This is a genomic window from Flavobacterium granuli, assembly GCF_031456055.1.
In the GTDB taxonomy this organism is placed as follows: domain Bacteria; phylum Bacteroidota; class Bacteroidia; order Flavobacteriales; family Flavobacteriaceae; genus Flavobacterium; species Flavobacterium granuli_A.
The window spans coordinates 230,686-346,028 of record NZ_JAVDTX010000005.1 but is presented as its reverse complement, the minus strand read 5'-3'; the positions used below and the strand labels follow the sequence as shown (position 1 = coordinate 346,028).

Annotated in this window: 106 protein-coding genes, 1 tRNA gene and 1 pseudogene (1 of these 108 running past the window's edge); 66 read left to right on the top strand and 42 right to left on the bottom strand. The window is 34.4% G+C overall.

The genetic code is table 11. The features are described from left to right. Positions 1-1,158, bottom strand: partial view of an ABC transporter ATP-binding protein gene (locus J2W95_RS12440; RefSeq protein ID WP_310007433.1) — the 5' portion only. Its footprint begins 603 nt before the window's first position; the window shows 1,158 of its 1,761 coding nt (coding positions 1-1,158); its start codon is at positions 1,156-1,158; the stop codon falls past the left edge of the window. A 228-nt stretch (positions 1,159-1,386) separates the two neighbouring features. On the opposite strand from J2W95_RS12440, the gene J2W95_RS12435 reads away from it, so the two are divergent. From J2W95_RS12435 to J2W95_RS12425, 3 genes are all read left to right on the top strand, one after another. Further along, a complete protein-coding gene (locus tag J2W95_RS12435; RefSeq protein ID WP_310007432.1) occupies positions 1,387-1,911 on the top strand; it encodes a DUF2975 domain-containing protein in 525 nt (174 codons plus the stop codon). 3 nt (positions 1,912-1,914) lie between these two features. Next, entirely contained in the window at positions 1,915-2,118 is a 204-nt protein-coding gene (locus J2W95_RS12430) for a helix-turn-helix domain-containing protein (RefSeq protein WP_310007430.1), read from the top strand. Positions 2,119-2,291: 173 nt separating this feature from the next. Beyond that, on the top strand, positions 2,292-3,131 hold the full coding sequence (locus tag J2W95_RS12425; protein WP_409025128.1) for a L,D-transpeptidase: 840 nt from the start codon (positions 2,292-2,294) through the stop codon (positions 3,129-3,131). 186 nt (positions 3,132-3,317) lie between these two features. Here the strand turns inward: J2W95_RS12425 and J2W95_RS12420 are convergent, their stop codons facing one another. Continuing rightward, positions 3,318-4,328, bottom strand: coding sequence for an LLM class flavin-dependent oxidoreductase (locus J2W95_RS12420; protein ID WP_409025127.1), 1,011 nt, complete (start codon positions 4,326-4,328; stop codon positions 3,318-3,320). Positions 4,329-4,715: 387 nt separating this feature from the next. Here J2W95_RS12420 and J2W95_RS12415 point away from each other — a divergent pair, with 387 nt between their 5' ends. From J2W95_RS12415 to J2W95_RS12400, 4 genes are all read left to right on the top strand, one after another. Next, complete coding sequence (locus J2W95_RS12415) at positions 4,716-6,038, top strand: serine hydrolase domain-containing protein (RefSeq protein WP_310007427.1); 1,323 nt, start codon at positions 4,716-4,718, stop codon at positions 6,036-6,038. A 300-nt stretch (positions 6,039-6,338) separates the two neighbouring features. Then, complete coding sequence (locus J2W95_RS12410; RefSeq protein WP_310007425.1) at positions 6,339-6,998, top strand: hypothetical protein; 660 nt, start codon at positions 6,339-6,341, stop codon at positions 6,996-6,998. A gap of 119 nt (positions 6,999-7,117) precedes the next feature. Further along, positions 7,118-7,507 carry a VOC family protein gene (locus tag J2W95_RS12405; RefSeq protein WP_310007423.1) on the top strand — a complete coding sequence of 130 codons (390 nt, stop codon included), beginning with the start codon at positions 7,118-7,120 and terminating at the stop codon, positions 7,505-7,507. Positions 7,508-7,541: 34 nt separating this feature from the next. Beyond that, positions 7,542-7,907: a DUF2200 domain-containing protein gene (locus J2W95_RS12400; protein ID WP_310007421.1), complete on the top strand. Its 366-nt coding sequence runs from the start codon at positions 7,542-7,544 to the stop codon at positions 7,905-7,907. Between the two features lie 140 nt (positions 7,908-8,047). Here the strand turns inward: J2W95_RS12400 and J2W95_RS12395 are convergent, their stop codons facing one another. Continuing rightward, positions 8,048-8,269, bottom strand: a complete 222-nt coding sequence (locus J2W95_RS12395; RefSeq protein ID WP_310007420.1) for a hypothetical protein — start codon at positions 8,267-8,269, stop codon at positions 8,048-8,050. Positions 8,270-8,726: 457 nt separating this feature from the next. Between J2W95_RS12395 and J2W95_RS12390 the strand changes: the two genes are divergently transcribed. Next, positions 8,727-9,221, top strand: a complete 495-nt coding sequence (locus J2W95_RS12390) for a hypothetical protein (RefSeq protein ID WP_310007419.1) — start codon at positions 8,727-8,729, stop codon at positions 9,219-9,221. 812 nt (positions 9,222-10,033) lie between these two features. Here J2W95_RS12390 and J2W95_RS12385 read toward each other — a convergent pair. From J2W95_RS12385 to clpB, 3 genes are all read right to left on the bottom strand, one after another. Next, complete coding sequence (locus tag J2W95_RS12385; protein WP_310007418.1) at positions 10,034-10,912, bottom strand: hypothetical protein; 879 nt, start codon at positions 10,910-10,912, stop codon at positions 10,034-10,036. A gap of 13 nt (positions 10,913-10,925) precedes the next feature. Beyond that, the gene (locus J2W95_RS12380; protein WP_310007417.1) at positions 10,926-12,818 is read right to left on the bottom strand and encodes a phospholipase D-like domain-containing protein; all 1,893 of its coding nucleotides are present in this window, start codon (positions 12,816-12,818) and stop codon (positions 10,926-10,928) included. Between the two features lie 423 nt (positions 12,819-13,241). Further along, positions 13,242-15,848, bottom strand: a complete 2,607-nt coding sequence (gene clpB, locus J2W95_RS12375; protein ID WP_310007416.1) for an ATP-dependent chaperone ClpB — start codon at positions 15,846-15,848, stop codon at positions 13,242-13,244. A gap of 285 nt (positions 15,849-16,133) precedes the next feature. On the opposite strand from clpB, the gene ytxJ reads away from it, so the two are divergent. Next, entirely contained in the window at positions 16,134-16,523 is a 390-nt protein-coding gene (gene ytxJ / locus J2W95_RS12370; RefSeq protein ID WP_310007415.1) for a bacillithiol system redox-active protein YtxJ, read from the top strand. Positions 16,524-16,637: 114 nt separating this feature from the next. Here the strand turns inward: ytxJ and J2W95_RS12365 are convergent, their stop codons facing one another. The 13 genes from J2W95_RS12365 to J2W95_RS12305 all read right to left on the bottom strand — a co-directional run bounded on the left by J2W95_RS12365 (position 16,638) and on the right by J2W95_RS12305 (position 30,524). Continuing rightward, positions 16,638-17,825 (bottom strand): hypothetical protein, encoded by a 1,188-nt coding sequence (locus J2W95_RS12365; protein ID WP_310007414.1) that lies wholly within the window; start codon positions 17,823-17,825, stop codon positions 16,638-16,640. Beyond that, positions 17,812-18,807 (bottom strand): DUF2157 domain-containing protein, encoded by a 996-nt coding sequence (locus J2W95_RS12360; RefSeq protein ID WP_310007413.1) that lies wholly within the window; start codon positions 18,805-18,807, stop codon positions 17,812-17,814. Before J2W95_RS12360 ends, J2W95_RS12365 begins: the two co-directional genes overlap by 14 nt. Before the next feature lie 181 nt (positions 18,808-18,988). Further along, positions 18,989-19,567, bottom strand: coding sequence for a hypothetical protein (locus tag J2W95_RS12355; protein WP_310007412.1), 579 nt, complete (start codon positions 19,565-19,567; stop codon positions 18,989-18,991). Between the two features lie 299 nt (positions 19,568-19,866). Beyond that, positions 19,867-21,147, bottom strand: coding sequence for an argininosuccinate lyase (gene argH / locus J2W95_RS12350; protein WP_310007411.1), 1,281 nt, complete (start codon positions 21,145-21,147; stop codon positions 19,867-19,869). 157 nt (positions 21,148-21,304) lie between these two features. Next, positions 21,305-22,375: a M20 family metallo-hydrolase gene (locus tag J2W95_RS12345; RefSeq protein WP_310007410.1), complete on the bottom strand. Its 1,071-nt coding sequence runs from the start codon at positions 22,373-22,375 to the stop codon at positions 21,305-21,307. A 4-nt stretch (positions 22,376-22,379) separates the two neighbouring features. Further along, positions 22,380-23,156 carry an acetylglutamate kinase gene (gene argB / locus J2W95_RS12340; RefSeq protein ID WP_310007409.1) on the bottom strand — a complete coding sequence of 259 codons (777 nt, stop codon included), beginning with the start codon at positions 23,154-23,156 and terminating at the stop codon, positions 22,380-22,382. Between the two features lie 83 nt (positions 23,157-23,239). After that, positions 23,240-24,193: an N-acetylornithine carbamoyltransferase gene (locus J2W95_RS12335; protein ID WP_310007408.1), complete on the bottom strand. Its 954-nt coding sequence runs from the start codon at positions 24,191-24,193 to the stop codon at positions 23,240-23,242. Between the two features lie 59 nt (positions 24,194-24,252). Continuing rightward, positions 24,253-25,014, bottom strand: coding sequence for a glutamate 5-kinase (gene proB, locus J2W95_RS12330; protein ID WP_310007407.1), 762 nt, complete (start codon positions 25,012-25,014; stop codon positions 24,253-24,255). Between the two features lie 105 nt (positions 25,015-25,119). After that, entirely contained in the window at positions 25,120-26,316 is a 1,197-nt protein-coding gene (locus J2W95_RS12325; RefSeq protein ID WP_310007405.1) for a glutamate-5-semialdehyde dehydrogenase, read from the bottom strand. Positions 26,317-26,430: 114 nt separating this feature from the next. Then, a complete protein-coding gene (locus J2W95_RS12320) occupies positions 26,431-27,570 on the bottom strand; it encodes an aspartate aminotransferase family protein (protein WP_310007404.1) in 1,140 nt (379 codons plus the stop codon). 88 nt (positions 27,571-27,658) lie between these two features. Continuing rightward, a complete protein-coding gene (argC, locus tag J2W95_RS12315) occupies positions 27,659-28,636 on the bottom strand; it encodes an N-acetyl-gamma-glutamyl-phosphate reductase (RefSeq protein ID WP_310007401.1) in 978 nt (325 codons plus the stop codon). Then, the gene (locus J2W95_RS12310; protein ID WP_310007400.1) at positions 28,629-29,822 is read right to left on the bottom strand and encodes an argininosuccinate synthase; all 1,194 of its coding nucleotides are present in this window, start codon (positions 29,820-29,822) and stop codon (positions 28,629-28,631) included. Before J2W95_RS12310 ends, argC begins: the two co-directional genes overlap by 8 nt. Positions 29,823-29,900: 78 nt before the next feature. Then, on the bottom strand, positions 29,901-30,524 hold the full coding sequence (locus tag J2W95_RS12305) for a GNAT family N-acetyltransferase (protein ID WP_077370710.1): 624 nt from the start codon (positions 30,522-30,524) through the stop codon (positions 29,901-29,903). Positions 30,525-30,728: 204 nt separating this feature from the next. Here J2W95_RS12305 and J2W95_RS12300 point away from each other — a divergent pair, with 204 nt between their 5' ends. The 5 genes from J2W95_RS12300 (at position 30,729) to J2W95_RS12280 (ending at position 35,939) form a co-directional block, all read left to right on the top strand. Further along, a complete protein-coding gene (locus J2W95_RS12300; protein ID WP_310007397.1) occupies positions 30,729-30,971 on the top strand; it encodes a hypothetical protein in 243 nt (80 codons plus the stop codon). Positions 30,972-31,410: 439 nt separating this feature from the next. After that, positions 31,411-33,315, top strand: coding sequence for an ORC-CDC6 family AAA ATPase (locus tag J2W95_RS12295; RefSeq protein WP_310007395.1), 1,905 nt, complete (start codon positions 31,411-31,413; stop codon positions 33,313-33,315). A gap of 220 nt (positions 33,316-33,535) precedes the next feature. Beyond that, on the top strand, positions 33,536-34,012 hold the full coding sequence (locus J2W95_RS12290; RefSeq protein ID WP_310007393.1) for a nuclear transport factor 2 family protein: 477 nt from the start codon (positions 33,536-33,538) through the stop codon (positions 34,010-34,012). Between the two features lie 76 nt (positions 34,013-34,088). After that, positions 34,089-34,520 (top strand): hypothetical protein, encoded by a 432-nt coding sequence (locus J2W95_RS12285; RefSeq protein ID WP_310007392.1) that lies wholly within the window; start codon positions 34,089-34,091, stop codon positions 34,518-34,520. A gap of 240 nt (positions 34,521-34,760) precedes the next feature. After that, positions 34,761-35,939 carry a porin gene (locus J2W95_RS12280; RefSeq protein ID WP_310007390.1) on the top strand — a complete coding sequence of 393 codons (1,179 nt, stop codon included), beginning with the start codon at positions 34,761-34,763 and terminating at the stop codon, positions 35,937-35,939. 113 nt (positions 35,940-36,052) lie between these two features. Here J2W95_RS12280 and J2W95_RS12275 read toward each other — a convergent pair whose 3' ends face one another. Together J2W95_RS12275 and fahA are read right to left on the bottom strand one after the other, a co-directional pair. Further along, complete coding sequence (locus J2W95_RS12275) at positions 36,053-37,237, bottom strand: hypothetical protein (RefSeq protein ID WP_310007388.1); 1,185 nt, start codon at positions 37,235-37,237, stop codon at positions 36,053-36,055. A 140-nt stretch (positions 37,238-37,377) separates the two neighbouring features. Continuing rightward, positions 37,378-38,661 carry a fumarylacetoacetase gene (fahA, locus tag J2W95_RS12270; RefSeq protein WP_310007386.1) on the bottom strand — a complete coding sequence of 428 codons (1,284 nt, stop codon included), beginning with the start codon at positions 38,659-38,661 and terminating at the stop codon, positions 37,378-37,380. A gap of 107 nt (positions 38,662-38,768) precedes the next feature. Between fahA and glyA the strand changes: the two genes are divergently transcribed. From glyA to J2W95_RS12245, 5 genes are all read left to right on the top strand, one after another. Then, the gene (gene glyA / locus J2W95_RS12265; RefSeq protein WP_310007384.1) at positions 38,769-40,043 is read left to right on the top strand and encodes a serine hydroxymethyltransferase; all 1,275 of its coding nucleotides are present in this window, start codon (positions 38,769-38,771) and stop codon (positions 40,041-40,043) included. Positions 40,044-40,147: 104 nt separating this feature from the next. Beyond that, positions 40,148-40,741: a MiaE family protein gene (locus tag J2W95_RS12260; protein WP_310007382.1), complete on the top strand. Its 594-nt coding sequence runs from the start codon at positions 40,148-40,150 to the stop codon at positions 40,739-40,741. 38 nt (positions 40,742-40,779) lie between these two features. Further along, positions 40,780-41,280, top strand: coding sequence for a GNAT family N-acetyltransferase (locus J2W95_RS12255; RefSeq protein WP_310007380.1), 501 nt, complete (start codon positions 40,780-40,782; stop codon positions 41,278-41,280). Positions 41,281-41,482: 202 nt separating this feature from the next. After that, complete coding sequence (locus J2W95_RS12250; RefSeq protein ID WP_310007378.1) at positions 41,483-41,944, top strand: VOC family protein; 462 nt, start codon at positions 41,483-41,485, stop codon at positions 41,942-41,944. 155 nt (positions 41,945-42,099) lie between these two features. Beyond that, the gene (locus J2W95_RS12245) at positions 42,100-42,585 is read left to right on the top strand and encodes a hypothetical protein (RefSeq protein ID WP_310007376.1); all 486 of its coding nucleotides are present in this window, start codon (positions 42,100-42,102) and stop codon (positions 42,583-42,585) included. A 73-nt stretch (positions 42,586-42,658) separates the two neighbouring features. Here J2W95_RS12245 and J2W95_RS12240 read toward each other — a convergent pair whose 3' ends face one another. Both J2W95_RS12240 and J2W95_RS12235 read right to left on the bottom strand, forming a co-directional pair. Next, the gene (locus tag J2W95_RS12240; RefSeq protein ID WP_310007374.1) at positions 42,659-43,228 is read right to left on the bottom strand and encodes a pentapeptide repeat-containing protein; all 570 of its coding nucleotides are present in this window, start codon (positions 43,226-43,228) and stop codon (positions 42,659-42,661) included. 253 nt (positions 43,229-43,481) lie between these two features. After that, positions 43,482-44,363 carry an AraC family transcriptional regulator gene (locus tag J2W95_RS12235; RefSeq protein ID WP_310007372.1) on the bottom strand — a complete coding sequence of 294 codons (882 nt, stop codon included), beginning with the start codon at positions 44,361-44,363 and terminating at the stop codon, positions 43,482-43,484. Positions 44,364-44,498: 135 nt separating this feature from the next. On the opposite strand from J2W95_RS12235, the gene J2W95_RS12230 reads away from it, so the two are divergent. From J2W95_RS12230 to J2W95_RS12220, 3 genes are read left to right on the top strand one after another with little or no spacing between them, the layout of a single operon-like run. Continuing rightward, a complete protein-coding gene (locus J2W95_RS12230; protein WP_310007370.1) occupies positions 44,499-45,845 on the top strand; it encodes a sugar porter family MFS transporter in 1,347 nt (448 codons plus the stop codon). An 11-nt stretch (positions 45,846-45,856) separates the two neighbouring features. Next, entirely contained in the window at positions 45,857-49,156 is a 3,300-nt protein-coding gene (locus tag J2W95_RS12225) for a DUF5107 domain-containing protein (protein ID WP_310007369.1), read from the top strand. 40 nt (positions 49,157-49,196) lie between these two features. Continuing rightward, a complete protein-coding gene (locus J2W95_RS12220) occupies positions 49,197-51,635 on the top strand; it encodes a beta-galactosidase (protein ID WP_310007367.1) in 2,439 nt (812 codons plus the stop codon). A 1-nt stretch (position 51,636) separates the two neighbouring features. Here J2W95_RS12220 and J2W95_RS12215 read toward each other — a convergent pair. Then, positions 51,637-52,344, bottom strand: a pseudogene (locus J2W95_RS12215) (aconitase family protein); the annotation flags it as partial. Between the two features lie 551 nt (positions 52,345-52,895). On the opposite strand from J2W95_RS12215, the gene J2W95_RS12210 reads away from it, so the two are divergent. From J2W95_RS12210 to J2W95_RS12190, 5 genes are all read left to right on the top strand, one after another. Then, positions 52,896-53,684, top strand: coding sequence for an SDR family NAD(P)-dependent oxidoreductase (locus J2W95_RS12210; RefSeq protein WP_310007366.1), 789 nt, complete (start codon positions 52,896-52,898; stop codon positions 53,682-53,684). A 228-nt stretch (positions 53,685-53,912) separates the two neighbouring features. Beyond that, on the top strand, positions 53,913-54,719 hold the full coding sequence (locus J2W95_RS12205) for a phytanoyl-CoA dioxygenase family protein (protein WP_310007364.1): 807 nt from the start codon (positions 53,913-53,915) through the stop codon (positions 54,717-54,719). Between the two features lie 127 nt (positions 54,720-54,846). Beyond that, the gene (locus J2W95_RS12200) at positions 54,847-55,533 is read left to right on the top strand and encodes a CDP-alcohol phosphatidyltransferase family protein (RefSeq protein ID WP_310007362.1); all 687 of its coding nucleotides are present in this window, start codon (positions 54,847-54,849) and stop codon (positions 55,531-55,533) included. A 1-nt stretch (position 55,534) separates the two neighbouring features. Further along, on the top strand, positions 55,535-55,966 hold the full coding sequence (locus tag J2W95_RS12195; protein WP_310007360.1) for a GtrA family protein: 432 nt from the start codon (positions 55,535-55,537) through the stop codon (positions 55,964-55,966). 17 nt (positions 55,967-55,983) lie between these two features. Next, entirely contained in the window at positions 55,984-56,559 is a 576-nt protein-coding gene (locus J2W95_RS12190) for a DUF4833 domain-containing protein (protein WP_310007358.1), read from the top strand. Between the two features lie 264 nt (positions 56,560-56,823). Here J2W95_RS12190 and J2W95_RS12185 read toward each other — a convergent pair. Continuing rightward, a tRNA-Arg gene (locus J2W95_RS12185) sits at positions 56,824-56,897 on the bottom strand. A 96-nt stretch (positions 56,898-56,993) separates the two neighbouring features. On the opposite strand from J2W95_RS12185, the gene J2W95_RS12180 reads away from it, so the two are divergent. Then, complete coding sequence (locus tag J2W95_RS12180) at positions 56,994-57,506, top strand: adenine phosphoribosyltransferase (RefSeq protein ID WP_310007356.1); 513 nt, start codon at positions 56,994-56,996, stop codon at positions 57,504-57,506. Between the two features lie 67 nt (positions 57,507-57,573). Here J2W95_RS12180 and J2W95_RS12175 read toward each other — a convergent pair whose 3' ends face one another. The 4 genes from J2W95_RS12175 to J2W95_RS12160 all read right to left on the bottom strand — a co-directional run bounded on the left by J2W95_RS12175 (position 57,574) and on the right by J2W95_RS12160 (position 61,671). After that, positions 57,574-57,714, bottom strand: coding sequence for an SsrA-binding protein (locus J2W95_RS12175; RefSeq protein ID WP_310007354.1), 141 nt, complete (start codon positions 57,712-57,714; stop codon positions 57,574-57,576). Positions 57,715-57,789: 75 nt separating this feature from the next. After that, positions 57,790-59,673, bottom strand: coding sequence for a M56 family metallopeptidase (locus J2W95_RS12170; RefSeq protein ID WP_310007352.1), 1,884 nt, complete (start codon positions 59,671-59,673; stop codon positions 57,790-57,792). Positions 59,674-59,754: 81 nt separating this feature from the next. Next, complete coding sequence (locus tag J2W95_RS12165; protein WP_310007350.1) at positions 59,755-60,117, bottom strand: BlaI/MecI/CopY family transcriptional regulator; 363 nt, start codon at positions 60,115-60,117, stop codon at positions 59,755-59,757. A 336-nt stretch (positions 60,118-60,453) separates the two neighbouring features. Continuing rightward, entirely contained in the window at positions 60,454-61,671 is a 1,218-nt protein-coding gene (locus tag J2W95_RS12160; RefSeq protein ID WP_310007348.1) for an MDR family MFS transporter, read from the bottom strand. Between the two features lie 304 nt (positions 61,672-61,975). Here J2W95_RS12160 and J2W95_RS12155 point away from each other — a divergent pair, with 304 nt between their 5' ends. From J2W95_RS12155 to J2W95_RS12135, 5 genes are all read left to right on the top strand, one after another. Further along, positions 61,976-62,578, top strand: a complete 603-nt coding sequence (locus J2W95_RS12155; protein ID WP_310007345.1) for a DUF1684 domain-containing protein — start codon at positions 61,976-61,978, stop codon at positions 62,576-62,578. Then, positions 62,578-63,231, top strand: coding sequence for a TatD family hydrolase (locus tag J2W95_RS12150; RefSeq protein ID WP_310007344.1), 654 nt, complete (start codon positions 62,578-62,580; stop codon positions 63,229-63,231). Before J2W95_RS12155 ends, J2W95_RS12150 begins: the two co-directional genes overlap by 1 nt. A 23-nt stretch (positions 63,232-63,254) precedes the next feature. Then, positions 63,255-63,971, top strand: coding sequence for a tRNA threonylcarbamoyladenosine dehydratase (locus tag J2W95_RS12145; RefSeq protein WP_310007342.1), 717 nt, complete (start codon positions 63,255-63,257; stop codon positions 63,969-63,971). A gap of 132 nt (positions 63,972-64,103) precedes the next feature. Next, complete coding sequence (locus J2W95_RS12140; RefSeq protein ID WP_310007340.1) at positions 64,104-64,757, top strand: HAD family hydrolase; 654 nt, start codon at positions 64,104-64,106, stop codon at positions 64,755-64,757. Between the two features lie 460 nt (positions 64,758-65,217). Continuing rightward, on the top strand, positions 65,218-66,063 hold the full coding sequence (locus J2W95_RS12135) for a DUF2911 domain-containing protein (protein ID WP_310007338.1): 846 nt from the start codon (positions 65,218-65,220) through the stop codon (positions 66,061-66,063). A 102-nt stretch (positions 66,064-66,165) separates the two neighbouring features. On the opposite strand, the gene J2W95_RS12130 is transcribed toward J2W95_RS12135, so the two are convergent. Both J2W95_RS12130 and J2W95_RS12125 read right to left on the bottom strand, forming a co-directional pair. Further along, positions 66,166-67,908, bottom strand: a complete 1,743-nt coding sequence (locus tag J2W95_RS12130; protein WP_310007335.1) for a sodium:solute symporter family protein — start codon at positions 67,906-67,908, stop codon at positions 66,166-66,168. 121 nt (positions 67,909-68,029) lie between these two features. Then, on the bottom strand, positions 68,030-70,561 hold the full coding sequence (locus tag J2W95_RS12125; protein ID WP_310007333.1) for a PIG-L family deacetylase: 2,532 nt from the start codon (positions 70,559-70,561) through the stop codon (positions 68,030-68,032). Between the two features lie 289 nt (positions 70,562-70,850). Here J2W95_RS12125 and J2W95_RS12120 point away from each other — a divergent pair, with 289 nt between their 5' ends. Continuing rightward, complete coding sequence (locus J2W95_RS12120; protein WP_310007331.1) at positions 70,851-71,843, top strand: alpha/beta hydrolase; 993 nt, start codon at positions 70,851-70,853, stop codon at positions 71,841-71,843. 35 nt (positions 71,844-71,878) lie between these two features. Here J2W95_RS12120 and J2W95_RS12115 read toward each other — a convergent pair whose 3' ends face one another. From J2W95_RS12115 to J2W95_RS12090, 6 genes are all read right to left on the bottom strand, one after another. Beyond that, positions 71,879-72,427, bottom strand: coding sequence for a hypothetical protein (locus tag J2W95_RS12115; RefSeq protein WP_310007329.1), 549 nt, complete (start codon positions 72,425-72,427; stop codon positions 71,879-71,881). A gap of 54 nt (positions 72,428-72,481) precedes the next feature. Then, entirely contained in the window at positions 72,482-73,015 is a 534-nt protein-coding gene (locus J2W95_RS12110) for a mechanosensitive ion channel domain-containing protein (protein WP_310007327.1), read from the bottom strand. Positions 73,016-73,029: 14 nt separating this feature from the next. Beyond that, entirely contained in the window at positions 73,030-73,611 is a 582-nt protein-coding gene (locus J2W95_RS12105) for a Maf-like protein (RefSeq protein ID WP_310007326.1), read from the bottom strand. Beyond that, positions 73,604-74,530, bottom strand: a complete 927-nt coding sequence (locus tag J2W95_RS12100; protein WP_310007324.1) for a geranylgeranylglycerol-phosphate geranylgeranyltransferase — start codon at positions 74,528-74,530, stop codon at positions 73,604-73,606. The genes J2W95_RS12105 and J2W95_RS12100 overlap by 8 nt, the downstream gene beginning before the upstream one ends. A gap of 73 nt (positions 74,531-74,603) precedes the next feature. Next, complete coding sequence (locus J2W95_RS12095) at positions 74,604-75,131, bottom strand: KdsC family phosphatase (protein ID WP_310007322.1); 528 nt, start codon at positions 75,129-75,131, stop codon at positions 74,604-74,606. After that, on the bottom strand, positions 75,115-75,876 hold the full coding sequence (locus J2W95_RS12090) for a Rossmann-like and DUF2520 domain-containing protein (RefSeq protein ID WP_310007320.1): 762 nt from the start codon (positions 75,874-75,876) through the stop codon (positions 75,115-75,117). Before J2W95_RS12090 ends, J2W95_RS12095 begins: the two co-directional genes overlap by 17 nt. A gap of 183 nt (positions 75,877-76,059) precedes the next feature. Between J2W95_RS12090 and J2W95_RS12085 the strand changes: the two genes are divergently transcribed. The 6 genes from J2W95_RS12085 to J2W95_RS12060 all read left to right on the top strand — a co-directional run bounded on the left by J2W95_RS12085 (position 76,060) and on the right by J2W95_RS12060 (position 83,739). Then, positions 76,060-76,392, top strand: coding sequence for an ArsR/SmtB family transcription factor (locus tag J2W95_RS12085; RefSeq protein ID WP_310007318.1), 333 nt, complete (start codon positions 76,060-76,062; stop codon positions 76,390-76,392). 19 nt (positions 76,393-76,411) lie between these two features. Beyond that, positions 76,412-76,879, top strand: coding sequence for a DUF6428 family protein (locus J2W95_RS12080; RefSeq protein WP_310007317.1), 468 nt, complete (start codon positions 76,412-76,414; stop codon positions 76,877-76,879). Positions 76,880-76,908: 29 nt separating this feature from the next. After that, positions 76,909-77,541, top strand: a complete 633-nt coding sequence (locus J2W95_RS12075; protein WP_310007314.1) for an arsenate-mycothiol transferase ArsC — start codon at positions 76,909-76,911, stop codon at positions 77,539-77,541. 2 nt (positions 77,542-77,543) lie between these two features. Beyond that, positions 77,544-78,614: an ACR3 family arsenite efflux transporter gene (gene arsB, locus J2W95_RS12070; protein ID WP_310007312.1), complete on the top strand. Its 1,071-nt coding sequence runs from the start codon at positions 77,544-77,546 to the stop codon at positions 78,612-78,614. Between the two features lie 207 nt (positions 78,615-78,821). Continuing rightward, positions 78,822-82,049 (top strand): cytochrome c biogenesis protein CcsA, encoded by a 3,228-nt coding sequence (locus J2W95_RS12065; RefSeq protein WP_310007309.1) that lies wholly within the window; start codon positions 78,822-78,824, stop codon positions 82,047-82,049. Positions 82,050-83,193: 1,144 nt separating this feature from the next. Then, a complete protein-coding gene (locus J2W95_RS12060) occupies positions 83,194-83,739 on the top strand; it encodes a glutathione peroxidase (RefSeq protein ID WP_409025126.1) in 546 nt (181 codons plus the stop codon). 78 nt (positions 83,740-83,817) lie between these two features. On the opposite strand, the gene J2W95_RS12055 is transcribed toward J2W95_RS12060, so the two are convergent. Continuing rightward, the gene (locus tag J2W95_RS12055; protein WP_310007307.1) at positions 83,818-84,762 is read right to left on the bottom strand and encodes a tRNA-dihydrouridine synthase family protein; all 945 of its coding nucleotides are present in this window, start codon (positions 84,760-84,762) and stop codon (positions 83,818-83,820) included. 124 nt (positions 84,763-84,886) lie between these two features. Then, the gene (locus tag J2W95_RS12050) at positions 84,887-85,384 is read right to left on the bottom strand and encodes a GNAT family N-acetyltransferase (RefSeq protein WP_310007305.1); all 498 of its coding nucleotides are present in this window, start codon (positions 85,382-85,384) and stop codon (positions 84,887-84,889) included. 147 nt (positions 85,385-85,531) lie between these two features. On the opposite strand from J2W95_RS12050, the gene menD reads away from it, so the two are divergent. The 3 genes from menD to J2W95_RS12035 all read left to right on the top strand — a co-directional run bounded on the left by menD (position 85,532) and on the right by J2W95_RS12035 (position 88,689). Then, positions 85,532-87,193 (top strand): 2-succinyl-5-enolpyruvyl-6-hydroxy-3-cyclohexene-1-carboxylic-acid synthase, encoded by a 1,662-nt coding sequence (gene menD / locus J2W95_RS12045; protein ID WP_310007303.1) that lies wholly within the window; start codon positions 85,532-85,534, stop codon positions 87,191-87,193. Between the two features lie 163 nt (positions 87,194-87,356). After that, positions 87,357-87,698 (top strand): DUF2853 family protein, encoded by a 342-nt coding sequence (locus J2W95_RS12040; RefSeq protein ID WP_310007301.1) that lies wholly within the window; start codon positions 87,357-87,359, stop codon positions 87,696-87,698. 136 nt (positions 87,699-87,834) lie between these two features. After that, positions 87,835-88,689: a CvfB family protein gene (locus tag J2W95_RS12035; protein ID WP_310007299.1), complete on the top strand. Its 855-nt coding sequence runs from the start codon at positions 87,835-87,837 to the stop codon at positions 88,687-88,689. A 702-nt stretch (positions 88,690-89,391) separates the two neighbouring features. Here J2W95_RS12035 and J2W95_RS12030 read toward each other — a convergent pair. Further along, complete coding sequence (locus J2W95_RS12030; RefSeq protein ID WP_310007297.1) at positions 89,392-90,261, bottom strand: DUF3943 domain-containing protein; 870 nt, start codon at positions 90,259-90,261, stop codon at positions 89,392-89,394. A gap of 600 nt (positions 90,262-90,861) precedes the next feature. Between J2W95_RS12030 and J2W95_RS12025 the strand changes: the two genes are divergently transcribed. From J2W95_RS12025 to J2W95_RS12015, 3 genes are all read left to right on the top strand, one after another. Further along, positions 90,862-91,800 (top strand): alpha/beta fold hydrolase, encoded by a 939-nt coding sequence (locus J2W95_RS12025; protein WP_310007295.1) that lies wholly within the window; start codon positions 90,862-90,864, stop codon positions 91,798-91,800. A gap of 39 nt (positions 91,801-91,839) precedes the next feature. Further along, positions 91,840-92,592 (top strand): SDR family oxidoreductase, encoded by a 753-nt coding sequence (locus J2W95_RS12020; RefSeq protein WP_310007293.1) that lies wholly within the window; start codon positions 91,840-91,842, stop codon positions 92,590-92,592. Between the two features lie 68 nt (positions 92,593-92,660). Further along, positions 92,661-93,242: a TetR/AcrR family transcriptional regulator gene (locus J2W95_RS12015; RefSeq protein WP_310007292.1), complete on the top strand. Its 582-nt coding sequence runs from the start codon at positions 92,661-92,663 to the stop codon at positions 93,240-93,242. Positions 93,243-93,345: 103 nt separating this feature from the next. Here the strand turns inward: J2W95_RS12015 and J2W95_RS12010 are convergent, their stop codons facing one another. Continuing rightward, positions 93,346-94,110 carry an XRE family transcriptional regulator gene (locus J2W95_RS12010; RefSeq protein ID WP_310007290.1) on the bottom strand — a complete coding sequence of 255 codons (765 nt, stop codon included), beginning with the start codon at positions 94,108-94,110 and terminating at the stop codon, positions 93,346-93,348. A 136-nt stretch (positions 94,111-94,246) separates the two neighbouring features. Here J2W95_RS12010 and J2W95_RS12005 point away from each other — a divergent pair, with 136 nt between their 5' ends. Together J2W95_RS12005 and J2W95_RS12000 are read left to right on the top strand one after the other, a co-directional pair. Beyond that, positions 94,247-95,626: an exonuclease domain-containing protein gene (locus J2W95_RS12005; protein ID WP_310007288.1), complete on the top strand. Its 1,380-nt coding sequence runs from the start codon at positions 94,247-94,249 to the stop codon at positions 95,624-95,626. Between the two features lie 192 nt (positions 95,627-95,818). Continuing rightward, positions 95,819-96,271, top strand: coding sequence for an alpha-ketoglutarate-dependent dioxygenase AlkB family protein (locus J2W95_RS12000; protein WP_310007286.1), 453 nt, complete (start codon positions 95,819-95,821; stop codon positions 96,269-96,271). 47 nt (positions 96,272-96,318) lie between these two features. On the opposite strand, the gene J2W95_RS11995 is transcribed toward J2W95_RS12000, so the two are convergent. Then, the gene (locus J2W95_RS11995; protein WP_310007284.1) at positions 96,319-97,707 is read right to left on the bottom strand and encodes a S41 family peptidase; all 1,389 of its coding nucleotides are present in this window, start codon (positions 97,705-97,707) and stop codon (positions 96,319-96,321) included. Between the two features lie 638 nt (positions 97,708-98,345). Between J2W95_RS11995 and J2W95_RS11990 the strand changes: the two genes are divergently transcribed. From J2W95_RS11990 to J2W95_RS11905, 18 genes are all read left to right on the top strand, one after another. Further along, the gene (locus J2W95_RS11990) at positions 98,346-99,395 is read left to right on the top strand and encodes a sulfite exporter TauE/SafE family protein (RefSeq protein ID WP_310007282.1); all 1,050 of its coding nucleotides are present in this window, start codon (positions 98,346-98,348) and stop codon (positions 99,393-99,395) included. A 362-nt stretch (positions 99,396-99,757) separates the two neighbouring features. Further along, on the top strand, positions 99,758-100,549 hold the full coding sequence (locus J2W95_RS11985) for an alpha/beta hydrolase (protein ID WP_310007280.1): 792 nt from the start codon (positions 99,758-99,760) through the stop codon (positions 100,547-100,549). A 24-nt stretch (positions 100,550-100,573) separates the two neighbouring features. Continuing rightward, a complete protein-coding gene (locus J2W95_RS11980) occupies positions 100,574-101,587 on the top strand; it encodes an alpha/beta fold hydrolase (RefSeq protein ID WP_310007278.1) in 1,014 nt (337 codons plus the stop codon). Positions 101,588-101,629: 42 nt separating this feature from the next. After that, positions 101,630-103,393, top strand: a complete 1,764-nt coding sequence (locus J2W95_RS11975) for an amidohydrolase (protein WP_310007276.1) — start codon at positions 101,630-101,632, stop codon at positions 103,391-103,393. A gap of 34 nt (positions 103,394-103,427) precedes the next feature. Further along, complete coding sequence (locus J2W95_RS11970) at positions 103,428-104,444, top strand: MBL fold metallo-hydrolase (protein ID WP_310007274.1); 1,017 nt, start codon at positions 103,428-103,430, stop codon at positions 104,442-104,444. Positions 104,445-104,480: 36 nt separating this feature from the next. Next, on the top strand, positions 104,481-105,854 hold the full coding sequence (locus J2W95_RS11965; protein WP_310007271.1) for an alginate export family protein: 1,374 nt from the start codon (positions 104,481-104,483) through the stop codon (positions 105,852-105,854). A 62-nt stretch (positions 105,855-105,916) separates the two neighbouring features. Then, a complete protein-coding gene (locus J2W95_RS11960; RefSeq protein ID WP_310007269.1) occupies positions 105,917-106,600 on the top strand; it encodes a hydrolase in 684 nt (227 codons plus the stop codon). 331 nt (positions 106,601-106,931) lie between these two features. Then, complete coding sequence (locus J2W95_RS11955) at positions 106,932-107,825, top strand: alpha/beta fold hydrolase (RefSeq protein WP_310007267.1); 894 nt, start codon at positions 106,932-106,934, stop codon at positions 107,823-107,825. Between the two features lie 17 nt (positions 107,826-107,842). Next, complete coding sequence (locus J2W95_RS11950) at positions 107,843-108,733, top strand: alpha/beta fold hydrolase (protein ID WP_310007265.1); 891 nt, start codon at positions 107,843-107,845, stop codon at positions 108,731-108,733. 71 nt (positions 108,734-108,804) lie between these two features. Beyond that, a complete protein-coding gene (locus tag J2W95_RS11945; protein ID WP_310007263.1) occupies positions 108,805-109,356 on the top strand; it encodes a putative antibiotic biosynthesis monooxygenase in 552 nt (183 codons plus the stop codon). 82 nt (positions 109,357-109,438) lie between these two features. Further along, a complete protein-coding gene (locus tag J2W95_RS11940) occupies positions 109,439-110,209 on the top strand; it encodes an alpha/beta hydrolase (protein ID WP_310007261.1) in 771 nt (256 codons plus the stop codon). A 29-nt stretch (positions 110,210-110,238) separates the two neighbouring features. After that, positions 110,239-110,712, top strand: a complete 474-nt coding sequence (locus tag J2W95_RS11935; protein ID WP_310007259.1) for a Dps family protein — start codon at positions 110,239-110,241, stop codon at positions 110,710-110,712. A gap of 41 nt (positions 110,713-110,753) precedes the next feature. Next, entirely contained in the window at positions 110,754-111,575 is an 822-nt protein-coding gene (locus tag J2W95_RS11930; protein ID WP_310007257.1) for an alpha/beta fold hydrolase, read from the top strand. 162 nt (positions 111,576-111,737) lie between these two features. Then, the gene (locus J2W95_RS11925; protein WP_310007255.1) at positions 111,738-112,355 is read left to right on the top strand and encodes a cysteine hydrolase family protein; all 618 of its coding nucleotides are present in this window, start codon (positions 111,738-111,740) and stop codon (positions 112,353-112,355) included. A 4-nt stretch (positions 112,356-112,359) separates the two neighbouring features. Beyond that, complete coding sequence (locus J2W95_RS11920; protein ID WP_310007253.1) at positions 112,360-112,890, top strand: hypothetical protein; 531 nt, start codon at positions 112,360-112,362, stop codon at positions 112,888-112,890. 60 nt (positions 112,891-112,950) lie between these two features. Continuing rightward, positions 112,951-113,631, top strand: a complete 681-nt coding sequence (locus J2W95_RS11915; RefSeq protein WP_310007251.1) for a metal-dependent hydrolase — start codon at positions 112,951-112,953, stop codon at positions 113,629-113,631. A gap of 123 nt (positions 113,632-113,754) precedes the next feature. Beyond that, entirely contained in the window at positions 113,755-114,660 is a 906-nt protein-coding gene (locus J2W95_RS11910) for a phospholipase A (protein ID WP_310007249.1), read from the top strand. 63 nt (positions 114,661-114,723) lie between these two features. Further along, complete coding sequence (locus J2W95_RS11905) at positions 114,724-115,314, top strand: protoglobin domain-containing protein (protein WP_310007247.1); 591 nt, start codon at positions 114,724-114,726, stop codon at positions 115,312-115,314. The last annotated feature ends 29 nt before the right edge of the window (positions 115,315-115,343 follow it).

Genomic DNA, 115,343 nt, shown 5'->3' with positions numbered 1-115,343 from the left:
TAACATTTTTACCAAAGTCGTTTTACCACTTCCCGAAGGCCCGACAAAAGCTATTGTTTCTCCAGCTTTCGCTTCAAAAGAAATGTCTTTGACAGCATAAGAAGTAGCTGTTTGGTGCTTGAATGAAATGTTTGAAAATCTCAAATTATTAATGAACCCAATTGTTTTTGGAAACAAAGGTCTTTCTTCACTTTTGGCATTCATCAGAGTACCAAAATTATCCATCGAAGCTTTGGTTTCATTATAAGTAGCTATGACATTTCCAAGCTCCTGCAACGGATTAAATAAAAAGAAGGAGAAAAACATTAACGTAATCAAATCTCCTGGTTTGATGATTCCTTGAAAAATAAACATGTATAATGCAAAAACCAAACCGGTTCTCATGAAATGTACCGTAGTCCCCTGAATAAAACTCAACGAACGGATAAAACGAACTTTCTTTAATTCTAATCCTAGGATTTTTATAGTTGTAGTGTTCAGACGATTTACTTCCTGTTCTGTCAAACCTAAACTTTTCACTAATTCAATATTGCGCAACGATTCGGTGGTTGCACCTGCCAAAGCAGTTGTTTCGCCTAGAATTTCTTTGGACACTTTTTTGATTCTTGTCCCCAAAAAAGAACTGATAAAAGCAATAACTGGAACGGTTGCCAAAAAAATAGGTCCCAACAACCAATGGATATTAATTGCATACCCCATCACAAATACAATCCCGATAAGCGTTTGAAAAACTAGCGAAATGGCCAAAGTGATGAATTTTTCACAATCTATTTTTACTTTCTGAAGCTTCCCTAGAGTTTCTCCGCTTCGTTGGTCTTCAAAATCCTGAAATGGTAATTCAAGTGCTTTTTGAATACCATCGGTATACATTTTTGCACCTGTGCGTTGAATGATAATATTGGTAAAATAATCCTGGAAATTTTTTGCAATTCTTGACATCATAGCGGCTCCAAGTGATAAAGCTAACCAACCCAAAACTGCTTTGGTGAAATTTGCATAATTATGATTGAAACTGGCCACTCCAACACCACATTGATTCAATAATTTACCAATAATAATGGAGTCACATAGGGAAAAACATTGATTGATTGCTGCCAAAAAGAGCGCTAAAAATAATAAAGGCTTGTGGTTTTTTATGTAGGTATATAATATTTTCATATTTCTTTCTAAAATTGAAATGCAAAATTACAACTATTGGATTCAAAAAATTAAAATAGACTGCAATAATAACACACAAAAAACCTTAACTCCATTTGTCTAAATAATTATGAATCCCTCTAAGCATTTTTATTCCCAAAGTTAAAGTAAATATAAAAAATAAATATTTATTGATTATCAATAAATATTTATCTATATTTGATTATTATTTATTAAATACTAAGAGTTATGAAAACAAAAACAGAAAGTATCTTGACAACAATGAATGTCTTAACTTGGATTGTATTCATTGGATTGCTAATTAAAACGGGAGCCCTTATTGTTTCCTATTCTATTAGCATTATCAATCCTGAAGTAACCAAAAACCTGTATATGGGATTAAACTTGCACTCACTCAGAAAGTTGGATTTTTTGAACTATTCCGTCACAGCATTTCTAATAATTGCTTTATTGGGGCTCAAAGCTTATACCTCATATTTGGTAATCCAAATTTTATCAAAAATGAATCTGGAACATCCTTTCACCATGAATGTAGCTTTATTAATAGAAAAAGTCAGCCATGTGATATTTATAATTTGGGCTGTATCCATGCTTGCCAATGTCAATCATCAATGGTTACTTCAAAATGGTTTACCTACATCCGAAAATTGGATTTCTGGAGAGTTTATCTTTCTCGCTGGAGTAATATTCATCATAGCGCAGATTTTCAAAAAAGGAATCGAAATACAATCTGAAATCGACTTAACTATCTAAATTATGCCTATAATAGTAAATCTTGACGTTATGATGGCAAAAAGGAAAATGTCATTAAACGAACTTTCAGAGAAGGTAGATTTGACTTTGTCTAATCTTTCTATTCTAAAGACCGGAAAAGCCAAAGCAATACGCTTTAGCACCCTTGAAGCAATCTGCAAAGCTCTTGACTGCAAACCTGGAGATTTGTTGGAGTATATGGAGTAAGTGTTTGGTCGCTTTATTTTTTACTGCATCCAAATAGAATAAGCTATAATAGCAAGCCAACTTAATTGTTGGCTTTTTTGTTTCCAAAATATCATAATAACACAACAAATCCCCGTTATTATATAACAAACTCTTTAGCCAAAATTGTCAATTTTACATCAAAGAAATTAGCTATGCAAAAGACAGTCCTTATTCTAATGCTACTTATGATTTTCTGTTCGTGCAAAGACCAGAATCAGGGGGTTATGAAGTCTAAAAAAACAATTGTTAGAAAACAACCCAAAAGCATTTCGTTTCATTTCGAAAACGCTAAACAATGGCTTGCAGAGACCACAGACAGCAGACAACTTCGAATCGTTCTTGCCGTTAATAGAACTGACAAAACCAATATTGCCAAAATGGATTCCATTATTATCCCTGAGGATTTGACTGGTGATTTAGAGTTTTATCTTCCATTTCCATTAGAAGTTCCTTCTTTAGAAGCCATCGATAAGATTATCTTTTTTTCATACCCTACGCAAACTTTTGCCGCTTATGAAAATGGTCAATTAATTTATACTGGCCCAACTAATATGGGGCGGAAAAAAGATCCCACACCCATCGGACTTTTTTACACCAACTGGAAAGCCGAAAAAACAACAAGCACATTCAACGATGAGTGGGATTTGCGTTGGAATTTTAATATTGCCAATAAATTAGGGGTTGGCTGGCATCAGTATGAATTGCCCGGCTATCCTGCTTCACATTCCTGTTTGCGTCTTCAGGAAAAAGATGCCAAATACCTTTACACTTGGGCTGACCAATGGATATTAAAGGATGATGAAAATGTACTTGTAAAAGGAACTCCTGTGATTGTTTTTGGCAAATATGATTTTGATGCGCCAAAACCCTGGCTGCAATTAATCCAAAATCCTAAAGTATTGAATATTTCAATAGCCGAAATAGAAAGCACAACGAAACCGTACTTAAACGGCATTTTATCGGAACAGAAAAAAAGGGAAAAACTGCCTTGAAAAAGTCACACCCAATATTGTCATTCCGAGGAACGAGGAATCTTCACAAGAAGCTCCGTATTCTATAGACTTAGTTTGTCGATATAGCAACGGAGATCCCTCGTTTCTCGGGATGACAAGTTTATGGATTATTGGAGTTTAAAATAAAAAAATGCACTTGGTATAGAATCATTCACAACTCACAATTCAAATCCCATCAATAACCTCTTTAGTTATTTTCAAACTCTTCTGTTTATCCTGATGATTAAAGATTGGAGCAGTAATCATCAATTCATCCACGCGGGAATAGTTGATGAATTCTTTTAATTCTTTGATCAATGTCTGCTTACTTCCAATAAATGAACCAGCCGTCATTTGGTTTACGTGAAAACGGGCTTCTTCGCTCATACCATTCATAAGATCAGACAAAGAATCCACAGGCGGCTGCAACGGTTTTCTAGTATTTTGAACTAAATTCTGAAACATTTGATACAAACTCGTCGATAAAACTTCGGCCTCATTATCTGTATCGGCGGCAATTACATTCACGCAAGCCATTGTTTTCGGCTTATCCAAATATACCGAAGGCTTAAAATTTTCTCTATAATACTCAAAAGCTTGAATCATTTGCCTAGGTGCAAAATGACCTGCAAAAGCATACGGCAATCCATAAGCCGCTGCCAACGAAGCGCTGTCCATACTCGAACCCAAAATCCAAATAGGAACATTTGTACCTTCCGCCGGAAAAGCACGAACTTTTGACGTAGCATTGGCTTCCGAAAAATAGTCCTGCAACGCTTTTACATTCTGCGGAAACCGTTGCGATTCGGCAATAAAATCAGGTCGAATCGCTTGTGCCGTCTGCGAATCGGTTCCGGGAGCTCTTCCCAAACCAAGGTCGATTCTCTCAGGATATAAAATTCCCAATGTTCCAAACTGCTCGGCAATAATCAACGGCGAATGATTGGGCAACATTATTCCACCCGATCCTACCCGAATATTCTGCGTCTGACTCGCAATAAAACCAATCAAAACAACCGTTGCAGTACTCGCCACGTGTGCCATATTATGGTGTTCTGCTAACCAGAAACGTTTATAGCCCAAACCATCGGCAAGTTGTGCCAGTTCTTTCGTTTTTTGCATCGTTTCGCTGGCATCGCTGTTTTGCGTAATTATCGCTAATTCTAATAAGGAAATCGGAATTTTCATATTTATCATAAGTTTGCACAAATTTAATCATTACCGCTTAGGAATCTATGCCGAAATGATACTATTAAAATGAGTTCTTCTGGAATTATTTTGGAGCAGAAGTATTTGCCATTTCATCAATAGTTTTCCCGCTATCCGCTTCAATCTTGTGAACCGAACCCCGGTTCACAAGGATTTTTGCTTCTATCGGGGCTAGGCGACATATTTAGTTTTTCAGGAGAAATTATGTCGACTTAAGATTAGTAAGATTTTGTTTCTTAAATTAAATATATATATTTACTATAATAATTCAAAAACCAACTAATTAGATACGATGTGCTGCATTGTTGGCACAAATAAATAAGATGAAGGCTATTTTGACAAAGTAAGTAACTAACAAAAAGGACAACCAAAAACATGAAAAATTTTCTTTTTACACTATTAGCAACTGGATTTTTAATCCAAACCGGATTCGCTCAAAACTTTGACAAAGCCAAATTGGACGAATATTTCAATGTGCTTGAAACGAATAACAAGTTTATGGGAAGTGCGGCAATTTCTCAAAATGGAAAAATCATTTATACAAAGCAAATTGGATTTTCCGATATCGAAAATAAAGTAAAACCTAATGACAATACTAAATACAGAATTGGCTCAATTTCAAAAACCTTTACTACTGTTTTGGTTTTTAAAGCGATCGAAGCTAATAAACTAAAATTGACCGACAAGCTAAATCAATATTTCCCCGAAGTTCCAAATGCCAATGAAATAACCATCAGCAATTTGCTCAACCATCGAAGCGGAATCCACAATTTTACGGATGATGTAGAGTATTCAAAATGGGATACAAAAAAGACATCTGAAAAGGAATTATTAGCCACAATCATAAAGGGTGGAAGCGATTTTAAACCTGATGCCAAAGCTTCATATAGCAATTCCAATTATGTGCTTTTAACATGGATACTGCAAAAGATTTATAAAAAGGATTACGCCCTTTTATTGAATGAACAAATTGTCCAACCATTACATTTAAAGAATACTTATTTCGGAAAACCTACCAATATAAAAGACAATGAAAGTTTTTCCTATTCACTCCAAAACGGCAATTGGGTAAAACATACCGAAACCGATATGTCAATTCCCTTGGGAGCTGGTGCAATCGTTTCCACGCCAAGCGACTTAACACTATTTTCAGAAGCATTATTTAATGGAAAATTAGTTTCAGACCAAAATCTTGAACTAATAAAAATATTAAAAGACGGCTTCGGAATGGGGTTATTTCAAGTTCCCTTTAATGAAAAAAAAGGCTATGGACATACTGGAGGAATAGATGATTTTACTTCAGCTTTTGCTCATTTTGACGAACAAAATGTAACAATTGCACTTACAAGTAATGGCTCGGTTTTCAATAATAACAATATCTCAATTACTTTAGCAAGTGCAGTATATAATCAGCCATATGAGATGCCATCATTTAAAACGATATCGGTTACCACTGAGGAATTGGACAAATACTTAGGAGTTTATGCAAGCAAAGACATCCCTATAAAAATTACATTCACTAAAAACAATAATACCTTGATAGCACAAGCTACAGGACAACCTTCCACTGAACTCGTTGCAACTGATAAAGACAAGTTTTCTTTCGAACTAGCAGGCGCTATTATGGAATTTAATCCCGCAGAAAAAATAATGAATTTAAAACAAGGAGGACAACAATTCGTATTCACAAAAGAATAAAACAGCGGCCAACATTTGTGTTGTGCCACCTGCTGTCTATAAAATCCTTTTGAGCTGAAATTCCAGCCCAAAAGGATTTTTTGCTTCTATCGAGGCAAGGCTACATATTTAGCTTTTTATCGTAAATAACTGATATTACATCTATTACTGTATTATGTTGTTTAAAAAAATACATACATTTACTAGTAAAATGATACAAAGTTTTCAATACTGTGACACAAATACCAAGTTGTATCCCATTAGAAAACTCAGAAATTGGTATAATTTTTTTTGACAATAGTAACCAAAACTGATTTACTTATGTGCAAAATTACTTTAATAGCTACTGTTCATAAAGAATATGGAATTTGCAACTCGAAGGAGTTGCACAAACTTATTGAACCAATTGCAGCTGATGTGATTTTCGAGGAACTTTCTCCCACTGGATTTGCTGAAATTTATGGAGGAATCAATTCAGATACTTTAGAAACAAATACAATCAAGTCCTATATACAAGAACATCCAATTTCTCATTTCCCAGTAGATTTGGAGAAAACTGAACTAATTGACAAACATCTTAAGAATAATATCCTCGAAATGTTTGAAATATTTAGACAAAGTTACGAATACAATATATTGTTAGCTCAACACAATATTTTATCGCAGCTAGTTGGTTTTCCATATCTAAATAGCAACCAATACAGCGAATTATCTGAGCGGAGAATTTCTTTGGAGAAAATTATATTAAAAAATATAAATCACGAGAAGTGGTTCTTAACGTACAAACGATGGAGGGATATTATTGAACTGCGCGAAAACGAAATGGTTAAGAATATTTATAACTATTGTGATAGAAATAAATATACTAAAGCAGTATTTCTTATTGGAGCTGAACATAAAAAGCCAATAATGGATAAAATACTAAAATTCGAAACGCAAAATAGAAAAAAACTAAATTGGAATTTCAATTATTTCGTTTAATCCTAACCAACGCGAGCATCCCACTCTAGTAAAGATATACTCCTAAAAAAAACACAACTTTTAATTATTTAAATAGAGTTTCATAACTTTAACTTGATCTTTTTAAAACAATAAAAGTTATGGAACCAAAATTTATATGGGCAAATTTAGCCTCAAGTAATCTAGAAAGAACAACCCAATTTTATACTGCATTAGGCTTTGAACCGAATGGAAAAATGGATGAAGGAACCAGTTTTTTCTTTGGGCAAAACAAATTTGTTATCAATTTTTTCATTGAACAGCGATTAAAACAAGATGCAAACGGTAATATTGGTATTCCTAAAGAGAACGAAATAATATTTTCCCTTTCTGCCAACAGTAAAGAAGAAGTAAATGATTGGGTTGAAAAAGTTAAATCAGTAGGTGGAACAATCTTCGCAGAACCTCAAGATTATGAAAAAGGTTATACTTTTGGCTTTGCTGATCCAGATGGTCACAAATTCAATATTTTGTATTGGCCAGGAATGTAAAACCATCTACTAAAATAAAAAAAAAACACTAGCTATGAACGATACAAGCCATCACGATGAGAGAATCGCTAAAATGACATTCGCTTCGGTATATCCTCATTATATCGTAAAAGTTGAGAAAAAAGGCAGAACAAAAGAAGAACTACATCAAGTAATTGAGTGGCTAACGGGTTATGACGAAAAGAAACTACAAGAACTCATTGCAGAAAAAGTCACTTTTGAAGCCTTCTTTCATAATGCTTCCATAAACGCTAATGCACACCTAATTACGGGTGTAATTTGTGGCTACCGAATAGAAGAAATCGAAAACAAGTTGACGCAACAGGTGCGATATTTGGACAAATTGGTAGATGAATTGGCGAAAGGACGCAAAATGGAGAAGATTTTGAGAGTTGCTTAGGGTGACTTCACAGATTTGTAGTAGGGTAGTAGCGGTTTCAAAGTACATTGATCATAGTATGTGCAATGCCTTCCATTGAATTAACCAATGTTACTTCTAAATCAAAAATATTAATCCTTCGAACTTTATTTCAGGAACAATTATAGTATATCAAAAGGATTTTGATTGCGAACTTTTATTGGTTCCTCAGCATGTTTGGTAAAATCAGTAGAGTTGCTAGAGCTAGTAGTAACCCATTTTAAATACTCCCCTAAAAAAATTATAAAGTCAGAAGCTAAATTATATTGCAACGCAAAAAATTCAATAACTAAATCATAAAGGGTTGCAAAAAAATCAATTAAGAAGTTTAATGTTGTTTTCATAATAGTATAGTTATATTTTATTCCTTTTGTTTTAAATTCTCTGAAAAACAAATGGTTATTGGTTTTTTAGTTTGGTTATGCCTTCAAAAGGCTGTTATAAAATTAGTCAAACTTTATTAAAATATCGATAAAATGCAATTTTTTTATTCTAATATAGGAAAAAACATATTTTAAAAACAAGAAAGAACTTGATAATTTCTGCTTAAAAACTAACTTAAACGCCTGATAACTCGAATGTCCTACCAACAGGATACTTTGAAGAAAAAGATTTCTGCATATCAATTATTTTTCAGTGGAATTTGCTAAAATTATATTTATAGCAATACTTCGTACAATTTTACTTAAATTATGTAAGAATAGTTATATGTTAAAATTGTGTTATTTTATGAAATGAAAAACAGATGTAAGAAATATTTGTCTAAATTGAGTTCTTATTAACCAAATAACATCAAATTTTATGTCAAAATTGATTACAACTATTCCCGCTCCAGCAGTGCTGACTGCTTTTACAACTGCTGTTAATTCAGCATTAACTCCTTTGAATCCTTTCAAAATTAATTTGACCGATGAGGAAAAAAAAGGAACACGTTCCATGGCGGAAGGCAGAGAAGGGTATGCCCGTTTGATTTCCAGAATTGCAAACCAATTTCCTAATTCATTGAGCCGTGCCGATGTTCCCGCAGAACTTGCCAATCTTTTGGATTATTACAACAGTTTGGAGGCAAATAGAATGGCACTGTTGCAAGCAATGGAAACTATCGAAGAAATTCAGTTGGCCGGTGCTACCGATATCATGACGCTAGTAGATCGATATGCTTCCAACCTGCAAGTGTCTAGAGGGAACGAAGGTTCTCTTGACCTTGCTATGGGAGAAGTGGACCAATGGAATAAGCGTTATGCCAATAAAAAGGAAGAGCCTAAAGTTCCTGCAACTCCAGAAGAGGTAAATTAAGTACAAAACTTGATTCTAATTTTAAAAGCCAAGCTACCTAAAAAATAGCTTGGTTTTTTTTATGGAATGCTGCGCCATAATAATATAAAGGCGCGCCTATCGATTTGGTAGGCGTTGCCTTTGTTTTTGATAGGCGAGCCTTCAATTTTAGTAGGCGCGCCTTTGATTTTCGTAGGCGTCGCATACAATTTTAATAGGCGCGCCTATTAAAATTGTATGCGACGCCTTCGTTTTTGATAGGCGCGCCTCTTAATTGTTTAGGCGCGCCATAATATTGAGTAGGCACGCCTATGATTTTGGTAGGCGCGCCTATGGTTTAGGTAGGCACGCCTATACTTTTAGTAGGTACGCATATGATTTATGTAGGCGTGCCTATGGTTTAGGTAGGCTCGCCTATACTTTTGGTAGGCGTGCTTATAGTTTTTGTAGGCGAGCGTATGATTTAGGTAGGAGTTGTAATATTTGTAATTGAGTGCTAGTTAGGCTCCGTCAATGTATAGAAAGAAGTAATCCCTTTTAACATATCCGTTTCAATGATTTGTCTGGATTACTATTGAAATGCCTATTGTTGGAATTTTTTAGCATCCCAATTATCCACAAACTTGTCATCCAGACAGAGGAAGGATCTCCGCAAGTAACTCCACATTCAAAGTAAAAAAATGAATTACTTTGTCGAATAGCATTGTGGAGATCCTTCCTCCGTCAGGATGACAATATTGGGTGTGGTGTGATATGTATTGTTTACTTAGCGTGCGTGACGAAGTCGGGAGACTTTGCAGAGCTGGTGTTATCTGCTGCTCTATTGTTTCTTGTCAATATTTTTTCCATTCAAGATCCTTGAACCCACTTTCTTTTGCCCATTTTCGCCACACTGCTTCAAGAATTTCATTATCTCTTAGCCCTTTTGGATACTTGTAAGTTTGAAATTTGTCATTTTTATCTCGTTCGTGTGTTTCGAATATGTGAAGAGTGATATATTGATTTTTTGCACTTCTGCTAAGTGGTAGGCACAATGAACTATTAGTTTGAAGTGCTTTTGTTATATTTATATTATTTGATATACAAAACTGTCTTACTTTGTCTATTTCAGGGCTACCAAAATAAAATTGACTATTTGTACTTTTGTTTGAATATTCTAAATAACCATCTGTAAAAATATAAATATGATTATCGTAGTTGACAAATGTCGTATCTACCCCATTAGTGAAATTTGTGTTTTGCTTAATAATTGGTTCGTTTTCGATTTTTTCAATCAAAACACTTATTAAATCCAAACCTGAATTTCTTGTATTAGCATAAATATTGTTTATTTTCTGTTCGAAAACTTCAATTTGCTGATCTAGCCCGTTATTCTTGTATTTGCCCGTTGAATTTATAAATTGTTGTTTTGCACCTAATGTTTTGATTTTGTCTATATCAATAGAAGCGGAAACTTTTTCTGAAAATACAGAAAATGAAATACTAGATTTATCACCGATTTTTTTACCTGGCTTTACACATTCGTTCTTAAAAAATTGAATTATCGTATGAATTGCATCTATGTCTTTCGGTAGCTTGTTGTCTATACGACTTGACATGTCTGAAAGTATAATTATATTTTGGTATGTTAAATGTTTATTTTGTAGGTCAGAACCACAATTACACTTAGTGAATAAGATTATTATTAAGGAAAAGATTAATATTTTTTTCATCTCAGCGATTATATTATTTGTTTGTAATAACGGTTTCAATTTCACCTACTCTATTTGCCACTTCATCTGATGAATAATACTCGGGAAGATACTCAATAAACCCTGATTTATATGCTGAAGTAACACTATCTAAAATTACATTAGTAAAGATTTTGCCACTTATTATTTTTGCCTTAAAATCATCGAATATAGCTGTAATCTGTCGCTGCAATTCGGAATATCTATTTTCTATTTGATTTTGACTGTTATTGATTTCTGTTTCCAGATTAAGAATCTTTTTGTTGTTTTCACTAATTGAATCATCCTTTTCTTTAACCTTGTTCGTAAGAGATTCTTTTTCTGCATTAAGGTCAAGCATTTCTTCGTCTAAAAATTGGATTTTTCTGTTTTTTTCTCCATCAACAATATTCCTATGCGAATTTTTATATGCATTTGTTATATAATCAATTGCAAAATGTGTAATAATCAATGGCATCATTCCAAATACAAACATCAACCAAAATTCACCATGCCCGACAACTTCCCAAATTTTGAGTTGAGGTTCTTTACCTTTTAATAAAGAATTTATTTCGTCTGTGTTGAATGCAACCATAGCTGCAACCACAATGTCGAATACTAATAAACCAACCCAAAACAATAGGTTATTTACCTTTTTTTTCTCGCTACCAAATAATTTTATATTCGATAATAGGACTGGAAAAAGAAAGAAAATTGAAGCTATAATTCCGAACAATGCCCCTTGTTGATTAAATATTTTAAGGATAGCATTAGCATCAACAAGTTGTGGTAATCCGGGATTTATTCCTGCTTCTAAAGAGTTGCGGATTATGTTGCCTTCAAAAAACATTTTATACATTGCTGAAGCAAAAAATAGTGATAGATAAAAAGCAAATACAATTAATAAGATCGTTACGAGAACTGTACCGAGAGACCAAAACTTCTTTACAACGAATGACTGTTCTAATGCTCTTCTTTCAAGTTTGTTTTTTTCAATTTCTTTATTGATTTGCAATAATCCTTTTTCGCTTGTGTTTTGATTACCTGATTCTATAATAGACTTCCCTTGTTTTAGTTCTGATATTTTATCCTCAATCTGTCGTTTTTCTAATTCATTATTTCTTTTTTCAATGTTTCTTTTTTCTTGTTTCTCTGTTTCTAAATTTGTTTTTGTGCTTTCAAAAGCAATCGAGATATTAGAAGTCAAAACATTTTTCATACTGCCTAAGCCCTCATCTGTAGCATAAGTTCTAATTTTTTCTTTTATGCGGTTATATTCCGTTCGGAAAATGTCAATATTGCCTCCGCTAATTTTTGAAGTTTCATATCCATTCTCTTTGTATTTTCCTGTGTCAATTTGTGCTGCCGAATAAACAAGACTGTGAAGCTGTTGAGAAAAAGAGTCAATGAGATTTATTGGTTGCACTTGTTGAATTTTAGCTTCAGCTATTTTGATTGTTTCATTTACGCCTATGTTATTGTCAATGTTATATTTTAGGCGTTCAAATTCTGATAAGAACTGAGAATATATTGCAATGTCGTCTGAAATTTGAATATTTTCAACGTTGTTGTTACTAGCATTTAAGGAATAATTATATGACCCGTTAATTGAAATTTTGTTGTCAATAAGGCAAAATTTATGGTGCATTATTCCTCGTGTGTCACCTGTGTCAAAAGCGTGAACACTAATGTCAGCTCCTTTTAGCATTAACTTTACAGTTTCGTTTTGAGCATTTGAAGAAAGAATGATATCAATAGTTAAATTTCTGTTTTTTGCATCAATAATTGCCATTGCAATATCTCTGTCTGTAAACCAAGCCATTGCTACATAAATACATTGTTTTGCGATGCTGATTTCAGAAATAATTCTTTGTTTTATTTCTGTTCCGTTAGTGATAAGGTCGCTCATATTAAATTTATTTGATTTTTTCTGTTAGTTATCCGCATTCAGTTATGGCAATATTTTTTTGCTTATTTTTTTATTGGTAATCAAATGATTACCTTTTTTTTTAGCGGCGTAAATGTAATGATTAAACAATTATAATATCAGTTAAAGGTAATAATAATCGATAAAATACATTTATTTTAAATAAATATAAGAATTTAATTATGTTTTTAAAATAATGTAAAATAGAGTTAATTTTTTCTGAAAACTAAACATCCTCTAGTCCCGATGGAAGGGAAAATCCTTTTTAATCTCGTTTTTTGAGATTAAAAAGATTGGAATGACAGTGGGAGTGAAGTTGATAAAAGCACAAAACCCTCTGCTCCTAAAAACAAAAAACTGCAAGATGTTGTGACCTTGCAGTTTTAAAGATTTAATTGAGTTTATTTATTCGTGTACCAACTCGGTTTGATTTCTAAAAACGAGTTCGTTGTCGAAGGCATCGAGTAGGATGATGCTGTCGGGTTTTATTTTGCCGGCGAGGATTTCTTTGGAGAGTTGGTTGAGGACTTCCCTTTGAATTACTCGTTTTACGGGTCTGGCTCCAAATTGCGGGTCATACCCTTTCTGGGACAGATATGCGATAGCTTCGGGAGTGGCGTCCATCGTGATGCCTTGTAGGGCAAGCATATCGGTGACGTTTTTCAACTGTAATCCTACGATTTTGGTAATGTTTTTGGCGGTAAGCGGCGTGAACATTACGATTTCGTCGATACGGTTGATGAACTCGGGACGCACGATTTGTTTCAATAATCCCAAAACTTCGACTTTGGCGAGTTCGGTTGCGGCTTCGACACTTCCCTTTAGATTTTCGAATTTCTCCTGAATAATCTGGCTTCCCATATTGGAAGTCATGATGATAATCGTGTTCTTGAAATCGGCTAAGCGTCCTTTGTTGTCCGTTAGACGGCCTTCGTCGAGTACCTGCAACAAGATGTTGAAGGTGTCGGGATGCGCTTTTTCGATCTCATCCAGAAGTATCACGGAATATGGTTTGCGACGTACGGCTTCGGTCAATTGTCCACCCTCGTCATAGCCCACATATCCCGGAGGCGCACCGACCAATCGGCTCACGCTGTGGCGTTCCTGATATTCGCTCATATCGATTCGGGTCATCGCGTTTTCATCATCAAATAGATATTCGGCTAGGGCTTTGGCAAGCTCGGTTTTCCCAACTCCCGTTGTTCCCAGGAAAAGGAAAGTTCCCACCGGTTTTTTCATATCCTGCAACCCCGCACGGCTTCGACGCACGGCATCACTCACAGCTTCGATAGCTTCTTCTTGGCCAACAACACGTTTTTGCAATTCTCCTTCAAGATGCAAGAGTTTTTCGCGTTCACCCTGCAGCATTTTCATCACGGGGATTCCAGTCCATTTGGCCACTACTTCTGCAATGTCTTCGCGGGTTACTTCTTCTTTTATCAATGAAGTTCCCGATTGGTTTTCGGCCAATTGTTTTTGAAATTCAGCCAATCGATCTTGGGCTTCCTTGATTTTTCCGTAACGGATTTCGGCTACTTTACCGTAGTCGCCATCACGTTCGGCGCGTTCGGCTTCGTGTTTGAAATCTTCAATTTCGGTTTTTACTTCCTGTATGTTATCGGCAACGTCTTTCTCCGCTTTCCATTTGGCGTAAATCACGTTTCGTTCATCTTTGAGATTAGCCAAATCCAAACCTAATATTTTGAGTTTGCTTTCGTCTTTCTCGCGTTTGATGGCTTCGATTTCGATTTCCAACTGCATTATTTTTCGATCCAAAACATCCAATTCCTCTGGTTTGGAGTTGATTTCCATACGCAGTTTCGAAGCTGCCTCGTCCATTAAGTCGATAGCTTTGTCCGGAAGGAAACGATTGGTGATGTAACGTTGCGAAAGCGTTACGGCAGCAATAATGGCGTCGTCCTTGATTTGTACTTTATGATGTGTTTCGTATTTTTCCTTGATTCCTCTCAGTATCGAAATTGCGCTTTCGGTATCCGGTTCCTCGATTATGATTTTTTGGAAACGGCGTTCGAGGGCTTTGTCTTTTTCGAAATATTTTTGGTATTCGTCCAAAGTCGTCGCACCGATTGCTCTTAATTCTCCACGAGCCAAAGCGGGTTTCAGAATATTGGCGGCATCCATCGCTCCTTCACCACCGCCTGCACCAACAAGCGTGTGAATTTCGTCAATGAACAGCACGATATCTCCTTCGGCAGCGATTACTTCTTTAACCACCGATTTCAATCGTTCCTCGAATTCTCCTTTGTATTTTGCACCCGCGATCAAGGCTCCCATATCGAGTGAGAATACGATTTTGTCTTTCAGGTTATCAGGTACGTCGCCATCCACGATTCGGTGTGCAAGACCTTCGGCAATGGCGGTTTTACCAACACCAGGTTCTCCCACAAGCATTGGGTTGTTTTTGGTTCTTCGGGTTAGGATTTGCAAAACTCTACGAATTTCCTCGTCACGGCCAATCACAGGATCTAATTTACCTGTTCTCGCTAGTTCGTTGAGGTTTTTGGCGTATTTGTTCAAAGAGTTGTAATTTTCTTCAGCCGATGCTGAGGTTACACGCTCTCCTTTACGCAATTCTTCGATGGCGGCTTTCAGTCCTTTTCCAGTTACTCCCTGGTCTTTCAGAATTTGGGATACTTTGCTTTTGGAATCGAATATAGCCAGAATCAAATGCTCAATAGAAACGTATTCATCGTTCATTTTTTTGGCAATGATTTCGGCTTCGTTCAAAGCTGTGTTTGCTGTTCTCGAAAGTTGGATTTCGCCTCCCGAAACTTTTGGAAAACTCTGAATGGTTGCATCTAAAATTTGAAGAAACAATGGCACATTGACGTTAAGTTTTTTCAAAATAAAAGGAGCCACATTTTCATCAACTTCAAAAATTGATTTGAAAATATGTTCGTTTTCTATTTGTTGTTGACCTAAACTCTGAACCAATTGTTGTGAAAGCTGAATTGCTTCCTGCGATTTAATGGTAAACTTATTAATGTTCATGATTAAAGGTTTTTTTATGTTTTACAGTGATTCGTAATTAGCTTTTTTAGTGTCAAAATTGAAATCCATTTGCTAAATGGTTATGATTCATTTTATTGACTTATAATTATAAAATATGGGCTAATCACTTAAAGCTATTTACTAATGACTTGATTTTACTATTTAATAATTAGCTTTGCAAAATAATCATCAAATGGTATTCCAGTATAAATTTACGGACAATTTGACGTTTTAGTGATGATTTTTATCATATTAAAAAGACAAAAAGACATAAAATAAGACAAAATGAGCCTATTTAATTCCCTATTTGGTAGTTCAGAAGAAAAGAAAGTAACAGCAAGCAAAATCAATTGGATTCCGCTTCAATCTGTAAGTCAGTTGGATGAAATGGTTGCTACTTCGGGTCAAAAGCCTGCGGTGATTTTTAAGCACAGCACACGTTGCAGTATTAGCAGATTCGCTCTTAAACAATTTGAAAATGCATATGCTTTAGAAGATAATGTAGATGCTTATTTCTTGGATTTGATTGAATATCGTGATGTTTCCAATGAAATTGCAAATCGTTTTCAGGTAGTGCACCAATCGCCACAATTATTGCTGATCAAAAACGGTCAATCAATTTATGATGCTTCACATGACGCTATTGATGCGGGAGATTTGGTGGAGAGATTGTAGATTATTATCTTGAATAATTCTCGTTAAGTTTTATATAGCTCGCAAAGACGCCAAGTCGCCAAGTTTAAAAAATGTTTTACTTTGCGACTTGGCGTCTTTGCGAGAAATAGATTTTTAAAATCCTCCTCCAGAACCGCCGCCGCTAAATCCACCACCACCAAACTTCATAGGTGATTCTTCGACTTTTGCCTCGGGTTTAATTCCAAATTGTGAAGTAGCCACAAGAACCTGAAGATTAGCAAAAGCATTTGGATTGGCAAATCGATCTTCTTTGAACGTGATTCCGGTTTCGTTGAATTTCGTTTTTTTTATGGAAAAATAAGTAAAAGCAAATAATACCAATCCACCAATTGTTAAAGCCACTTCGGGAGGCAAAACGTGATGATACATTCTGATGGTGAAAATAGCAAAGCAAAGCGCTAGAAAACCAATCCAAAGCATCATTCGGTCTTTGTTTCTTAAAGAGTAAAATAGATAGAGTGCCGGAACTGAAATCGTAAAGGCCCAAAAGAATATAGCAAAAGGGATTTCGGGACTCACGCCGTTATAATAATACTCTCCTGAAAGGCTAAAATTTAATTCTCTTACCACATAATAATTTCCTGCGAGATAGAATAAAATTAAGCAGAACCCTTTAGCTAGCTTCAATCCGCTAGAATAATAGGGAACAGTTAAGTTTTGTAGCTTTTTTTTAGAAAAAAAATAACCAATACCTGAAAATACCAGCATCACAAAAGGAAGAATGAGCTTTCCAATTATCAAATACTCAAATGTAATATAAGCGAGACTTCCTGTAATGCTAAAACAGGCGAGTAGAGCCAAAGACAGATTGAGATATCGTAAATAAGCAATACTGGAAACGATTGCCGTTACTATAATAACAAGCAGATAGTTTGGATTGTAATTTTGTTCAAAAGAGAGTCCTACGGCAATCTGCAACGCTAAAATGGCTCCCAAAATAAAGGCGTCGTCAAGACCAAAACCAAAATATTTCATATTCTGAGACATATATTCTTTTGCACCAAAACCAATTGCGGCAAAAAGATAGATAAAAAATAAATAAGCATTTTCCATAATAGCTAACCCAAATAGCGATATAAAACCACAAATTGACGAATACAACATGCAACCCAGAATAAAGAAACCAATTCGGATAAAGATATTGTTTTGGCTTTTGAGTCTCGGTAATTGATTGCCAATAAATTTGTATTGTTCGTTACTAATGAAACCCGAATTTTTTAATCGTTTAGCTTCTTCGTCTATATAAACGTTGTCTAAAAGTGTTTTATCATATACTATCATCAGTAGTGTTTTTGTTGAAGTGTTTAATCAATTTTATAAAACCAATAATGGAGCCAATAAAATAAAATGGAGTTGTAAAAATGAATACCTCGAAAATATCATTGAAATTAATAAAATCGATGACCCTTGCAAAAAAGATATTCATTCCAATAAAACCATATAAAACTGTAAAAATAAACAGTGAAATTGATCTTATCTGGAAACTTAAATTATAAAAATAATAGGCAGCAATTCCTAATATTAACCCAAATGGTGGCCAGTAATCATTACATAAATTAACTATGCAGGCTATGCTAACCAAGTGTAATGAGAAAGTCAGATAAACCAGATTTAAGTGCTTTTTTAAATTGATTTTGGTTACATACAAAACCCAAAGCAGCAAGGACAATCCAAAAGCCAATCCTATATAACTCAAGTAGGTATTCTCAATCATCTCGTTTTCAAAAACGTGTTTAGGATCTACTGAGAGCCCTAAGTAAGCCGCCATACCAGTGATTCCTATGGATAGAACGCTTTTGTTGTCAAAATAATAGGCACAAAAAAGAGCGATCACTGTTGGAAACAAAGTAGCCAAACCGTAATGGGTTCCAAAAGTTTGGTATTGAAATTGCAAATATCCCACGAACGTACAGCTCAATATAACGCCAGTGAGCACCAAGTAATCATAAAGAGGATTGGGAAAGAGGACTTCTTCTTTTTTGAAGCCTTCGTGATTTTTAAAGCAAAAATAAAAACAAGTCACTGTAACCGCAAGCAACAATCCAAGAATTGCAGTATGGCCAATAGTGTCAATGTTTTGGTAAATCAGAATCCCAATCCCCGAAGTAAACATCAATATTGAAAGGTATAATAAGAATTTCAATTCGTTATGTACAGAAAACAAATTTAAACCTCGATACGCTCGAATAGCTTCGAATTGTTCTTCTGTAATATGATTTTTATCAAAAAGCATTTGGGTTGCTTGTTCTTCGAAATTAGCCATGCTATTTATTTAAGATATTTCTCAAATATATAGAATTTTTAGTACTAATTAATAGGTGATGATAACTTTGTTAAAGCTGCATTTGTTTTAGTTTGCTGGCTTGTAGGTGCTTGATAAAAGTAAAAAAACCAATTTTTCTATTAAGAAAAATTGGTTTCAATAATTGAATTAGTAAGCAATTTTATTTCTGAATTTTAATATCAACTACAATTCTAGGATCATAACCAACTCTGTGAACAGATTTTATGTAAATAGCACCTTTTTTACCAGCAGCATTTTTGAACAATACTACATTTGGAGTTTTATCATCTGGGAAAGAATCGTCATCATCTGCATCTATTTTGATAGCATCAAAATCGGTGCTTTTTTCTATTTTGTTAAATTGTTCTATTGTCAATAAATCTTTTTGAACATTAATAAATAGAGTAAGTGGGGCGCCTTTAACTCCATAATCATCATTATTAGGGCTCATAAAATAATTTAAAGCATAATTGGCACTATAAAAAGCGATGTCAATTTTAGGTAAAATAGTAGCATCAATTTTGCTTGTTTTAAATGATTTTCCCAATTCTGTTGAGAAATATAAACCAGCATCATATCCTTCTGATTGGTCTAAAGAAAAGGTGACATCTTTAAAGGTTTTTAATGTTGTAGTTTCAGTTGATACCGAATTTGTTTGTGTTGAATCGTCACTTGAGCAACTGTTTAAAAGCATTGAGCCAATACATAGGAGTAAGGCAAATTTGTTGGTTAATTTCATGGGGGGTATGTTCTAAATTTCCTGTAAAATTAAAATATATTATGCATGCATAGTAAATTTTAATGTTAAAAAAATGATTTTTTTTTATGATTTTATATTAATGTTTTGAATTTTAGTTTGTTGTAAGTTAAAAGTGAAAAGGATATTTAATTTTTTTAACTGATTTGTTGTCGAATAAACAAAAAACTCTTTTGAAAATTCTTTCTTTTTAGGAGTATTATACATTTTGAAATATAAAAAAAACCTCATTTAAAAATAATAAATGAGGTTTTTTGCATTCAATAAATTTTGGTTTTTTATTAAAAAGCAGTTTTCATTTTATTCTTTATTTCCTCCAAGCAAAGGTTATTTATACTTCCTTCATGCGTATGTTTTGTTTCTTTTGGAGATTGATAAGTTCCGTTCTCCAATTGTTCGGCAACGGCTTTGTATGCGTCTCTAAAAGGCATTCCGGCAACAACCATTTCGTTTAGGGTATCAACTGTAAATAGGTAATTGTATTTTGGATCATTCAGAATATTTTCTTTTACCGTGATGTCTTTGATAGAGAAAATAGCAATATCCAAACAGGCTTTCAAGTTCTGAATTGCAGGAAACAATCCTTCTTTCAAAAGTTGTAAATCCCTGTGGTAGCCGCTTGGAAGGTTATTTGTAATCAAAGTGATTTCATAAGGCAAAGCTTGAATTTTGTTGCATTTACCGCGAATTAATTCAAAAACATCAGGGTTTTTTTTGTGAGGCATGATGCTTGAACCCGTCGTTAAATGAGAAGGTAAACCGATAAAATCAAAATTTTGACTCATATACAAACAAACATCCATTGAGAATTTTGCCAAAGTTGCAGCAACACTACTCATTGCAAAAGCAACTGTTTTTTCCGATTTTCCACGGCTCATTTGCGCAGCAACAGAATTGTATTTTAAAGTTTCAAAACCTAGTTCCTTGGTGGTGAAAGTTCTGTTGATAGGGAAGGAGCTTCCATATCCTGCGGCAGAACCCAACGGATTTTGATCGACAATTTTCAAAGCTGCGTTAAGCATTGTAATGTCGTCAATCAAGGTTTCTGCATAAGCGGAAAACCACATTCCGAAAGAAGAAGGCATCGCAATTTGAAGATGTGTGTAACCCGGCAATAATACATTTTGGTGTTTCTCTGCCGATTCCATCATTAAATCGAAAAGCGTTTTTACTTGCTCTTTCAATTCTTTGACAACATCTTTCAGGTACAAGTTCACGTCAACCAAAACTTGGTCGTTACGGGAACGAGCGGTGTGGATTTTTTTTCCGGCATCACCCAATTTTATCGTTAGTAAATACTCGATTTTTGAATGTACGTCTTCAAAGCTGTCTTCGATTTCGAAATTTCCGTTTGCGATGCCTTTTATGATTTCGTTTAAGGCCAAAACCAAGGATTCTGTTTCGTCATTGGTCAACAGTCCGATTTGTCCCAACATTTTGGCGTGGGCAATAGAGCCTAAAGCATCATATTTGGCCAAAACCAAATCGAGTTCTCTATCGTTTCCTACTGTAAAATGTTCGATTTGTTTATCGGTTGGTATTCCTTTTTCCCAAAGTTTCATAATTGGATTTTTAGATGTTTGGATTGTTAGATTTTTAGATCTAAACTTTTGTTGTTATGTGTTTTTTAGCCCCGATAGCAGTGAAAATCCTTTTTATTTTTTTCTTTAAAAATAAAAAGATTGCAACGGATAGCGGGATTAGCTCCTAAAAAATATTTTAGTTCTTTAAAAAGTCTTCCAGTATTTTGATATATAATTGGATTCCTTCTTCAATTTCGTTTACAAATATAAATTCGTCAGCTGAATGCGACCGCAGGGATTCCCCAGGTCCAAGTTTCAAGGACTGACAGCTCAAAACCGACTGATCCGAAAGGGTAGGCGAGCCGTAGGTCGTTCTTCCCAATGCGATTCCGGCTTGTACCAAACCGTGTGAAACGGGAATGGATGAGGCGTTCAAGTGCATCGAACGTGGTGTAACTTCGGCGTTAATATTAGATTTTACGGTTTCTAAAATTTCGGTATTGTTGTAACAATCAGTCACTCGAATATCAACCACCAAGTGACATTCAGCCGGAACTACGTTGTGTTGTTTTCCTGCTGTAACTTGAGTTACGGTCATTTTTACTGGACCTAAAACCTCAGATATTTTTTCGAACTGATAGGTTTTGAACCAATCAATTACGGGCATTGCATTGTAAATTGGGTTATCAGGATTGTTGTGTGCAGCGTGACTTGCTGTACCTTTTACAACAACATCCAATACTAATAATCCTTTTTCGGCCACAGCCAATTGCATTAAAGTAGGTTCCCCAACGATAGCACATTCTAATTCTGGTAAATGTTTTAAAACACTGTTGAGGCCAATTTTACCGCTGCTTTCTTCTTCTGCGGAAGCAACAATTACAATATTATGTGATAGGTTTTCAGTGGCATAAAAATGTGTGAACGTTGCGATTAATGAAACCAGACATCCTCCAGCATCGTTGCTTCCAAGACCAAATAATTTACCATCTTTTTCGATCGCTTTGAACGGGTCATTGGTGTATCCCTGATTTGGTTTTACGGTATCGTGGTGCGAGTTTAGTAATAGTGTAGGTTTGGATTTGTCAAAATGTTGATTATAAGCCCAAATATTATTGTTTTCCCTCTCGAACGGAATATTATTTTGAGTAAACCAATTTTCGATTAAAAGCGCCGTTTGATCTTCTTCACTTGAAAAGGAAGGAGTTTCAATCAGCGATTTCAATAACGCGATGGCTTCTTGTGTTAGGGTTTCTATGTTTTTCATTTTTTTATAATTCAATACTTGTATAGACAACTTCAGCATTTTGCAACATCCTATGGTGTCCAATTTTTATTTTCTGGACGCCTTTGGACAAGCTGTTGAAACAGCTATCTAATTTAGGAATCATCCCAGAATGTATAGCTTTTTCTGCTTTTAATTTGGCGTACAATTCGTGATTGATTTGTTCGATTACAGAACTGTCATCGTCAGCATCGTACAAAACACCTGGTTTTTCGAAGCAATAGGTCAAAGTAACTTCAAACACTTCAGATAATGCAATAGCCAATTCACTGGCAATTGTATCGGCATTTGTATTCAATAATTGTCCTTTTCCATCGTGTGTGATGGCACAAAATACAGGCGTTATCCCGCTTTTTAGTAATGTTTCCAATAAAGGAGTATTCACTTTTTGTACATCGCCCACAAAACCATAATCAATTGTTGGGTGATTTCTTTTTGTTGATAAAATCAAATTTCCGTCTGCACCCGAAAATCCAACTGCGTTGGTATTATTGGCCTGCAATTGAGCAACTACAGTTTTATTGATTTCACCTGCATAAATCATCACAACCACATCCAGCATTGGTGCATCTGTAATACGACGCCCATCAATCATTTGAGGAACTAATCCGATACTTTGCGCCATTTTGGTGGCCGATTTTCCGCCACCGTGAACGAGTACTTTATATCCTTCAATTTTAGAAAAATCAGTCAAAAACTGTTTTAATTCAGTTGGATTGTCGATGATGTTACCACCAATTTTTATGATAGATAATTTAGTCATTTTTGTATAAAGTTTCTGAGATGCTAAGATTCTAAGTTTCTGATTTTTTAAGTTTTTGGCTTCTTAGTAACTCATAATATTAGCTATTTAGCAACTTTTTTTAATATTTTCTGTAAAACCAATTGAGCCGAATAGGTTCTGTTATTGGCTTGTTGTATCACAATCGAATTTTCGCTGTCGATTACTTCGTCAGTCACAATTACGTTACGTCTTACTGGCAAGCAATGCATAAATTTAGCATTGTTGGTCAGTTTCATTTTGTTGGCAGTAATAGTCCAATTTGGGTCTGAATTGGTGATTTTTCCATATTCTTTATAGTTGCTCCAGTTTTTGGCATAAATAAAATCGGCGTTTTCAAAAGCTTTGTCTTGATCGTATTCGATTTTAGAATCTTTGGTGATTTCCGGATTGAGTTCGTAGCCTTCTGGGTGTGTAATTACAAAATCCATTTCGGTCTGCAATTGCATCATTTCCACAAATGAATTGGGTACAGCTTGCGGTAATGCTCTTGGGTGTGGAGCCCATGACAAAACTACTTTTGGTCTGTGTTTGGTTTTGTTTTCTTCCATTGTGATAGCATCAGCAAGGGATTGTAACGGATGTCCTGTCGCACTTTCCATATTTAGGATAGGCACAGTGGCATATTTCAAGAAACCATTCATTACCGTTTCAGCATTGTCTTTTTCTTTGTCAACCAAACCTGCAAAAGCTCTGATTGCAATAATATCGGCATATTGAGAAACTACCTCGGCCGCTTCTTTAATGTGTTCCGAAGCGCCTTGGTTCATGATAGTTCCGTCTTCATATTCAAGCGTCCAGCCTTCGCTTCCGAAGTTCATTACCATAACGTTCATTCCTAAGTTTATAGCTGCTTTTTGAGTACTTAAACGTGTTCTCAAACTAGAATTAAAAAACAACATTACTAAGGTTTTGTTTTTTCCTAGTTTCTTGTTTTTAAGCGGATTTTTTTTGATTTTTAAGGCTTCTTTTACCCATTTTTTGAGCGAGTCTATTTCTTTGATAGAAGTATAGTTCATAGCTTATTTTGTTTAGTTTATTCGTTTATTTGTTCAATCGATTAACCGAAAGAATATTTTTACACAATCTTTGTGAAAGCAATTTCATTAGCTAAAGCCTTCAACATAAAATTATCTTCGAGTCCGTTTACAATCCAAGTTTCGATATTCGCAGCTTTGGCTATGGCAGCCGAATCAATTTTGGATTGCATCCCACCTGTTCCGTGAGAGGATTTGTTGTCACCAATTTCTTTTTGCAAAAGCGATAAATCAGTTACTAGTTCTATCGTTTCCGGCACTTCATCGTGAATTGACGATTTGATGTAAATACCGTTGGTGTTAGTTGCAATTATCAGAATATCAACGTTTAATAAAACAGCTGCCAATGCCGCCAGTTTATCGTTGTCCCCAAATTTAATCTCATCTGTAGCCACAGTGTCATTTTCATTGATAATTGGGATATAATTGTTTTTTACCAATACATTGATGGTATTTACGATATTGACTTTGGATTGTTCTTTCTCAAAATCAGAATATGACAACAAACATTGTGAAGTGAGTAGTCCCAAATCGCTGAAGTTTTCGTGGTAAATCCGCATCAAATGTGGCTGACCAATTGATGCCAAAGCTTGTTTTACAAAAACATCTTCATCTTGATTTTCCAGTTTTACAAATTGTTTGGCCGCAGCAATCGCTCCTGAGCTAACAATAATAAACTCGTATTTGTCTTGTAAAGCGGCAATTTGAATTCCAATATCCTCAATCTTTCCTCTCGAAATGTGATTGGTTTCTTTGGTTAAGGTGTTGCTGCCTAACTTTAGTAATATTCTTTTTTTAGCCATTTTTTTTAAAGTCTCTAAGGTTCTGAGTTACTAAGATCCTAAGTTTTTTTTTTTTTGAATCTGAAAATAACAATCTGCAATCTAAATTCTTCAACCTGCAATCTTTTATCTTACCTGTCCATCACCATACACATACCATTTGTTAGTGACCAAATGCTGTAATCCAATTGGGCCGCGTTGGTGCAGTTTATCCGTGCTGATTGCTAATTCTCCGCCTAATCCAAATTGACCACCATCGGTGAATCGGGTAGAGGCGTTTTGATATACTGCGGCTGAATCCACATTCTCCATGAATTCTTGTGCCACAACATCATTTTGAGTGATGATCGAAGCTGAATGTCCTCCACAATATTTGTTTATTTTTTCAATCGCTTCTTCATCAGAATTTACGATTCCAATAACAATTTTATAATTCAAAAATTCTTCATACCAAATTTCCTCGTTTTCAATTGTAGGCACCTGAGTAGCATTTGCAAAAGTGGCATCACCTAAAATTTCTACGTTGTATTTTTTTAATTCTGCTACTAATTCCGTTGCAAAAACTTCCCAATTAGGTAATTTAGTGTCGATCAAAACCTTGTCTAAGGCGTTGCAAACACCAATATTTGTTGTTTTTCCGTTGATGATAATGTCAAGAGCTTTTTTTAAATCGGCTTCTTGATTTACATAAACAAAGTTATTTCCTCGTCCGCTTACTATTACAGGACAAGTGGCGTGTTTTTTAGTAAATTCAATTAATTGTTCTCCACCACGAGGCACGATTAAATCGACTTTTTGTGTTGGTTTTTCTAAAAATGCTTGAGTTTCGACACGGTTGTAATTCAAGTATTCTACCCAATTAGTGTCAATCTCATTTTCCTCTAAGGCTTGATGCCAAAGCGAAACAATTTTCAAATTGGACAACAAAGATTCTTTTCCGCCTTTCAATAAGATTTTATTTCCGGATTTGAATGCAATTCCTCCCGCTTCAACGGTTACATCAGGTCGGGATTCGTAAATGATCATAATGGTTCCGAAAGCAGCTGTTTTATTGGTTACTTTCATTCCGTTTTCGTGAGTAAAATCAAATCGGATTTGCCCGACAGGATCTTCTTGGCTAGCCAATTGTTGCATTGACAAAATCATTCCATCAATTTTGGCATCATCAACTAATAAACGTTTTTCCATAGCCAAATCCTCTCCAGAATAATTATTTAAATCCTGTTGATTAATCGCTTTAATGTTGTCTCTTTCTTGTTCTAAAAGGACGGCCATTCGATTCAGAACTGCGTTTCTTTTTTCTATGGATAATAAATGGCTCATTGGTTTTTGGTTATTGGTTAGCGTTTATGCTTTTAAAAAAAGAATAAACTTTTGCTTAATATGTTTATAAACCTTTGTCAAAGTTTTGAGCTTTGACAAAGGTTTATTTAAAAATTATGCTTTTAATTCAGCCAAGCTTTCTTTCAGTGCAACTATAAATGTATCAATTGCAGCTGTTGTAATTGTTAATGGAGGAAGGATTCTCAATAAGTTTTTATTGTTGGCTCCACCCGTGAAAATATGTTTTTCAATAATCATTTTCTTTCTCAAGGCGCTCACGTCAAAATCAAATTCAACGCCAAGCATCAATCCTTTTCCTTTTACTTTTGTGATTTCAGGAATGGCTTTGATGGCTTCAAAAAAGTATTCAGATACTTTGTTTGTGTTCTCAATTAGTTTTTTATCTTCCATCACATCCAAAACGGCAATACCTGCAGCACAAGCCAAATGACTTCCACCAAAAGTAGTCCCTAATAATCCGTAACTCGCTTTGAATTTTGGTGAAATTAAAACTCCTCCAATCGGGAAACCGTTCCCCATTCCTTTAGCTGTAGTTACAATATCAGGATTGATTCCGTGGTGTTGAAAAGCAAAAAACTTTCCACTTCTTCCGTAACCTGATTGTACTTCGTCTAAAATTAAAACGACATCATTTGCAGCGCAAATTTTTTCTAAAGCCTGAAAAAAATCAGTTGTTCCTTGGTCTAATCCACCCACACCTTGTATAGGTTCGATGATAACCGCACAAACGTCTCCTTTTTTCAATTCGGTTTCTACCAAATCAATTTGGTTCAATGGTAAGAAAGTAACGACTTGTTGTGCGTTTAATGGCGCTACAATTTTTTTGTTATCGGTAACAGCAACAGCCGCCGATGTTCTTCCGTGAAAGGAATTGTCAAAAGCAATTACTCTTGATTTATTGGTGTGAAAAGAAGCTACTTTCAAAGCATTTTCATTGGCTTCAGCTCCAGAACTACATAAAAACAAACTGAAATCTGTCAAGCCAGAAGCTTTTCCTAATTTCTCTGCTAATTCTACTTGCAAAGGATTCTGAATGGCATTCGAGTAAAAACTCAAATTATCCAATTGTTCTTTCACTTTGGCCACATAATCCGGTTGGGTATGACCGATGGAAATTACTCCGTGACCAGAGTATAAGTCTAAATATTCGATTCCTTTGTCGTCTGTAATGGTGCAATCTACTGCTTTTACAGGCGTGATAGGGTATAATGGGTAAACGTCAAATAAGTTCATTTTTGTTGTTGTTTAATTGTTTAATTCGTTTAATTCGTTTAATCGTTAATTCGTTTAAACAATTAAACGATTCACCGATTAAACTTTTCTAAAATCCAGATGGTTTCAAATGCAATCCTGTAGTTTCTTCCAATCCAAACATCAAATTCATGTTTTGAATGGCTTGTCCCGAGGCGCCTTTGACTAAATTATCGATTACCGAAGTAATCAAAATCCGGTTTCCTTTTTTCATTAAACTAATAATACATTTATTTGTCTGAACCACTTGTTTCATATTGATGCCAGTTGTGGTAATGGTTACAAAAGGTTGGTTTTTATAGAATGCTTCGTATTTTGCTACAACATCCTCCAAGCTTTCGTTACAATTAGTGTATAATGTCGCAAAAATTCCTCTTGGGAAATCCCCTCTGTTCGGAATGAAAAGCAATTCGTTTGTGAAATCATTCTGCAATTGGTGCAAGCTTTCTGAAATCTCGCCTAAATGTTGGTGTTCAAAAGCTTTGTAATGCGACATATTGTTGTTTCTCCAACTAAAATGAGAAGTCTCAGATAATCCAACTCCAGCACCGGTACTCCCTGTTGTAGCGTTGATATGTACGTCGCTGTTCAATAATTTGGCTTCCGCCAAAGGCAATAAAGCCAACTGAATTGCGGTGGCAAAACAACCAGGATTGGCAATGAACTGAGCGTTTTTAATCGCCGCTTTGTTCAATTCAGGTAAGCCGTAAATGAATTTTTTACCGTCAAAAACTTCGTCTTTGTGCAATCTGAAATCATTTCCTAAATCAATGATTTTGGTATGGCTTGCAAACTGATTTTCGGTCAAAAATGTTTTTGATTTCCCGTGTCCCAAACACAAAAAAACCACATTTACATTAGGATTTACGGTATCGGTAAAGTTCATTTCGATATCGCCCAACAAATCGTGGTGCGCCACCGAAAGCGGTTTGCCAGCGTTAGTTGTACTGTATACAAAATCAAGTTTTGCATTGGGATGGAACATCAATATTCTGATGAGTTCTCCCGCCGTATATCCTGAACCTCCAATTATTCCAACATTAATCATAAGTTTCGTTGTTTACAGATGAAAATATGTTTTGTGCATTCCCTAAAATTTTAATAAATCCTTTTGCATCGTCAGATGTCCAAGCATTGTTCATTTCTCCGTATTGGCCAAAACCAGTATTCATCAAATCATTTGCAGACTCAATTCCGTCTAATGAGAAGTGGTATGGTTTCAAAGAAACAGTTACCGTTCCGTTTACGGTTTTTTGAGTGTCCTCCAAGAAAGTCTCGATGTTTCTCATTACAGGATCAAGGAATTGACCTTCGTGAAATAACATTCCGTACCAGTTTCCTAGTTGTTCTTTCCAGTATTGTTGCCATTTTCCAAGAGTATGTTTCTCCAGTAAATGGTGCGCTTTGATGATGATTAAAGGAGCAGCAGCTTCAAAACCAACTCTTCCTTTGATACCGATAATCGTGTCACCCACGTGAATATCTCTACCAATTGCATAAGCATTTGCTAATTTTTCTAAAACAACAATATTGTTTGAAGGTTTGTCAGCTACACCATTTACGGCAACCAATTCCCCTTTTTTGAATTCCAAAGTCACTTTCTCTTCACCTGTTTTTTGCAATTGCGATGGGTAAGCTTCGCTTGGCAATGGCTGACCAGAAGTCAAAGTTTCTTTTCCTCCAACGCTAGTTCCCCAAAGTCCTTTGTTGATTGAGTATTGTGCTTTTTCCCAAGAATAGTGAACTCCGTTTTTTGCTAAATAATCAACCTCTTCTTGTCTTGAAAGTTTCAAGTCGCGAATAGGAGTGATGATTTCAATTTCGGGAGCGATTGTTTGGAAAATTAAATCAAAACGAATTTGGTCATTTCCAGCACCAGTACTTCCGTGAGCGATAGCAGTTGCTCCAACAGATTTAGCATATTTTATGGCTTCAATAGCTTGAAAAACACGCTCAGCACTTACTGATAATGGATAAGTATTGTTTTTTAATACATTTCCATAAATCAAATATTTTATCGCTTTATCGTAATATTTGTCTAAAATGGTAAGATTAGCGTGTTTTGCGCTTCCTAACTCGTAAGCTCTGTCTTCGATAGCTTTAAGTTCGGCGTCGTCAAAGCCACCTGTATTGATTAATACCGTGTGAACTTCATATCCTTTTTCGTTTTTCAAATATTTTAGACAGTATGATGTGTCCAATCCTCCACTATATGCTAATACTACTTTTTTCATAATTTTCTAGGCTTTTGGCTATTAGCTTTTGGCTATTAGCTGCGAGTTGTTTGTATGTTATAATTTTTTAAATTTTCTCTAAAATAATTTTGTCAAGAAAAGTGCTTTTTTAATTGCTGTTAATCTATTAAGTACCCTCACATTAAAAGGATGTTTTGGCGGGTCTTTCGGCTTTTCGGCCGGGTCATAAAGCATTCCAGTACACAAACACATTTTGTAATCTTTACTTTTTAATATGTCATAATTGGTACAGGTTTGACACCCTTTCCAAAAACTTGGATCATTCGTAAGTTCAGAAAACGGAACAGGTTTGTACCCCAAATCCGAGTTGATTTTCATTACAGCCAAACCGGTTGTGATTCCGAAAACTTTGGCTTCAGGATATTTTTGCAACGAATAGTCAAATACAAACGATTTTATTTGTTTGGCCAATCCCAAGTTTCTATAATCAGGATGTACAATCAAACCGGAGTGTGCCACAAACTGACCATGTTGCCAACTTTCGATATAGCAAAAACCAGCAAAAATTCCGTTGTTAAGTGCAATTACAGCATCTCCCTTCTCCATCTTTTTTTGGATGTATTCCGGCGTTCTTTTGGCAATTCCAGTACCTCTCAATAGGGCAGATGATTCTATCGTATCGCATATTTCCTGCGCATACTTATAATGTTCTTCCTGAGTTACTACAATAGAAATGTTCATTTCAAGAGTTATATTTTAGGTTAAATAATGTACTGTAATGAAGTTTGAAATGTTTTAGTTTTGCACTATCAAATATAGAATAAATGCAGTAAAGAACAATCCAAATAATTGAATTACAGATAGATAAAATTTGTTTGGTAATTTTTTTAGGATGTATTAATCCAAATAAAAATGGAAATAATTTCAAAACGATAAAAATAAGAAATGAATAATATAATACGATTACACTATGGAGGCTATAGTTATAGCATCCGTACTTCGGGAGAAGTCGTAGGTGTAATTATCCGAGAGATAATTGTTTTATATGTTTCTGTATTTTTCATTGGTGCAAAAGTACAATTCTTTTTTAAATCAAATGCTAATTTTTTTGTAAAAGTCAAATTTTTAACAAATCGGGTTATTTTTGTAATAAAAAAGAAAATTTCAATTCAAATGACTGTTTTCTAGTGTTATTTTTTCTTTTTCAAGAGGCGGGTAGCCTGGATTCAAAATTGGTTTTCAAAATATTTTGGGCGTGTCCCCGTTGAGTGAAGGGGCTTATTTGTAGTGCCGCTTATATAGCCCCTTCGCTCAACGGGGTCGGGCTATTCGCGCTACTTCGGTAGCTTGCTTCAAATGAAATTCACTAAACTCCTATGAAAATAAATGTATAGTGAGGTAATCCCTCACGCGAGACAGCTTTAAGGAAAACGAGAGATTTTGTTTTAATAAGGGTAATGTGAGCATGAAAATAAATGTTCTTTTTCACATTTGTAAGTGATATTGGGTATATTTGGAAAAGTGAATAAAGTTGAAACTATTTTAGATATATACCTACAAACTAAATAGTAGATAATTGAAGATTTATTTTATTCATAATACTAAGCTAAATAATATTATAATATAGATGGAAAATAAAACTAAAATAAAAATTAAAGATGCATTTGATTCAATCTTACGTGCGGATTATTTATCTATTGACAGAATTAAAGATCTTAATTTGTTAAATGATTATTATGTAGACCCCTTTAATACAATTTCCAGTATACTTCAAAAGCAAGATAATTTTATTTCTGGAAGACGAGGAACTGGTAAAACAACAGCTTTACTTAAAGGTTATTTTGAGTGCCTAAAAACGCTTAAAAAGAATGAAGCGTCTGATTATTTTTATGAAGAGAAAATACTTCCATTATATATTGATCTTAGTAATTGCAATGATCTTTTTGAAAAGAACAACTTAGCTCTTTTAGAAATACATTTTGTTCGGCAACTTATTGATTCTTTAAAGCGACAAATAGAGGCTGTTTTAGATGAAAAGTTTTTACTTGTGTTTAAAAAAGAAAATGCTGCATTAGATGATTTGGATATTATTGAGAAACTTTTAATTGAGGGTGTTACAATTTCTAAATCTAAAAGCATATCGGCAACAGAAAAAATGAGTTCAGAGCAAAGTGATAGCCTAGGCTTTGAAATATCTCCTGAGAAGTTAAGTTTGACTGGGCAAATTTCAGATAAATCTGGTCTCGAACAAACTAAAAGTTACAATCAAACCCAAGGGCTAAATATTCAGGAATTTTTAAACAAAATTAAAGACATAATTAAAAAGGCAAAAATTGATTATGTATATCTATTTCTTGATGAATATTCCGATTTAAATAGCGAATCACAAAATCATTTATCTAGCATAATTAAAAGCTTTTTAGGATCTAAAACCAACTTATTTATCAAAATTGGAGTTATTACCGATAGATTCGATTTTGGAAATAACATTATTATAGGACGAGACATTTTTCATATTCCGTTGGATTTAAATGAACATGTTGAGAGACTTGGAGGATTGAGTCCTGCATTAAAAAAATTCGAGGAATTAATTCATGAATTAGTTGAAAAAAGATTTAAGGCTTATGAGGTTGGTTTGAGTTTTGAAGAAATTCTAAAAGCTAATAAAAATGAAATTATTTCTAGAATTGCAAGAGAATCTATAGGTGTTACTCGGACTATTGGCCTAATTCTACAAAATGCTTGGAAGCAAGCTGAAATAGGAAACAACGCAATTGGATTGTCTGAAGTAAATTATGGAATAAGGGCTGCAAGAAAGACTTATTTTAAGCAATATGAGGGGGCTGTAAAAAGAAAATTAATACCTGGGTTTTATAACGACATGTGGAATGCATTAATTGGTAAAGCTTTGCAAGAAAAAGATAAGCACCCCGATAGACCCGCAAGTCATTTATTGATTGATCCAAAAAGGAATCATTATTTGAATGTTTTTAAAGAGAATTTCATTGTTCATTTGTTGGAAGAAAGTCGATCGTCAAAATATGGAGGAAATTATAATCTTTATTCTATAGATTATGATATTTGTCAAGATTTAAACATCAAATATGCTGAATCGAAAGATCAGTATACAGGTATTAGATTCATTTATGATGATGTTCTTTCTGATTTTGATGGTTATTTTACTAATGAGCAATTGATAAGTTATAAATGTCCTAAATGCGGTAAAATTTATCAAGAGAAAGAAGTTTCACATGCAAAAGTAAAAAGATGTTTTGAGGATGATTCTAAATTAGATGAAATTATCCATCAAGAATTTGAAATCACTGACGGAAATTTTGCTGAAGTTGAAGTGAAAATTTTAGGCCTGATCGCCATGTTAGGGATAGAAGATAATATGTCGGCTGTAGAAATTGCAAATTCAGTTGGATGTAATAGACAAAAGGTTTCTGGGTGGTGTTCTAGGGTTTTAGCTCCAAAAGGAGATGTTTTTATTGAATTAAAAAATGGAAAAAATTATTATTATGGCGAATAATTAAAAGTTTTGTTTATTGAAGCTTAAGTCATATTAAAACTACGTATCATTTTAAAATAGATTAAACTTAAAACCGAAGATAAGTCCCAGAATGTTTTAAATTTAATTTTTTTTTAAAAGAATTAAGCTGGTTTGATAGTGTTCTAAGTTTTGTGAGCACGAGTGTTTAGAAATAACTAAAAAAAGTTTCAAAGCTATCCTAAATTATAAAGATTAAAACATGAGAACACTACTAATTTTATTCTTCATATCAGTGAATTTTGCGTTTGCGCAAGTGTCAAAAAACTCTGAATTGTTTTTGACTTTACAGAAACATGATAGCGTGTTTTTTGAGAGATGTTTTAATCGATGTGACTTCGCTTATATGGAAAAAATGATACACAAGGATCTTGTGTTTTATCATGACCAAGGTGGAATTCAAGATAAAAAGACGTTTTTGGAAAGGACCAAACAAAATCTTTGCTCCGACAGTAATAAAAAACCAATACGCAAAGTTAGAAGAGAATCGTTGGAAGTTTTTCCGTTGCATAATGATGGTGTTCTCTATGGAGTTGTTCAAAGTGGAATCCATGATTTTTATATCAGAGAACCCAACAAGGAAGATAGACATACAGCTACTGCAAGATTTACTCATGTTTACTTACTCGAAAATAAGGAATGGATACTTAAAGAAGTTTTGAGTTTTGATCATCAATAATAGTCTTGCGGTTTATAATTATGTATCTTAGTGTTTAAAAAGATAAATTCAAGAAAAAATAAATTATCCATTTGTTATGGAAGAAAAGCAAACAAAAAAGAAAGTTCTTATTCGGAAAATAGCTAAAATAGTTGTTGTTATTGCTTTGGTTACTGTAGTGCCATATTATTATTCCAAAAATAAATCAGTAGGAAAAGAGTTAACGACATTGGTAACAAATTACAACAACGCTTGCCCCATGATGATTAGTAACGATATCCGCATGGAGAGTGTAAATACATTGCCGCATAATACGATACAATACGATTTCACACTGGTGCGTGTTCAAAAAGAAAGCATTGATGTAGAGGCTTTGAAAAAGTCTGTAGAAACAGAAATATTGGCTAGTTCCAAAACGAACCCAAGTCTTGAAGCTTTTAGAGACAATGGTTCTACAGTGATTTATTACTACAAGGATGGCAATGAAAAAGAGTTGTTTAAAATCACATTGACACCAGAAATGTATTGATAAAACCTCGAAATGATTTAGAAACCTTTGTAATGTTTAATGGTTGCTTCTGAGTAAAAGTTCTTCCAAAAAAATAATCTAAAAACGATTTATCAACTATATCGTTTGATAATTTTAAACATTTTTTTTAGATAAAATTAGTCCTCCAAATATGATAAAAGTCAATATTTGAGTGGTTTTGTGTGCCTAAATTTGTATTCCATTAGCCTGAGAGAGGCTGAGTAATTTAGGAAACTTATCATGATTAAAAAAAGCTTTGTTTATTTTGTTCTTATTTTATTGCCCATTTTTTCTTTTGGACAAAAACAAACTCAGGAAGGAAATACAGCGTATCCGCCAATAATACCAAATTCAAAATTATCCCTTTTAAAAGACGTCGATGTTATTTTTAATACTCGTATGGCTTTTGATAATTATTTTGTTGATAACGACCACGTCAATTCCGTTTTTTCTTTGAATCAATTGCGATTTGAAGTGAAAGGAAAAATCCACGACAAAGTGTTTTTTCGATTCCGAAACAGATACACAAAAATTGCTGACCCTAATACCGTGGATAATATCAGCCGTTCGGTTGATATCGCTTATTTAACGTTTGATTTGACTCCTCATACAAAATTTTCTTTTGGGAAAATAATAGGGGATTGGGGTGGTTATGAACTTTTGTCGAATCCAATCGAAATTTTATCCTATAATACGATTAACAATTATAATGAGAATTTTTTGGCAGGTGCCGCGTTTTCGTATGCATTAACGGATCATAAAAATAAGTTTAATTTTCAATTGTTGAATTCCAGAACCAAAACGTTTCAAGATCAATTTGGAGCTACAGTACCTCCGGGAATTACGGCTACAGAAACACCTTTGGCGGCAGTTGGGAATTGGAAAGGCTGCTTTTTTGGCGGAAAGCTGGAAACGACTTATAGCTACAGTTATTTTATGGATGCCAACAATGCCAACCGAAATTTCATTTCTCTAGGGAATAAATACAAAAACAAGAAATTGGTGTTGTTTTATGATTTTCAATATAGCAAAGAGGATTTGGATCAAAAATGTGTGGTGACAAATATTATCAAAAGCAAGTACGCATATGCGGCACAAGATGTTTCCTATGTCGAAAACTGGATAAGAGCAGAATATCAGATTCGCCCAAAAGTAAATCTTTTGCTTACGCTCATGAATGACAATTCTTATTGGAATGGTAATCCTGATTCTGGTAAAGACAGTTATTTATTGACTTCTTATGGTATTATCCCAACGGTGGAATATTCCCCTTTTTCGGATATAAATATTAAGTTTTATGCGGGTTATGTGGCTAAGAAAAACAATTATTCTACTTATGCACAAAACAATTTTGGAGTTACGGATGGGACAACGGGGCAGCTTAGTTTTGGTATAATTGCACCCCTATTGGTATTGTAAAAAGACGAATGTTTGTTTAACTGAAAGAAACATTTTGCAAAGCTTTACGGTTAATTTTAAGATAAAAAAAAAGCAACTCTAAATTGAGTTGCTTTTTGGTTATAGTAAGAATCTTATTTTCTAAACTGGTTATTATTAATAACCGTAGTGATTTTTTCTTTTAAATTTTCGCTAGTATCATAAACCATTTGTTCGCTGGAAGGAAAAGGTACAGATTTATTGTAAAAATTTGGATTGTAGTTGTCATCGGCAGCACGAGGATCGCCTTTGTAAGAGGCAAAAATATTTTCAAAGACAAACTCACTTGTAATTGGAAAAGAGCCTAATGATTGGTTAGTTTTATTATCAATATAATCGACTTTGGCAGTAATTTGACATGATTTGAACTGTCTAACTTCGTTGATTTTTACTGTAGTATTAATTAGATTGTCTATCATTATTGGCTTTCCTTGTCTGTCCAAAACAATTTTTCCATTAACGTCAACTTGTTTTCTTTTCCCATCAACCACTTGACGTTCTTTTGTGAATTCTCTTTCTTTTATTTGTTCAGGAGAAATTAATATCGATCTGAAATTGATAAGCATTCCATAATCGTAGTAAGTGTCTTTTTGTTTGGAAGAATGATAAATAGTCCATTTGTCATTCAATTTATAACTTTGAAAATCCAATAAATCATTTTGAAGTTGCTCAGGAATAATCATATTGGTTTCGTTTTTGGTCGATACAATTACATAATCAGTCCCTTTCATCTGGGCCTCTTCCATAATATCGGCAACATCCTTGTAATTATGATTTATTTTGTCCAAATAGATTAAATCATCATAAACTTTGCGGTAATTCATTTTGTCTTTGGTTAGCATCAAAGCTTTTGCATTGGTATATAAATGATTGGATAAAGCATTTTTACTGCTAATAATCGGATCATTATAATCGTCAAAAGGGAAAATAGCATTTCTTTCCTCTTTGATTAATTTTAGCGGAAGCAATGGTTTGATTTTCTCTTGACGGTCATGCAAAGCCAAATAAGTATTGTATATTTTCTCCAAATTACTAGGATTGTTTTCTTTTTTCAAAAATGAAATAGTGTTCAAATCTCGTTCTTTGACTTTGGCGAAAGCCTCTTCGAGTAAATAGATATAGTCTTGTTTTCCTTTTTTGTCTTTATTGGAACGTAAATTGGAAAGCGCAATGTCAATAGCGGCGTCATAATTTCCGGAAGCCAAATTGTTTTGGGTTTGTTTTACACCACAAGAGGTAATTAGTGCAAAAAAAGCAATTATTAGAGTAATTTTTTTCATTTTATGGGGGTAATGAATTATGTCAATCGTTTGCTAAAATATTTTTGCAAATCTAATATTCCTTTAGTGGATTTTGCTAAAAATATTTCAAAAAAAAACCGACAAATGTAAATTTGTCGGTTGATATAAAAGTTGTTAGGCTATTGTCTTACAAAGGGAGGAAGGAGTTTACTGGAGCATTCTCCAAAACCAATACGAACCTGTCCGTTTTGGCTATGTCCTTTAATAATTACGGTATCGCCATCATTTATAAATTTTCGTTCGGTGCCGTCACTTAATTTAATTGGGTTTTTACCACCCCAAGTTATTTCAAGCATCGATCCATAACTGTCTGGTGTAGGACCGGAAATCGTTCCTGAACCCATCATGTCACCCGAGTTAACACGACAACCATTTGATGTATGGTGCGCCAGTTGCTGGCTCATAGTCCAATACATATATTTGAAATTAGTTCTGGAAACAACCGTTGGCTCAGCATTTTCTGGAGCAATGGCTACTTCAAGATTAATATCGAATGAGTGTTTTCCTTTTTGCTGTAAATAAGGGAAAGGAGTTGGTTCTTGTTTAGGTCCTTTGGTTTTAAAAGGTTCCAAAGCATCCATTGTGATGATCCAAGGAGAAATTGAAGTAGCAAAGTTTTTGGCTAAGAATGGCCCTAGTGGCACATACTCCCATTTTTGAATATCGCGGGCACTCCAGTCATTCAGTAAAACCATTCCGAAAATATAATCTTCAACTTCGCTGATAGGAATGTTTTCCCCCATGATGTTGCAATCGGTAGTAATAAAAGCAGTCTCTAGTTCGAAATCAACTAAACGAGAAGCACCAAAAACGGGCATAGTTTCGCCATTCGGCAAGGTTTGTCCCATTGGTCTGTGTACAGGAATCCCTGATGGAATAATGGAAGAACTTCTTCCATGGTATCCTACCGGAATGTGTAACCAGTTTGGTAATAAAGCATTTTCTGGGTCGCGAAACATTTTCCCAACATTAGTTGCGTGTTCTCTGCTTGAATAGAAATCAGTGTAATCACCAATTAATACAGGAAGTTGCATTTCAACATCTTCCATTCTAAAAATCACTATATCTCTATGTTCTGCGTTGTCTCTTAATTCGGGATTTGTTGCGTCAAAAATTTCGGCAATTCTATTTCGTACCAATCTCCATGTTTTTTGGCCATCTGATATAAAATCATTTAAGGTATCTTGCATGAACATATCGTCTGTCAATTCGATTCCTTCAAAGTAATTTAATTGTTGTAATGCACCCAAATCGATTGCAAAATCACCAATTCTAGAACCTACTGTAACGATATTTTCTTTGGTAAGAAAAACTCCAAATGGAATGTTTTGGATAGGGAAGTCACTGTCTGTTAGTACTTCTAACCATGATTTTCTACTAGTGTCGTTGGCTGTTATTGGCATGATAATGTTAATTATTTGTTGAAAATTACTTGTCAAATATATTATAATCTAAGGGTTAAACAAACGTTTTTTTGTATTTTTGCGACAAATTAACGAAAATCAAAGAAATGCAACGCGACGAACAAATTTTTGACCTCATTCTTGAAGAACAAGACAGACAAATTCACGGACTAGAACTTATTGCTTCTGAAAACTTTGTAAGTGACGAAGTAATGGAAGCAGCTGGATCTGTTTTAACTAATAAATATGCCGAAGGATATCCTGGCAAAAGATACTACGGAGGATGTGAAGTAGTTGATGTAGTGGAACAAATTGCTATCGACAGAGCTAAAGAATTATTTGGTGCTGAGTATGCAAACGTACAACCTCACTCAGGTTCACAAGCGAATACAGCTGTGTTTTTTGCTTGCTTAAAACCAGGTGACAAAATATTAGGTTTCGATTTATCTCACGGAGGACACTTAACTCACGGTTCGCCAGTAAACTTTTCTGGACGTTTGTACAATCCTGTTTTTTATGGTGTGGATCAAGAAACTGGTCGTTTGGATTATGATAAAATTCAAGAAATTGCTACTAAAGAACAACCAAAATTAATCATCGCAGGTGCTTCGGCTTACTCTCGTGATATGGATTTTGAGCGTTTTAGAGTAATTGCTGATAGTGTTGGTGCTATTTTGATGGCTGATATTTCTCATCCAGCTGGGCTTATCGCCAAAGGATTGATGAATGACCCAATTCCTCACTGTCACATCGTTACAACAACAACTCACAAAACATTGCGTGGACCACGTGGAGGTTTGATCATGATGGGTAAAGATTTTGAAAATCCTTGGGGATTAACTACACCAAAAGGAGAAATCAGAATGATGTCTGCATTGTTAGATCTTGCTGTTTTTCCTGGAAATCAAGGTGGACCATTAATGCATATTATTGCTGCCAAAGCAGTAGCTTTTGGTGAAGCATTAAAAGATGAGTTCTTTACTTATGCGATGCAATTGCAAAAAAATGCTAATGCTATGGCTGAAGCTTTTGTAAAAAGAGGATACAATATTATTTCTGGAGGAACAGACAATCACATGATGTTGATTGACCTTAGAAACAAAGGAATTTCTGGAAAAGAGGCTGAAAATGCTTTGGTAAAAGCTGAAATCACCGTAAATAAAAACATGGTTCCATTTGATGATAAATCTCCATTTGTAACTTCAGGGATCCGTGTGGGAACTGCAGCAATCACTACTCGTGGTCTTGTTGAAGAAGATATGGAAACTATCGTTGATTTGATTGACAGAGTTTTGGTAGATCATACTAACGAAGATGTTATCGAAGAAGTGGCCAATGAAGTAAACGAAATGATGAGCGAAAGAGCTATTTTCGTTTTCTAATAATAAGCTTCAAAGTTTTTAAAATCGAAAGTCAAAAGTTCTAATTTTTGACTTTCGATTTTTGCTTTATGACATTATGACTTTTAAAATTTAAGACTAAAAAAATGGGCGTATTACGATTACAACTGCCAACCGACCCGAGATGGGTAAATATTGTTGAAAAAAACATCGAGGAAATCTTGACCGATCATGCTTGGTGTGAGCAAAAAGCAGCAACAAACGCAATTACAATTATCACCAATAATTCAGAACACCAAGATTTGGTTAAGGATTTATTAGCTTTGGCCAAAGAAGAAATTGACCATTTTGAGCAAGTCCACAATATCATTATCAAACGTGGTTTGAAGCTTGGTCGCGAGCGCAAAGACGATTATGTAAATGAATTGTATTTGTATATGAAAAAAAGCGGTGATGGAAGCAGAGTTTCGGGTTTGGTGGAACGTTTGTTATTTTCAGCCATGATTGAAGCCAGAAGTTGTGAGCGTTTCAAAGTACTTTCAGAAAATATTAAAGACGAAGAACTGGCTGTTTTCTATAGGGATTTGATGGAAAGTGAAGCAGGTCATTACACTACTTTTATCACTTATGCCCGAAAATATGGTGTAGGAATCGATGTCGAAAAACGTTGGAGAGAATGGCTAGAATATGAAGAATCGATCATTACCAATTATGGAAAAGGCGAGACAATTCATGGGTAGTTTAAGTTAATTAGAATTGAGAATTGAAATCAGAATAAATGATAAAAATAGTTAAAGCCACAACACACGATTACAAAACAATTCAAAATATAGCTCATCAAACTTGGCCGATTGCCTATGGAGAAATCCTTTCGAAAGCGCAATTGGATTATATGTTGGATGCTTTTTATAATGAAGAAGCATTAAAAGATAGTGTTGCCAATAAAGGTCATCATTTTATATTAGCCAAAGAAGGAGATGAGACTTTAGGATTTGCTTCCTATGAACATCATTACAATCAAAAGCAACAAACCAAAATCCATAAAATTTATATTTTGCCAGAAACTCAAGGCAAAGGAATAGGAAAAACGTTAATTGATTTTGTCGAAAATGTTGCAAAAGAAAGCGATTCGGCTGCACTCTCATTAAATGTAAACCGATTCAATAAAGCATTGCACTTCTATCAAAAAATAGGTTTTGAAATTGTGGAAGAAGTTAATATAGAATTGGAACACGGTTATCTGATGGAAGATTATGTAATGGAGAAACCGATTAAATAAAGATACTATTTTGAAATAAAACCTAAAACCGAAGCAAACAAGCCTCGGTTTTTTTTGTGCTTTTATTTTTTTGAAACAAAGGATGGTAATCTTTGTGATATGTTAAAAAATGTTATTTAACATTCTGTAATACAGTAAAATAATTAATTTTAATGTTCTGTTTTATTGATTTAAAATAATTAAAAATCTAAAAAATTGACACATGGGAACATCACACATTTATCCGGGAGCGTACTCATTGAATGCCTACATAACAATCGATGGGTGCAGTGACGCAATAGAGTTTTATAAAAAAGCTTTTGGCGCAACAGAAAAAGGTCGATTACTAATGCCTGATGGTAAAATTGGTCACGCTGAAATAGATATTGAAGGGACCTTGCTTATGATGGCCGACGAGAATGCCGATTGGGGAACTAAAGGACCTTTGAGTTTAGGCGGAAATCCAATGTCTTTTGGATTGTATGTAAAAGATGCTGATGCCGCATTTCAAAAAGCTATCGATGCCGGAGGAACTTCGGTGATGGCAGTAGATGATATGTTTTATGGCGATCGAGTAGGGCAGGTAATGGATCCATTTGGCTTTAAATGGATGATAGCAACGCATAAAGAAGACATGAGTTATGAGGAAATGCAAAGACGATTTGATAAAATGTTATGTGAATAAAAAGAGGGGTAAGCTTTCTTTTTTGAAACGATTAATTGAAAAGTAATTCTTGTATATGCAGTGTTAAATATCTGTTTATAAACAGCTTAAATTCGTAACTTTATTAAGTGTAGTATGATGTTGATTTGTTGTTTATAACTTAAAAATTTAATATTATGAAATCACAAATTGCAATTTATGACACCCATGATAAAGCGGTTAATGCTATCAAAATATTGAGTCATCAAGATTTTTCCATGGGGAATGTTTCGTTGTTGGGCAAGGCAGAAGTGATTGAAGATCATATTCATATAAAATCACTAGATACAATAAAAAAAGCGCCTGCATTAGTTGGTATGGGAGCAGGTACATTGATAGGATTGCTCTCTGGTATTGGTGTTTTTGCGATTCCTGGTTTTGGTTTTTTGTATGGAGCCGGCGCTCTTGTAGGAATCATTGCAGGACTTGATTTGGGTTTGGTTGCTGGTGGTTTTATATCACTTCTGACCTTTACAGGAATAAAAGAGGAAGAAGTGGTTAAAAGCGAAGAACATCTCAAAGAAGGGAAATTTATGGTTATCGTAAAGGGAGCCAAAGAGGAGATTGAAAGAGCAAAACACATTTTGCATACCGAAGGAAACCACCTTGAGTTTATCAGTTAAAAGTTTTGATGTGAATTTTTTGTTTTGATTCAGTTCTTTTAGCTGTAGTGATTTTTCTTCTTTTTAGAAAAAATTACTTCACAATGATATCATGTTTATATAACAAACCTTTTAGTCCTTCTAATGAAAAAATAGCTTTCTTCAATTTAGTCGTTTTGGGATCTATAGTATAATTGTAGCTAGTTCTGAAATTGGCTTTATTAGCAATGGCTTTGGCAAATTCGGCACGGTATAAATCGCAATTTTCAAATAGTGTTTCGGTCAAATCGGCAGCCATAAAATCTACCGCGATTAAACTGCAGTTGACAAACGGAGTCCCTTTTATTTTCAGCGTATAAAATTTGGAAAAATCTAGTATGCATTCATAAAAACGCACTTCAAAAATGAGTTTGCTGCACATCGCAAAATTAACATCTTTGATTTTACATCGGTTAAAAGTCACGGTTCTCAAAGCCACATGATTGATTCTAGCTTCATCAAAAATGCAATCATTAAAGACACAATCGATGAAAGTAACATCCATAAAATTACATGCCGAGAACGTACAGTTATTAAACGTACAGCATTCAAACTCCTTAAAATTCACTTCATCCACGCCATACGTGAGGTTGTTGTATTCGATATCCAAAAAATATTCCGGCATGAAAGGGTTTTAATTTCGGCAAAGAAACGAATTTCTATTACTTATAGACGCAGAATTGCAGCGAAAAAGAGTATTTAGTGCATTCAATTTTTTAGGAGCAGGACATTTCGTAATGGACAGCAGTAGTGCCGCTGTCCATTATATCCACGCAAAAAAAGCGTGGGATACCATTACCATCGGGGCTAGGTGAGAAGTTTAGATTTATAATCAGCTTTGAAAAAGAATAAAATGTAATAATTTTAAATATAAATTATCAGTTGTGTGTTTTTTTATACTGCATGGGAGCCATTCCAATTTGTTTTTTAAACATCCTAGAGAAATAAAAAGGATCATCGAAGCCTACTTCATTACATATTTCTTTAATATTCATATTCCCAAAATAAAGGTACTCGCAGGATTTTTGTATTTTTAGTCTGATAAAATATTGAATAGGTGCATATCCAGTTCTTTGCTTGAAAAGTTCAGAATATCTCGATACCGAATAGTGTGCCTGAACAGCCAAATGATCAATACTAAGAACACTACCTATGTTTTCTTTCATATATATTATGGAAAGATTAATTCTGTCATTTGTTTCATTTAGATTTAAAACATCTGAATAGCATAATGAGCTTAAAAACGTTGTCAGCTTAAAATGTACAAGTTCAGTTTTCTCTTCAGAAAGATCACTGTCAAGAAGCTTAATTATTGTATTTAAGAGTGTAATTCGTGTCTGGTCAAAAGCAATTTTGACAGGTTCATTTTGATATTTAGAAAATCGTTTATAAAAAGTTTCCGCATAGTTGCCTGTGAAATGTAACCAATAGATACTCCATGGTGCATTAAGAGAACTTCCATATTTATGAGCAGTATTTTCAGGAATAATAAAACTGGTGTTTGGAGTCAGTTTGATAGTTTTTTTGTTAATTGTAATCCATCCTTCACCTTCAAGGCAATATAGTAGAATGTATTCACTTATGCCATTTTTTCTGGATCTGTCGTGATTTCTGGCATTTGGAAAATATCCAACTGCAGATGCAAAAAGATTTTGAAAAAAAGGATTAGCCTCAATTTTGCATTTTTGTTCTTGTGAAAGCACTACCATTGTTTGTCCCAAAAAGCCGTCTTTAATTCGGGTTTCCGTTATATTGTTCATTATAATTTGACTATTACGATATAAATTGAAATAAAATCGTAAGATAGTCCATTTATTTCAATGTATAATCCATTTTTTGCATAACAGTGAAATGTATTTTTGTCTCACTAATTAACTAACCGAAATTTTATTTTAATGAAGAATCAAATAAGCCTTTATAATAATACTTATATACTTGGGATTTCTTTTATTTCTGCACTGGGAGGTTATCTTTTCGGATTTGACTTTGCTGTCATATCGGGTGCACTTCCTTTTTTGAAAACAGCTTTTGAACTAAATGCATGGTGGGAAGGCTTCCTTACAGGATCACTTGCATTAGGATGTATAATTGGATGTTTGATTGCAGGCCAGCTGGCGGACCGTTTTGGACGACGTCCGGGATTAATGCTATCAGCATTGATCTTTGCCGTTTCATCAATAGGAATGGCAATGGCTCAGAATCTCACAGTTTTTGTGATGATGAGATTTATGGCAGGAATAGGAGTAGGAATGGCTTCTATGTTAAGTCCAATGTATATTGCAGAAATTTCTCCTGCATCTATGAGAGGCAGAAATGTAGCTATTAATCAGCTGACTATTGTTATTGGAATTCTTGTTACGAATTTGGTAAATTATTTTTTATCAGATAACGGACCTGATGTCTGGAGATGGATGTTTGGCCTTGGAGTGGTACCATCGCTTTTATTTTTAATTGGTTTGATCTGGCTTCCAGAGAGTCCGAGATGGCTTTTACAGGCAGGTAAGACAGAAAAGGCGAGAATGGTACTGGGGAGAATCGGATCTGAAACATTTGTCAAGGACACTTTTAACGACATAGAAAAATCCTTTACAGGACCCCAGACAAAATCGTATGCAGCAGTTTTTGAAAAGTCAGTGCGTCCAGCAGTGCTGGTTGGAATTGTGCTGGCTGTATTTCAGCAGTTATGCGGAATCAATGTTGTATTTAATTATACAGCAACAATTTTTGAATCCGCAGGAGCAGATCTTGACAGGCAGTTATTTGAAACAGTTGTTATAGGTGCTGTAAATTTAATTTTTACAATAGTGGCCATGTGGCAGGTTGATAAATTGGGAAGAAAACCTTTGATGCTTATAGGCTCGCTGGGTCTGTCCATAATTTATGTTCTGCTTGCATATCTGCTGCAAAGTGGAGCTGCAGCAGGTATGGTTTCAATAGTGGTTTTAATAGCGATTGCATTATACGCAACTTCACTTGCCCCGGTCACTTGGGTTCTGATCTCTGAGATATTCCCAAACCGTATAAGAGGACTTGCATCCTCTGTAGCTATTGTATCCCTGTGGATTGGCTATTTTATAATTGCCTTCACTTTTCCAATACTTGCAGAAAAGCTTGGAACATACGGACCTTTTTATCTCTATTCTGCTATCTGTTTTATAGGATTCATTTTTGTTCTTAAAAAGGTCAAAGAAACAAAAGGACAGACTCTTGAAGAGGTTGAGCAACATTTTTCAGCACATTAAAATACAAAATTATGAATGATTTATCAGTAAAAGCTTGGGAAGAAGATGTATTAATTCCAACATATAATATAGGAAAACCTGAGAAAAATCCAATGTTTTTCGAAAAGCGAGTTTATCAAGGAAGCAGTGGAGCAGTTTATCCTTACCCTGTTATAGAAAAGATTGAAGATGAAAAACAGGATAAAATTTATAAGGCGGTTTATCTAGAGAATGAATATATTAAAGTAATGATTCTTCCTGAGCTCGGCGGCAGGGTTCAGATGGCTTACGATAAAATTAAACAGCGTCATTTCATTTATTACAATCAAGTAATCAAACCCGCATTGGTGGGGCTTACAGGGCCGTGGATTTCAGGAGGTATAGAATTTAACTGGCCGCAGCATCATCGCCCTAGTACTTTCCTGCCTGTTGATCATACAATTGAAAACAATGATGACGGGAGTATTACTGTTTGGGTAAGTGAAAACGAGAAAATGTTTCATCAGAAAGGTATGGCGGGTTTCACTTTGCATCCTGGGAAAGCTTATCTTGAGATTAAAGGCAGACTTTATAATCCTACTCCTGTACCACAGACTTTTTTATGGTGGGCAAATCCAGCAGTAGCTGTAAATGAACATTATCAGTCGGTTTTTCCTCCTGATGTACATGCTGTTTTTGATCATGGGAAGAGAGATGTTTCTACATTTCCAATTGCCACAGGAACTTACTATAAGGTAGATTACTCTTCAGGAGTTGATATTTCAAATTATAAAAATATACCAGTTCCTACTTCGTATATGGCTATCAATTCAGAATTTAATTTTGTTGGAGGCTACGAAAATGATTCTAGGGCAGGAGTTCTGCATGTATCAAATCATCATACTTCACCAGGAAAAAAACAATGGACATGGGGTAATGGCGATTTTGGAAAGGCATGGGACAGAAATTTAACAGATGAAGATGGTCCTTATATTGAATTGATGGCTGGAGTATATACTGATAATCAACCTGATTTTAGTTGGATGCAGCCTTATGAGGAAAAGACTTTTACACAATATTTCCTGCCTTATCGCGAACTTGGAATGGTGAAAAATGCGTCTCAGGATCTGCTGATGAATATAGAGGGGGACTATCAAAAGGCAATTGTAAAAATTTTTGCAACCTCAAAGTTTAAAAATGTAAAAATAATAGTGGAAGGTTTTTACGAAGAAACAGTTACTCTATCTCCTGAATTGGTTTTTGAAAAGGAAATCAATGTGGGACCTACTTTGATTTCTGAATTGAAACTCTCAGTATATGATGAGAATGGAAAAGTGATGTTAAGTATAATACCTCAAGAGCAAGAGAATAAGCTTATTCCTGAACCAGCTAAACCAGCTTTTTCTCCTAAGGAAACTCCAACCTGTGAGCAATTATATCTGACAGGTCTGCATTTGGAACAGTACCGTCACGCTACATATAATGCTGCTGATTATTATTTAGAAGCTTTGAGTCGTGATGCGTCGGATGTAAGAAATAATAATGCGATGGGACTTTGGCTTTTGCGTAGGGGAAGATTTGAAGAATCTGAAAAATATTTTCAGGAGGCCATAAACACACATCTTCAGCGAAACCCTAATCCTTATGACGGAGAACCGCATTACAATCTGGGACTAGCTCTAAAATATCAGGGTAAAAATAAGCAGGCTTATGATTTTTTTTATAAATCATGTTGGAATGCTGCCATGCAGGATGCAGGTTATTTTGCATGTGCACAGATTTCATCTGCTGGTGATAATCTTGCAAATGCGCTTTATGAAATTGATAAGTCTCTGGTGCGTAACTGGCATAATCAAAAAGCACGTACTCTGAAAGTAGCTTTATTGCGCCGATCAGGAAAGGAAAAAGAGGCACTTAAACTTATCGTTGATTCTTTACAAATTGATTTATTTAATTTTGGCTGTCTTTTTGAAGATTACCTTATTGTAAAAGAAACTTCTGTTTTGGATAAAATGCATTCTGTTATGCGAGGTGAAATCCATAATTATGAAATCACTGCGTTAGATTATATTGCGGCAGGGATGTTTGATGAAGCTATACAGCTGCTCCAGATTGGCGCACAGACTTGTGAAACGACACCCATGACGTATTATTATATGGGATGGGCATTATCTCTTGACGGAAGAGACAGCACTGCTGCTTTTAAAATTGCAGCCACGCATGCATCAGAATATTGTTTTCCAAATCGTTTAGAAGCTATCTCGACATTGGAATGTGCAACAATGATAAATTCTGAAGATGCAAAAGCGTCTTATTATCTGGGCAATTTGTGGTATGATAAAAGACAATATTTTCAAGCAGTGGAATGCTGGGAAAAATCAGCAGAAAAGGACGGTGATTTTCCTACTGTATTTAGAAACCTTGCATTGGCATATTTCAATAAACTAGAGCAGGAAGAAAAAGCAGTTCAATTTATGGAAAAAGCATTTCAGCTTGACATTTCTGATGCACGTATATTGATGGAACTTGATCAGCTCTATAAACGTTTAGGCAGGCCATATGGAGTCCGAAAGGCATTTTTGGAGCAGTATATTGTTTTGGTAAAACAGCGTGATGATCTCTATCTTGAATATGTTACATTGTGTAATCAGACACAAGACTATGACAAGGCAATGGCCTTTGTTGATAGCCGTATTTTTCATCCTTGGGAAGGAGGAGAAGGTAAGGTTCCTACGCAGTTTCAGCTGGCACGAGTTGAATTAGCAAAAGATTTTATTGCCCAAAAGGAATATCATAAAGCTGCTGAACTATTACAAGAATGTCTTGAGTATCCTCATAATTTGGGAGAAGGAAAATTATCAGGAGCACAGGAGAATGATTTCCATTATTGGCTTGGGTGTGTCTATGAATACCTTGGGTTGGATGAAAAGGCAAATATTTATTGGAAATTGGCAAAAGAAGGCAATACAGAACCAGTGGCCGCAATATTTTACAATGACCAAAAGCCTGATAAAATATTTTATCAAGGTCTTGCATTACTGAAATTAAAAGAACCTGAGCAGGCTCAAAAACGGTTTAATTCATTGATTTCATTTGGAGAACAACATCTTGATGAAACTATAAAACTTGATTATTTTGCGGTATCACTTCCCGACCTTCTGATTTGGGATGATGACTTGACTTTTAGAAATAAGGTTCACTGTCATTATATGCTTGGATTGGGGTATTATGGTTTAGGAAACACAGCGAAAGCAAAAGAGCACCTTGAGCAGGCATCAAAAATGGATATCAATCATCAGGGCGTTCAAGTACATCTGGAAATGCTTGAAAAACATCAGCTGTCAATTGTTTAAGGCATGCAATTATCATATTTTATAGTTTTAAATTCGCATTATGAAAAAAAAAATATTTTTTAAATTATCACTGATAACAGCTTTGATTTTCTGTGGGAACATCTGCATTTTATCTGCTCAGAACACCTATAGAATTGATGTTTCCGGAACTGCTTATGAGGTTAAGCGTGGCCATCTTGATCTTGGTGCTAAAGGTTTGGGGGATGAGTCAATTGGGGTAAATAACTTTTATCTCGAGAGAAATGGAAAACCTTTCATTCCTGTTATAGGAGAATTTCATTATTCTCGTTATCCATCTCAGTATTGGGACCAGGAGATAAAAAAAATGAAATCAGGAGGGATTACTGTTATTGCTACTTATGTTTTCTGGAACATGCACGAACCGAAGGAAGGAGTATTCAACTGGAGCGATGATTTTAATCTGCGTCGTTTCGTACAGCTGTGCAAGGAAAACAAAATAGATCTAATTGTAAGAATTGGCCCTTTTGCACATGGAGAAATCCGTAATGGGGGATTGCCTGACTGGCTCTATGGACGTCCTTTTGAGGTTCGCTCTAACGATTCGGAATTTCTAAAACATACTGAGAATCTGTATAATGAAATAGGTAAACAGCTTCAAGGGCTTTATTACAAAGACGGCGGTCCAATAATTGGAATTCAGATTGAAAATGAATACCAGCATTCTGCTGCTCCTTGGGCTATAACATATTCGGGAGCTGAGAGAGAATATACATCAGCAAGACGTGACCGCAAAATTACGCAGGTTGGTGTTGGGGTAAATGATTCGGGAAATGAGTTTAAGGACTATGGACAGACTTATATGAAGGGACTTAAGACTATGGCCAAAAAAGCAGGTATGGATGTCCCACTTTATACAGCTACAGGATGGGGATTTGCTACAATTATTAATAACGGTTCAATTCCAGTAATGGCAGGGTATGCATATCCTTTTTGGGAAGACAAAATAAAACCGTCACCATTTTACCTGTTTAAAGACATTCACAAAAGTCCAGATTACGCTCCGGTGAGTTATGTTACAGAAGATTATCCATCTATAGCGGCAGAACTTGGTACAGGTATGAGTGTGCTGTATTCACGCAGGCCAAGAGTACCGGGGGAAAGTTTTCTTCCTATGATGGTTAGAACTATTGGAAGCGGTTCCAACGGTTTAGGCTATTATATGTATCATGGAGGAACAACTCCTTCTAATGGATTTTATATGTATTCTGAAGGTTTCGGACTTTCTAATAAATCATATGATTATCAGTCTCCAATAAGAGAATTTGGTAATACGGGCAAAGGATTTTATGAATTGCGTTTGATGAATAATTTTCTACATTTTTTTGGCGAGAAACTTGCTCCTTTGTATCCTGAAATTCCTCAGACAAATGCCCAGATTGCATCCTCCGACACATCCACACTCCGCTATTCGGTAAGAAGTGACGGAAAAAGAGGGTTTTTATTTATGCACAATTACCAAGATCATGTCCAAACTAAGGATTTGAAGAATTTACAGATAAATGTTACTCCGTTAGGAGGAAATATTCAATTTCCTAATACTGGCACTTTTACTTTGAAATCAGGTGCTTCTGCTGTTTTTCCATTTAATATGGAATTTGGAGGGGTAGAATTTAAATCCGCTATGGTTCAACCGCTTTTAAAGTTTGTAAATAAAGGAAGGAATTATTACGTATTTTTCTCTGTTGATGGAATAAAACCTGAGCTGGTATTGAAAGGGAATGTGAAAACTGAGGTAAAAGGTGCTAAATCAGTATTCAGTGAAGAGAATACAGTAATTTCAGGAGAGAATGGAACTAGTTTTGAATTTACTGCTGGCGAGAGTACGTTTCTAATCATTCCTTTTGACAAGGCTCTCCATACAACTTTGTCAGGAGAGTTAGGACAGCAATATGCTGTTATCAGCAAAGCTCTTGTACTTGAAAATGGAAATAAACTCGACATGATCAGTACTGGAACAGAATCATGGCAGTTGGAGACATATCCAAAAGCTGCTTCAGTGACATCAGCTGAGGCTAAGATAAGTCCTTTGAAAAATAATGATAAAATCTTTGCATCATGGAATATATCAACAACTAAAATAGTGCCACAGTTGAAGATTACTCAATTTGATGACCGTCATTTTATACTTGATGCTAAGGATCTGGATTTGTCTAAACTTAATGATGTTTTTATAAAATTTGATTATCGTGGCGACAGGGGAGTATGCATGCTTAACGGTGAAATTGCTACAGATAATTTGTACACAAGTGAAGCATGGCAGTTGGGGCTTAAACGATATCAGTCAGCCCTAAAGCAAAATGAAATGTATTTTTATTTTATGCCGATGCAAAAGGATGCTCCTTACTTAGAATATCTGGATAAAAATGTTGTTCCAGATTTTTTACAGGCGAAAGAATTTCTTGAGATCAAAACCCCAGAAATTATTCCCGAGTACAAGGTGAGTGTCGAACTTAAATAATTATAGGCTGGCCCAAGATTGCTGCCTCTGCTTCAATCCCTTCGACACCCCAAGCAATTACACCAATTCCGTTGACCATTGGGGTATGGCTGTCAGTTCCGACGAGTGTATCAGGAAAAACTTCTCCGTTACGCTCTATAACACCTTTGGAGAGGTATTCTAGATTAACCTGATGGCATATACCCATTCCGGGAGGAACCACGTTGAAGTTGTCAAAGGACTGTTGGGCCCATTTTAGAAATTCATATCGTTCATCATTACGTTTATATTCCTCATTCATGTTACGCTGATAAGCATATTCAGTTCCGAAATAATCTACCTGTACCGAGTGGTCGATCACGAGATCTACAGGAATCATGGGATTTATAGTATCGGGGTTTTTTCCTCTTCTGGCCACTTCAGCACGAAGTGAGGCAATATCTACCACGGCAGGAACACCTGTAAAGTCTTGCATAAGTACTCTGGCAGGTTTAAAGGGGATGTCTTTGTCTGATGCTTGGGGTTTCCAGCCCAGCAGTGTTTCCACATTTTCCTTAGTTATGGCGAAATCGTCGAAGTTCCGCAGTACATTTTCTAATAGTATTCGAATGGAAAATGGCATTTTCTCAATTTCAAATCCCTTGCGTTGCATCTCTGCGAGACTGTAATATGAAAATTCTCCGCTTTTAGTGCTTAATAACCTTTTAATCTGATAGATGTCGTTTTGCATAATGAATGATATTACAGTTAAAAATACAATGTAGTTTCCCTAATCTCGTGGCGTAAAACAAATTTACAGTTGGTCTTTAATTTTTTTTTAGATCAGTACATGGATTGTTTTTTCTTCTTATTTCTGCTGTATTTCGCAAAAAAATAATATGCATTTGTGAAATATAGTAAATCCAGAACACCTTTAAAGAGAGTTAAATACATTCCTTTGGAGCTATTAGATCTGTTTTCGTTTGTGTTTTTAGAGCGGACTGCAGTTTTCAGCACTTTACTGAAATCTTATTATGCTGTTTTTATGCAATCAATTGATTTGGATTATTTAAAATATATTCAAATAATATGCCAGTGGTTTCTCTTAGTCAGACTGCAGTTTATTTTATCTTTATGATAAAATAAAAAGGGTTGTGATATTCGTTCAAAAACGGACTAATAGCGTGATCTATGTCAACAGCTTTCGATCTGGATCCACAAGTACGATTTATAACCACTCAACTGCCAGGTACACCCAATGGGTTACAAATAATCTTTATATTTGATGAATAAATTAATAAAATGAGCGAAAAAACTAAACCGTATGCCTTAATAACTGGCGCCAGCAAAGGCATTGGAAAAGCTATTGCTTATGAATTGGCTAAACAGGGTTATTCACTATTGCTTGTTGCAAGAAGTGAGGAGGAATTAAAAGCACTATCTGATGATCTTCAAGTTAAATACGGCATAAGTGCTCCTATTTTATCGATTGATCTTTCGATAAATGGCGCATCGCTAAAAGTAATCGATTGGATAAAAAGGAATAACTATCCAGTTGGGTTTTTAGTTAACAATGCTGGTTATGGTGTGTGGGGCGATTTTAGTCAGTCCTCTTTAACCGATCAGCTTGGCATGATGCAACTTAACATGAATGTAGTTGTAGAACTGTCACATTTATTAGTACCCATACTTTCACAAGAAAAACAAGCCTACATTTTAAATATATCGAGTACTGCTGCATACCAGGCTGTACCTACGCTAGCTGTTTATTCAGCAACAAAGGCTTTTGTTTTATCGTTTACTCGTGCCTTACGTTTCGAACTTGTCCAAACTTCAATTTCAGTAACCTGTTTTAGTCCAGGTCCGGTTGATACTGGTTTTGCTTCAAGAGCTGGTTTAGATGCTTTTAGCAAAATGGCTGAAAAGTTTAATATGCAATCTGATGAAGTTGCAAAAATGGCAGTAAAAGCCATGTTTGACAAAAAATCAGAAGTTATTCCGGGTTTTACCAATATCATTTCGGTTTATGCCAACCGTATACTACCAAAGGCTTTTATCGAAAAAACGGCAGCCGGGATTTATAAAATTTAATTTTTTCAAAAAAAAAAATAAAAAAATATTCTTGGCAAATAAGAAATTATATTACATTTGTATAAATATCTACTAATCCTATAGAGTATATATAATATGAGAAATGAATTTAATTTTACTAAAGATAGAATGCACGCCAACACTATGCGAATGTGTTGCTGTTGTTGCTGTTGCTAATCTTTCAGATAAAATTTCAAACACTATTTTTATTTATTAAATATATATACTATGGTATCTTCTTATAAAACTTTTACCCTTACTGAGCAATTAACTAATGAGCAAATTGACTTTTTTAACGAACATGGCTTCATCCATTTCAAAAAATTTATAAATCCAGAAACGGTTTCATCCATCATTGATGCATCAAAACAAGTGGAGCAAAAATGGATTGACAATGACCTTCAAAAAGTAAATGGTGTTCCGATTAAATATGGAAAAGATTTAGATGGTTCTCCTATTGTACAACGTTTTGCTTTTATCAATCAACATAATCAAACCTTAAGCGGTCTTTTACTTGACCCAAGATTTAATAGTTTATTACCATTGGCAGGCGAAGGTGCAAGATTAGGTACTGAAGAAAAAGACGGAATGGTTTTCAATCATTATATCAATGGGCCGGAAAGTAAGTTTACTAAAATGGGCTGGCATACAGATGGTCTGAGAGATATTTTTTATGGTGCAAAATTAAACCCGATGCTAAATGTTGGTATCCACTTAAGCAATTTAAAACCCGAAAACGGTGGCCTTAAAATCATTCCGGGTACGCATAAGCAAAGTATTTATCAAATGCTTTTCCGTAAAAAGTACTTCTTAGATAATAAACCCGATTCACAAGAAGTTTCCATCATTCCAGAAGCTGGAGATTTAACGATTCACGATGGCCGTTTGTGGCACAGAGTTGCAGAATCATCTATCCGTGGTGAAGAAAGCAGAAGGAGAGTTATTTATATTCCAATTATAGCAGGAAAATATGCTCCTAAAGATGAGAATAGCCCAACGGTTTTTTATCAACGTTTCGCTGGAATTGTTAAGTAATTATGCTGATTGTCCTCGCATATAGTTATCTGGTTAGATCAGGTAAGCTAAAAAGTACAACAGATTTTCTTAAAAATACTCTAAGAAAAATAAAGTTGAAAATTATAAAACTGGAATTTGGCTATTAATGGGAACAGAAACACAGACTGCAGATTATAGTACAATTGTACAAAGAACATTTTCAGACCGTAAGCGAACTAATATTTTAAAAAGAGCAGAACAGTTAACGATTGTATTTTTGCTTCCAAAGGTGCCTAAATTCATTTCGCCAAACGTACTCACTTTAATTGGTACACTTGGTTCGGGATTAGTTTTTTTAGCTTTTGTTTTAGGTACTTATTTAACAAATTGGTATTTGCTTTTCGGTATTATCGGGTTAGTTATAAATTGGTTAGGCGATTCTTTAGATGGAAGATTGGCTTATTATAGAAATATTCCACGCCGTTGGTACGGTTTTGCACTCGATATTATTGCCGATTGGATTGGTATTGTACTTATAGGCTTTGGCTACTACATTTATGCTAAAAATGGCACACAAATAGTAGCCTTTGCTTTTGTAGCATTGTATGGCTGGTCTATCATCATCAGTCAGTTACGCTATAAAATTACAAATGAATACAGTATAGATTCTGGCTTTGTTGGTCCTACAGAACTTAGATTTATTATTGCTTTAATTTTAATTATGGAAGTTTTATTTCCTGGGTCAATTACCTATTTAGCTGGTTTTATCACTATTATATTACTTGTAATCAATGTTGTAGATAGCATAAAACTTTTAAAGTTAGGCGATTTAAAAGATAAAAACCAAGACTGATATGTTAAAGAAAAAATCCATTTTCACTTTTCTACAAGCACAAGTTGCGGCATTTTTAGGGGGCATTACCGATTATGCATTAATGATTTTATTAACAGAAGTTTTTAAATTGCATTTTACCTTTTCTATTTTAATCTCTGGAACCGTTGGTGCCATTATCAATTTTAGCATCAATAGATTTTGGGTATTTAAAGATCAATCTGGTTATAGCAGCCACATCAATAATCAGCTTTTTAAATTTGCGATGGTTGTATTGGGAAGCATTTCCTTAAAATCATTTGGTACGCTTACTTTGCAAAATGTATTTCAAATCGATTATAGAATCGGAAGATTAATCACCGATAGTTTTGTTTCTTATGGTTTTAATTACCCACTGATTAAATATTGGGTTTTTAGGGTAAACGAAAAACAGAATGTAATTGAATCAAATTAGTATATAAATTTTTCGTTATGAATAAATTACCATTTAAATATTTCACAAAATTACTAATCGTTATAGCGATTTTAGTAAATATAATTTCTGAAGATCTATTGGCACAATCCAAAAATCCATCTGCATTAAATTTTCCAACGCCTAAAAATATAGACAATATGCTATTTTATATTCAGCGAGACCCAAATATAAACACTGCAATTTATGCCATAAACTACCAGGAAAATGGAAAAATAAACAAAAGCAATCCTATAAAAGCGTATTGGATTCGATATGCTGAGAAAGGAGAAAAAAAAGATTTTAGTTATATACAACGCAAATTTGCATATGGAATAGAGAGTAAAACGGTAAATAATGAGGAGTTTGAGCTTCAATTTGTATCGTATAAAAAGTTACCCTTAACCTTGAAAAAGATAAATTCAGATCAAAAATATCATGTTTTTGTAAATGTAAATCAGAAAAAAATACAGGTAGAAAAAATATTTGTGCGCATTGAAGGAGGTTCTTTTTGGGTACCAAATGTAAAATATGCAGATGTTACCGGAATTGATGCTTCCTCAAATAAGACAATTACTGAAAGAATGTTATTATAAATAAGACACCTATATACTTGGATGTACCAAAGGTTGACCTTCTAAATTTAATACTTTGCAAACGGTAGAGTAAAATCAGCCGGTTTGTATTTGTAAAAACTTTTGCTCAAAATAATATTTATAAATTATTAGCCTTCGCACAGCAATTGAAATAATTTAATAGAATATAAAACTTAATTTCTGCTGTATTCGCATCCTAATTTTAAACAATGAGAAAAAAACATAAAAAAAAGCCCATTTCGTAAGAAATGGGCTTTAAGCTTGTGACCTTGACTGGATTCAAACCAGTAACCTCTTGAGCCGTAATCAAGTGCGCTATTCAGTTGCGCCACAAGGCCATTTTTGCTTACTTGTTCATTGAACTTGTTTGCGGGTGCAAATATAGGAATAAATATGTATCTTGCAAGCCTAAAATTGCATAAAAATTAAAAAAAATGGACTTGAAAAAATATATACGTGATATTCAAGACTTTCCAAAGGAAGGAGTCGTATTTAAAGACATAACTCCGTTGCTAATTGACCCAAAAGCCAGAAAAGAATGTCTTGAAATATTGGTTTCGGCAGTGAAAGACAAAAAAATTGATAAAGTAATTGGTGCTGAAAGTCGTGGTTTCTTCTTTGGGATGCTTTTGGCTGAGGAATTGAATGCTGGTTTTGTCCCAGTTCGGAAACCCAACAAACTGCCTTTTGATACTATTTCGGCTTCTTATGATTTAGAGTATGGCACGGATTCGCTTGAAATTCATACTGACGCGATTCAAAAAGGAGACAGAGTTCTTATTCACGATGATGTTTTGGCGACAGGAGGAACTGCAAAAGCAGTTTGTGAATTAGTAGAACAGCTAGGAGGTGTAATTGTACAGTGTAATTTCTTGATGGAAATCACTTTCCTAAACGGAAGGGAGAAAATCGCTGGAAATGAAATTTTTGCGGCAATAACGTATTAGTTTACTGATAGCAGAATTGAGTTTGCAGATAACTGATTACTGCCAATTTGATATCTGCAGATTGTATTTACTCAAGTGCTCTTGTTGTAACATAATAGCGATAGCCAATAATCGCCATTTGCCATTTTTTGGCTTTGGAGACATCTAATCTTTGTTTGGTAAAGCTTGGTAAAATGAGTTTGTTTATTTGAGCTAGAATTTTAAACATAGTTTTTTATTTTTTTCAAAGATATAAAAAAAGACGGTCTTGATAAGTGACCGTCTTTTGTATGTTATTTTGAAATTATTTTTTATTTTCTTTTTCTACTTTAGAAATGTATTCATTCATTTGTTTGTCATAAACTTTCATTTTTTCATCAAAAGCTTCCATTTCTTTGTTGAATGGTTCCATTTGTTTGTCAAATTCAGCCATTTGTTTGTCGAAAGCTTCCATTTGAGGTTCAAGTTTTTTCATTTGTTTGTCAAATTCTTCCATTTTCTTATCAAACTCTTTCCAGGCTTTTTGATCTCCATGCATTGGGTCTCCTTTTGGTGCTTTAGGTGCTTTTGGCAATGGAGGATAAGCAGGAGTTTTCATTTTAAAATCTGGTGCTTCTGGCGGAGTAGGAGGAGCAGGAAAGTCTTTACTATCTATATTATAAGAGCCATTTTTAGTTACAATACGGATTGTTTTTCCATCCTTGTTGACATTCACTGATACGATTTTTTCTTGATCTAATTGCTCTAATTCATTTTGATCTACTTTTGTGTCATTGATGTAAATGTTATTGTTATTAGCCATTTTGGCTTGCTTGTTTGTGATTATCCTGATTTCTTGTGAATCATTATTCTTGTTGACATTAACAGTAGCAATATCCTTTGGATCTAATTTGTCCATTTCGGTTTTGTCTGATTTTTCACCATCAATAAAGATGTGAGTGTCATCAGAAATATGGATGTTATGTGAGGTTACATTATTGCTAAGGGTTAATTTATCATTTGCTTTGCTATCTTGAGTAACGATGCCGATATTTATGGTTCCATTATCATTTTTGGTAATGGCTATCGCAAAATCTTTTATAGGTTCGCTGCTATTCACTTCCGTAACTGTCTCAGCTTCTTTTCCTTTTTGCAGTTTAATTTTTAAACCAATTAATTCATTATTTGAGTTTCTTTTTATTTTAGAGAATGTGGTTTTTATATCATATTTTTCTTTTAGAATTTCGGCTTTTTCTTTTAATTCAGCCTCCGTAGTATTCTTATCGATTTTATAAACATCTACATCGTTTGTAGTTGATTTTTCTATTTTAGTGCTCTGATTTTTCTCTTTTGCGATGACTTCCATTTGGAATAAAAATACAAAGGCTACTAATACTGGAAGCACTAAAGCATATTTCCAGGAATTCCATTTTTTTGATTGATTTTTGTTTAACATAACGATTCGTTTTTTGATTAATGATTGATAAAAATGATTGGTAAGCACAACACAGTTTTCGTGTGTTGTTATTTTTAAAAGCGTGAGTTGATACGCTTTTTTGTCGGATATGTTTTTTGTGGCTTCACTATCAGCGATGAATTCCAAGTTTTGCAAAATGGCTTTTTTGTATAGCCATATAAAGGGATTGAACCAAAAAAGGATGCAAAAGAAACGCGTGATTAAGACGTCTATCGTGTGATATTGTTCGCTGTGCACTTTTTCATGTTCCAGAATACTTTCCATTTCGGCTTCGCTGTACAGTGATGAGTTGTACACAATGGTGTTGAAATAGGAGAAAGGTGCAATGTTTTCTTTCAGGTCAATGAATTTGTGATCTGCCTGCTGATGTGTGGTTTTTCCTTTTATAACGCGATTAAGGTTATAAAAGTCTAATGCAAACTGGACTAAAAACAAGGTTATTCCAGTTATGTATGCAATTGCTAGAACAAGATACCAGTTGATTTCAAAACTTTCCTCTTGGACAGGTTTCATGGGTATTCTTGACCAATCAAAATCGGTTGGTGTTGGTTCTACCCATACAATTGTGGTAAAAACTATCCAAGGCAAAATTACAGAGGTGAACAAACCTGCTAAAAGAAACCAACGATTTGCCGTAAAAAAAGTCTCTTTTCGCAAAAGGAAATAATAAGCGATATAGAACATTCCAATTAGTCCGCTTGATTTTGCAATATATATGAATAGTGTTTCCATTTTTGTTTATTGTTTTTTTTATTTCGAAGCCTTTAATTTTTTTTGGTTGTCATGAACCCCATTTCTTTTAAAGGAATAGTTTTATTTCTTTGGGGTTTCGATCATAGAAAGGATTTCTCTTAATTCGGCTGCAGAAATTTTCTCTTCTTTGGCAAAAAATGAAACCATATTTTTATAAGAACTATTAAAATAATTATCGATAGCTGTACTCATAAATCCTTTTCGGTAATCTTCGATGCTTACAATTGGGTAATATTGATGTGTATTTCCAAAGGCATTGTGATCTACATATCCTTTTTCTTCCAGATTGCGGATAATTGTGGATAATGTGTTGTAATGCGGTTGGTCTTCGATAATTTCAGCCATGACTTCTTTTACAAAAGCTTTTTTGAGCTTCCATAAAATGTGCATGATCTCTTCTTCTTTGTTTGTTAGTTTTTGCATGATGATTTAATTTGAAACAAACTTACAACTATATTTCTAGTTTTAAAACTAAAAATATAGTTATTTAACTAAAATTTTAGTTTTGTATTGATTTTGTTGGGTTGAGATGGGCTTTTCTATAGGTTTTGGAAACTTTTTGATTGGTATATAAAAGGTGATATAAGCACAAAAGGTCTTCTGGAATACAACTGTTGTGGTCCTCGGGTGAGGGGTAGAAGCAAGCTACCGAAGTAGCGCGGATGACCCGACAGCATTATGGGAAGGGGCCGAATCAGCGGTTTAGCATATTTGGTCCCTTTTCATAATGGTGGCACACCCAAATTATAATGTTAGATTTTATTTTTGCTCGTTGTGTACCATTTTATTGAGCCAAAAACAGCAAAGTAAAGATAAGGCGCCCAATGTTCCCATGACTAGCCAATTGATTTGATAGTTATAATGAGCAATGATTTCTAGGCCTGTTTTGGAACTGACGATATGTGCCAGACTGAAACTCATGGTGTAGAAACCCATATATTGTCCTTCTTGGCCTTTTGGAGCACGGTTAAGGGCAACTGCATTGACAAATGGGAAAGAAAAAATTTCACCGAAAGTGAGCAATATGATGCTGATTATTAAAATTCCGACCCAAGAATCGAGTAACAAAATGTAATAACCAAGCGTAATGAATAATGATCCAATTGCAATGCTCTTTATTTTGTTCGTTTTTTTTCTTTCCAGCCTGCTTACGATTGGCATTTCTAAAAGAAAAACCAATAGCCCGTTGATAGAAAGCAACATTCCAGTTTGAAATTCGGTAAGTCCGAATTTTTCGTTGTGATACAAAGGTAAAGTCGAAAATATTTGAAGAAAAACCATAAAAGTAACAAAACTAATAAAGAGCAGTAACCAAAAAGCTTTGTCTTTATATATGGATTTCGGGATGGTTGGTACTACATTATCGTCTGTATTTGTTGGGATTTTCTTTTTTTCTTTAATGCAGAAAGCAAATATTAAAATGGCAATAATACAGGAACTTCCGTCAATCCAAAACAGGCCTTGGTACCCCATTCCTATAATAATCAACCCGCCCAATGCTGGCCCAGCTGTAAAACCCAAATTCACGGCTAAGCGAACTAAAGACAGTGCACGAACTCTATTTTCGGGTTTAGCATATACGCTTAGAGATACAAACATAGCAGGTCGAAACATGTCGGAAATTGCCATAATGACAAACATCCCAAAGCATAATCCCCAAAAGCTCGTAATATATTGTAATATAATGAATAGGATTCCGCTCGTAAAAAGGCTAAAAATCATGATTTTATAAAACCCAATTTTGTCGCTCAATTTGCCTCCAATCCAAGAACCCAACATAGAACCCAAACCAAAGGCAACCATAATCCATCCCACTTCACCGTAGGTGAAATTCAAATCTTCCTTTAAATATTTGGATAAAAAAGGCAGCACCATAGTACCAGCTCTATTGATAAAAGTGATTAGGGCAAGTATCCAAACTTCTCGTGTGAATCCTTTAAAATTGTTAATATAGCGACCGAGGGCAGTTTTAAGCATGTAGTAAATTCTTGTTTATTGCAAATCTACAAAGTTTTTTAGGAGCTATTTCCAGCTATACACTGCAAATGTATTCACTGAACACAAAAAAAATAAAAGCGGGTTAAGTAATCTTTTTATTTTGAAGGAAAAATAAAAAGGATTTTCGTTTCAAACGAAGTTCACTGAACTCCTATGAAAATAAATTCTAAGTGAAGTAATCTGGGCTAGAGAGACATTTATTGTATTTCAAGATATTTGTTTCTCTATGCATAAACTTTGTGGCTTTGTAACTTTAAACTATTTTTGCTTAAAATTTAAAGATATGAGAGTTATACTGACTTTGGTTTTAGTAGCATTATTTAATGTGGGTTTTGGTCAAGAAAAATTTGATATGGCAGTTGTCGAAAAATTTCAAAAAGACCTCAATGTAGAATTTGCAGATGCTAAAACAAGCCCTTTGTTGCCTGAAGATTTGTCTCATTTTAAGGCATTGGATTTTTATCCTATAAATGAGAAAGCCTTTGTAGTTGCAAAATTCATTAGAACTGAGAACGAAAAACCTTTTGTGATGCCAACTACTGGCGCCAAAAAACCTATGTATGTAAAATATGGGGAAGCCCATTTTCAGTTAGGGGGAAAAGAGTTAAAACTAAATATTTATCGCAATATTGAACTTTCCAAAAAAGAAGAATACAAAGACCATTTGTTTTTGCCGTTTTCGGATTTGACTTCGGGTAAAGAGAGTTATATAGGCGGGAAATATATTGATTTGAAGATTCCAGCCGGAAATACGATTGTTATTGATTTTAACCAGTCATACAATCCATATTGTGCATACAGTTATAAATTTTCATGTCCAAAAGTTCCATTGGAAAACGATTTGGCAGTAGAAATAAAAGCGGGAGTTAAGAAATTTCATGACTAATGAAATTTCTTAATTTGCATACACACAAATTAACGAATCAGGACACAGTCTTGGAACTCGTCAATCAATATCCGCAGGAATTTGATGCAGCGATTCCATATTATTCCATAGGTATTCATCCGTGGTACATCGTTGAAGAAAGGTTGGAGACCGATTTGCAGATTATTGAAAGTAAATTACCAGAACCCAATTGTCTCGCTTTAGGCGAATGTGGATTGGATAAACGAATCGAAATTCCGTTAGAATTACAACAAATCGTTTTTGAAAGACAATTGCTTTTGGCACAAAAACTAAACAAACCTGTTGTGATTCATTGTGTGGCGGCTTTTCAGGAAGTAATCGCAATGAAGAAGCGATTGAAAATTACGGTTCCAATGTTGATTCATGGTTTCTCTAAGAACAAGCAAGTGGCTAAGGAGCTTGTCGATAACGGATTTTATATTTCGTTTGGGAAATATTTACTGCGAAATCCCGAATTAGAAACAGTTTTTCAAAGTATTCCTAATGATCGCTTTTTTCTGGAAACCGATACAGTTGAAGAAGGAATTGAGGAAGTGTATGCCTTGGCAGCCCGATATAAAAATTGGAGCGTGGATGAACTGCAACAACAAATAAAGAGTAATTTTGCAGCGGTTTTCAAAAAGAAACTTTAAGAATAAAAATAAAACGAATTAATATGGCAGAGTGGACAGAAAGAGCCGAACTATTATTTAAAAAAGAAGGATTACAGAATTTGCAAAATGCTCACGTAATGGTCGTAGGACTTGGTGGTGTAGGTTCCTTTGCAGCCGAGTTCTTGGCAAGGGCAGGAGTGGGAACGATGACTATTGTAGATGGAGATGTGGTGGATATTACCAATATAAATAGACAATTACCAGCTTTACATTCTACGGTAGGGCAACCTAAAGTAGATGTTGTAGGTGATCGATTGATGGATATTAATCCTGAATTGAATTTGATTCGAGTAAAAGAATTTCTTTCTCCAGAGCGTGCTTATGAGATTGTTTCTAATGAGTATGATTATGTTTTAGACTGCATTGACAGCGTAACTCCAAAATTGAATTTGATTATTTCGGCCAGAAGAAAAAAAGTCCGAATCATAAGCAGTATGGGTGCTGGAGGAAAAATGGAAGCTGCCAAAGTGAAAGTTACTGATATATCCAAAACTATAAATTGTCATTTGGCTAAAACAATCAGGAAGCGTTTGAAAAAAGAGAAAATCAATAAAGTGAAAGTTGTTTTTTCTTCTGAAATTCAAGACGAATGCAGTTTGAAAATGACTGATGGTTCTAACTTTAAAAAATCATTTTACGGAACAAACAGCTATATGCCAGGATTATTTGGTTTGCATGCAGCAGAAACAGTGATTCGATTTTTACTTAAGAAAGAGTAAAGGTGTTGAATCGTTGAATTGTTTAATCGATTAAAAGGTTAAAAGGTTAAGGAGGTCAAATTTAAAACAACAAAAATATAAACTAGGTGTCTCAGTATCTTAGGAACTCAGCACCTTAGAATCTAAAAAAAAATGATACAAACCGTAATTTTTGACATGGATGGTGTAATTGTAGATACAGAATTGGTACACCGTTATGCTTATTACAAACAATTTGGAGAACTGAATATTGAGGTTCCAGAGGAAATGTACACTTCTTTTACGGGATTATCGACTCGTAATACTTTTCAGAAGTTGAAAGAACATTTCCAGTTGCAACATGAAGTCGAAGATTTGATTTTGAGAAAAAGGTCGATTTTCAATGATGCTTTTGATAGTAAAGAAGATTTGGCTTTATTGGAAGGTGTGGAGAATTTAATTAAAGATTTTAACCGAAATGGTATGCAATTGATAGTGGCTTCGTCTGCTTCAAAAGAAACGATTAATAGAGTTTTTACACGTTTTGATTTACACCAATATTTTTCACATATAGTAAGTGGTGAAGATTTTCCGAAGTCCAAGCCACATCCTGCAATTTTCTTGCATGCGGCTTCTTTGTCAACTGCTCCAAAAGAAAACTGCATTGTTATTGAAGACAGTACCAATGGAGTAAAAGCGGCCAAAGCTGCGGGTATTTTTTGCGTTGGATATAACAGTTTCCATTCTAAAGACCAAGATTTGTCATTAGCTGATGTTGTAGTGAATCATTTTGATGAGTTGAATTTTGAAAAAGTGTCGCAGTATTAATTTATAAATTAAAGATATATCGAATTTCAAAACAGTAATACATACCTTTATAAACAAGATATTTTATTTTTCCGAGTATTATTTTTTGATTTTCCATAATAGTTATTTTTATAAAGTTGACTATTGCTTTAAAGAATTACTTCTTTATGAATCAATTACATTACAAACTTAAACCTGAACATCTTTTTTTTGTTATATAATTTTTTAAAAAGCTTATATGATTTTTAAAGTTCAGCTTGAGACACTATTTTTATATTCTTGTAGTTGTTAACTTTGAAGAAAACAGTTTGATAACTAATTTTGAATTAAGTAAATATTAACATTTAAAGTTTTCTGAATTTGTAAATTTGAAGAAATAGATAACCTAACAAATATGGAATAAGCACTTACTTAAAATGGTTTAACACCATTAAAGTAAGTCAATTACATATGACAATTAAAAATCAATAAATTGACACCTATGAAAAAGATTCTTTTTGTTTTAGCCTTCATTATAGCCCCCTTTATTACTGAGGCTCAATTGAGAACACCTCAAGCCAGTCCAAAAGCAACAGTTTTTCAAACAGTTGGATTGACAGATGTAGAAATAGTTTATAGCAGACCAGCAGCAAGAGGAAGAGCTGTATTTGGAAATTTGGTCCCTTTTGGAAAAGTTTGGAGAACTGGAGCCAATGAAAACACCACTATTTCTTTTAGTGAGGATGTTGTAATTGATGGTAAAACTTTACCTAAAGGAAAATACTCTTTGTATACAATTCCTAAAATAGAAAGTTGGGAAGTGATTTTTTATTCTACCACAAACAATTGGGGAAATCCTGAAGTATGGAATGAGGCTAATGTCGTACTAAGAACTTCAGTAAAAGAAGAGGCATTGCAAAAATCAGTAGAGTCTTTTACAATTGGTATTGGTAATTTGACTGCAGATACGGCTACCTTGGATATGGCTTGGGAAAACTCTTCTGTTTCAATGAAATTTACAGTTCCTACTCAAAAAGAAGTATTAGCAAATATTGAAAAAGTATTGGCAGGACCAACGTCTGCTGATTATTTTTCAGCTGCACAATACCTTTATCAGTCAAATGGTGATAACGCAAAAGCAATGATTTATATGGATAAAGCTATGGAATTGAGTACTGAAAAACCTTATTGGTACACTCGCCAAAAATCATTGATTCAAGCAAGAGCAGGAGATAAAAAAGGTGCTATTGAAACCGCAAATCTATCTCTTGTAGCTGCAGAAACTGCAAAGAATCAAGATTATGTAAAAATGAATAGAGAAAGTATTGCAGAGTGGAGTAAAAAATAATTCCTTAAGTTTTGCAGAGATGCACTTTAAGTAACTAACAAAAAAATCCCGTTTATCATTAAACGGGATTTTTTTTGGTAATGATTGTGGCACAAATAGTTTTTAGGAACCTGTATCCTCCGTTAATACTGTTTGTTCTTCGGTTTTGAATACCGTGAATTGCAATAAATAAGATAATACTATAGTGAGTAATGCCCCAATAAAATTGAGCCATAAATACCCTAGTTTTTCTTCCCCACTTGAATGTATAAAGTTGGTGAAATAGTATATGATGAAAATAGCGATTTGACTAACGATAGCACTGTAGTATATCGATTTTCCACGTATTTTTTTGGTATAAAAACCAACTAGAAAAATTCCCAAAACAGTACCGTAAAATATCGAACCGATGATATTTACAAGTTGAATTAAATTTTCAAAAAGCGTAGCGATACAGGCAAATGCAATAGCAATGATTCCCCACATAAGGGTGAAAAGTTTAGAAGCATTCAGGTAATGTCTTTCGGATTTTTCTTCTTTAACATTACGTTTGTAAATATCGATCGCTGTAGTAGAAGCTAATGCATTAAGCCCCGAAGCGGTTGAAGACATTGCCGCAGAAATGATTACCGCAAGCAACAAACCAATAAGACCTTTGGGTAAATAATGAAGAATGAAATAGAAAAACACATAATCTTTATCATTTGTTTCGGCTTTGTTATCTGCTTTTGAAATTATTTCTCTGGCTTTGGCCCTTAATTCTTTTTCTTTAAGTGCCAAATCAACTAACTCTTTTCGAAGGGTAGGATTGTCATAATCTTGATTTAGTTGATCTATGTATAATAGATTGACAACTTTTTCATCTTCGGATAATTTGTTTAGATCTTTCTGTAAGTTTTGATATTCGTCTTTGTATTTTGAATTTTCAACCGTTATTTTATTGTTTGGATTAAAGTTTAAAGGGGTTTCATTGAATTGGAAAAATACAAAAACCATTACTCCAGTTAACAAAATCAAGAATTGCATTGGTACTTTCAAAAGTCCGTTCATGATTAATCCCATTTGGCTTTCACGGACAGATTTCCCGGATAAATATCGACCTACTTGTGATTGGTCGGTACCAAAATAAGCTAACGCAAGAAAGAATCCGCCAGTGATTCCGCTCCAGAAAGTATATTTTTCATCTAAGTCGAATGAGAAATTCACAATATTCATTTTTTGATTGGCGCCTGCAATATGCAGGGCATTATCAAAAGTCATGTCGTTGGGTAAATAATCAAAGATGAGGAAAAAAGTAATCATCATCCCAGCCAATATGACAAACATTTGTTGTTTTTGAGTGACATTTACAGCTTTTGTCCCCCCTGAAAAAGTGTAAATGATAACCAAAATACCAATAATGATATTCATATAAGTAAGGTTCCAACCCAATAATGCAGATAAAATGATAGAAGGGGCATAAATGGTAATTCCGGTTCCTAAACCTCTTTGTACCAAAAATAAAACTGCTGCTAATGAACGGGTTTTTAGATCAAATCTTTTTTCTAAATACTCATAAGCCGTATAGACTTTGTACTTGTGGTAAACAGGTATAAAAGTGAGGCAGATTATCACCATTGCAATTGGCAATCCAAAATAGAACTGCACAAATCCCATTCCGTCATGATAAGCTTGTCCTGGAGTAGAAAGGAAAGTAATTGCGCTGGCCTGTGTTGCCATAACCGAAAGGCCTACGGTAAACCAAGGCGTTTCGTTGTTGCCTAGTATATATTCCTCAACATTTTTACTACCCTTTGTTTTCCAAGCACCATAAATTACAATAAATAATAGTGTTACTATCAGTACAATCCAGTCAAATAATTGCATAGGTTAAGAGTATAATTTCATGATTAAATAAAAAACAATGATAAACAAGGCATTGGCAACCAGAACTAGAGTGTAGTTTTTTGACCAGATTTTAGGTTTTTTTGAATCCATGTTTTTTGTTTTAAGGTTTCATTTTTTGATTAGGAATATTTACTGAAGGTTTAATCGAAATCATATTTGACAACAATTTATAAGCTCCTTGAACTCCTTCTGGTAATTCTCTAAAAAGGCTTAAACCCGTATAAATATAATTACCTTTTCCATAAGGAGCAATCAATAATGCACCTTCTTTGGCACTTTCACCTTTATCATTTGAGGACAGAATAGGAGTGAAGGCTTTGTCAAAATCCTTTGGATAATACAATCCTTGTTCTTGTGTCCAACCTTTAAAATCATTTTGGGTAATCGTATTTGGATAATTCAAGGCTGGATGATTGGGAGCAAGAAAACGAACCTCGGCATTTTCGTCAGTTACTCTATCACTGGAAACTTTTAGAGGGTAAGGAGCGATATTTGGTGTAACCAAATCATTGGCTGTGTTGTATTGCACAATCATTGTTTTTCCACCTTTTACAAATTCAAATAAAATATCTTGTTTGTTTGCCAATGCGTCAATAGTATTGTAAGCACGTACACCCATCATAACAACATCAAAACTATCAAGTCTCTCGGGAGTAATATCTTCTGGTTTTAAGAGGGTCACTTTGTAGCCCATTTGGGTTAAGCTTTTTGGAATTTCATCACCAGCTCCCATAATATAAGCGATTCTTTCTCCGTTGGTTTTCAAATCAAATCGAATGCATTTTACTTCAGAGTTTTTTAAAACTTGCTGTTTTGTAATATGATCATAATTAATGTTGATTTGTTCCATGCCAAATGTTATTCCATCAACGGTAGCAATGCTTTTTGCAACAATTTCACTCATCTGAGCAGGAGGTGTAACTTCAAAATAAACAGTTTGCTCCGTTCCCTTTTTGTCCAATTGAAAAGAAATAGACTGTGGAGAGACTTTCCAATCTTTTGGTAAATCCAATTTTAAATCGCCTTTAAGGTTGTTTTTTCCAGCCTTTACAGTTACACCTACATATTTGGGCTTTGTATTTGGAAAAAGCAATACTTTATCTTGAATCGTCGTAGTTACTTCGGGAACAATATCCAAGAAATTATACATTTCACCTTTGACATCATCATTGTATTTGTAAACAATTGTTCTTTCAAATGGGATTTCAATATCATTAATTTTGATATTAAAAATCACTTTGGCTTCCCTAATAATATCTGGAATTCCAATGTTTTTTTGATCTTCAACTGTGTACAATCCTACAGTTCCTTTTTCTTTTAACCAGTAGGGTTGTGTGTAGTTTATGGATTGCGGTAATTGTAAAATTAGAGCATTATTTTGTGATGTATTGTTTTTTAAATCGGTGTTGAAAACCGTAGTTTTTTGTTCGGGTAAAGTCGTAACGCTTACAAGTTGCATGGTTGCAGAGCTTCTATTTATCGTCTCCAGATTCAGTTTTATAACACTTCCAGGAGTTGCTTCTTGGGAGTTAGAAACAGCTTCTAAATACAGACCAGAAGAAGCTGCTATAATTTTTTTTATTTCTTCGGATTTTACTGTTTTCCAATGGTTTTCATCCAAGGCTTGAATCATAGTATAGGCTTTTACTAAATTTGGAATACTAGCAGATGGGTTTTTAAAATCATACTGATTGGCAATAACGGCAATCAATTCACCGATTGGTTTTCCGCCTTTTACGCGGTTCCAACTCGTATCGATACCTTCGAAAATTGATGATTTTTCTTTGAGTCGCTCACCTTTTAGAAATTCCAGATATTCGGTGTCTTCTCCTCGTGCTCCTGTACTTCCAAATCCTTGAGATTTATGACTACTACGACTTAAGGCCGCTATTTCCTGATTGGATTTTCCTAGAGTAGGGTAGAAAACCCCAGTTGGGATTGGTACTAAATTGGATTTATTGGCTGAATCAAATTTTTCTTTGCTGCCATAAAACCACCAAGAAGTATTAAAAAATACACGTTTGGGTTGCCAAGGCTGTACATATTGTAATTGTTCGGGAAAAGAAGCGGAATTATTAGCCAAATCAAATCCTTCTACACTTAGCATCGCAGAGGATGTGTGGTGTCCGTGAGTAGTTCCTGGCGAACGATGGTCAAAACGATTGATGATGACATCTGGTTGGAATTTCCTGATTACCCAAACAAGATCTGCAAGCACTTTTTCTTTATCCCAAATATGTAATGTTTCTTCCGGATTTTTGGAATATCCAAAGTCATTGGCTCTGGAAAAAAATTGTTCTCCTCCATCAATTTTTCTTGCCTCTAGGAGTTCTTGAGTTCTTATTACTCCAAGTAATTCGCGTAATTGTGGGCCAATTAAATTTTGTCCACCATCTCCTCGGGTAAGAGATAAATAACCTGTTCTGGCATGAACTTCATTGGCCATATAGGAAATCAGGCGGGTATTTTCATCATCGGGATGTGCGGCTATATAAAGTACAGTCCCCAGAAAATTAAGTTTCTGGATTTGATTGTAGATTTCGGCTGAACTAGGTTTTTGAGGTTTTTGGGCGTATGTTGTTTGTACTGAAATAAAAAAAAGAAGAAAAAGATTTAAAGAAATTTTTCGCATGACAGGGGTTTTGTTATTTCTAAAAAGGGTTTTAATTTCCAAAAATACTAATTAAATACGGGTATATTTATTTCTGATTCAAAAAAAACATGATAATGTTTTGGGGATTTTATAAAGATTTTTTTGGAAAAATAAATTGGTTAAAGATTCGCAATTTTGGTAAAATAAATAATAGAATTCAAAGTAAATAGTTTAAATTTAGAAAACTAAAGTTGAGAATGTTATAATAAATTTCTTTGTAAGAATTTGAAATACCCCTTAGTCTAGAATTAACCAAACCAAACTGAGTATGGAATATGTGGAAGACGTTTTGAAGAATGGTTTTGAACAAACAACTATACTTCAGCCCGATGATTATGAAGGTAAAGTTACCGCTACTTTAATACGAAAGCGAGGCTCTTCAAGAGCTACTAAAGCTATTTTATGTATTCATGGGTTTAATGATTATTTTTTTCAAGCTGTTATTGCCGACGAATTTTTGAAGAAAGGTTATCATTTTTATGCTTTGGATTTAAGGAAATATGGCAGATCTATTCTGCAGAATCATAGGTCAAACAATGTGAGAAGTTTGTGGGAGTATTATGAAGATATCGACCGAGCATTGGAAATAATAAAAGAAGAAGGAAGTCAAGAAACGGTATTGTATGGCCATTCTACAGGCGGACTGATTATTACTTTGTATGCTTCTGATCGAAAAGAGAAAGCACTTTTTGATGTATTAGTCTGTAATAGCCCTTTTTATGATTTTAATTTGTCTTGGATTCAAAAGAAAACAATTATTCCTCTACTTTCTTTTTTGGGGAGATTAAAACCAGATGTTGTTTTGCCAGTTGGGTTTTCAAAATTTTACGGAAAAAGTTTGCACAAAAATGATTTTGGCGAATGGGATTATAATTTGTTATGGAAACCTCACGTTGCACCATCTATCAATGCAGGATGGGTAAATGCTATAGATGAAGGGCATTTGAAAATTGCAAAAGGAATTTCGGTCAATACCCCAATTTTAATATTACATGCTTTAATTTCAGTCTATCCCTTAAAGTGGAGTGAAGAAATGTTCAGGGGAGATGCTATCCTGAACATTGATGATATTATTGAAAAATCAAAATTTATTGATTCACCTAGTAAAGATGTTATTGGTTTTGATAATGCTATTCACGATTTGGTATTGTCCAGAAAACCAGCTCAGGATTTAGTGTTTAAAACTATTTTTGAGTGGTTGGATATTTTTTTTGAGGATAAATCTAGAGTTAATTTAAAACAAAAAGCTGCAACACTTTGACCTGTTGCAGCTTTTTTGATTAAGAAAATATTGGATTAATGTTTCCCTTTTCCGTTATGACCTTTTCCTTCATGTTTATCGTGATTACCATGATTATGGTTGCCATGGTCATGATGATCATGATCTTCATATTTCACTTTGTATTCACCTCTGCTTTTTTGAGGTTTTCCTTTATACCCTTTGTAATATTTCACTTTATGGTCATGGAAATGAGAATAAGGGGAGTGACCATGATAATCAGTTAAAACTACTTTATAGCCATGGTATAAGTCATAATTTCTGCAATGGCTAGGTAGATACCTGGAACGAACCCATTTACCATTTCCAAAATAAATGTACTGTGCTAATCTAATGTCATAGTAAACTTGAATATCTGGTAAGTAGTAATATTCTACTTCATCATAACCGACAGGTCCCCAAACTGGTGGAGGAGAAGGACGAGAAGGTGGTGGCGGCGGCGGCGGAGTTCCTACGTGTACATTTACGTTTGGAGTTCCTATGTTTACATCAACAGAAACTTGGGCTTGTGTTGTGCTCGCTGCAAAAAGCAGAAGTCCAGTAATAATAAAATTAATTGTTTTCATTGTATTTAAAATTTGAGTTGGGGGTTAAGCTTTTGAATAATAGTGAATCGACCTTTAATCGGTAAACTCATTATTGTTGATAGTAGGTTTTTTAATAATTGAAATTCCTTTTTGAAAGAATAGGTTATTAGGATAGATTACAAATTCTCCGGTATTGGATTTTAAGGTTACATGAAAAGCACCAATATCTTCTATTTCGCCTTCTTCGGGAAAATCTTTGTCATGAATTAATATGGAATCACCAATTTTAAACGGAAACGAAAAAAACAAAATAATCCCCGAAGTAATATTACTCAAGATTGACCATTGTGCAAACATCGCAACTCCGATTACAGTAGTAATTGAAGATATTGTTATAAAAATATCTTTGGTTTGTACTCCCCAAATCAATATCAGGGTTATTGAGGCCAAAATTGTTATTAGAATATTAATGTATTTGATAACCAAATTGGTTCTCTTTTCAATAATCTGGCTGGCAGTTGCATATCGTTTTACTAATTTTGAAACTATTTTTCGAGACAAAAACACAGCCACTAATAATATTAGGGTACTGATTTCTTGTTTAAGATAGTATTCAAAAAACTCCATTAATTTTGTATTGTTTATAAATTATTTAAATACTCATACACTTTATCTGTCGGCATTCCCATTACATTGGCATAGGATCCCTCAATTTTTGAAACGCCTATAAAACCAATCCATTCCTGGATTCCGTAAGCTCCAGCCTTATCATATGGTTTGTAATTTTCCAAATAATAAAGAATAGCATCATCAGTTAACGCATTAAAGGTCACTTTTGTTGTTTCACAAATTAAATTTGAAGTCAAATTTGTCTTAAAACATACCGAAGTGATGACTTCGTGCGTGGTATTCGAGAGTGATTTTAATATATTAAAAGCATCTTGATTGTCCTTTGGTTTACCTAAAGCACAATTTTTGTGCCAAACAATAGTGTCGCTTGTGACTAAAATTTCATTATTTTTCAACTCTCCTTCAAAGGCACTGGCTTTCAATTGTGCAAGGTAATTAGTGATTTCCTCAGCTTTCAATTCGGGTGGAAAAACTTCTTCAATTTCCTTGAGTCGGATTTCAAAATCCAGATCCAAATCCTTGAAAAATTGTTGTCTTCTAGGAGAACCTGAAGCCAATATTAGTTTGTAGTTTTTAAGTTTTTCTTTAAGCATGGTGTAGAATATTATAAGTAACAATGGCAATTGAAAACAATCCGAATAAAATAATCAATTTTAAAACAGTACTAAGATGGTGAAAATGATTGCTTTTCTTGGCATCTACCATTTTTACAGCAAAATAGATTAATGGAGCGACTATACATATTAATGCATATAGCGTCGCGATATACAAATTATAAGCAAAAAAGTAGTTTTTGATATAGAATATCACCATTACTAATGGAATCAAACTCAAAATCAGCACTAATTTAGTTGTTCTGCTGATACCTAAAGCAATTGGTAAGGTATTCATTCCTTGGTTGTAATCGCCATTAACATCTTCGAGATCTTTTACAATTTCTCTAATAAAATTAATCACAAAAGCAAATAGGGCATAGTCCAAAAGTATCGAAAACAACTCGGCCATAACGACTTTATTTCCGGGATTGATAGCCGGCAAAAGGTCGAAAATTCCAATGATAAGCACACTGAAAGCCAACAAAAAGGCAACTACAATGTTTCCTATAAGCAACATTTGTTTCAGACTCGTTGCATACAAATACAAAGTAGCCGAAATTATAATAAAGATAGCAGCAAAACCTGGCTTCTCAATAATATTTGATAAATAGAATCCAGCGCCAACCCCCAAAACGGTACAAGCAAAATAAGCATTGTAAGCATTGGTTTCGGAGATGCTTTTACCTACAACTACTTGATTAGGTTTATTGTCATTATCCGTGGCCTGATCCATAATATTGTTAATCACATAACCCCCAGCGGCAATCATAACCGTTGCAAAAACCAATAAAAAGTATTGCCATTCTGTAAGTGCCAAAGGAATGCTTTGATAATTCAAAAAACCATATCGAAAAAGCAGTTGCATCAAAGCAAGCATCAATAGGTTTTGGTAACGTATTAATTTAAGGTATTTCATTTTTAATTATAAATTATAAATGATGAATTGTGAATTTGAAATTGATTAACCATTAACAATCAATCATTAATAATTAATCAAACTTTCCGTCAAAATAAGTCATCCATTTTCCCTGCACTTTCATTACTTGCTCAATCACATCGCGAACGGCACCTTTGCCACCTTTTATATGTGAAATATACTTTGATATATTCTTTATTTCTGGACTTGCATCTTGAGGACAAGAAGGTAATCCTACTAGTTTCATAACATGATAATCCGGAATATCATCACCCATATACAAAACTTGCTCAGGGTTGATGCTGTAAACATCGGTGTATTCTTTAAATGTTTCTACTTTATCTGGAGAGCCTAAATGGATATCTGTAATTCCTAGATTGCGAAGTCTTACTCTTACGCCTTCATTGCTTCCTCCAGAAATAATACATACATGGTAACCACTTTCGATGGCAGCTTTCATTGCATAACCGTCACGTATGTTCATGGTTCTTAGCATTTCTCCTTCATTAGTCACAAAAACAGAACCGTCTGTAAGTACACCATCTACGTCAAAAACAAACGTAGTAATATCATTCATTATTTCTTTATAGCTTTTTGCCATGATTTTGTATAGATTGGGTTAATATTTTATAAATAGTAGATTGATTTTCATTCGATAAAAAAGATTCATGCGCTTCAATAGTCGAAATGTCATTGCGTTTTGCAGGGCCAGTTTGGGCATCTTTTGGCGAAAGTGTCAAGAGTTTTTCTGCGGTTTCATGAATCAAAGGTTTTAAAATATCGAACGAAACGTTGTTTTCTTGACAAATTTCGCTTCCTAATTGGTAAAGATAATTAGTGAAGTTATTGACAAAAACTGCTGCAACGTGCAAAGCTTTTCGTTGGTGTGAATCGATTTTGTAAATACTGTCTGAAATGGATTGTGCTACTTTTTCTAATAGTTCATAATCGTTTTCAGATTGGGTTTCCAAACAAAAAGGGATATTTTTAAAATCTATTGCTTTTCCTTTGGTGAAAGTCTGTAAAGGATAAAATACCCCTTTTCGATTTTTATCGTCTAGCGAAGTTAGAGCAGCGCTTCCTGATGTATGAACGACCAGTCGATTTTCGAAAGGCAATAGTGATGAAACGCTAGAAATAGCGTCATCGGAAACAGCTATGATGTATAAATCGGCTTGTGTCAATGCATTCCAATCATTGGTTATTTTGCTGGAACTAAGATTGACAGAAATGTTTTTTTGGGTTCTTGAAAAAACCTGAATAATTTCTACCGTATTACTTTTTGCGAAAGCATCAATCAAGTGTTGTGCAACATTTCCAGAGCCGATAATCGTTATTTTAATCATTTCGCAAAATTAGCAAAAAAAATGAAGAGTTGGTTTCAATTTTTTAATGCTGATTTAACAACAATGCATGTTATAAGAAACAATTGATTGTTAGGGTATTAAGCTGGGATGATTAAAAAAATAATTACTTTTTCTTTTTTTAATTTAAATAATATCGTAATATTGCAATATAGATATATAACAATGGGAGCAACTAAAACAGACTTTTATACAGATAATCAAAACGAATTGGCAATTTTAATCAAAGCATTGGGGCATCCTGCACGAATTGCAATTATTGAATATATTCTAAAGGTTAATTCTTGTATTTGCGGAGATATTGTTAATGAATTGTCATTGGCACAACCAACGATTTCGCAGCATTTGAAAGAGCTTAAAAATGCAGGATTGATAAAAGGAAGTGTCGAGGGAAATGCAATTTGCTATTGCGTTGACGAAAAAGGATTTGAAAAAATTAAAAGCTTTTTTCAAAATGTAAACACTCATATTGAAAAAAATAAAACAGATTGTTGTTAAATTTTAAAAAACTAAGATTATGAAACTTTCACAAATTAAAACATTATTAGGTACAGTTGAAACAGTAAGTTTTCAATTGCCAAATGGGACATTTGTTCCAGAACATTTTCACGTTACGGAAGTTGGTTTGATAACTAAAAACTTTATCGATTGTGGCGGAACTGTTCGCAAAGAAACGGTTGTAAATTTCCAACTTTGGGATGCAAACGATTTTGAACACAGACTAAAACCCAAAAAACTTTTAGACATTATTCAATTGTCAGAAAAAGTTTTAGGGATAGAAGATTTAGAAATTGAAGTTGAATATCAAGATAGAACAATTGGTAAATACGATTTAGAATTCAATGGAGAAAATTTTGAATTGGTAAACAAACAAACGGCTTGTTTAGCGCAAGATCAATGCTGCAGTCCATCAGAAAAACAAAAAGTGAGATTGTCAGATATAAATAATGAGCCTTGTTGTACTCCAGACGGAAACTGTTGCTAATAAACTAAAAACAAATAATACAAAAATAAATGACTGCAAACCAATCAATTATGTTTTCGGAAATTGAAAATATAATCAAGAATTTGAACATTGAAAACATCTCAGAAGAACGTAAAGAGGTTTTACAATCACTAATCGATTTTATCCAAATTAAAGTTGCAAATCAGCAAGAAATTAGACTAAATATGATTTGCACGCACAATTCGAGAAGAAGCCATTTGACGCAAATATGGGCACAAACGGCATCGGCTTATTTTAATGTAAAAAATGTTTTTTGCTATTCAGGCGGAACAGAAGCAACAGCAATGTTTCCATTGGTTGCAAAAACGTTGGAAGGTCAAGGTTTCAAAATCAAAACTATTTCTGAGGGAAATAATCCAGTTTACAGCGTTAAATATTCCCAAAATGAACACTCAATTATTTGCTTTTCTAAAACCTATGACGATGATTTTAATCCAGAAAGTCATTTTGCGGCTATAATGACTTGTTCGCAAGCCGATAGTGGCTGCCCGTTTATTGCAGGAGCTGAAAAGCGTATTCCAATAACTTTTGAAGATCCAAAAGCATTTGATAACACCCCGCAACAAACTGAAAAATACGAAGAAAGAAGTTTGCAGATCGCAACCGAAATGATTTATGTTTTCTCACAAATTAAACAATAACTATGTCGGCAAATAATTGTATACCAGTCGTAGAAAGAAAAAAATTAGGCTTTTTAGACCGTTTTCTAACACTTTGGATTTTTTTAGCAATGGCAATTGGGGTTTTAATTGGCTATTTTGTGCCATCAAGCGGCGGTTTTATCAATTCATTTTCGAGCGGAACTACCAATATTCCTTTGGCAATTGGATTGATTTTAATGATGTATCCGCCTTTGGCAAAAGTTAAATACGAGCAAATGGGCGAAGTGTTCAAAAATACAAAAGTTCTTGGGGCATCATTATTACTGAATTGGATTGTTGGTCCAATATTAATGTTTTTATTGGCTTTACTTTTCCTAAAAGGCTATCCAGAATATATGATTGGAGTAATCTTAATTGGTTTGGCACGTTGTATTGCAATGGTGGTAGTTTGGAATGATTTAGCCGATGGAAATAGGGAATATGGAGCCGGATTAATTGCTTTAAACAGTATTTTTCAGGTGTTGCTTTACAGTGTTTATGCCTATATTTTTATCACAATCCTACCTCCTTATTTTGGTTATACAGGTTTTGAAGTAAATATTAGCATAGGACAAATTGCCGAAAGCGTAGGTATCTATTTAGGGATTCCGTTTACACTCGGCATAATTAGCCGATATACACTAATCAAACTGAAAGGTGAAGAATGGTTTCAAATGAAATATGTTCCTGTAATTTCGCCAATAACATTAGTATCATTATTATTTACAATTCTAATAATGTTTAGCCTAAAAGGGGAATTAATTGTGCAAATTCCAATGGACGTAATTCGAATTGCAATTCCACTGGTTATTTATTTTGCTGTAATGTTTGTTTTAAGTTTTTTCATAGGTAAATATTTTGGTGCTGATTATTCAAAATCAACTGCAATCGCATTTACGGCTACAGGTAATAATTTTGAACTAGCCATAGCAGTTGCCATAGGTGTTTTCGGTATCAATAGTGGGCAAGCATTTGCAGGTGTAATTGGTCCTTTGGTCGAAGTGCCTGCATTAATTGCATTGGTAAATGTTGCTTTTTGGTTTCGGAGAAAATATTTTGCAAAAGAAATTTAAAGAAAATAAAACAAATGAGACTTTTCTTTTTGGTCAGTCTCATTTGTTTTATTTGAGTTTGTAATTACCTCTTCAGTAAAAGATTTAAGTCCTTTTTTTTTAAATTGAGTACCTTATTTTTGGATTTAATTAACAATTAAGTACTTAAACAAGTGGACATTTTTGAGTACTTTTGCGACACTTTATTAAAACGAAATCTACTTCCAAATGGATAAAAAATTATTCTCTGTCCTATTTTCTACCCGATTAATGGCTTTACTATTCATAACCTTTGCAATTGCAATGGGTGCAGGAACTTTTATAGAAAGCAAATACAATACCGATACAGCTCGAATTTTAGTGTATAATACTTGGTGGTTTGAAGCTATCATGGGATTTTTTATGATTAATTTCATTGGAAATATCAAGCGTTATCAATTATTTAGAAAAGAAAAATGGGTGACGTTGCTACTTCATTTATCATTTGTGTTTATTATAGCTGGAGCCTTTATCACGCGTTACATTAGTTTTGAAGGAATGATGCCTATTCGCGAAGGCGCTGCCGAAAATCAATTTTATTCGGATAAAACATTCCTGACTCTTTTTGTTGACGGAGAATACAAAGGCGAAATGAAACGCAGAGTTTTTGAGAAACCACTTTTGTTGTCGCCAGTTACCGATAACGATTTTACGATGAAAGGTGATTTTGCAGGTAATCCTTTTAAAGTAGAATATCAAAATTTTATCATGGGAGCCAAAGAATACATTAAGGCCGATCCAAAAGGTTCGTTGTATTTAAAACTTGTTGAAGCTGGTGATGGTGGTCGTGAAGAACATTTCTTAAAATCAGGAGAAGTTCAAAATATTCATAATGTTCTTTTTGCCTTAAATAAATTTACTGAAGGTGCAATCAATATCAATACAACAGGAGAAAGTTATAGTATTCAAATGCCTTTTGAAGGTGATTTTATGCGAATGGCTGATAAATTGCAAGGAAAAGTAGTGAAAGATATTGTTCAGCCTTTGATGATGCGTTCTTTGTATAGCATTGGAGAAATCCGTTTTGTTTTTCCAGAACCGGCAATCACAGGAGTAATTGATTATGAGACTAAAAATGATTTTAAAGAAAAAAATCATGAAGATGCTCTTGTAGTGAAGCTTACCGCAAATGGTAAAGAAGAATTAATAACATTATTAGGATCTAAAGGAAAAACAGGAGATTCTAAAACAGTCAAAATTGGTTCACATGAATATTCTTTTTTCTATGGTAGTAAAGCCTATGTTTTACCATTTAAGATTAAACTGAATGATTTTATTGCTCAAAAATACCCAGGAACGGAGAAAAGTTATTCTTCTTTTGAAAGTCAGGTGACTGTTCAGGATTCGGTAAAACCATTTGATGCTAGAATTTATATGAATAATGTATTGGATCATGAGGGCTATCGTTTTTTCCAGTCTTCATTTGATCCAGATGAAAAAGGAACGGTATTGTCTGTAAATCACGATTACTGGGGGACTACGATTACTTACTTAGGATATTTTTTATTGTTTTTTAGTATGCTTGCACTTCTTTTTACCAAACATTCTCGTTTTGGCCATTTGAAGAAAAAATTAGATGTTGTGAAAGACAAAAAAGCAAAATTAATCACGATTTTGGTTTTGTTTATGAGCTTGACAGGTTTTGCGCAAGAACATAATCATGAACACGATGATGATCATGGTCATGACCATTCAACTGAAAAATCAAGTAAAAAATCAAGTGAATCACATTCTGAAAGCACTGGGCATGTTAGGATAAAACCAACACAAAAGCAATTGGATTCGGTGTTGACTGCTTATACTGTTACACCTGAACATGCTGCAAAATTTGGTAGACTGATTATTCAGGACGCGGGTGGAAGGATGAAACCAATTAATACATTCTCTTCTGAATTGTTGAGAAAAGTGAGCCATTCTGATACTTACAAAGGAATGAATTCTGATCAGGTATTTTTGTCGATGACTCAAAGTGCGCAATTGTGGATTGAGATTCCGCTTATCTATATTAATACCAAAGATGATAGTATTCGTAAAATTATTGGCATTGACAGGAAAGCAAAACTAGCGCCTTTTATAAAGTTTTTTGATGAAAAGGGTAATTATAAACTTGCACCATATTTAGATGCAGCTTATAAAGCGGGAAATCCAAATAGTTTTGAACAAGATTTTATTGAAACGGATAAGAAAGTAAACTTAATGGAGTCGGCATTGAGCGGAAGTATATTGAGAATTTTTCCAATCCCGAACGACGCAGGAAATAAATGGATTTCATATTTGGAACTGGAACATGCCGGTATGAAAGGAATGGATTCTACCTATACCAAAAGTATTTTGCCACTTTATTTTGGAACATTAAATCATGCCATAGAGTCCAAAAACTATAAAACTGCAGATGAATTATTGGAAAGCATTAACGGCTTCCAGAAGAAATTCGGAAGTAAAGTAAGACCAACCGAAAATAAAATTGATCTTGAAATCGCGTATAATAAATACAATATTTTGCCAAAAATGTTTTCTTGGTATTCTCTTTCGGGAATATTTATGCTGATATTTACACTTTTCAGTATTTTCTATGAGAAAAAGTTTTTACGCATTACAGTAAATGGTTTTCACATTTTAATCGGTTTAATATTTGCGCTTCATACACTTGCTTTAATTGCTCGTTGGTACATTTCAGGACATGCTCCTTGGAGTAATGCGTACGAAGCAATTGTATATGTAGCGTGGGCTACGATGTTCTTCGGATTGGCTTTCGACCGAAAATCAAAACTGACCGTCGCATCTGCAGCCTTTGTAACTTCGATGATTTTCTGGGCCGCAAATTTAAACTGGCTCGATCCAGAAATAGCCAATTTGCAGCCTGTACTTAATTCTTATTGGTTAATGATTCACGTGGCGGTTATTGTGGCTAGTTACGGGCCATTTGCTTTGGGAATGATACTTGGTTTCGTTTCTCTTGTTTTGATCTTTTTCACCAATGAAAAGAACAAAACCAAAATGGAATTGAATATCAAAGAGATCACGTATATCAATGAGATGGTAGTGACAATTGGTTTGATCATGTTAACAATCGGAAACTTCCTTGGAGGACAATGGGCTAATGAAAGTTGGGGGCGTTACTGGGGATGGGATCCAAAAGAAACTTGGGCATTAATCAGTATTATGGTTTATGCTTTTGTGATACACGCTCGATTTGTACCTTCGTTAAGAGGGAAGTGGTTTTTCAATTTAATGAGTATGTTTGCATTTATTTCCATTTTGTTTACCTATTATGGAGTAAACTTTCACCTAGTTGGATTACATTCCTATGCTAGTGGAGAAGCACATTCATTGAGTTGGATTTGGTATTCATTAGGTACAATATCTTTAATTGGTGCAATTACATATCCAAAATACAGAAAGTTTTATAAGAAGTAATTTTTTTAAATTATATATAATCGATTAAGGTTCAGTGTCAAGCTGAACCTTTTTTTTATTTTTATGTCAAAATAGGTGTTTTGATTATTTTAAAATAATACAAAACTTACTTTTAATTAGAAACAATGTATTTTATAGATAAAATTTGCTTTTAATTGAGTTTTGGCACGGTGTTTGAAAAGGTAATTATAGATAGTTTTATATTCCAAGATATTGTAGATTAGGTTGGTAGGTTGGTTTACACATTAATGTCTTTAGAATTATCGATTACAGTTAGTTAGAAAGATGCTCCAAAAGGGCATCTTTTTTTTATGTAATACAATGAATTAAAATCAGTAAATTTTTCATGATGTGGAAATCTGCCAAATTCGCATTTTTTTAATTTATTTGTATCCTTGAAACGTGAAAATCATTTTCAAATTATTTAAATATAATACTAAACTTATATTTTATTTAAAATTATATATTTTGTCGATTTTAATTGCTTTTAATTGAGTTTTGGCATGGTGTTTGGAATGTCAATTATAGATGATTTAATTAGGTGTAGTTAGCCTAAGTATTTATAGGTTAGTAGTTTAGTTTTTACAGATTATCTATAAAAAAGTTATCAATTACAATTAGTTAATTAAAAGATGTTCCTATTGGAGCATCTTTTTTTTATCTCGGTAATGAATTTGGTTATTAAATTTTAGATGTTCTTTTGGTATATGAAACAATTAAATTTTGTTGGATTACTGTTTATAATGTGTGAGTGATTAATTTTTAGATTTTTTGATAAGTAATAAAAAACTTATTTTTAATATAAAATTGTGTATTTCAAAGATTTAATTTGCTTTTAATTCTGTTTTGGCATGGTGTTTGAAATGTTGTTTATAGATGATTTTGATTAGATTTTGTAAATTTTTAAATTTTATAGGTTAGGTTTAAAGTTAATTTACATATAAGAATCTAAGAATGGTTAATGGTTGGTTATTATTTAGTTAGTTAGAAAAATGCTCTCAAAGGGGGCATTTTTTTTTTACTTATACGTTAGTCTAAATTATTCATTTGAGATATCAAGCTTTTTGTTTTAAATTCGGTTTCGTGTAAATAAATTTTTAAAGCAAAGACTATTTGTTTTAATTTTATAAAAAATATAAACCCTATGAAAAAAATAGTAATAGCGATTTGCGCAATGTTCTTATTTAGTATCCAAATTCAAGCACAAGTGAAACAAACCATTTATCAATTCAAAGTAGAAGATTTAAACGGTAAGACTTTTGATTTTGCTAGTCTGAAAGGAAAAAAAGTAATGATTGTGAATACCGCTTCAAAATGTGGATTAACTCCGCAATACAAAGATTTAGAAGCTTTGTATAAAGAATATTCAGCCAAAGGATTTGTGATTGTAGGCTTTCCAGCTAATAATTTTGCTTCGCAAGAACCTGGAACCAATGAAGAAATTGCAAGTTTTTGTCAATTGAATTATGGAGTTACGTTCCCAATGATGAGTAAGGTTTCCGTAAAAGGGGATGATATGAGTACCGTTTATCAGTTTTTAACTCAAAAATCAAAAAATGGATTAGAAGATTCAGAAGTAAAATGGAATTTTCAAAAATACCTTATCAATGAAAAAGGAGAATTGGAAAAGGTTATTTCTCCAAAAACTTTGCCTACAGACCCTGAAGTGGTGAATTGGATTAAAGCATAGTTTTTACACAAAAAAGAGTTATCAGAAAGCAGATTGTAGAATACAGAGAACTGTATACTGGAATCTGCTTTCTGCAATCTATCCCTTGGCTATAACTTCCTTAACCGTTGCCTCATAATTTTTAATGCTCTTTGATTTTTTAATGTTCTTATGGACTTTATGCGGATTCGAAAAAATAACCGAGAAGTATTCCCATAAATGGTGCATTTTCAAAAGTATGTGTGTTTGTCCAGATAATGATTCACTGTAGCCTTCATAAAGAGTATCGTGAAAAGCACCGAATAATTCCATTTTGTTTTTAGGATATTCCAAAGCATTGCTTTTTATCATACTTGGCAAAAATGGATCGGCAATCAATCCTCTTCCTATCATCCAATGATCTATAGAAGGAAAGCGTTGTTGCATTTCGTGAAATTTTGCCACCGAAGTAATATCGCCGTTATAATACAATTTGTGCTTAGTATTATCGATACAGTGTTGAAACGCATCCAGATGAACACCTCCTTTATAAAGCTGTTTCCCGATACGCGCATGTATGGCAATGTTTTTTATGGGATAGTTATCCAAAATAGGCAGTACATCAAGAATTTCTTCGGTAGTGTCGTATCCCAGACGCATTTTCATGGAAACAATAATGTCGGTCTCTGAGTGCGCTCTGTCAAGGATATGATTGATTTTTTCGGTATTGCTGATAAGGCCAGAGCCCATACCTGATTTGGTAACCATTGGATAAGGACATCCTAAATTCCAATTCAATTCTTTATAACCTAATTGCTGAACATATTTGGCAACAAATAAAAACTCTTCTGCATCATTGGTGATAACTTGCGGAATAACCTCAAGGCCAACATTATTTTCAGGAAGTAGGTCTCGTTCGTAAGATGATTTTATGACTAGTTTTCCGTTCAAACGGATGTATGGGGAATAATAGGTATCAATCCCTCCAAAATATTTGTTGATGGCGTTTCGAAAACGAAAATCTGTAAATCCTTGTAAGGGTGAAGAAAGCAGTGTAAAGCTCATAGTATTTATAAAAATGCAAAGATACTATAAAGTTATAAGTCGAAAGTATTCTTATTATAAACATATCAGATGATTTAACTGCAATGACTTTATAAACTTTCTACTTTATGACATTCAACGTCTATTACTCCAATATCAATTGCATAAAAACCGAATGCAACCAACGGTCAAATTTATAAGCTGAATCTTTGATGACTCCAACTGTTTTAAAACCAAATTTCTCGTGAAAATCGATGCTGCTTTGATTCTCGGCATCGATCACGGCAATCATGGTATGTAGATTTTGCTTTTTGGCCAATTGGATCAATTCTTGCAACAACAGTTTTCCAATTCCTTTTCCCTGATGTTCATTGCTCACATAAACAGAATGTTCTACCGTGTATTTATAAGCTTCCCGAAATCTAAATTCGCCATACATCCCAAAACCGACTACTTTATCATCATCAACAGCTACAATTACAGGGAATTTTTTTTTGATTTTGTCATCCAAAAAACCTTTTTGTATTTCGTAGGTTCGAATGTTATAATCGTATATTGCAGTTGAATTTAGAATATTATAATTGATAATATCCAATATTGCTTGAGTGTCTTCAGTTTGATATGGTCTTAATATGATTTTCATTTGTGATTATTTGTTGTCCAAAATTATGAAAAATTGACTTAAATCAGCTGAAAAGCCTTGGCAACTTTGTAACTTTGTCAAACAACATTACGGAATTTGTTTGGCACAAAATTTGCCTAATATTTTCTCAACTATTAAACTTTTTAAATGATTTATCCCAAAATACCTTTAGCACAAAGCATACTTCAAATTTTTTTAGCAAAAGGAATCACCAACATCATTATATCTCCCGGTTCAAGAAATGCACCTCTTACGATAGGTTTTGCCAGTAATCCGGCTTTTCAATGTTATAGCATCGCCGACGAGCGAGCCGCTGCTTTTTTTGCATTGGGAATTGCCCAGCAAACAGGGAAACCCACGGCGGTGGTTTGTACTTCGGGTTCGGCGTTATTGAACTATTATCCGGCTTTTTCGGAGGCATTTTATAGCCAAATCCCATTGATTGTGGTTTCGGCAGACAGACCGCAGAGCAAAATCGATATTGGAGATGGGCAAACCATTCGCCAAGAAAATGTATTTGCCAATCATTCTTTGTACAATGCTAATTTATTGGAAGACGCTTCAGAAGAAAACGATCGAAAAATAAACGAAGCCATCAATACATCTATTGATAAAAAAGGACCAGTTCATATCAATGCTCCATTCGAAGAACCTTTGTATGAAACGGTTTCGGAGTTAAGTGTGAACAGTACTGTTTTCGCTTCCGCAAATGTACCACAGACTGTTGATATAGAAGAGTTAAAACAATATGCCAATGTTTGGAACAAAGCCTCTCGGAAATTAATTTTGATAGGTGTTAATGAGCCTAATGCAATTGCTGAAGGAACTATCGAAGCTTTAGCCCAAAAAGAATCAGTGGCGGTGATGACCGAAAATACTTCGAATGTATCACACGAAAGCTTTATTACCAGTATCGATACTATCATTACGCCTTTTACTGCTGAAGATTTTGAAGCTTATCGTCCAGAGATTTTAATCACTTTTGGAGGAATGGTTGTTTCCAAACGTATTAAAGCCTTCTTGAGAAAGTATCAGCCCAAACACCACTGGCATATTGATACATTAAGAGCGTACGACACTTTTGGCTGTTTGACGAAACATTTCGAGCTGGATCCTAATACTTTTTTCAATGCCTTTTTGCCATTGACATCAAAAGTTGAAAGTAATTATTTTGCTCAATTGGATGATCTTAGAAAACTCCGTAAAGTAAAACACGATAGCTACCTTTCCAAGATGCCTTTTACGGATTTTAAAGTTTTTGAAAAAGTGATTGAGAGTCTTCAGCAAAACAGCCAATTGCAAATCAGTAACAGCTCGGCCATTCGCTACGCGCAATTAATTCCCATAGATCCATCTATTGAAGTTTTTTGCAATAGAGGAACAAGCGGAATCGATGGAAGCACTTCAACAGCTATTGGAGCAGCTGTAGCCAATGCCAAACCGACGGTTTTCATTACCGGAGATATTGGGTTTTTATATGACAGCAATGCACTTTGGAACAATTATATCCCGAAAAATTTTAAAATCATTTTGATCAATAATGGAGGAGGGGGTATTTTCAGGATTTTGCCAGGACACTCAGAAACTCCTGTTTTTAATACTTTTTTCGAAACTTTCCATAACTTGACTGCAGAACATTTGGCAAAAATGTATGGTTTGAATTATTGGACAGCCAATGATGAGGAAAGTTTGTCCAAAGGATTAGATTCCTTATATGCTCAAAATGACAGACCGAGCATTCTTGAAGTTTTTACTCCAACATTGGATAATAATAGTGTTTTATTACAGTATTTTAAGGAGTTGCTCTAATTTATATTTTGGCTTAAATAGGTTGGTAGAAAAGGTTTCTATTATAAAGTCAAATTTTTAATTTGGTTGTTAAAAATTATTGAATAAAAATCGCACATATTAATAATAAATTGCTAAATTTGAGGATGTTATAAAACGAGCATAAAACCTTAAATATATTTTTATGAGTGCGAAAGAAGTATTAATTGTAAAGTATGCAGCCGATTTAAAAGAAAAATGCGGGATTACTCCAGATATGGATTTACTAACCAAAGTGACAACAGGTTGTGGTCCGTCCATATACAATCCAGATTCTTCGATTATTGCCGGAACATTACAATCTGAAATTACGACAGTAAAAAATAATTTTTTAATCAAGAAATTAGGTTTGACTGATGGTCCTGAACTTCAAAAAGGAATTGATGTTGTTTTGGAAAAATATGGAAAATCTAATAAAAGTAAATATAGAGCAGTAGTTTATTATTTATTGGCTCTACATTTTGGAAGAGAAAGTGTTTATAATTAAAAAATTATAGAACTATTATGAAAGCGTCTTTAACAGGCGCTTTTTTATTGATAATGTTTTTTATAATCCCATTTTCAAAGTTCGTACCTTTGCGCTTTAAACTTAGTTGGAAATACAACTTAGAATCTCAATAAAAATGATTGAAATAGGAAAATACAATACGCTTACTATATTGCGTGATACCAAAGTTGGTTTGTTTTTGGGTAACCCAGAAAAAGATCCAGAAGGAATTCATGATATACTTTTACCCAATAAATATGTACCCAATGAATTTGAAATAGGCGAGGAGCTTATTGTTTTTGTGTACTTGGATCACGAAGAACGCCCAGTTGCTACGACTTTGGAACCTTATATATTATTGGATGAATTTGCTCTTTTGCGAGTGAATTATATCAATCAAATTGGTGCTTTCATGGATTGGGGTATGGAGAAAGATATTTTGGTTCCATTCAAAGAACAGGCGCGCCCTATGGAAAAAGGAAAACGCTATTTGGTTTATCTTTATATGGATGAAAAGACCAATCGTTTGGTGGCATCAAGCAAATTGAACCAATTTTTAAAAAATGATCATCTTACCGTTGAAAAAGGAGAAGAGGTGGAACTTATTGTTTCCCATATTACTGAATTGGGTATTAATGTAATCATTAATGAGCAACACAAAGGATTGTTGTACAAAGATGAAGTTTATGATGATGCAATTCGTACAGGAGATCGTATGCGTGGTTATATAAAAAATATCAGACCTGATAACAAGATTGATGTTTCTTTGCAAATTCAGGGATACCAAAGTATAGAGCCAAATGCGGAAAAAATTCTGGACGAACTAAGAGCTAGTAGAGGTTTTTTACGTCTAACGGATAATTCACACCCCGAAGACATTAAAACGGTTTTGAAAATGAGCAAGAAAACCTTCAAAAAAGCCATAGGAGCTTTATATAAGGAAAAATTAATCGAGATTAAAGAAGATGGAATCTATTTAGTTAAGGAATAAAAAAGAAAGGCTAATCATTTTGATTAGCCTTTCTCTTTTTACTTTTGTTTGTACCCTATAGATATAAACAAAAATAAAACATGTTCGTACATTTTCAAAAGTATTTCAAGCACTTTATATACTTAACGTATATGTAATACAAGTAATCACAAAGCGTAAATTACTTTATTAAATGGTTTGCCTATAAATCAAAACATTTACTTATGTAGTAAAGTATAAATTTCACATTAGAACCATTGGTTATCTATACATTTAAAGTTTACTTTCTTTGAAACAATTTATTTTGTTTTACACAAAATTGTCAGATTGTAAATCTTTTACTTAACCTTTAGGTGTTACTTTCTATGAATTACTGTTTGGGCAAACATCTCACTTATTTGCTTATATTTTAAAATAGTTTTTGTGCAAATTATATAATTTAAAACCATAAAAATAGAAGCGACAATAATTTCAAATTTACTCAAAAAAATCATTTTTTAGGTTAATAAATCAGTGAAAACTCCGTGCTAATCTGAATTAATAACTAACATTGGTTTTACTATAGAATAATGATTAGCATGAGTTAAAATTAGCAATTATTTTTTCTCATTGATGTTAAAATCTGGTTTATTTTTAAAATTTAACGCATCAGTTTGAATTAAATTTTCATTGAAAGAAATGATTTAATAAAATGATTGTCAGATTGTTGAAAAATCTTAAGTATTAAAATTGCATATTGAAATTTAATCCCCAGATGGCTTTGTTGGCACCTTTGTCAAAACCTACGGGAGCCAGATTTAACTGTGTCTTAGTTTTTTCTTTATAACCAAAACTATCCAATATAGTATTGAAAGGATCCATCAGAGTTAAACAGGTGTAGCCTAGAAACCTTGATTTTAAAACTCTTCTGTCGTGTCTTAAAATACTTTTCTTAGCATAAAAGAAACCTTCTCCAACAACAGAGCCAAGTACTGGCGTGATTATTAAATCCTGTTTGGATGGTATTTCGGCGAACGCTTCAATTCCATATTCCCAAAAACAGGTGGACATCAAAGCCGAATATAAAAAGGATTCAAATATATTAAAACCACTACTTCTGGCTGTCATGTAATAAATTCCTCCAGAATAAGGATGTGTAATCCAGTTTAAAACCCAGTCATCTTCATCCCAAACTGGACCTGCCTTTACATTTTCTTTCCATTTATAGGCAATTCCTTTTTCTTTCATTTCTTCTTTATCCCAATTAGTAACACTTTCAGGCATTGCATATAGAACTCCAAACGCAATAACTGTTGCTCCTAAATACATAGCTGTATCATAACCTAATCTTCTGTAATCTCTTTTAGTTGGAGGATATGCAGTACCGTTTTGCAGTACCAATGTGCTATCAGCCACAGAAAGTATGTTATAGTTGTAAGGAGTAACATTTTCTGTGCTTTCTTTTTGATAATCAGAATAAGCAATAGTGTTTTGGGAAATAGATTGTGGTAACTGATTCTGATTGTTTATTGACTGTTCTGCTTGTTGAGCGAATATGGTATTTCCAGATAGGAAGATTGTAAAGGCGTATAAAATGGTTTTAATTAGATTCATTTTAGAATTTAAATGCTGTTAAAAAGATGGCCAAATAGGTATTTGGTCTAAAATTATTGATTGTTTTTGTTTTTAATTACGGCTGAATTACAATCTCTTTACGATTGAATTAATTCGCTTTTAAAACGGCGCAAATATAAGTAATTAATTAGGAATGCACAGGTATTTTTACACCTTAATCTTAAATTAATGATGAAAGGTTTTCATGGATTATCCCCTTTTTTTTTTAAATGTTTCGTTACAGAAATTATCTTTTTTTGTATAGAATAAGATTGAATGAACTTTCTCTAACCAAGAACTCTTTATAGTTCATTAGAATAGAAATATAAACTAAAGAAAAATTTAAAATCTGTAATTGAAAATTAAGTAATACAAGCAAAAGCCATTTTACTATTGAGTGGGTTTTGGTTTTTTAGCATTGCAATTTTTCTCTCTACAAAGTTTAATTTTCTATTTGTCAGCATCAATAAGTGCTGATTGAGTATTTTAAACTACTTGATTTTTAAGTAAATACAATTAACATAAATTTAACGATACAAATAACGGAATGATCGTTCCGTTATTATATCTTTGTATCATAAAATATTAAAAAACACAATCATGAAAAATTTAATTAAAAAAGTAGCATTGTTTTCAACAGCTATTTTATTCGGTGTTTCAGTTGAAGCACAAAGTCAAAATGTTAAAGCTGCAAATCCGCCAGCAAATTTTAAACACGCAATAGCAAATGTAAATGGCGTAAACATTCATTACGTAATTGGTGGAAAAGGAGAGCCATTGGTATTGGTTCATGGATTTGGTCAAAACTGGTATATGTGGAATAGACTGTTGCCTGAACTTTCAAAACACTTTACTGTAATTGCTCCAGATTTAAGAGGAGTGGGAGAGTCTGATAAACCAGCCGACGGTTATGACAAAAAAACAATGGCAACCGATATTCACGAATTAGTAAAAAAATTAGGTTACGACAAAATCAATTTGGCTGGACACGATATTGGACTGATGGTTGCTTATGCTTATGCGGCTCAATATCCAAATGAAGTTAAAAAACTAGCTTTAATGGATGCTTTGCTTCCGGGAATTGAACCAGTTTGGTCACAGGTTTCGGCTTCAGCGTGGTGGTTTGGATTTTTTGGATGGTCAGCTTCTGGTGACATTGTAGCAGGTAAAGAGAAAGAGTTTTTGACCAATTTTTGGCCAGTAGTTGCTTTTGCAAAAGATTCATTCACAAAAGAAGAAACAACTGAATTTATTCGTGCCTATTCTGTTAAAGGTGCAACAACCGGCAGTTTTCATTGGTTTGGCGCTTTCAAGCAAGATGGAAAAGATAACGTTGAATTGATGAAACAAAAACTGAATATGCCAGTATTGACTATGGGAGGTCAGTATTTTGCAGCTGCATTTTTAAAAGATCACACTAAACTTGTTGCTAATGATGTAAGCGAAACAAACATCCCTAATTCAGGTCACTGGTTGGTTCAAGAAAATACGTCAGCCGTTCAAAAAGGTCTGTTGGACTTCTTTTTGGATAAAAAATAATTTAATAAATAAATCAATAACAATTTAAAAGTAAAAAAAATGTCAAAATTAGTAAACAAAGTAGCCCTAGTAACAGGAGGAAATAGTGGAATTGGGTACGCAGCTGCCGAAGAATTAGCTGCACAAGGTGCCAAAGTTATTGTCACAGGAAGAAACAAGGAAGCTTTGATAAAAGCAGAAACTGAATTGAACGTAACAGGATTTGTTGCAGATCAAGCCGATTTGAAATCAATTGATAATTTGGTGAGTGAAGTAAAATCTAAATTTGGGAAAATAGACATTATTTTTCTAAACGCAGGAACAGCTTCATTTGCTCCGGTTGAATCAGCTTCTGAAGAGCATTATGACAGTATTATGAATGTAAATGTAAAAGGAGTTTATTTTACGGTTCAAAAATTACTTCCAATTTTGAATGACGGTGGTTCCATAATCTTTAATACTTCGATTAACGCCAATATTGGTATGCCAAATTCAAGTGTGTATGCAGCGAGCAAAGGGGCTATTTTGTCTTTCAACAGAGTATTAGCTACGGAACTTGCACCAAGAAATATTAGAGTTAATGCTATTTCTCCTGGCCCAGTTGAAACGCCGCTTTATGGGAAATTGGGATTGAGTAAAGAAGAAGTTGAAGGTTTTGGTTCTGTTTTGGGAGATAAAATTCTTTTGAAACGTTTTGGAAAAGCTTCTGAAATAGCAAAAACAGTTGGGTTTTTAGCTTCTGATGATTCTTCATTCATAACAGGTACCGAAATTGTTGTCGACGGTGGACTTACTGTAAATTCAGTAGTATAATTTTTTGCTCTAATTTAGGAATGAACGTTCCTGTTTAGTATCTTTGTAAATCTTTAATTATTACGATTATGGCAAGATTAAAAGAATTCAACGAAGAAGATGCTTTGGATAAAGCAATAGCCATTTTTTGGAATAAAGGCTACAATGGAACATCAGCACAAGATTTAGTGACACATTTAGGTTTAAGCAGATCCAGTCTTTATGACACTTTTGGCGATAAACATTCTTTATTTATTAAGGCGTTGCAACGTTATCAAAAGAAATCATATGACGATGTAAGCAGTCTTTTGCAGAAATCGACAAATATCAAAGAAACGATCAAAGAAATGTTTGTGCAGGCAATCCTTGAAAGTTTTGAAGATAAAATCACAAAAGGATGTTTTATGGTCAATAGCACCGTTGAATTGGCGATTCACGATGCTGAAATAGAAAAAGTTGTCAATGATAACAGACAAAAGATGGAAGAGGTTTTCTTTCTGGCTGTCAAGAGGGGACAGGAGCTAAATCAAATTTCATCGGCAACTGATCCAAGATTATTAGCTCGTTTTATATTCAATAACTATTCGGGCATAAGAGTTTTGGCCCGTTCAACAGGAACTCCAAAACAAGTTTTCGATGATGTACTGAAGGTTTTGTTATCTGTGTTATAGTATTCCAACATTCGATTATAGATGTAAGCCACCCGTTTTTATGGGTGGTTTTTTTATGTTCAGTTTTAGCAGTTTTTAGTTAATAAAATATTCAGGAGAACTGTTATTTTTTCTGCTTTATTTCATTGATATCTCTTTTCAGTTCGAGAAACATCTCTTTTACTGTATCGGATTCAGAGGTCAAGTGTTTAGCATCATCTCTTCCAATATGGCATACATATTCCCAAATCTCCAAAATATCAGAAAGCTTGATTTCATATGGATTGTAAATAATATTATCTGAAACTACGGTTAGGGAATCATCTTTTTTATCTCCGAGGCGTTTATAGGTAATACCTTCGCTGGAAGTGATTAAGATGTAGGTTTTATTTTTTTTAATTTCCCCCAGATTATCTACATATTTCCCGACCACAATGGACTGATTTGTGTGTGGTGGCATAGAATCGCCATTGATGGGAAATGCTCTCATTTTGCCTGGACCTAAAAAAGGCAGTGCTATTTGCTGCAGGTTTTCTATGTATTCAGCATCTGCATAACCACTAAGATATCCAGCTTGCGCTTTGTGTGGAATGATTTCGATGAGATTGTTACCGTCTTGGTCGACAGTTATTGGCAAAACAATTCGATTGTCATCCAATTGCATTAAATTATCAATGGAAATTTTACGTAAATCAACCGTTAAAATTAAATCGATGCTGATATGATAATACCTTGAGATAATTACTAGCGTTTCTGCAGGTGGCGTGTTTTTTCCGTATTCATATTTCTTATAGCGATCAAGGGGCAGAGTCATTCCATCTGCCACTTCTTGTTGAGACAAATTTCGCTTACTTCTCAGCCATTTTAGATTGTCAGAAATATACAACATACGTTAAAGGGATTTTAAGTCACTACAAATATAAGTATTAAAGTGATTTATCGTCCTAATTTTGTAAAAATGTTTTTAGATCAAAACTAAGATAGGTAGTTACAAGAACAAGAATAATATTCACGTTAGATACTATATGAAAAAGCAGGAATACGCCATAGTAGATATAGAAACTACCGGGGGCAATGCCAGAGGTAGCTGCATTACAGAAATAGCCATTGTTATTCATGATGGAACGAAGGTTATTGACCGTTGGGAAACACTTGTGAATCCGCAACAGGAAATACCTCTGGCAATTTTTGCTCTTACCGGAATTGATAACGACATGGTGCGTAATGCTCCTATTTTTGATGATATTTCCGAAAAAGTTTTGGAGATGCTTACCGACCGTATTTTTGTGGCGCATAATGTAAATTTTGATTATTCTTTTGTTCGTCATCAATTGGAAAAGTCTGGATTTAAATGGACAGCCAGAAAATTATGTACCGTTCGTGCGGCACGAAAAATTAAACCGGGTTTAGGTTCTTACAGTTTAGGAAATCTCTGCAATTCGTTAGATATATGTATAGAAAATCGGCATCGCGCAGGTGGCGATGCTGATGCGACTGCCATATTATTTTCTAAATTATTGGAATGGGACAGCGAAGGAGAAATGGATAAAATGATTAAAAAAACGGCGCAGGATCAGCGCTTGCCTCCTAATTTGCCTCCTAAGGACTTTGAGCAATTGCCAGAAAAAATTGGAGTGTATTATTTTTATAATCAGTTAAAAAAGGTTGTGTATGTTGGGAAAGCGGTTAATTTAAAAAAGCGTGTGGCTTCTCATTTTAGTGGTCATAATGTAAATGCACAAAGGCAGAATTTCTTGAAAGATATCTACGGAATTTCATATGAAGTCTGTGCTACCGAACTTATGGCACTTTTGTTAGAATGTGATGAAATTAAAAAGTTGTGGCCTGCTTATAATAGGGCATTAAAACGCTTTGAATCCAAATACGGTTTGTATGAATATGAAGCCCGAAATGGATATAAATATTTGGCAATTGGAAAACGAACCAAGTTTCAGGTGTGTATTCAGGAGTTCAATAGCTTATATGACGGAATAAATGTACTGCAGAATCTTGTTCAGCAGTTTAAAATTGATCATCGATTCTGTGAATACGGAAATACGGCAACTGGAGAATTTTTTCAAAAAAAGGATTTGACAAATTTGCCTGATGCTGCACTTCACAACGAGAAAATCGAAAACGCCATTGCCTTTTTGATAGGGAACAGAGCTAGTTTTGCCATTATAGATAAAGGAATATCTATAGAGGAAAACAGTTGCATCTGGGTCGAAAATGGACACTTTTATGGAATGGGATATATTCCGTCAGATAATGGATTTACTGAATTATCGGAGTTAAAAGACTATATCACTCCTTACAGAAGCAACCAATACATCATGCATCTCATTTATACTTATGCCGAGAAATACCCGGGAAAAGTAAAACGTTTTCAAACGATAGAAACATAAAAATAAAATTCCATATTTATGATTCTCTTTAATGACACCGAAATGTTCTCACAAGGCACAGCCGGCAAAAAAATATTTGACGTGCCTGATGCTGATCTGATGCTGATTGATAGTTTTTTTACCAAAGAATAATCAGACAATTATTATAATATTTTACTAAACGATACACCATGGCGTGAATACGAAATGCCAATGTATGATAAAATGGTTACGGCTCCGCGTATGATTTCTTGGTATGATGATATTGATGGTGATTTTGATAAATCTAACTGGCCAAAGGAATTAATTGCCATAAAAGAAAGAGTTGAAAATGAAATCCATATAAACTTCAATGCTGTTTTACTGAACTTATATAGAGATGGAAAGGACGGAGTTTCTTGGCATAGCGATAAAACGCAAAGCGAGAATAAAGACATGAACATAGCATCGGTTACATTTGGGGAAACCCGAATGTTTAGGCTTCGTCATAAACTTCTAAAACATGTTCCTCAATTGGAGATTCCTTTGCATCACGGCACTTTCTTGTTAATGGCAGGAAAAACAAATAGTTTTTGGGAACATCAAGTTCCTAAAACCGCCAGAGATGTACTCCCTAGAATTAATCTCACTTTCAGACAGGTTGGAAACATAAAAAGAAAGATCTAAAAACTTTTTTTTTCCAATTAAGTATTATGGGAATAATGTAATTCAATTCATTTCTCTAAGCTGTAGACTTTCTCCAGTGCCTTGTCAACAAAATTATCATTGCTGTAAAAGTCATTAAGAAAAGCGGAACGGTCTTTATGGTAATTCATATCATAGTTAACCGGGATCCCGATGCCTTCATAACTCTTTGATTTGCTATCAAAATATACTTCATTTGATAAACTGAATTCCCAACCGTTAGGTAACTCTTTCCAGAGTAATTCCGAAAAAATTCCTGCTGTAGGAGAACCGATGCGGACTATGTTTGGATAACTCAACGAACCCAAGGCAAATATTTCTGCAGCGCTGGCCGTATTATGGCTTGTCAAAAGGTATACTTTTTTGCGATAAGAGTTTTTGGCCGAAATCAAAGTGTAGTTCTGACTTTCTGAAAAACCGTATTTGGTTTTTGCCTTTACGGAAAGTATATTTTTCTGATTAGTAATAAAATAACTCAGAAATTTTAAAGCGACAGTTTCATAACCGCCACCATTGAACCTGAGGTCGATGACAACAGACTCAGTGTTTTTAAAATCGTCAATAATAATCTTCATGACATTGTCGACACCTTGTAGTTCGTCAGCAAACATTTGTAGGGGCGTTTTTGTTTCGCTGACTGCTTCGTATTTTTTTCGAAAATCTTTAGAATCCTGTTCAGCCTCGGGAATGTAATCGGCAAAATTATTCATGTCTGTCAAAACTATGTAGCCAGTTTTGCTGTTTTTTAGAAGTCCCCACTGTATAACGCCGTTATTGTAAGATTTGATTTTTTCGACATATGTTTTCTGCAAGTCTGAAATAATTTCGTACTTGGGTTTTGTGGGTTTTGATGTAATCTGATTCATTTTTGGAATCAAGGAATCAGGGATTTCGAGACGGATATGACCGTCATTGATCTTCCCGACAACTTCGCGGAGTAATAAAGCAAATTCCGGCTCCGTCTTGAGTTTCTTGACTCTTGGAAAGTATTCGCTGTAAACCTGTTGCCAGTTGATATTTCTTTCCTTAAAAAATGCGTAGTTATCATTAAAAGTGTCCCAAAATGTTTGGAAGTTTTTTTCAAATGACGTGTTTTTTTCCGCTGGTGTACTGCAAATATCAGGTAGGGAAGCAGCACGCTTAAAATTATAATTTACGATTCCGCCTGGGTTTAAAACCAAAAGATTTTCTTTTGCAGAAACAACGGTAAATCTTCCCGCTAAATTTCCGTCAACGAGAACTTTGCAGGTCATATTGTCCAGATTATAATAGGCGTATGTCGAATCTTTTATCGCTAGGATGCGGCCATAACCTTCCTGAATCCAAAAGCCGTTTAGGATTGGATTTTGTTGTTGGGCAATGCCTGCAATACTAGCAACCAATGTGTAGAAAGTAAAGATTTTTTTTAAATGTGACATAGATTATTCTTTAGATGATCGTGATTATTGATTTTAGTGTGATGATTGTATCCTCGCTCCGCAATCCTGAAATCTTTAAGGACTTGACTTTTTTTTAAATGTTACAAGAGTTGTAAACATAATGAAAGTCTCCCGACTTTTTCCGTGAATGTCTTTAGAATTTAAAGTAATAATCTGAACTCAATTATTTGGGTTTCCTTTTTTTGGATAATAACAAAAAGGCAGAAAAGTTGTCTCCTAGCCCCGATAGAAGTGAAAATCCTTATATGCCGTTGTTCGGCATATAAGATTGTAACGGATAGCGGGACAACTGTTGATGAAATATATATGTTTCTGCTCCTAGAATTAATAATCGTACTCAGGCTAATAGTAAAAAAAAAACGCTTGGTATTCTATGTTTTTTTTGCAATTTTTTTAAATGGCACGGAAGTTGATATGGAAAACAAAATTTAAATGTAGATTAAACACATAAGCTTATAGAAAAGAAGATTACTTTATATTATTAATCAGTGTAGGTTAGTTTTAAAAAACGAAATAGGAGTTAATTATTGAAGCTGCTTTGATGCAGATTGAAGCATATTTATAAAACGGCTTTTTAGTATAATTAAAACTATACCTGCAAAATATAGTAAAAGACAATGATTAGTACATTAGTTGTAGTGTTTTTAGTTAGTTTTTTGGCATTCTCAATAAGTGTAATTTGTGGAGGTGGCGCTGGATTAATGCTTATTCCAGTTCTTGGTCTTATGCTTCCTGTGAGTCAGGTTCCGGCAGCCTTATCGATTGGGACATTTACAAGTTCTGCTTCTAGGCTTGTAGCTTTTAGAAAAAATATTTGTTGGGATATTGTAAAATACTTTGTTCCTGCGGCTTTACCCGCAGTATGGTTTGGGGCTTGGTTATTAAAATATGTAAATCCAGTTTATCTAGAAGTTGTAATGGGACTTTTTCTAGTGAGTAATTTGTCGGCATTATTTCAAAAATCAAAAGAAGTAACAGCTACTGAAAAATCATCCAATTTTGTATTGGGATTAATTGGATTTGCTGCTGGATTTATATCTGGTTTAACTGGTGCAGTAGGACTGCTTTTTAATCGATTTTATTTGCGTTACGGACTTACTAAAGAAGAAATTATTGCCACAAGAGCAGCTAATGAAATCATTCTCCATTTGTTAAAAATCATTTTATATTTTGTTTTTGGTTTAATTACCATAAAAGTTGTTTCGATAGGGGTTATTGTTGCTATTTCTGCTGTAATTGCAACTTGGGCGATGAAATGGATTTTACCAAAACTAAGTGAAGTTTCTTTTAGAAAAATTGGCTATGGTGCAATGGTCTTTTCTGGATTTGCTATGTTATTTCAGTCAGGTTCTCATTTGTTGTTTGCAAACAACGAAAATAGAATTGCCAGCACAATGCCTAAGGAAATGACATCAAAAGTGGTATGGGATAGATGGGATAACGATAATTTTGCAGTGGAATCTTTTTATGAGGATGATAATGGATTAGAATTGGAGCAAACTATTTCAATAAAAGAACTTTCCAGTCACCAAAAAAGATTAGTATTTGGTGAAGCAAAGGGTACAGATAAATTAATTATTGAGATTGTGTATTCAATAGGTATGCATTCTTATGAAGCTTATTATTTTAAAGACAATATACTAACAAAGAAATTATCCTTTAAATAAATACTGTTTTAAATAAAACGTATATAAAGAATATAAACCGACTTCTTTTAAAGCAATTTAAAAGAAGTCGGTTTTTTATTGGTCTCAGATTTGGGGGCAAAAAAGGAAAATATAATAGTAAACCATCCTTTTTAGGGTGGTTTTTTTATGGATTTAATTAAGGAAAACCATTATTCGAATAAAATGTTTAAGACGTAAAAGCAGATTCTCTTTAGTGTTATATCGCAATTGTTTATAGTTGAAAACGATATGTCGTTGTTTATTTATTATGAAATAATGCCCAAAATATTGATTTTACTGGGTTTGTGTTAAAAGGCACGATTCTGGCCTATGTGTTTGCATAACAGCTGAATAATGTAATCATGCAAACTGAAAATTCTAAATCTATTCTTTTTATAACCGGAGCTTTTGTGAGCAATCAATCTTGGAAAGAATGGAAAGATTTTTATGAAAGTAGAGGTTATAAAACTATCGCTCCCGCTTGGCCTTTCAAAGACGCACCTACAGCAGTACTTCGTAGTCGTCATCCAGATCCACAAGTAGCATCGATTCGGTTAGCACAGCTCATAGCGCATTTTGAAGAAATTGCAAGGTCTTTTCAGGAAAAGCCAATCATCATAGGCCATTCAATAGGAGGATTGATTGTGCAAATTTTGAATCAAAAAGGATTGGCATCAGCAGTTGTTGCGATTCATTCTGTTCCACCTCAAGGAATTTTTACTTTTAAATTTTCATTTTTCAAAGCAGGTTGGGGGCCACTTGGTTTTTTTACATCAACAAAAGAAACTTTTTTAATGTGCTTTCCTAATTGGCAATATGCTTTTGCCAACGGGATGGAATTTGAATTACAAGAAAAAGGATATCTAGAACTGGCAATTCCTGAGTCAAAATTGGTTGTTCGTGATACGATCACTTCTGTGGCAAAAGTAGATTTTAAAAAACCGCATCGCCCTTTATTACTGATTGCAGGCGATATGGATCACACGATACCGCATCAATTGAATTATGATAATTATAAAAAATACAGCGATAAAAACTCGGTTACGGATTATAAAATTTTCCCAGGCAGAAATCACTTTGTATTAGGTCAGCCAGGCTGGGAGGAAATTGCAATTTATATTTTAGAATGGCTTGAAAAACAAAAAAAAGGATAGTAACAATATTTAAAATTTAAAATCATGAAATCAACTGCCAACCATAATGCATGGTACAAAACAGCAAAAGTTTTTTTAGGACTAGCAATGATTAATCTTTTTTTTCTAACCGCTTGTAAAAAAAGTGAGGAACCTTCAAATACAGCTGTTGAAGAACCAAAAGAAGTGTCTGAGTCTCCAGCAGTAAAACCAGCTGATCCGCCAGCAAATTTTAAACACCAAACAGCTTTAGTCAATGGCGTTAACATTCATTATGTCATTGGTGGAACTGGGGAGCCTTTGGTACTTGTTCACGGATTTGGTCAAAACTGGTATATGTGGAACCGATTGTTGCCGGAGCTTTCAAAACATTTCACGGTTATCGCACCCGATTTGAGAGGTGTGGGTGAATCTGACAAACCAGAATCCGGTTATGACAAAAAAACGATGGCCACGGATATTCATGAACTCGTGAAGAAATTGGGTTACAACAATATAAATCTTGTAGGACACGACATCGGGCTTATGGTGGCTTATGCCTATGCCGCTCAATACGGAAACGAAGTTAAGAAAATAGCCTTATTGGATGCTTTGCTTCCTGGTATAGAACCGGTGTGGTCGCAGGTTTCGGCTTCGGCTTGGTGGTTTGGATTTTTTGCATGGCCAGCTTCCGGAGACATTGTCAAAGGAAAAGAAAAAGAGTTTTTGATCAATTTCTGGCCCATGGTGGGACATGTAAAAGATCCTTTTACTCCCGAAGAAACAGCCGAATTTGTTAGAGCTTATGCGGTTAAAGATGGTGCGAAGTCAAGCTTTAAATGGTTTGGAAACTTTCCTCAGGACGGAAAAGACAATTTGGTATTTGCTAAAACAAAATTAAAAATGCCTTTGTTGGCAATGGGTGGAGAATTTTTTGCGGCAGCGTTCCTTAAAGAGCATTCTAAACTTGTGGCAGTAAATGTATCCGAATCCAAAATTGCAGGCTCTGGACATTGGTTGGTTCAAGAAAATACGGCTCAGGTGCAAAAAGACCTATTGGCATTTTTCCTGGCGAAATAGTGCACTCAGAATAAAACAAAGAATATAATTAAATCGAACACGATGAAACGAATATTTTTAATACTACTATTTTTCTTCAGCCTGTTGATGCAGTCACAAGAAAAAGCGGATTTGATTATTTACAATGGAAAAATCGCCACGATGCAAAAATCTGGTGAATTTGTTCAGGCAGTTGCTGTAAAAAACGGAATTATTTTGGGAACTGGAACTTCAGTAAGTATTTTGGCAAGTTATAAAAACGCAGCCACACAAACAATTGATGCAAAAGGTAAAACCGTAATACCTGGACTAAATGACAGTCACATTCACGTAATCCGTGAAGGACTTAATTACAATGCGGAGTTGCGATGGGATGGCGTGAAAACCCTAAAACGAGCTATGGAAATGCTCAAAGAGCAGGCAGCTCGAACACCTCCCGGAGTTTGGATTAAAGTCATAGGCGGTTGGAATGAATACGGATTTGAAGAAAAAAGACAGCCGACGATTGATGAAATAAATGCAGCAGTTCCTGATAAGCCTGTTTTTATAACCTATTTATACGGTAAAGCTTTTTTGAACAAAAAAGGAATTGAAGTTTTGGGTTATACCAAAGACACACATTACGAAGGCAGTGTTTTGGAACAGGACAAAAACGGAAATCTGACTGGAGTAATGTTTGCCAAAGAAACTCCGAAAGCGATTTATACAACCTTAGGTTTGACTACAAAATTAACGGCTGAGCAAAAAATCAACAGTTCCCTGCACTTCAATCGGGAACTGAACAGGTTTGGTTTGACAAGTGTAGTTGATGCAGGAGGTGGAGGACAAAATTTTCCTTCCGATTATGGAACTTCGATGGAATTGGCGAAAGCGGGGAAATTAAATCTAAGAATCTCTTACTATTTATTTGCCCAGCAAAAAGGGAAAGAACTTCAGGATTATGAAAAATGGGTTGCCGAAACTGTGATTAACAAAAACGACAATCTTTTGGTTGCCAATGGTTATTCCGAAGAAGGAGCAGGAGAAAACATTGTGGCTTCCGCGGCAGATTTTGAAAATTTTCTTGAACCAAGAATTGTTCTTTCGGATCAAATGGAAGGTGATCTCGAACCCATTATTCGTTTGCTGGTGAAAAACAAATGGCCATTTAGATTACACGCAACTTATGGTGAATCCATTGACCGAATGTTGAATGTTTTTGAGAAAGTAAACAAAGAGATTCCGTTTAATGGCTTGCGCTGGTTTTTTGACCATGCCGAAACAATTACACCCCAAGAACTCGAAAGAGTCAAAAAACTCAATGGTGGAATTGCGGTTCAGTTCAGAATGTATTTTCAAGGGGAGTTGTATGAGAAATTATATGGCGTTCCAAAAACACAATTGCCACCGATAAAAAAAATGCTTGAAATGGGAATTCCTGTTGGATTGGGAACTGATGCTACGCGTATTTCATCTTATAATCCTTGGTTGGCGATTCATTGGGCTATTACAGGTAAAACTTTAGGTGGAATGCAGTTTTGGCCAAAAGATCAGATTCTTGACAAATTTACAGCATTGAAATTATATACCTCAGGAAGCGCTTGGTTTTCGGGTGAAGAAAATGAAAAAGGAAAACTGATAAAAGGAATGTATGCCGATATGTCGATTTTATCAGATGATTATTTTGCTATTTCCACTGATAACGTGCGAAATATAGAATCGGATTTGACAATTGTAAATGGGAAAGTGGTTTATGGTGCTGGAGATTTTAAAGCACTCGATCCTTCAATTCCCCCTGTAATTCCAGATTGGTCGCCTGTTAAATATTTCGGAGGATACCAAAAATAAACTTTAATTAAGACTATCTAATAAACTTAAAATCATGAAATATTATAAATTATTTTCAGGAATTACAATCGTTTTGTGTTTGTTTATAAATGCTGTTGGATATGCACAATTTCCCATGCCGGATCATGTTCCTATTTGGGATGCCAATAAGGTAACTTTAAAACTCCACAAGATTACGGAGAATGCATATGCAGTTTTACCTTCCACTGTCGATAGCGAAACTACCAAAGGTATTCCGCAGGCCACTTCTGCTGGATTTATTGTTGGTGAAAAAGGAGTTTTAGTTATTGAAACGCTGCTCAGCAAAGTGCTTTACGATCAACTTTATAAATTAATTAGATCAGTAACAAACAAACCGATTGTCTATGCCATAAACACAAGCGATCACGGCGATCATTGCTTTGGGAATTATTTGCTTCCAAAAGAAACAGTCATTATCCAGAACGATTTTGCCAAAGAAAACCTATCCAAAAACTTCGACAATATCAAGCAGTTTATGATTATGCTTTTTGGCAAAGGAAGAGGAATTGAGGAAAGTGTTTATCGAGCTGCTGACATTACGATTTCAAAAAATCAGAGCCTCAAAATTGATATGGGCAATAACACCATTGTGGAGGTAATTAATGTTGGAACTGCCCAATCACCCGCTGATCTTTTTGTGTTTTTAAAGTCGCCTTCGAAAAATGTATTGTGGGCTGGAAATCCATTTATTGCTGAGAGTCCAACTATTCCGTGGTTGTTTGACGGTTATTTTTTAGAACCTGTAAATAACCTCAACATTATTTACAATATGATTTCGGATACAGATATTGTGATTCCCGGACACGGACGCATTACAAACAAGGCGGGAATAAAATACACTATCGATTATGTTTCGGCTTTGAAAACCAATGTTGAAAACGCGGTTAAAAAAGGACTTACGCTTGACGAAACTAAAGCAACTGTCACAATGAAAGAGTTCAATAAAGGATACGAACTTTTTAACTGGCTGCATTTTAATTTCAATGTTCCCAACGCTTATAAGGACATCAAGCAAAACGGGACTAAATAATCATCTGGAGAAAGAGGAATGATTAAAAATTTAGATATGAAAAACATAATACTGTTACTGGTTTTATTGATTTCATTATCCTGTCTGGGTCAAGGATATCCAAATTTTAAATCACTGAGATTTGATGAAAATTATGGTTTTTTAAAAAAGGACACTGTGAAAAAGGACTGGTATAGAACAATGAAGTTATTACCGCTCTCTTCTTCAAAAAACACCTATATCAGTTTTGGAGGAAGTGTCAGATATCAATATTTCTATGCCAAAAATGAAACTTGGGGTGATGATCCACAAGACAATGATGGATATATATTAAGCAGGTATTTATTTCACGCCGATTTTCACGCTGGGAAATTTTTTAGAACATTCATTCAAACCCAAAGCAGTTTGGCAGACGGAAGAATTGACCCAAGTCCAGTGGATCAGAATCCGCTTGAAGTGCATCAGGTTTTTACTGATTTTAATATTATAAATGAAGCCAATAAAAGGTTGATTTTGAGAGTAGGAAGACAGGAATTGACATATGGATCACAGCGTTTGGTTGCTTTGAGAGACGGACCAAACAATCGCCAGTCTTTTGATGCAATTAAAGTGATTGCCTCAAAAAACAACTATTCTGCCGATTTCTTTTATAGCCATTACGTTGTTGCTCACGATGGGATTTTTGACGATGATTCAAATAACGACAAGCAGTTATGGGGAAGTTATCTGGTCATCAATAAAGTTCCTTTTTTCAAAAATATTGATGTGTATTATCTAGGTTACGAAAGAGCCAATGCAGTTTTTAACGACGGGGCAGGCAGGGAAAACCGACATTCAATTGGAACCCGAATTTGGGGGAAATCTGAAAACTGGCGATACGACGGAGAAACACTTTATCAGTTTGGTGATTTTGATTCTAAAGACATTAATGCTTGGACAGCCTCACTCAATTTTGGTTATCGATTGAATGAGGTAAAGTTTCATCCTGAAATTGGCTGTAAAGTAGAAGTGATAAGCGGAGATAGGAAAATGGGAGATAATGGATTGGAAACTTTTAATCCACTTTTTCCAAGAGGCTCTTATTTTGGGTTGGCATCCGTAATTGGTCCTTCAAATCTTATTGATTTTCATCCTTCGTTAAACTTTGAACTTGCTAAAAATATTGAATGGGGAATTGATTACGATATGTTTTGGAGATACAGCAGCAAGGATGGTATTTATGCTCCAAACGTTTCGCTGATTTATCCCGGAGACACAACAAAGAGTAAGGAAATTGGTGGTCAGCTGGCTAGTGAAATAGTGTGGCAGCCCAACCAATATCTCTATTTCCGAGTTGAAGGGACTTGGTTTAAAGCGGGAGATTATATCAAAGCTTCGGGGACTGGGAAAGACATCTTCTTTACGGGAATTACTGTTCAGTTGAATTTTTAAACCCAAATCAAATTATGCGTATTGATTTAAAAATAATTATTAACCATTAAATTTTATTAACCATGAAAAATTTTTCACTTACGGCAGTATTAATTTTATCTGCCATTTCAGGATTTGCACAAAAACCTGGACCAGCTTTATTAGATCCTACAAATCATGCACTAGTGCTTATTGATTATGAAGGGCAGATGGCTTTTGCTACCGCGAATATACCCATCGATCAATTAAGAAATAATACCGCAATAATTGCTGGAGCTTCAAAGATTTTTGGAATCCCTACGGTGGTTACGACAGTAGCCGAAAAATCTTTTAGTGGCCCGGTGTTTCCAGAAATTCTTGAATTGTATCCAGAATCAACTTATGTCGACCGTACGACGATGAATACTTGGGAAGATGTCAATGCGTATAAAGCCATTGTCGGAAAAAACAAGAAAAAACTAGTTTTAGGGGGATTGTGGACAAGTGTTTGTATCGTCGGCCCAGTATTATCTGCAATTGCCGAAGGTTATGATGTGTATGTAATTACTGATGCCTGCGGAGATGTGAGCAAAGAGGCGCATGATCAAGCCATAACTCGTATGGTTCAGGCCGGCGCACATCCTATGACTTCGCTTCAATATCTTTTAGAACTTCAAAGGGATTGGGCAAGACAGGCAACATATAAGCCTGTAAATGATCTAGTGGTTAAGTATGCTGGCGGTTATGGTGTGGGCGTACAATATGCACGTGCGATGCTAAAGCATTAAACTTAGAATTATTTATTAATAACCGCAAAGTTCGCTATGATTTTTATTGCTTTATCAGTATTCCGCAAGGGGTGTAAAGCTTTGCGTTCCTTGCGGTTAAAATAATTTAGGAACAAATATTTCTTCTAAATATCACGATGTACAACTGCAATTAGCGAAATGTAGCTAATAAATAAAATCGAAAACCATTGGATATGCTGTAAATAAAGGGTTTGTTGTTTTAGGCATAATGATTGGTTTATTTTTTCGAAGAATAATATAAGAACATAAAAAGTATGTTGATTTAATATCAGAGCAGCAAGTATCAGAATAATAATTAAAAATTATAATTATGAAAAGAGCTAATATTTTTTTGACCGTAACAGCATTGCAAACTGATGCAACACAAGCTGTTAATTCTAAAACACAATTTGCACAAATAGAGGATTATAAAATTGCCTATCGTTCTGTTGGTAAAGGGGAACCGTTTATTCTTTGTTCACGTTTTAGAGGTAATCTTGATGATTGGGATCCTGCTTTTTTGGATGCATTAGCGACAAAATATCAAGTGATAACCTTCAATTATAAGGGATTGGCATCATCTACAGGTGCTCCACATAGTAATATTTTAGGTTTTGCAAAAGATGTTGTGGATTTGGCAGATGTTTTGGGATTTAAAAAAATTATTGTTGGAGGTTGGTCGTTGGGAGGCTGGGTAGCACAAATTGTGACAACGGAATTTTCAGAAAGGATTTTACACACTATTCTTATTGGAACTAAACCACCTGGAAAAGTTGAATATCCTCTTGAAGAAATATTTATAAATACCGCTTATAAACCTGATTATACAATTGAAGATGAAACAATATTGTTTTTTGAGCCAAAGTCTAAAATAAGCAGTGAAGCGGCTATACAAAGCCATGAAAGAATAACTGAGAGAAAAGAGAAAGATCCTAAAGTAAAACCAGAACTATGGGAGTTTTACGGTAAGTGCCATGATGATTACGCCAATGATCCTTATAACTCAAGGCAAAAAATAATGAGCACAAATATTCCAATATTGGTTATTTCTGCTCACCACGAAGTATGCTTTCCTCCTGAAAACTGGTTTGAATTGAATAATAAATTACCAACCACTCAGCTTATAATCATTCCGCAGGCTGGTCACGGCCCTCATCATCAATACCCCAAAATGGTAGCCGATTATATTGATAATTTCATTCAAAATATTAAATACGATGGATAATAAATAAAATCAAAATTATGAAAACAGTTAATATTTTTTTGACCGTGTCAACAACACAAACCGACGCAAACGATGCTGTTAACTCTATAACTCAATTTGCAGAAACAAAAGGAAAAAAGATTGCTTATCGTTCCATTGGCAATGGAGACACAATTATTTTAGTAAATCGCTTTCGTGGCACATTGGACACTTGGGATCCATTATTTCTAGATAGCCTCGCAGAAAATTTTAATGTGGTGACATTTGATTACACCGGTATTGGTTCGTCATCCGGGACTTTGCCAACCGATATTGTGGATGTTGCGACAGATGTTAAAGATTTGGCAGAATTCCTTGAACTAAAAAGTATTTCCGTTTTAGGATGGTCTTATGGCGGTTTGGTCGCCCAAGTTGCCACACTGCTATATCCTGAATTGATTACGCATTCCATTTTAGTAGGGACAAATCCTCCTGGGAATAATGAAATTCCGTTGGAACAAGCTTTCTTGGATCATGCCCTGAAACCAATTAATGATTTTGATGATGAGATTGTTTTGTTTTTTGAACCCGATTCGGAGGCTAGTGTAAAAGCAGCCAAATTATCTCACGATAGGATTCATAAAAGAATTGATGTTTCTAAAATCCCAAGCACCATGGATGTTTTCCAGTTTTATTTTGCCGGAGGAGCAGATTTGAGAGAAGATAAATTAAAATTTAGGGATCAATTAAAAACAACAAAAACACCGATTTTGGCCATTTGTGGTGATCATGATATTTCATTTGCTGTCGAAAATTGGTTTGCATTGCTTCGGGAGCTGCCTACAACGCAAATAATTGTGTTTCCTCATACTGGCCACGCTCCGCAACATCAGTTTCCTGAACTAACGGCAAAATATATTACTAATTTCATTGAGCTGACGACCAAATAAAACAAGGCCAGAAGTTAGCATCAGCTTTATGATAATTGCAAATGAATTGTATAATCATATTCTCTTTATAAATGGAAAATCAAGGAGCAACAGTTGTAATCACTCACAATGTTTTGGAAGGGAAACAGCAGGAATATGAAAATTGGCTAAATGAAATTAGTCCGATCAGTAAAAAAGCAATTGGATTTTTAGATTGGCAAATCATTCGTCCCATTCCTAATCTGACTTATACTTTTACGGTTATTCTTCGATTTGACACTATTGAAAATCTTAAAAATTGGATAGAATCAAAAGAACGAAAAATATTGATTGAGAAGGCTTTGCCGTTTTTTGCCAAGGATGACAAATATTATATAAAAAGTGGTTTGGATTTTCTTTTCCTATCAGAAAATGAGAATGTAAAAGTACCCGTTCGCTGGAAACAATTTTTCGTGACTTGGTCGGCAATATACCCGTTGTCAACATTTATTCCAATGCTGTTATTGCCTTTATTGCGAAATTTTGGTTTTCCCCAAAATCGCTATATCGATTCATTTTTTGTTTCAGGAATAATAGTTTTCATTATGATATATCTGTTAATGCCTCCTTATACTAGGCTAATAAAAAAATGGCTCTACAAATAACAATTTGAACTGATAAAAACAGCTCAAAATCAAGAGATGTGCACTTTATAAACTACTATCAACCTTTAAAATATTTAATATCATGACAAAATCAAAATCCATCATTCTCATACACGGAAACTTTGTAAACAACCTAAGTTGGGCAAAGTGGAAAACCCGTTATGAAGAAAAGGGCTATAAGGTTTACACGCCGGCGAACCCTGGACACGAGGGAAATCCCATTGATTTAAGATACCGAGTTCATCCAGATCTTGTTGAAACCGGTTTTATTGATGTGGTTGAAAACATTGTAGAACTCATTAAAACGTTACCCGAAAAGCCATTGATTATTGGACATTCAATGGCGGGAATGGCAGCAATGAAATTATTGGAATTGGGTAAGGTAGCAGCAGTGGTAAGTATTGACGGAGCTCCACCAAAGAATGTATTTCCTCCATTTGCAACATTAAAAGCTGTGTTGCCGGCTTTTGGATTTTTCTCTTCAAGCAAATATTTTATGGGAAGTCGCGATTGGTATGACAAATGTTTTTTCAATACAACGCCATTATCCGAAAGAGGGAAAGCTTTTGAAAGTTTTGCAGTGCCCGAAAGCTATAAAGTGAGCCGTGAATTGGTGTTAAACTCTTTTTCTAATATCGATTTTGGGAAACCACATGAGCCGATTTTATTTATTGGCGGCGGTAGCGATAATATCTTTCCGCCATCTCTTACAACAACTTTAGCAAACAAATACAAAGACAAAAAAAGCAAGGTTGATTTGAAGATTTTTCAAGGAAAAAGCCACTTTATATGCGGTGAAGCTGGATGGGAAACAGTGGCTGACTATATTTTGGATTGGTACGAAAAACTATAAAGCATTTACAATAATTTAAAAGAATAAGAATGGTACCAAACATTGGAATAACAGAGAGTAACCGACAAGCTGTCGTAACCGAATTGTCAAAAATATTGGCTGATGAATTTGTGCTTTACACAAAAACAAGAAGTGCACATTGGAATGTAGAAGGAATAGACTTTTATGACAAGCATAAATTCTTTGAAATACAGTTTGAAGAGTTAGACGATATTATAGACAGTATCGCTGAACGTATTCGCTCTTTGGGACATTATGCGTCGGCAACATTGAAAACATTTTTAAGCTTAACACATTTATCGGAAGAAACCCGGTCTAAAAACGATAGCCACGGTTTTATCACAGAACTGCTATCTGACCACGAAAGCATTATTATTCATTTAAGGGAAAATATAAACTTTTTTGCCGACGATTTAGGCGATTTGGGCACAAGTGATTTTATCACAGGTTTGATGCAGGATCACGAGAAAATGGCTTGGTTTTTACGATCCCATATAAGATAAATTCAATTTTAAACTATTAATAACCATTAAACTAAACTAAAATGAGCACAATTACAGTAAAAGACGGAACAGAAATTTATTATAAAGATTGGGGAACGGGACAGCCTATTTTCTTTCATCACGGTTGGCCATTGTCCGCAGACGATTGGGATGCACAAATGATGTTTTTCTTAGATCAGGGTTACAGAGTAATTGCCTACGACAGACGCGGACACGGAAGATCTACCCAAACTTATACAGGAAATGAAATGGATACTTATGCGGCAGATGTTGCAGAACTTACAGCTTTTTTGGATTTAAAAGATGCTATACACATAGGACATTCAACCGGGGGTGGTGAAGCCATTCGCTATGTTGCAAAATATGGAAAGAATCGGGTAGCAAAAGCGGTGCTTATAAGTGCGGTAACTCCTTATATGATTGTAGACGAAAACAATCCAAACGGTGTTCCTTTGGCTGTGTTTGACGATATTCGTTTTAATACTGCCAATAACAGATCACAATTTTACCATGACATTACTTTTCCATTTTACGGGTATAATAGAGAAGGAGCTAATATAAAAAAAGGGATTCAGGACAATTGGTGGCGTCAGGGAATGATGGGTGGTATTAAAGCACATTATGATTGCATAAAGGCTTTTTCGCAAACCAATTTTACCGAAGACCTAAAAAGTGTTGAAATACCTGTACTAGTGCTGCATGGCGAGGACGATCAAATTGTTCCATATTCCACTACCGCTTTAAAGGCTGCTGAGCTTTTGAAAAATGGAAAGTTAATTACTTATCCAGGTTTATGCCACGGTATGCCAACGACAGATGCAGAAAGAATTAATTTAGATATTCTGGATTTTATTAAATCATGATTATTGAATAGTTACTTAGATTCTAAGACACTAAGTCTCTAAGATTTTAGCTGAAAATTTTAAATAATTGAAGAATTAATACAATATCATTTATAAAATGAACTCAGAATCTTAGCTACTTAGTGGCTTAGCATCTAATTTAAAATCTAAAAACAAACAAAAATGGATGCAAGCACCTATTCAAAAACGGCGTTGATATTGGTTGACCCGTTTAACGATTTCCTCTCAGAAGGGGGGAAATTATATTCTCTTACGAAAGAAACGGTTGAAGGCATTTCTTTGGTGCAAAACCTTAAAAAGTTGATTGCGGGAGCCAGAGAACGAAAAATACAAATTATCTATGCTCCTCACCATCACACAGCCGAAGGTGATTATTTAAACTGGCGATTTCTGTCACCTTCTCATCAAGGGAGCAAGAGTGTAGTTTTATTTGAAAGAGGCAGTTGGGGTGCACAGTTTCATCCAGAACTTCAACCGGAGCTGGGAGATCTTATTGCCCAAAATCATTGGACTGGAAGCGGATTTGCTAATACTGATCTAGACTTTCTTCTTCGAATGCATAGCATTGACCATATTGTTCTTGCTGGAATGAGAGCAAATACTTGTATCGATTCAACTGCTAGGTATGGCGTGGAATTGGGTTATCACGTGACTTTGATTAAAGATGGTATTGCAGCATTCAATTGGGAAGAAATAAGAGTTACGACCGAAATTACTTTTCCAAATTATGGACACGCAATGCTCTCAACAGAGGAATTTATAAGTACTCCAAAATCGTAGCATCATGGAAGTGATTTCAGAAAGTAGTGCGTCGGCAATCATTAATGCAGCGTTAGAAACGATTGATCTCAAGGAGTGGCTATTCACTTTAAAAAGCCATGAATATCAGGCTTGTTCACAGGCACATATTGCTGCGGGAAGTTCTATTTCTGCTAATGGTAAACGTATGTCTATAAATGTTGAACAGGTTGCTGATAATCTTTTGGTACAAAATTACATTGAAGAAGTTGGAGAGAAAAATCATTGTAGGGTAAACTCAATATCCGATTCCTTTTCTCCATCGGGAAAGACCAAACTCGGGATAATCTGGGAACTCAAAGTAGAAAAGCGTACCGATAGTAGTTGTGAATTCATAAACCAAGTGAAGGTCTTAATGACAGATGAATTTTCATCCTTACTAAAAGCCGCCGGCATTACCGATTTGAATCCTGTTAAAGCCATTATGGAGCAAAATTTATCAGCACATAATCAAGAAGAAACGCCACTATTTGCCAAGGATATTGAAAGTAAAGCGCTGTCGGGAATTTGGGTTTAAGTTTTAAGAGATATTAAACTGATGATACTTCATAATTATTAATTCTAAAGCCATAACATTATGAAAATAACTTATTATGGACATTCGTGTTTTTCAGTATTAGCCAAAGGAAAACAAATACTGTTTGACCCTTACATTACTGAAAACACATTAGCAAAGAATGTGAATGTTGACGAAATTAAAGCTGATTATATTTTTATTTCTCATGCACATTTTGATCATATTAATGATGCTGTTAGGATTGCTAAAAACACTGGAGCCAAAGTACTGGGGAATTTTGAGATATACAATTGGCTCCTAAAAAACGGAATTGAAAACGCACATCCTATAAATCCCGGTGGAAAATATGAATTTGATTTTGGAACTGTTAAGTGTGTGGTGGCACAGCATTCAAGCAGTTTCTTTGATGGTAGTTATGGTGGCATTGCCTCAGGTTTTGTATTGACTACTAAAGATGGAAATTTTTATTATAGCGGAGATACGGCTCTAACTTTGGATATGAAATTAATCCTCAAATGGACTCAACCCGATTTTGCTGTTTTCCCTATAGGGGATGGACTTACGATGGGTGTTGAAGAAGCAATTGAAGCAGCCAAAATGGTAGGTGTAAATAAAGTTTTAGGTGTTCATTATGATACATTTGGTTTTATTGTATTAGATCATCAAAAAGCGGAGGAAGCTTTCGAAAAAGCTGGCATTAATCTTTATTTGCCTAAAATAGGAAGCACAATTGAGCTGTGAATTTTAATTCACAGTTATAAATTATAGAGATTTAGTAATTACATCTAGAACATTTGTCGCACAGAAGGCGATATATTATGAAAAGATTGTCACTATTGATTTAAGGTATATAAATAAAAAATCATGAAAAATTATTTCTCAAAAACAATCCAAATCCTGGTTCTTTCTTTGCTTGCAACTTTTTCTTTAATGGGACAATCAACCTCGATTTTCAGGAGAATGGATTCCTATCAGACGCTAGATAAAATGTGGGAATTGGAAACAGATAGCACTAGTCAGACCTTCTTATTAACGGCATATAAGCCTATTTACATTATGCCGTTCCGGTTTTCAAGCCATAGACGTGAAGTACCTTTTGAACAAGCACCTGCTGAAGACTTTAATCCCGATGAAGAAATCCAATTGGATAATATAGAAGCTACAATGCAGTTCAGTTTCAAAACCAAATTGGCTCAAAGAATTTTTAGAAGAGGGACATTGTGGCTGGGGTATACCCAAAAATCATTTTGGCAGATTTATAATGCAGAATATTCAAGACCTTTTCGAGAAACCAATTATGAACCAGAAATTATTTTTAACTATCCAGTAAAATTTGATTTTTTGAAGATGAAAATGCTTGGGTTTGCATTTAACCACCAGTCAAATGGGAGGGAAGGACACAAATTTACCAGAAGTTGGAATCGATTTATCCTGCATGCTGGTTTTGAAAACAATGATTGGAGTTTAATCGTTAGGACATGGTATGCAATTGATACTAGCGAAAACCCGGATATCGAAGATTACATGGGTAGAGCAAGTATTCTCTTTAATTATAGGATAAAGAAACATTTATTGACATTGAAGGCACAGCATTCTTTGCGATTTGGCGACGATAATCATGGTAGCATCGAGTTAGATTGGACTTTCCCGATATATAAAAACCTAAAAGGGTATGGTCAATTTTTTCACGGATATGGAGATGCTATGATTGACTATAATCAAATTCATACCATAGGCGGAATTGGGATTGTGTTTTCGGGAACTTTATAAAAGCAATTTTTGAAATAAATTTCAACAAGCAGTTAATTAAAAAACAACTAAAAAAATAAAATCATGGAAAAAACAGCAGCAGGTTACACTTATGGAACAAGCCAAATCGCTACATCACCATTTAGCTTAGAAAACCTAAAACTTTTGCAACAGTCAATGCTATTTAACGATGACGATATAAAATATTTGCAAATGAGTTATGATATCCTAAAGGATCAAACAAATGCAATTTTGGATGTATGGTACGGATTTGTAGGTTCAACTCCACAACTAGTTTATTTTTTTGGAAATAAATCTACAGGAGAACCCGAAGGAGATTATTTGGCAAAAGTACGGGCGCGCTTTGAATTGTGGATTTTGCAAACAGCTGAAGCCAATTACAATCAAGATTGGTTAAATTATCAGTATGAAATAGGATTACGACACTATACAATCAAAAAGAATAAAACTGATAATGCTACTGCTGTACCTATTGTAAATTACAGATATATTCCTGCATTGACCATCCCTGTCACAGCAACTTTAAAACCATTTTTAGCTAGTAAAGGCGCAAATGTTGATGATGTGGAAAAAATGTACAATGCTTGGTTAAAAACAGTACTTCTGCAAACAATACTTTGGGGGCAACCTTATATGAAAGAAGGGGAATTTTAAAAAAAACTTTTAAGTAAAAGACAAAAATA

Bases quoted from the DNA above. Each gene is read 5' to 3' on its own strand.
- J2W95_RS11930 (WP_310007257.1), top strand. From the start codon at position 110,754: ATGAGCACAATTACAGTAAAAGACGGAACAGAAATTTATTATAAAGAT.
- J2W95_RS12110 (WP_310007327.1), bottom strand. From the start codon at position 73,015: ATGGAGTTTTTTGAATACTATCTTAAACAAGAAATCAGTACCCTAATA.
- J2W95_RS12105 (WP_310007326.1), bottom strand. From the start codon at position 73,611: ATGCTTAAAGAAAAACTTAAAAACTACAAACTAATATTGGCTTCAGGT.
- J2W95_RS12295 (WP_310007395.1), top strand. From the start codon at position 31,411: ATGGAAAATAAAACTAAAATAAAAATTAAAGATGCATTTGATTCAATC.
- J2W95_RS11920 (WP_310007253.1), top strand. From the start codon at position 112,360: ATGGAAGTGATTTCAGAAAGTAGTGCGTCGGCAATCATTAATGCAGCG.
- glyA (WP_310007384.1), top strand. From the start codon at position 38,769: ATGCAACGCGACGAACAAATTTTTGACCTCATTCTTGAAGAACAAGAC.
- J2W95_RS12170 (WP_310007352.1), bottom strand. From the start codon at position 59,673: ATGGAAACACTATTCATATATATTGCAAAATCAAGCGGACTAATTGGA.
- J2W95_RS12410 (WP_310007425.1), top strand. From the start codon at position 6,339: ATGTGCAAAATTACTTTAATAGCTACTGTTCATAAAGAATATGGAATT.
- proB (WP_310007407.1), bottom strand. From the start codon at position 25,014: ATGGCTAAAAAAAGAATATTACTAAAGTTAGGCAGCAACACCTTAACC.
- J2W95_RS12200 (WP_310007362.1), top strand. From the start codon at position 54,847: ATGGGAACAGAAACACAGACTGCAGATTATAGTACAATTGTACAAAGA.
- argC (WP_310007401.1), bottom strand. From the start codon at position 28,636: ATGATTAATGTTGGAATAATTGGAGGTTCAGGATATACGGCGGGAGAA.
- J2W95_RS12100 (WP_310007324.1), bottom strand. From the start codon at position 74,530: ATGAAATACCTTAAATTAATACGTTACCAAAACCTATTGATGCTTGCT.
- J2W95_RS12425 (WP_409025128.1), top strand. From the start codon at position 2,292: ATGCAAAAGACAGTCCTTATTCTAATGCTACTTATGATTTTCTGTTCG.
- J2W95_RS12195 (WP_310007360.1), top strand. From the start codon at position 55,535: ATGTTAAAGAAAAAATCCATTTTCACTTTTCTACAAGCACAAGTTGCG.
- J2W95_RS12190 (WP_310007358.1), top strand. From the start codon at position 55,984: ATGAATAAATTACCATTTAAATATTTCACAAAATTACTAATCGTTATA.
- J2W95_RS12075 (WP_310007314.1), top strand. From the start codon at position 76,909: ATGACTGCAAACCAATCAATTATGTTTTCGGAAATTGAAAATATAATC.
- J2W95_RS12135 (WP_310007338.1), top strand. From the start codon at position 65,218: ATGAAAAAGATTCTTTTTGTTTTAGCCTTCATTATAGCCCCCTTTATT.
- J2W95_RS12355 (WP_310007412.1), bottom strand. From the start codon at position 19,567: ATGAAATTAACCAACAAATTTGCCTTACTCCTATGTATTGGCTCAATG.
- J2W95_RS11910 (WP_310007249.1), top strand. From the start codon at position 113,755: ATGAAAAATTATTTCTCAAAAACAATCCAAATCCTGGTTCTTTCTTTG.
- argB (WP_310007409.1), bottom strand. From the start codon at position 23,156: ATGACTAAATTATCTATCATAAAAATTGGTGGTAACATCATCGACAAT.
- J2W95_RS11905 (WP_310007247.1), top strand. From the start codon at position 114,724: ATGGAAAAAACAGCAGCAGGTTACACTTATGGAACAAGCCAAATCGCT.
- menD (WP_310007303.1), top strand. From the start codon at position 85,532: ATGATTTATCCCAAAATACCTTTAGCACAAAGCATACTTCAAATTTTT.
- J2W95_RS12385 (WP_310007418.1), bottom strand. From the start codon at position 10,912: ATGAAAAAAATATTAATCTTTTCCTTAATAATAATCTTATTCACTAAG.
- J2W95_RS12030 (WP_310007297.1), bottom strand. From the start codon at position 90,261: ATGAATCTAATTAAAACCATTTTATACGCCTTTACAATCTTCCTATCT.
- J2W95_RS12235 (WP_310007372.1), bottom strand. From the start codon at position 44,363: ATGAACAATATAACGGAAACCCGAATTAAAGACGGCTTTTTGGGACAA.
- J2W95_RS12000 (WP_310007286.1), top strand. From the start codon at position 95,819: ATGTATGATAAAATGGTTACGGCTCCGCGTATGATTTCTTGGTATGAT.
- J2W95_RS12130 (WP_310007335.1), bottom strand. From the start codon at position 67,908: ATGCAATTATTTGACTGGATTGTACTGATAGTAACACTATTATTTATT.
- J2W95_RS11940 (WP_310007261.1), top strand. From the start codon at position 109,439: ATGACAAAATCAAAATCCATCATTCTCATACACGGAAACTTTGTAAAC.
- J2W95_RS12210 (WP_310007366.1), top strand. From the start codon at position 52,896: ATGAGCGAAAAAACTAAACCGTATGCCTTAATAACTGGCGCCAGCAAA.
- J2W95_RS12365 (WP_310007414.1), bottom strand. From the start codon at position 17,825: ATGATAGTATATGATAAAACACTTTTAGACAACGTTTATATAGACGAA.
- J2W95_RS11935 (WP_310007259.1), top strand. From the start codon at position 110,239: ATGGTACCAAACATTGGAATAACAGAGAGTAACCGACAAGCTGTCGTA.
- J2W95_RS12320 (WP_310007404.1), bottom strand. From the start codon at position 27,570: ATGAACTTATTTGACGTTTACCCATTATACCCTATCACGCCTGTAAAA.
- J2W95_RS12335 (WP_310007408.1), bottom strand. From the start codon at position 24,193: ATGAACTATACTTCTATCAAAGAAATAGACTCGCTCAAAAAATGGGTA.
- J2W95_RS12145 (WP_310007342.1), top strand. From the start codon at position 63,255: ATGGCAGAGTGGACAGAAAGAGCCGAACTATTATTTAAAAAAGAAGGA.
- J2W95_RS12240 (WP_310007374.1), bottom strand. From the start codon at position 43,228: ATGCCGGAATATTTTTTGGATATCGAATACAACAACCTCACGTATGGC.
- J2W95_RS12085 (WP_310007318.1), top strand. From the start codon at position 76,060: ATGGGAGCAACTAAAACAGACTTTTATACAGATAATCAAAACGAATTG.
- J2W95_RS12430 (WP_310007430.1), top strand. From the start codon at position 1,915: ATGCCTATAATAGTAAATCTTGACGTTATGATGGCAAAAAGGAAAATG.
- J2W95_RS12020 (WP_310007293.1), top strand. From the start codon at position 91,840: ATGTCAAAATTAGTAAACAAAGTAGCCCTAGTAACAGGAGGAAATAGT.
- J2W95_RS12360 (WP_310007413.1), bottom strand. From the start codon at position 18,807: ATGGCTAATTTCGAAGAACAAGCAACCCAAATGCTTTTTGATAAAAAT.
- J2W95_RS12080 (WP_310007317.1), top strand. From the start codon at position 76,412: ATGAAACTTTCACAAATTAAAACATTATTAGGTACAGTTGAAACAGTA.
- J2W95_RS12150 (WP_310007344.1), top strand. From the start codon at position 62,578: ATGAAATTTCTTAATTTGCATACACACAAATTAACGAATCAGGACACA.
- J2W95_RS12040 (WP_310007301.1), top strand. From the start codon at position 87,357: ATGAGTGCGAAAGAAGTATTAATTGTAAAGTATGCAGCCGATTTAAAA.
- J2W95_RS12405 (WP_310007423.1), top strand. From the start codon at position 7,118: ATGGAACCAAAATTTATATGGGCAAATTTAGCCTCAAGTAATCTAGAA.
- J2W95_RS11995 (WP_310007284.1), bottom strand. From the start codon at position 97,707: ATGTCACATTTAAAAAAAATCTTTACTTTCTACACATTGGTTGCTAGT.
- clpB (WP_310007416.1), bottom strand. From the start codon at position 15,848: ATGAACATTAATAAGTTTACCATTAAATCGCAGGAAGCAATTCAGCTT.
- J2W95_RS12275 (WP_310007388.1), bottom strand. From the start codon at position 37,237: ATGAAAAAAATTACTCTAATAATTGCTTTTTTTGCACTAATTACCTCT.
- J2W95_RS12400 (WP_310007421.1), top strand. From the start codon at position 7,542: ATGAACGATACAAGCCATCACGATGAGAGAATCGCTAAAATGACATTC.
- J2W95_RS12090 (WP_310007320.1), bottom strand. From the start codon at position 75,876: ATGATTAAAATAACGATTATCGGCTCTGGAAATGTTGCACAACACTTG.
- J2W95_RS11965 (WP_310007271.1), top strand. From the start codon at position 104,481: ATGAAAAACATAATACTGTTACTGGTTTTATTGATTTCATTATCCTGT.
- J2W95_RS12280 (WP_310007390.1), top strand. From the start codon at position 34,761: ATGATTAAAAAAAGCTTTGTTTATTTTGTTCTTATTTTATTGCCCATT.
- J2W95_RS12155 (WP_310007345.1), top strand. From the start codon at position 61,976: ATGAGAGTTATACTGACTTTGGTTTTAGTAGCATTATTTAATGTGGGT.
- J2W95_RS11955 (WP_310007267.1), top strand. From the start codon at position 106,932: ATGAAAAGAGCTAATATTTTTTTGACCGTAACAGCATTGCAAACTGAT.
- J2W95_RS12260 (WP_310007382.1), top strand. From the start codon at position 40,148: ATGGGCGTATTACGATTACAACTGCCAACCGACCCGAGATGGGTAAAT.
- J2W95_RS12095 (WP_310007322.1), bottom strand. From the start codon at position 75,131: ATGGCAAAAAGCTATAAAGAAATAATGAATGATATTACTACGTTTGTT.
- J2W95_RS12115 (WP_310007329.1), bottom strand. From the start codon at position 72,427: ATGAAAACAATTAATTTTATTATTACTGGACTTCTGCTTTTTGCAGCG.
- J2W95_RS12015 (WP_310007292.1), top strand. From the start codon at position 92,661: ATGGCAAGATTAAAAGAATTCAACGAAGAAGATGCTTTGGATAAAGCA.
- argH (WP_310007411.1), bottom strand. From the start codon at position 21,147: ATGAAACTTTGGGAAAAAGGAATACCAACCGATAAACAAATCGAACAT.
- J2W95_RS12180 (WP_310007356.1), top strand. From the start codon at position 56,994: ATGGACTTGAAAAAATATATACGTGATATTCAAGACTTTCCAAAGGAA.
- J2W95_RS12300 (WP_310007397.1), top strand. From the start codon at position 30,729: ATGAATAATATAATACGATTACACTATGGAGGCTATAGTTATAGCATC.
- J2W95_RS12395 (WP_310007420.1), bottom strand. From the start codon at position 8,269: ATGAAAACAACATTAAACTTCTTAATTGATTTTTTTGCAACCCTTTAT.
- J2W95_RS12380 (WP_310007417.1), bottom strand. From the start codon at position 12,818: ATGAGCGACCTTATCACTAACGGAACAGAAATAAAACAAAGAATTATT.
- J2W95_RS12220 (WP_310007367.1), top strand. From the start codon at position 49,197: ATGAAAAAAAAAATATTTTTTAAATTATCACTGATAACAGCTTTGATT.
- J2W95_RS12435 (WP_310007432.1), top strand. From the start codon at position 1,387: ATGAAAACAAAAACAGAAAGTATCTTGACAACAATGAATGTCTTAACT.
- J2W95_RS12125 (WP_310007333.1), bottom strand. From the start codon at position 70,561: ATGCGAAAAATTTCTTTAAATCTTTTTCTTCTTTTTTTTATTTCAGTA.
- J2W95_RS12230 (WP_310007370.1), top strand. From the start codon at position 44,499: ATGAAGAATCAAATAAGCCTTTATAATAATACTTATATACTTGGGATT.
- J2W95_RS12390 (WP_310007419.1), top strand. From the start codon at position 8,727: ATGTCAAAATTGATTACAACTATTCCCGCTCCAGCAGTGCTGACTGCT.
- J2W95_RS11990 (WP_310007282.1), top strand. From the start codon at position 98,346: ATGATTAGTACATTAGTTGTAGTGTTTTTAGTTAGTTTTTTGGCATTC.
- arsB (WP_310007312.1), top strand. From the start codon at position 77,544: ATGTCGGCAAATAATTGTATACCAGTCGTAGAAAGAAAAAAATTAGGC.
- J2W95_RS11985 (WP_310007280.1), top strand. From the start codon at position 99,758: ATGCAAACTGAAAATTCTAAATCTATTCTTTTTATAACCGGAGCTTTT.
- J2W95_RS12060 (WP_409025126.1), top strand. From the start codon at position 83,194: ATGAAAAAAATAGTAATAGCGATTTGCGCAATGTTCTTATTTAGTATC.
- J2W95_RS12055 (WP_310007307.1), bottom strand. From the start codon at position 84,762: ATGAGCTTTACACTGCTTTCTTCACCCTTACAAGGATTTACAGATTTT.
- J2W95_RS12140 (WP_310007340.1), top strand. From the start codon at position 64,104: ATGATACAAACCGTAATTTTTGACATGGATGGTGTAATTGTAGATACA.
- J2W95_RS12255 (WP_310007380.1), top strand. From the start codon at position 40,780: ATGATAAAAATAGTTAAAGCCACAACACACGATTACAAAACAATTCAA.
- J2W95_RS12025 (WP_310007295.1), top strand. From the start codon at position 90,862: ATGAAAAATTTAATTAAAAAAGTAGCATTGTTTTCAACAGCTATTTTA.
- J2W95_RS12050 (WP_310007305.1), bottom strand. From the start codon at position 85,384: ATGAAAATCATATTAAGACCATATCAAACTGAAGACACTCAAGCAATA.
- J2W95_RS12065 (WP_310007309.1), top strand. From the start codon at position 78,822: ATGGATAAAAAATTATTCTCTGTCCTATTTTCTACCCGATTAATGGCT.
- J2W95_RS11960 (WP_310007269.1), top strand. From the start codon at position 105,917: ATGAAAAATTTTTCACTTACGGCAGTATTAATTTTATCTGCCATTTCA.
- J2W95_RS12245 (WP_310007376.1), top strand. From the start codon at position 42,100: ATGAAATCACAAATTGCAATTTATGACACCCATGATAAAGCGGTTAAT.
- J2W95_RS11975 (WP_310007276.1), top strand. From the start codon at position 101,630: ATGAAACGAATATTTTTAATACTACTATTTTTCTTCAGCCTGTTGATG.
- J2W95_RS12005 (WP_310007288.1), top strand. From the start codon at position 94,247: ATGAAAAAGCAGGAATACGCCATAGTAGATATAGAAACTACCGGGGGC.
- J2W95_RS12290 (WP_310007393.1), top strand. From the start codon at position 33,536: ATGAGAACACTACTAATTTTATTCTTCATATCAGTGAATTTTGCGTTT.
- J2W95_RS11950 (WP_310007265.1), top strand. From the start codon at position 107,843: ATGAAAACAGTTAATATTTTTTTGACCGTGTCAACAACACAAACCGAC.
- J2W95_RS11915 (WP_310007251.1), top strand. From the start codon at position 112,951: ATGAAAATAACTTATTATGGACATTCGTGTTTTTCAGTATTAGCCAAA.
- J2W95_RS12010 (WP_310007290.1), bottom strand. From the start codon at position 94,110: ATGTTGTATATTTCTGACAATCTAAAATGGCTGAGAAGTAAGCGAAAT.
- J2W95_RS12035 (WP_310007299.1), top strand. From the start codon at position 87,835: ATGATTGAAATAGGAAAATACAATACGCTTACTATATTGCGTGATACC.
- J2W95_RS11980 (WP_310007278.1), top strand. From the start codon at position 100,574: ATGAAATCAACTGCCAACCATAATGCATGGTACAAAACAGCAAAAGTT.
- J2W95_RS12250 (WP_310007378.1), top strand. From the start codon at position 41,483: ATGGGAACATCACACATTTATCCGGGAGCGTACTCATTGAATGCCTAC.
- J2W95_RS12205 (WP_310007364.1), top strand. From the start codon at position 53,913: ATGGTATCTTCTTATAAAACTTTTACCCTTACTGAGCAATTAACTAAT.
- ytxJ (WP_310007415.1), top strand. From the start codon at position 16,134: ATGAGCCTATTTAATTCCCTATTTGGTAGTTCAGAAGAAAAGAAAGTA.
- J2W95_RS11945 (WP_310007263.1), top strand. From the start codon at position 108,805: ATGGAAAATCAAGGAGCAACAGTTGTAATCACTCACAATGTTTTGGAA.
- J2W95_RS12420 (WP_409025127.1), bottom strand. From the start codon at position 4,328: ATGATAAATATGAAAATTCCGATTTCCTTATTAGAATTAGCGATAATT.
- J2W95_RS12325 (WP_310007405.1), bottom strand. From the start codon at position 26,316: ATGAGCCATTTATTATCCATAGAAAAAAGAAACGCAGTTCTGAATCGA.
- J2W95_RS12165 (WP_310007350.1), bottom strand. From the start codon at position 60,117: ATGCAAAAACTAACAAACAAAGAAGAAGAGATCATGCACATTTTATGG.
- J2W95_RS12225 (WP_310007369.1), top strand. From the start codon at position 45,857: ATGAATGATTTATCAGTAAAAGCTTGGGAAGAAGATGTATTAATTCCA.
- J2W95_RS12160 (WP_310007348.1), bottom strand. From the start codon at position 61,671: ATGCTTAAAACTGCCCTCGGTCGCTATATTAACAATTTTAAAGGATTC.
- J2W95_RS12285 (WP_310007392.1), top strand. From the start codon at position 34,089: ATGGAAGAAAAGCAAACAAAAAAGAAAGTTCTTATTCGGAAAATAGCT.
- J2W95_RS12415 (WP_310007427.1), top strand. From the start codon at position 4,716: ATGAAAAATTTTCTTTTTACACTATTAGCAACTGGATTTTTAATCCAA.
- J2W95_RS11925 (WP_310007255.1), top strand. From the start codon at position 111,738: ATGGATGCAAGCACCTATTCAAAAACGGCGTTGATATTGGTTGACCCG.
- J2W95_RS12120 (WP_310007331.1), top strand. From the start codon at position 70,851: ATGGAATATGTGGAAGACGTTTTGAAGAATGGTTTTGAACAAACAACT.
- J2W95_RS11970 (WP_310007274.1), top strand. From the start codon at position 103,428: ATGAAATATTATAAATTATTTTCAGGAATTACAATCGTTTTGTGTTTG.
- fahA (WP_310007386.1), bottom strand. From the start codon at position 38,661: ATGCCAATAACAGCCAACGACACTAGTAGAAAATCATGGTTAGAAGTA.
- J2W95_RS12305 (WP_077370710.1), bottom strand. From the start codon at position 30,524: ATGAACATTTCTATTGTAGTAACTCAGGAAGAACATTATAAGTATGCG.
- J2W95_RS12310 (WP_310007400.1), bottom strand. From the start codon at position 29,822: ATGAAAAAAGTAGTATTAGCATATAGTGGAGGATTGGACACATCATAC.
- J2W95_RS12175 (WP_310007354.1), bottom strand. From the start codon at position 57,714: ATGTTTAAAATTCTAGCTCAAATAAACAAACTCATTTTACCAAGCTTT.
- J2W95_RS12345 (WP_310007410.1), bottom strand. From the start codon at position 22,375: ATGAAAAACATAGAAACCCTAACACAAGAAGCCATCGCGTTATTGAAA.